This is a genomic window from Paenarthrobacter sp. YJN-5 (assembly GCF_015040095.1).
Taxonomy (GTDB): Bacteria; Actinomycetota; Actinomycetes; order Actinomycetales; family Micrococcaceae; genus Arthrobacter; species Arthrobacter ureafaciens.
This window is the reverse complement of sequence record NZ_CP053544.1, coordinates 1,648,327-1,761,497: the sequence shown is the minus strand read 5'-3', so window position 1 is coordinate 1,761,497 and position 113,171 is coordinate 1,648,327. Positions and strand designations below refer to the sequence as shown.

Annotated in this window: 108 protein-coding genes, 1 tRNA gene, 2 pseudogenes and 1 riboswitch (2 of these 112 only partly in view); of the genes and pseudogenes, 39 read left to right on the top strand and 72 right to left on the bottom strand. The window is 64.0% G+C overall.

The window, feature by feature from the left end; genetic code table 11:
* The 4 genes from nadB to HMI59_RS08370 form a co-directional block, all read right to left on the bottom strand.
* On the bottom strand, positions 1 to 1,039 hold the 5' portion of the coding sequence (nadB, locus tag HMI59_RS08385; protein WP_193593339.1) for an L-aspartate oxidase. It extends 671 nt beyond the left edge of the window; the window shows 1,039 of its 1,710 coding nt (coding positions 1-1,039); the start codon lies at positions 1,037 to 1,039; its stop codon lies beyond the left edge, outside the window.
* A gap of 47 nt (positions 1,040 to 1,086) precedes the next feature.
* The gene (gene nadA, locus HMI59_RS08380) at positions 1,087 to 2,394 is read right to left on the bottom strand and encodes a quinolinate synthase NadA (RefSeq protein WP_193593338.1); all 1,308 of its coding nucleotides are present in this window, start codon (positions 2,392 to 2,394) and stop codon (positions 1,087 to 1,089) included.
* Positions 2,391 to 3,110 (bottom strand): NUDIX domain-containing protein, encoded by a 720-nt coding sequence (locus tag HMI59_RS08375; protein WP_021470944.1) that lies wholly within the window; start codon positions 3,108 to 3,110, stop codon positions 2,391 to 2,393. The genes nadA and HMI59_RS08375 overlap by 4 nt, the downstream gene beginning before the upstream one ends.
* 101 nt (positions 3,111 to 3,211) lie before the next feature.
* Positions 3,212 to 3,685: an Lrp/AsnC family transcriptional regulator gene (locus HMI59_RS08370; RefSeq protein ID WP_021470945.1), complete on the bottom strand. Its 474-nt coding sequence runs from the start codon at positions 3,683 to 3,685 to the stop codon at positions 3,212 to 3,214.
* A 173-nt stretch (positions 3,686 to 3,858) separates the two neighbouring features.
* Between HMI59_RS08370 and HMI59_RS08365 the strand changes: the two genes are divergently transcribed.
* The 5 genes from HMI59_RS08365 (at position 3,859) to HMI59_RS08345 (ending at position 8,667) form a co-directional block, all read left to right on the top strand.
* Positions 3,859 to 5,256 carry an amino acid permease gene (locus HMI59_RS08365; protein ID WP_193593337.1) on the top strand — a complete coding sequence of 466 codons (1,398 nt, stop codon included), beginning with the start codon at positions 3,859 to 3,861 and terminating at the stop codon, positions 5,254 to 5,256.
* A 171-nt stretch (positions 5,257 to 5,427) separates the two neighbouring features.
* Positions 5,428 to 6,465 carry a thiamine pyrophosphate-dependent enzyme gene (locus HMI59_RS08360; protein ID WP_193593336.1) on the top strand — a complete coding sequence of 346 codons (1,038 nt, stop codon included), beginning with the start codon at positions 5,428 to 5,430 and terminating at the stop codon, positions 6,463 to 6,465.
* Complete coding sequence (locus HMI59_RS08355) at positions 6,458 to 7,513, top strand: alpha-ketoacid dehydrogenase subunit beta (protein WP_021470948.1); 1,056 nt, start codon at positions 6,458 to 6,460, stop codon at positions 7,511 to 7,513. Before HMI59_RS08360 ends, HMI59_RS08355 begins: the two co-directional genes overlap by 8 nt.
* A complete protein-coding gene (locus HMI59_RS08350) occupies positions 7,506 to 7,835 on the top strand; it encodes a biotin/lipoyl-containing protein (RefSeq protein WP_062097124.1) in 330 nt (109 codons plus the stop codon). The genes HMI59_RS08355 and HMI59_RS08350 overlap by 8 nt, the downstream gene beginning before the upstream one ends.
* Before the next feature lies 1 nt (position 7,836).
* Positions 7,837 to 8,667: an alpha/beta fold hydrolase gene (locus HMI59_RS08345; protein ID WP_166183232.1), complete on the top strand. Its 831-nt coding sequence runs from the start codon at positions 7,837 to 7,839 to the stop codon at positions 8,665 to 8,667.
* Positions 8,668 to 8,707: 40 nt separating this feature from the next.
* Here HMI59_RS08345 and HMI59_RS08340 read toward each other — a convergent pair whose 3' ends face one another.
* Positions 8,708 to 9,121 (bottom strand): MarR family transcriptional regulator, encoded by a 414-nt coding sequence (locus tag HMI59_RS08340; RefSeq protein WP_193593335.1) that lies wholly within the window; start codon positions 9,119 to 9,121, stop codon positions 8,708 to 8,710.
* Positions 9,122 to 9,208: 87 nt separating this feature from the next.
* Here HMI59_RS08340 and HMI59_RS08335 point away from each other — a divergent pair, with 87 nt between their 5' ends.
* Entirely contained in the window at positions 9,209 to 9,865 is a 657-nt protein-coding gene (locus HMI59_RS08335; protein WP_193593334.1) for a phosphoribosyltransferase, read from the top strand.
* Positions 9,866 to 9,941: 76 nt separating this feature from the next.
* On the opposite strand, the gene HMI59_RS08330 is transcribed toward HMI59_RS08335, so the two are convergent.
* Positions 9,942 to 11,276 (bottom strand): MFS transporter, encoded by a 1,335-nt coding sequence (locus tag HMI59_RS08330; RefSeq protein ID WP_021470953.1) that lies wholly within the window; start codon positions 11,274 to 11,276, stop codon positions 9,942 to 9,944.
* Between the two features lie 125 nt (positions 11,277 to 11,401).
* On the opposite strand from HMI59_RS08330, the gene HMI59_RS08325 reads away from it, so the two are divergent.
* The gene (locus tag HMI59_RS08325) at positions 11,402 to 12,139 is read left to right on the top strand and encodes an IclR family transcriptional regulator (protein WP_193593333.1); all 738 of its coding nucleotides are present in this window, start codon (positions 11,402 to 11,404) and stop codon (positions 12,137 to 12,139) included.
* A gap of 21 nt (positions 12,140 to 12,160) precedes the next feature.
* On the opposite strand, the gene HMI59_RS08320 is transcribed toward HMI59_RS08325, so the two are convergent.
* The 6 genes from HMI59_RS08320 to HMI59_RS08295 all read right to left on the bottom strand — a co-directional run bounded on the left by HMI59_RS08320 (position 12,161) and on the right by HMI59_RS08295 (position 19,638).
* Positions 12,161 to 13,537 (bottom strand): MFS transporter, encoded by a 1,377-nt coding sequence (locus HMI59_RS08320; protein ID WP_071416319.1) that lies wholly within the window; start codon positions 13,535 to 13,537, stop codon positions 12,161 to 12,163.
* Positions 13,538 to 13,623: 86 nt separating this feature from the next.
* On the bottom strand, positions 13,624 to 16,677 hold the full coding sequence (locus HMI59_RS08315; protein ID WP_193593332.1) for an AAA family ATPase: 3,054 nt from the start codon (positions 16,675 to 16,677) through the stop codon (positions 13,624 to 13,626).
* The gene (locus tag HMI59_RS08310) at positions 16,674 to 17,846 is read right to left on the bottom strand and encodes an exonuclease SbcCD subunit D (RefSeq protein ID WP_193593331.1); all 1,173 of its coding nucleotides are present in this window, start codon (positions 17,844 to 17,846) and stop codon (positions 16,674 to 16,676) included. Before HMI59_RS08310 ends, HMI59_RS08315 begins: the two co-directional genes overlap by 4 nt.
* A gap of 68 nt (positions 17,847 to 17,914) precedes the next feature.
* On the bottom strand, positions 17,915 to 18,814 hold the full coding sequence (locus HMI59_RS08305) for an MIP/aquaporin family protein (protein ID WP_193593330.1): 900 nt from the start codon (positions 18,812 to 18,814) through the stop codon (positions 17,915 to 17,917).
* A 105-nt stretch (positions 18,815 to 18,919) separates the two neighbouring features.
* The gene (locus HMI59_RS08300; protein ID WP_166183245.1) at positions 18,920 to 19,279 is read right to left on the bottom strand and encodes a DUF202 domain-containing protein; all 360 of its coding nucleotides are present in this window, start codon (positions 19,277 to 19,279) and stop codon (positions 18,920 to 18,922) included.
* Positions 19,280 to 19,281: 2 nt separating this feature from the next.
* Positions 19,282 to 19,638, bottom strand: a complete 357-nt coding sequence (locus HMI59_RS08295) for a YidH family protein (protein ID WP_021470960.1) — start codon at positions 19,636 to 19,638, stop codon at positions 19,282 to 19,284.
* A gap of 80 nt (positions 19,639 to 19,718) precedes the next feature.
* Between HMI59_RS08295 and HMI59_RS08290 the strand changes: the two genes are divergently transcribed.
* On the top strand, positions 19,719 to 20,777 hold the full coding sequence (locus tag HMI59_RS08290) for an ADP-ribosylglycohydrolase family protein (RefSeq protein WP_021470961.1): 1,059 nt from the start codon (positions 19,719 to 19,721) through the stop codon (positions 20,775 to 20,777).
* Here the strand turns inward: HMI59_RS08290 and HMI59_RS08285 are convergent.
* The 5 genes from HMI59_RS08285 to HMI59_RS08265 all read right to left on the bottom strand — a co-directional run bounded on the left by HMI59_RS08285 (position 20,767) and on the right by HMI59_RS08265 (position 24,552).
* Positions 20,767 to 21,336, bottom strand: a complete 570-nt coding sequence (locus tag HMI59_RS08285) for a DUF4395 domain-containing protein (RefSeq protein ID WP_193593329.1) — start codon at positions 21,334 to 21,336, stop codon at positions 20,767 to 20,769. The genes HMI59_RS08290 and HMI59_RS08285 overlap by 11 nt on opposite strands.
* A gap of 77 nt (positions 21,337 to 21,413) precedes the next feature.
* Positions 21,414 to 22,427 carry an exonuclease domain-containing protein gene (locus tag HMI59_RS08280; RefSeq protein WP_193593328.1) on the bottom strand — a complete coding sequence of 338 codons (1,014 nt, stop codon included), beginning with the start codon at positions 22,425 to 22,427 and terminating at the stop codon, positions 21,414 to 21,416.
* A gap of 108 nt (positions 22,428 to 22,535) precedes the next feature.
* Positions 22,536 to 23,222, bottom strand: coding sequence for a hypothetical protein (locus tag HMI59_RS08275; RefSeq protein ID WP_071416317.1), 687 nt, complete (start codon positions 23,220 to 23,222; stop codon positions 22,536 to 22,538).
* Positions 23,219 to 24,145: an ABC transporter ATP-binding protein gene (locus HMI59_RS08270; protein ID WP_043427314.1), complete on the bottom strand. Its 927-nt coding sequence runs from the start codon at positions 24,143 to 24,145 to the stop codon at positions 23,219 to 23,221. The genes HMI59_RS08275 and HMI59_RS08270 overlap by 4 nt, the downstream gene beginning before the upstream one ends.
* A 5-nt stretch (positions 24,146 to 24,150) precedes the next feature.
* Positions 24,151 to 24,552, bottom strand: a complete 402-nt coding sequence (locus HMI59_RS08265) for a GntR family transcriptional regulator (protein WP_031216060.1) — start codon at positions 24,550 to 24,552, stop codon at positions 24,151 to 24,153.
* A gap of 128 nt (positions 24,553 to 24,680) precedes the next feature.
* On the opposite strand from HMI59_RS08265, the gene HMI59_RS08260 reads away from it, so the two are divergent.
* Complete coding sequence (locus HMI59_RS08260) at positions 24,681 to 25,445, top strand: DedA family protein (RefSeq protein ID WP_031216061.1); 765 nt, start codon at positions 24,681 to 24,683, stop codon at positions 25,443 to 25,445.
* Between the two features lie 118 nt (positions 25,446 to 25,563).
* Here HMI59_RS08260 and rdgB read toward each other — a convergent pair whose 3' ends face one another.
* The 6 genes from rdgB to clpS all read right to left on the bottom strand — a co-directional run bounded on the left by rdgB (position 25,564) and on the right by clpS (position 29,841).
* Positions 25,564 to 26,226, bottom strand: a complete 663-nt coding sequence (rdgB, locus tag HMI59_RS08255) for an RdgB/HAM1 family non-canonical purine NTP pyrophosphatase (RefSeq protein WP_021470968.1) — start codon at positions 26,224 to 26,226, stop codon at positions 25,564 to 25,566.
* Positions 26,223 to 26,981: a ribonuclease PH gene (gene rph, locus HMI59_RS08250; RefSeq protein WP_021470969.1), complete on the bottom strand. Its 759-nt coding sequence runs from the start codon at positions 26,979 to 26,981 to the stop codon at positions 26,223 to 26,225. Before rph ends, rdgB begins: the two co-directional genes overlap by 4 nt.
* Positions 26,982 to 27,023: 42 nt before the next feature.
* The gene (locus HMI59_RS08245) at positions 27,024 to 27,821 is read right to left on the bottom strand and encodes an MBL fold metallo-hydrolase (protein ID WP_021470970.1); all 798 of its coding nucleotides are present in this window, start codon (positions 27,819 to 27,821) and stop codon (positions 27,024 to 27,026) included.
* On the bottom strand, positions 27,818 to 28,813 hold the full coding sequence (gene murI / locus HMI59_RS08240) for a glutamate racemase (protein WP_227471575.1): 996 nt from the start codon (positions 28,811 to 28,813) through the stop codon (positions 27,818 to 27,820). The genes HMI59_RS08245 and murI overlap by 4 nt, the downstream gene beginning before the upstream one ends.
* Before the next feature lie 106 nt (positions 28,814 to 28,919).
* On the bottom strand, positions 28,920 to 29,486 hold the full coding sequence (locus HMI59_RS08235; RefSeq protein ID WP_071416314.1) for a DUF2017 domain-containing protein: 567 nt from the start codon (positions 29,484 to 29,486) through the stop codon (positions 28,920 to 28,922).
* Positions 29,479 to 29,841, bottom strand: a complete 363-nt coding sequence (gene clpS / locus HMI59_RS08230; RefSeq protein ID WP_021470973.1) for an ATP-dependent Clp protease adapter ClpS — start codon at positions 29,839 to 29,841, stop codon at positions 29,479 to 29,481. The genes HMI59_RS08235 and clpS overlap by 8 nt, the downstream gene beginning before the upstream one ends.
* A gap of 11 nt (positions 29,842 to 29,852) precedes the next feature.
* On the opposite strand from clpS, the gene HMI59_RS08225 reads away from it, so the two are divergent.
* Both HMI59_RS08225 and HMI59_RS08220 read left to right on the top strand, forming a co-directional pair.
* Positions 29,853 to 31,208, top strand: a complete 1,356-nt coding sequence (locus HMI59_RS08225; protein ID WP_276562164.1) for a nicotinate phosphoribosyltransferase — start codon at positions 29,853 to 29,855, stop codon at positions 31,206 to 31,208.
* Positions 31,208 to 31,390: pseudogene (locus HMI59_RS08220) on the top strand (nicotinamidase); the annotation flags it as partial. The gene HMI59_RS08225 and the pseudogene HMI59_RS08220, both read left to right, overlap by 1 nt.
* Before the next feature lie 124 nt (positions 31,391 to 31,514).
* Here HMI59_RS08220 and HMI59_RS08215 read toward each other — a convergent pair.
* The gene (locus HMI59_RS08215; protein WP_193591830.1) at positions 31,515 to 32,765 is read right to left on the bottom strand and encodes an IS256 family transposase; all 1,251 of its coding nucleotides are present in this window, start codon (positions 32,763 to 32,765) and stop codon (positions 31,515 to 31,517) included.
* Positions 32,766 to 32,876: 111 nt separating this feature from the next.
* On the opposite strand from HMI59_RS08215, the pseudogene HMI59_RS08210 reads away from it, so the two are divergent.
* Positions 32,877 to 33,335: pseudogene (locus tag HMI59_RS08210) on the top strand (isochorismatase family protein); the annotation flags it as partial.
* 396 nt (positions 33,336 to 33,731) lie between these two features.
* Here HMI59_RS08210 and HMI59_RS08205 read toward each other — a convergent pair.
* The 8 genes from HMI59_RS08205 to HMI59_RS08170 all read right to left on the bottom strand — a co-directional run bounded on the left by HMI59_RS08205 (position 33,732) and on the right by HMI59_RS08170 (position 43,169).
* Positions 33,732 to 35,504 (bottom strand): DEAD/DEAH box helicase, encoded by a 1,773-nt coding sequence (locus tag HMI59_RS08205; RefSeq protein ID WP_071416313.1) that lies wholly within the window; start codon positions 35,502 to 35,504, stop codon positions 33,732 to 33,734.
* A gap of 115 nt (positions 35,505 to 35,619) precedes the next feature.
* Entirely contained in the window at positions 35,620 to 35,946 is a 327-nt protein-coding gene (locus tag HMI59_RS08200) for a DUF3039 domain-containing protein (protein ID WP_031216063.1), read from the bottom strand.
* A gap of 8 nt (positions 35,947 to 35,954) precedes the next feature.
* On the bottom strand, positions 35,955 to 36,737 hold the full coding sequence (nagB, locus tag HMI59_RS08195) for a glucosamine-6-phosphate deaminase (protein WP_062097151.1): 783 nt from the start codon (positions 36,735 to 36,737) through the stop codon (positions 35,955 to 35,957).
* A gap of 98 nt (positions 36,738 to 36,835) precedes the next feature.
* On the bottom strand, positions 36,836 to 38,407 hold the full coding sequence (locus HMI59_RS08190) for a transporter (protein WP_071416311.1): 1,572 nt from the start codon (positions 38,405 to 38,407) through the stop codon (positions 36,836 to 36,838).
* Positions 38,389 to 39,255: an ABC transporter ATP-binding protein gene (locus HMI59_RS08185; RefSeq protein ID WP_227471574.1), complete on the bottom strand. Its 867-nt coding sequence runs from the start codon at positions 39,253 to 39,255 to the stop codon at positions 38,389 to 38,391. The genes HMI59_RS08190 and HMI59_RS08185 overlap by 19 nt, the downstream gene beginning before the upstream one ends.
* A gap of 39 nt (positions 39,256 to 39,294) precedes the next feature.
* Positions 39,295 to 40,395, bottom strand: coding sequence for an NADH:flavin oxidoreductase/NADH oxidase (locus HMI59_RS08180; protein ID WP_071416310.1), 1,101 nt, complete (start codon positions 40,393 to 40,395; stop codon positions 39,295 to 39,297).
* A complete protein-coding gene (locus tag HMI59_RS08175) occupies positions 40,395 to 41,381 on the bottom strand; it encodes a tetratricopeptide repeat protein (RefSeq protein ID WP_166183259.1) in 987 nt (328 codons plus the stop codon). Before HMI59_RS08175 ends, HMI59_RS08180 begins: the two co-directional genes overlap by 1 nt.
* Positions 41,382 to 41,417: 36 nt before the next feature.
* Positions 41,418 to 43,169, bottom strand: coding sequence for a hypothetical protein (locus HMI59_RS08170; protein ID WP_193593325.1), 1,752 nt, complete (start codon positions 43,167 to 43,169; stop codon positions 41,418 to 41,420).
* 218 nt (positions 43,170 to 43,387) lie between these two features.
* Between HMI59_RS08170 and HMI59_RS08165 the strand changes: the two genes are divergently transcribed.
* Entirely contained in the window at positions 43,388 to 44,680 is a 1,293-nt protein-coding gene (locus HMI59_RS08165) for an AI-2E family transporter (protein ID WP_021470984.1), read from the top strand.
* Positions 44,681 to 44,746: 66 nt separating this feature from the next.
* Here HMI59_RS08165 and HMI59_RS08160 read toward each other — a convergent pair whose 3' ends face one another.
* Together HMI59_RS08160 and HMI59_RS08155 are read right to left on the bottom strand one after the other, a co-directional pair.
* Complete coding sequence (locus tag HMI59_RS08160; protein ID WP_062097158.1) at positions 44,747 to 45,541, bottom strand: alpha/beta hydrolase; 795 nt, start codon at positions 45,539 to 45,541, stop codon at positions 44,747 to 44,749.
* 19 nt (positions 45,542 to 45,560) lie between these two features.
* Positions 45,561 to 45,893: an ATP/GTP-binding protein gene (locus HMI59_RS08155; protein WP_166183263.1), complete on the bottom strand. Its 333-nt coding sequence runs from the start codon at positions 45,891 to 45,893 to the stop codon at positions 45,561 to 45,563.
* A gap of 48 nt (positions 45,894 to 45,941) precedes the next feature.
* On the opposite strand from HMI59_RS08155, the gene nucS reads away from it, so the two are divergent.
* From nucS to HMI59_RS08140, 3 genes are all read left to right on the top strand, one after another.
* Positions 45,942 to 46,637 carry an endonuclease NucS gene (nucS, locus tag HMI59_RS08150; protein ID WP_166183266.1) on the top strand — a complete coding sequence of 232 codons (696 nt, stop codon included), beginning with the start codon at positions 45,942 to 45,944 and terminating at the stop codon, positions 46,635 to 46,637.
* 45 nt (positions 46,638 to 46,682) lie between these two features.
* Positions 46,683 to 47,927: an N-acetylglucosamine-6-phosphate deacetylase gene (locus tag HMI59_RS08145; RefSeq protein ID WP_193593324.1), complete on the top strand. Its 1,245-nt coding sequence runs from the start codon at positions 46,683 to 46,685 to the stop codon at positions 47,925 to 47,927.
* Between the two features lie 274 nt (positions 47,928 to 48,201).
* Positions 48,202 to 48,405: a cold-shock protein gene (locus HMI59_RS08140; protein ID WP_017199737.1), complete on the top strand. Its 204-nt coding sequence runs from the start codon at positions 48,202 to 48,204 to the stop codon at positions 48,403 to 48,405.
* Between the two features lie 192 nt (positions 48,406 to 48,597).
* On the opposite strand, the gene HMI59_RS08135 is transcribed toward HMI59_RS08140, so the two are convergent.
* The 25 genes from HMI59_RS08135 to argS all read right to left on the bottom strand — a co-directional run bounded on the left by HMI59_RS08135 (position 48,598) and on the right by argS (position 76,020).
* Positions 48,598 to 51,114, bottom strand: a complete 2,517-nt coding sequence (locus tag HMI59_RS08135; RefSeq protein ID WP_193593323.1) for a bifunctional lysylphosphatidylglycerol flippase/synthetase MprF — start codon at positions 51,112 to 51,114, stop codon at positions 48,598 to 48,600.
* The gene (locus tag HMI59_RS08130) at positions 51,096 to 52,394 is read right to left on the bottom strand and encodes an alpha/beta hydrolase family protein (protein ID WP_193593322.1); all 1,299 of its coding nucleotides are present in this window, start codon (positions 52,392 to 52,394) and stop codon (positions 51,096 to 51,098) included. Before HMI59_RS08130 ends, HMI59_RS08135 begins: the two co-directional genes overlap by 19 nt.
* Before the next feature lie 4 nt (positions 52,395 to 52,398).
* The gene (locus HMI59_RS08125; RefSeq protein WP_071416302.1) at positions 52,399 to 52,830 is read right to left on the bottom strand and encodes a DUF2550 domain-containing protein; all 432 of its coding nucleotides are present in this window, start codon (positions 52,828 to 52,830) and stop codon (positions 52,399 to 52,401) included.
* A 10-nt stretch (positions 52,831 to 52,840) separates the two neighbouring features.
* Positions 52,841 to 53,125 carry a F0F1 ATP synthase subunit epsilon gene (locus tag HMI59_RS08120; protein ID WP_021470992.1) on the bottom strand — a complete coding sequence of 95 codons (285 nt, stop codon included), beginning with the start codon at positions 53,123 to 53,125 and terminating at the stop codon, positions 52,841 to 52,843.
* Between the two features lies 1 nt (position 53,126).
* Entirely contained in the window at positions 53,127 to 54,578 is a 1,452-nt protein-coding gene (gene atpD, locus HMI59_RS08115; RefSeq protein ID WP_021470993.1) for a F0F1 ATP synthase subunit beta, read from the bottom strand.
* An 82-nt stretch (positions 54,579 to 54,660) separates the two neighbouring features.
* Positions 54,661 to 55,551 carry a F0F1 ATP synthase subunit gamma gene (locus tag HMI59_RS08110; protein WP_021470994.1) on the bottom strand — a complete coding sequence of 297 codons (891 nt, stop codon included), beginning with the start codon at positions 55,549 to 55,551 and terminating at the stop codon, positions 54,661 to 54,663.
* A gap of 76 nt (positions 55,552 to 55,627) precedes the next feature.
* Positions 55,628 to 57,265, bottom strand: coding sequence for a F0F1 ATP synthase subunit alpha (atpA, locus tag HMI59_RS08105; RefSeq protein WP_021470995.1), 1,638 nt, complete (start codon positions 57,263 to 57,265; stop codon positions 55,628 to 55,630).
* Between the two features lie 83 nt (positions 57,266 to 57,348).
* On the bottom strand, positions 57,349 to 58,176 hold the full coding sequence (locus tag HMI59_RS08100; RefSeq protein WP_021470996.1) for a F0F1 ATP synthase subunit delta: 828 nt from the start codon (positions 58,174 to 58,176) through the stop codon (positions 57,349 to 57,351).
* Positions 58,176 to 58,730, bottom strand: coding sequence for a F0F1 ATP synthase subunit B (locus HMI59_RS08095; protein WP_021470997.1), 555 nt, complete (start codon positions 58,728 to 58,730; stop codon positions 58,176 to 58,178). Before HMI59_RS08095 ends, HMI59_RS08100 begins: the two co-directional genes overlap by 1 nt.
* 53 nt (positions 58,731 to 58,783) lie before the next feature.
* Positions 58,784 to 58,987 (bottom strand): ATP synthase F0 subunit C, encoded by a 204-nt coding sequence (gene atpE, locus HMI59_RS08090; protein WP_009356484.1) that lies wholly within the window; start codon positions 58,985 to 58,987, stop codon positions 58,784 to 58,786.
* 78 nt (positions 58,988 to 59,065) lie between these two features.
* Positions 59,066 to 59,866, bottom strand: a complete 801-nt coding sequence (gene atpB, locus HMI59_RS08085; RefSeq protein ID WP_021470998.1) for a F0F1 ATP synthase subunit A — start codon at positions 59,864 to 59,866, stop codon at positions 59,066 to 59,068.
* Between the two features lie 81 nt (positions 59,867 to 59,947).
* Positions 59,948 to 60,283 carry a hypothetical protein gene (locus HMI59_RS08080; protein WP_021470999.1) on the bottom strand — a complete coding sequence of 112 codons (336 nt, stop codon included), beginning with the start codon at positions 60,281 to 60,283 and terminating at the stop codon, positions 59,948 to 59,950.
* Entirely contained in the window at positions 60,270 to 60,761 is a 492-nt protein-coding gene (locus HMI59_RS08075; protein ID WP_193593321.1) for a hypothetical protein, read from the bottom strand. Before HMI59_RS08075 ends, HMI59_RS08080 begins: the two co-directional genes overlap by 14 nt.
* 119 nt (positions 60,762 to 60,880) lie before the next feature.
* Positions 60,881 to 61,993, bottom strand: a complete 1,113-nt coding sequence (locus tag HMI59_RS08070) for an MraY family glycosyltransferase (protein WP_062097168.1) — start codon at positions 61,991 to 61,993, stop codon at positions 60,881 to 60,883.
* 245 nt (positions 61,994 to 62,238) lie between these two features.
* Positions 62,239 to 63,204, bottom strand: a complete 966-nt coding sequence (locus tag HMI59_RS08065) for a glycosyltransferase (RefSeq protein WP_193593320.1) — start codon at positions 63,202 to 63,204, stop codon at positions 62,239 to 62,241.
* Positions 63,204 to 63,989 carry a WecB/TagA/CpsF family glycosyltransferase gene (locus HMI59_RS08060; protein ID WP_021471003.1) on the bottom strand — a complete coding sequence of 262 codons (786 nt, stop codon included), beginning with the start codon at positions 63,987 to 63,989 and terminating at the stop codon, positions 63,204 to 63,206. The genes HMI59_RS08065 and HMI59_RS08060 overlap by 1 nt, the downstream gene beginning before the upstream one ends.
* The gene (locus HMI59_RS08055) at positions 63,986 to 64,846 is read right to left on the bottom strand and encodes an L-threonylcarbamoyladenylate synthase (RefSeq protein WP_193593319.1); all 861 of its coding nucleotides are present in this window, start codon (positions 64,844 to 64,846) and stop codon (positions 63,986 to 63,988) included. The genes HMI59_RS08060 and HMI59_RS08055 overlap by 4 nt, the downstream gene beginning before the upstream one ends.
* Positions 64,847 to 64,858: 12 nt before the next feature.
* Complete coding sequence (gene prmC, locus HMI59_RS08050) at positions 64,859 to 65,731, bottom strand: peptide chain release factor N(5)-glutamine methyltransferase (protein ID WP_193593318.1); 873 nt, start codon at positions 65,729 to 65,731, stop codon at positions 64,859 to 64,861.
* Between the two features lie 19 nt (positions 65,732 to 65,750).
* Positions 65,751 to 66,824, bottom strand: a complete 1,074-nt coding sequence (gene prfA / locus HMI59_RS08045; RefSeq protein WP_021471006.1) for a peptide chain release factor 1 — start codon at positions 66,822 to 66,824, stop codon at positions 65,751 to 65,753.
* Positions 66,825 to 67,035: 211 nt separating this feature from the next.
* A complete protein-coding gene (gene rho, locus HMI59_RS08040; protein WP_193593317.1) occupies positions 67,036 to 69,195 on the bottom strand; it encodes a transcription termination factor Rho in 2,160 nt (719 codons plus the stop codon).
* A gap of 309 nt (positions 69,196 to 69,504) precedes the next feature.
* Complete coding sequence (gene thrB, locus HMI59_RS08035) at positions 69,505 to 70,479, bottom strand: homoserine kinase (RefSeq protein WP_193593316.1); 975 nt, start codon at positions 70,477 to 70,479, stop codon at positions 69,505 to 69,507.
* A 2-nt stretch (positions 70,480 to 70,481) separates the two neighbouring features.
* Positions 70,482 to 71,585 carry a threonine synthase gene (gene thrC / locus HMI59_RS08030; RefSeq protein WP_071416297.1) on the bottom strand — a complete coding sequence of 368 codons (1,104 nt, stop codon included), beginning with the start codon at positions 71,583 to 71,585 and terminating at the stop codon, positions 70,482 to 70,484.
* Positions 71,586 to 72,902, bottom strand: coding sequence for a homoserine dehydrogenase (locus tag HMI59_RS08025; protein ID WP_021471010.1), 1,317 nt, complete (start codon positions 72,900 to 72,902; stop codon positions 71,586 to 71,588).
* Positions 72,895 to 74,367, bottom strand: coding sequence for a diaminopimelate decarboxylase (lysA, locus tag HMI59_RS08020; RefSeq protein ID WP_193593315.1), 1,473 nt, complete (start codon positions 74,365 to 74,367; stop codon positions 72,895 to 72,897). The genes HMI59_RS08025 and lysA overlap by 8 nt, the downstream gene beginning before the upstream one ends.
* A 3-nt stretch (positions 74,368 to 74,370) precedes the next feature.
* The gene (gene argS / locus HMI59_RS08015) at positions 74,371 to 76,020 is read right to left on the bottom strand and encodes an arginine--tRNA ligase (protein ID WP_021471012.1); all 1,650 of its coding nucleotides are present in this window, start codon (positions 76,018 to 76,020) and stop codon (positions 74,371 to 74,373) included.
* A 223-nt stretch (positions 76,021 to 76,243) separates the two neighbouring features.
* On the opposite strand from argS, the gene HMI59_RS08010 reads away from it, so the two are divergent.
* The 6 genes from HMI59_RS08010 (at position 76,244) to HMI59_RS07985 (ending at position 80,872) form a co-directional block, all read left to right on the top strand.
* Entirely contained in the window at positions 76,244 to 76,723 is a 480-nt protein-coding gene (locus HMI59_RS08010) for an FMN-binding protein (RefSeq protein ID WP_071416296.1), read from the top strand.
* Positions 76,724 to 76,728: 5 nt separating this feature from the next.
* Entirely contained in the window at positions 76,729 to 77,601 is an 873-nt protein-coding gene (locus HMI59_RS08005; RefSeq protein ID WP_193593314.1) for an FAD:protein FMN transferase, read from the top strand.
* A complete protein-coding gene (locus HMI59_RS08000; protein ID WP_193593313.1) occupies positions 77,598 to 79,097 on the top strand; it encodes an FAD-dependent oxidoreductase in 1,500 nt (499 codons plus the stop codon). Before HMI59_RS08005 ends, HMI59_RS08000 begins: the two co-directional genes overlap by 4 nt.
* A gap of 81 nt (positions 79,098 to 79,178) precedes the next feature.
* A tRNA-Arg gene (locus HMI59_RS07995) sits at positions 79,179 to 79,251 on the top strand.
* 197 nt (positions 79,252 to 79,448) lie between these two features.
* A complete protein-coding gene (locus tag HMI59_RS07990; RefSeq protein WP_227471573.1) occupies positions 79,449 to 80,492 on the top strand; it encodes a M4 family metallopeptidase in 1,044 nt (347 codons plus the stop codon).
* Positions 80,493 to 80,569: 77 nt separating this feature from the next.
* Positions 80,570 to 80,872 carry a protealysin inhibitor emfourin gene (locus HMI59_RS07985; RefSeq protein ID WP_021471017.1) on the top strand — a complete coding sequence of 101 codons (303 nt, stop codon included), beginning with the start codon at positions 80,570 to 80,572 and terminating at the stop codon, positions 80,870 to 80,872.
* Positions 80,873 to 80,909: 37 nt separating this feature from the next.
* Here HMI59_RS07985 and HMI59_RS07980 read toward each other — a convergent pair whose 3' ends face one another.
* Positions 80,910 to 81,878, bottom strand: coding sequence for a GlxA family transcriptional regulator (locus tag HMI59_RS07980; RefSeq protein WP_021471018.1), 969 nt, complete (start codon positions 81,876 to 81,878; stop codon positions 80,910 to 80,912).
* Between the two features lie 81 nt (positions 81,879 to 81,959).
* Between HMI59_RS07980 and HMI59_RS07975 the strand changes: the two genes are divergently transcribed.
* The 3 genes from HMI59_RS07975 to hrpA all read left to right on the top strand — a co-directional run bounded on the left by HMI59_RS07975 (position 81,960) and on the right by hrpA (position 87,285).
* Positions 81,960 to 82,130 (top strand): hypothetical protein, encoded by a 171-nt coding sequence (locus HMI59_RS07975; protein WP_021471019.1) that lies wholly within the window; start codon positions 81,960 to 81,962, stop codon positions 82,128 to 82,130.
* A 165-nt stretch (positions 82,131 to 82,295) separates the two neighbouring features.
* Entirely contained in the window at positions 82,296 to 83,288 is a 993-nt protein-coding gene (locus HMI59_RS07970; protein WP_021471020.1) for a YafY family protein, read from the top strand.
* A 13-nt stretch (positions 83,289 to 83,301) separates the two neighbouring features.
* Positions 83,302 to 87,285: an ATP-dependent RNA helicase HrpA gene (gene hrpA, locus HMI59_RS07965; protein ID WP_193593312.1), complete on the top strand. Its 3,984-nt coding sequence runs from the start codon at positions 83,302 to 83,304 to the stop codon at positions 87,283 to 87,285.
* A gap of 9 nt (positions 87,286 to 87,294) precedes the next feature.
* On the opposite strand, the gene HMI59_RS07960 is transcribed toward hrpA, so the two are convergent.
* From HMI59_RS07960 to HMI59_RS07950, 3 genes are read right to left on the bottom strand one after another with little or no spacing between them, the layout of a single operon-like run.
* Positions 87,295 to 87,723: an HIT family protein gene (locus HMI59_RS07960; protein WP_193593311.1), complete on the bottom strand. Its 429-nt coding sequence runs from the start codon at positions 87,721 to 87,723 to the stop codon at positions 87,295 to 87,297.
* Positions 87,720 to 88,874, bottom strand: a complete 1,155-nt coding sequence (locus HMI59_RS07955; protein WP_193593310.1) for an NAD(P)-dependent alcohol dehydrogenase — start codon at positions 88,872 to 88,874, stop codon at positions 87,720 to 87,722. Before HMI59_RS07955 ends, HMI59_RS07960 begins: the two co-directional genes overlap by 4 nt.
* Positions 88,871 to 89,764 carry a sulfurtransferase gene (locus HMI59_RS07950; protein WP_193593704.1) on the bottom strand — a complete coding sequence of 298 codons (894 nt, stop codon included), beginning with the start codon at positions 89,762 to 89,764 and terminating at the stop codon, positions 88,871 to 88,873. Before HMI59_RS07950 ends, HMI59_RS07955 begins: the two co-directional genes overlap by 4 nt.
* 107 nt (positions 89,765 to 89,871) lie before the next feature.
* Between HMI59_RS07950 and HMI59_RS07945 the strand changes: the two genes are divergently transcribed.
* Positions 89,872 to 90,954: a PLP-dependent cysteine synthase family protein gene (locus HMI59_RS07945; RefSeq protein ID WP_193593309.1), complete on the top strand. Its 1,083-nt coding sequence runs from the start codon at positions 89,872 to 89,874 to the stop codon at positions 90,952 to 90,954.
* Here the strand turns inward: HMI59_RS07945 and HMI59_RS07940 are convergent.
* Positions 90,951 to 91,622, bottom strand: coding sequence for an MBL fold metallo-hydrolase (locus HMI59_RS07940; RefSeq protein ID WP_193593308.1), 672 nt, complete (start codon positions 91,620 to 91,622; stop codon positions 90,951 to 90,953). The genes HMI59_RS07945 and HMI59_RS07940 overlap by 4 nt on opposite strands.
* 92 nt (positions 91,623 to 91,714) lie before the next feature.
* On the opposite strand from HMI59_RS07940, the gene HMI59_RS07935 reads away from it, so the two are divergent.
* Complete coding sequence (locus HMI59_RS07935; protein WP_021471027.1) at positions 91,715 to 92,182, top strand: Fur family transcriptional regulator; 468 nt, start codon at positions 91,715 to 91,717, stop codon at positions 92,180 to 92,182.
* A gap of 36 nt (positions 92,183 to 92,218) precedes the next feature.
* On the opposite strand, the gene HMI59_RS07930 is transcribed toward HMI59_RS07935, so the two are convergent.
* The 5 genes from HMI59_RS07930 to HMI59_RS07910 form a co-directional block, all read right to left on the bottom strand.
* Positions 92,219 to 93,109 carry a metal ABC transporter permease gene (locus tag HMI59_RS07930; protein WP_069695157.1) on the bottom strand — a complete coding sequence of 297 codons (891 nt, stop codon included), beginning with the start codon at positions 93,107 to 93,109 and terminating at the stop codon, positions 92,219 to 92,221.
* Positions 93,109 to 93,942 (bottom strand): metal ABC transporter ATP-binding protein, encoded by an 834-nt coding sequence (locus HMI59_RS07925; RefSeq protein ID WP_031216068.1) that lies wholly within the window; start codon positions 93,940 to 93,942, stop codon positions 93,109 to 93,111. Before HMI59_RS07925 ends, HMI59_RS07930 begins: the two co-directional genes overlap by 1 nt.
* Before the next feature lie 95 nt (positions 93,943 to 94,037).
* Positions 94,038 to 95,036: a metal ABC transporter solute-binding protein, Zn/Mn family gene (locus HMI59_RS07920; RefSeq protein WP_031216069.1), complete on the bottom strand. Its 999-nt coding sequence runs from the start codon at positions 95,034 to 95,036 to the stop codon at positions 94,038 to 94,040.
* A gap of 90 nt (positions 95,037 to 95,126) precedes the next feature.
* Complete coding sequence (locus tag HMI59_RS07915) at positions 95,127 to 96,200, bottom strand: hemolysin family protein (RefSeq protein WP_021471031.1); 1,074 nt, start codon at positions 96,198 to 96,200, stop codon at positions 95,127 to 95,129.
* Complete coding sequence (locus HMI59_RS07910; protein ID WP_062097213.1) at positions 96,197 to 97,549, bottom strand: hemolysin family protein; 1,353 nt, start codon at positions 97,547 to 97,549, stop codon at positions 96,197 to 96,199. The genes HMI59_RS07915 and HMI59_RS07910 overlap by 4 nt, the downstream gene beginning before the upstream one ends.
* Positions 97,550 to 98,027: 478 nt before the next feature.
* Here HMI59_RS07910 and HMI59_RS07905 point away from each other — a divergent pair, with 478 nt between their 5' ends.
* From HMI59_RS07905 to HMI59_RS26070, 5 genes are all read left to right on the top strand, one after another.
* Positions 98,028 to 101,828 (top strand): multifunctional oxoglutarate decarboxylase/oxoglutarate dehydrogenase thiamine pyrophosphate-binding subunit/dihydrolipoyllysine-residue succinyltransferase subunit, encoded by a 3,801-nt coding sequence (locus HMI59_RS07905; RefSeq protein WP_193593307.1) that lies wholly within the window; start codon positions 98,028 to 98,030, stop codon positions 101,826 to 101,828.
* Positions 101,829 to 101,963: 135 nt separating this feature from the next.
* On the top strand, positions 101,964 to 102,563 hold the full coding sequence (locus tag HMI59_RS07900) for a GDSL-type esterase/lipase family protein (protein ID WP_021471034.1): 600 nt from the start codon (positions 101,964 to 101,966) through the stop codon (positions 102,561 to 102,563).
* Positions 102,564 to 102,660: 97 nt separating this feature from the next.
* The gene (locus HMI59_RS07895) at positions 102,661 to 103,509 is read left to right on the top strand and encodes a DUF4097 family beta strand repeat-containing protein (protein WP_021471035.1); all 849 of its coding nucleotides are present in this window, start codon (positions 102,661 to 102,663) and stop codon (positions 103,507 to 103,509) included.
* On the top strand, positions 103,509 to 104,135 hold the full coding sequence (locus HMI59_RS07890; RefSeq protein WP_021471036.1) for a PadR family transcriptional regulator: 627 nt from the start codon (positions 103,509 to 103,511) through the stop codon (positions 104,133 to 104,135). The genes HMI59_RS07895 and HMI59_RS07890 overlap by 1 nt, the downstream gene beginning before the upstream one ends.
* 90 nt (positions 104,136 to 104,225) lie before the next feature.
* Positions 104,226 to 104,300 (top strand): 50S ribosomal protein bL37, encoded by a 75-nt coding sequence (locus HMI59_RS26070; RefSeq protein WP_369299106.1) that lies wholly within the window; start codon positions 104,226 to 104,228, stop codon positions 104,298 to 104,300.
* 104 nt (positions 104,301 to 104,404) lie between these two features.
* Here the strand turns inward: HMI59_RS26070 and rsrA are convergent, their stop codons facing one another.
* On the bottom strand, positions 104,405 to 104,665 hold the full coding sequence (gene rsrA / locus HMI59_RS07885; protein WP_021471037.1) for a mycothiol system anti-sigma-R factor: 261 nt from the start codon (positions 104,663 to 104,665) through the stop codon (positions 104,405 to 104,407).
* The gene (locus tag HMI59_RS07880) at positions 104,662 to 105,453 is read right to left on the bottom strand and encodes a sigma-70 family RNA polymerase sigma factor (protein WP_193593306.1); all 792 of its coding nucleotides are present in this window, start codon (positions 105,451 to 105,453) and stop codon (positions 104,662 to 104,664) included. Before HMI59_RS07880 ends, rsrA begins: the two co-directional genes overlap by 4 nt.
* A 179-nt stretch (positions 105,454 to 105,632) precedes the next feature.
* Here HMI59_RS07880 and HMI59_RS07875 point away from each other — a divergent pair, with 179 nt between their 5' ends.
* The 7 genes from HMI59_RS07875 (at position 105,633) to HMI59_RS07845 (ending at position 112,934) form a co-directional block, all read left to right on the top strand.
* A complete protein-coding gene (locus HMI59_RS07875; RefSeq protein WP_021471039.1) occupies positions 105,633 to 106,148 on the top strand; it encodes a DoxX family membrane protein in 516 nt (171 codons plus the stop codon).
* 6 nt (positions 106,149 to 106,154) lie between these two features.
* On the top strand, positions 106,155 to 107,552 hold the full coding sequence (gene aroA / locus HMI59_RS07870) for a 3-phosphoshikimate 1-carboxyvinyltransferase (protein WP_021471040.1): 1,398 nt from the start codon (positions 106,155 to 106,157) through the stop codon (positions 107,550 to 107,552).
* A 2-nt stretch (positions 107,553 to 107,554) separates the two neighbouring features.
* Positions 107,555 to 108,670: a ribosome small subunit-dependent GTPase A gene (locus HMI59_RS07865; RefSeq protein WP_021471041.1), complete on the top strand. Its 1,116-nt coding sequence runs from the start codon at positions 107,555 to 107,557 to the stop codon at positions 108,668 to 108,670.
* 56 nt (positions 108,671 to 108,726) lie between these two features.
* A complete protein-coding gene (hisN, locus tag HMI59_RS07860) occupies positions 108,727 to 109,539 on the top strand; it encodes a histidinol-phosphatase (RefSeq protein WP_021471042.1) in 813 nt (270 codons plus the stop codon).
* 181 nt (positions 109,540 to 109,720) lie between these two features.
* Positions 109,721 to 109,834: riboswitch (SAM riboswitch) on the top strand.
* Positions 109,835 to 109,865: 31 nt separating this feature from the next.
* Positions 109,866 to 111,275, top strand: coding sequence for an aminotransferase class V-fold PLP-dependent enzyme (locus HMI59_RS07855; protein WP_021471043.1), 1,410 nt, complete (start codon positions 109,866 to 109,868; stop codon positions 111,273 to 111,275).
* Between the two features lie 118 nt (positions 111,276 to 111,393).
* Complete coding sequence (locus HMI59_RS07850) at positions 111,394 to 112,197, top strand: class I SAM-dependent methyltransferase (RefSeq protein ID WP_052474083.1); 804 nt, start codon at positions 111,394 to 111,396, stop codon at positions 112,195 to 112,197.
* A gap of 26 nt (positions 112,198 to 112,223) precedes the next feature.
* On the top strand, positions 112,224 to 112,934 hold the full coding sequence (locus HMI59_RS07845; RefSeq protein ID WP_021471045.1) for a metal-dependent transcriptional regulator: 711 nt from the start codon (positions 112,224 to 112,226) through the stop codon (positions 112,932 to 112,934).
* A 20-nt stretch (positions 112,935 to 112,954) separates the two neighbouring features.
* Here HMI59_RS07845 and HMI59_RS07840 read toward each other — a convergent pair whose 3' ends face one another.
* Positions 112,955 to 113,171, bottom strand: partial view of an MFS transporter gene (locus tag HMI59_RS07840; protein ID WP_193593305.1) — the end only. It continues 1,250 nt past the right edge of the window; only the last 217 of its 1,467 coding nucleotides appear in the window; its start codon lies off the right edge, out of view; the stop codon is at positions 112,955 to 112,957.

Below are 113,171 nucleotides of genomic sequence, written 5' to 3'. Positions count from 1 at the left end.
CTTCACGGGTGCGTTGGGAGATGGTGGGGAAGCGCTTCTCGAGGAAGCCGCTGCCGCGTTTGGCCTCGATGACTGTGGCGTCAAGGAACACGTGTCCGTTGGGGTCCCCCAGGGCGGCAAGGTGCAGGGCGATGCTGCGGGAGACAACGTCACGGGGAGCAAGTTCGGCGTCGGGATGGTAGTCGGGCATGAACCGCTGACCGAAGGCGTCCAGCAGGAGCGCACCCTCACCCCGCACGGCTTCCGAGATCAGCAACGGCTCCGTCCCACCCGGTGCTCCGGCTGGACGGACCAGGCAGGTGGGGTGGAACTGGAAGAATTCCAGGTCGGACACGGCTGCTCCGGCCCGCCATGCCAACGCAAGTCCGTCGGCAGTAGCCACGGACGGATTTGTGGTCTGGGCGAACAGTTGCCCGGCTCCCCCGGTAGCAAGCAGGACGGCATCGGCTTGGACAATGGCCGGCTGACCGTCCTGCACGTAAGCCACGCCGGAGATCCGGCCATCCGTTTGGACCAGGGAGGTTGCGTGGGCACGGCTCACTACACGGATCCGCCCGGCAGACCGGGATTCGAGCACGCTGCCAATCAACGCAGCCGCCACCCGGGCGCCTGTCGCGTCGCCACCGGCATGCAGGATGCGCGGCGCGGAGTGGGCGGCTTCGAGCCCCAAGGCGGGGTCGCCGTCGTCGTCGCTGTCGAAGCGCACGCCGAACCGGACCAATCCGGCAATATCTTCCCGCGCCTCGGTGCACAACACCCGGACCGCTTCAGGGTCGCAGTGCCCGGCACCGGCCTTGAGGGTGTCCTCGATGTGGGCTGCCACGGTATCTCCGGGGGCAGGCTCATCCAGGACGGCTGAGATGCCGCCCTGGGCAAACCAGGTATTGCTTTCCTCCAGCCCGCCTTTGGTCAGCAGCGTCACCTGGGCTCCGGCCTCGGCTCCGAGGAGGGCTGCGTAGAGTCCGGCGATGCCGCTGCCGAGGACGATCAACGTCCGGGCGTCCGCGGGATACGCGGCGGCGATGGGGTTCGAGGTCATGCGGGTCTCGATTCGGCTAGTCCGGGAATCCGGTGGTCTGCACCTGGTCAGGCCGGCTTGGCTGCCAGCATGCGCTCGAGCGCGATCTTGGCGTTGTCCTGCACGGCGTCGTCCACGGTAATGCGGTTGACGATCCGCCCGGCCACGAGTTCCTCAAGCACCCAGGCGAGGTAGCCGGGGTGGATGCGGTACATGGTGGAGCAGGGGCAGATGACGGGGTCGAGGCAGAAAATGGTGTGTTGGGGGTTTTCCGCTGCGAGCCGGTTCACCATGTTGATCTCGGTACCGATCGCGAACGTGGTGGGTTCGGTCGCGGCAGCGATGGCCTTCTTGATGAAGTCGGTGGAACCTGCCGAATCGGCGGCGTCCACCACTTCCATGGGGCACTCCGGGTGGACAATCACGTTGACGCCCGGGAAGTCCTGGCGCGCCTTCTCGATCTGGGCCACATTGAAGCGCTTGTGCACGGAGCAGAAACCGTGCCAGAGGATCACCCGGGAGTCCAGGAGCGTCTGTGCGTCGTTACCGCCCAGCTCCTTGCGGGGGTTCCACATGGGCATCTGTTCCAGCGGCACGCCCAGGGCCTTCGCTGTGTTCCTGCCCAGGTGCTGGTCCGGGAAGAACAGGACACGCTGGCCCCGCTCGAAGGCCCACTCCAGCACGATTTTGGCGTTGGAGGACGTGCAGACGATGCCCCCGTTGCGGCCGCAGAAGGCTTTAAGCGCAGCCGAGGAATTCATGTAGGTCACAGGGATGACCGGGACCCGGCCGTGTTCGTCGGTGTCGGTGCCGAAGATTTCCTCCAGCTGTTCCCAGCATTCCTCCACGGAATCTTCGTCCGCCATGTCCGCCATCGAGCAACCGGCAGCAAGATTGGGCAGGATGACGGCCTGTTCAGGCGTGGAGAGGATGTCCGCGGTCTCGGCCATGAAGTGGACGCCACAGAAGATGATGGCTTCTGCATCCGGCTTGGTGAGTGCCGCGTTGGCCAGCTGGAAGGAGTCGCCCACGAAGTCGGCGTACTGAACCACTTCGTCGCGCTGGTAGAAGTGGCCCAGGATCACTGCCCTGTCCCCCAGCGCTTCCTTGGCGGCACGGATCCGCCGGTCCAGCTCGGCCTCGGAGGCCAGCTTGTACTCTTCGGGCACCTGGCCCTGGCGCGGGGTTGCCGGGGGCGCGACGTCTGCACTGGAGGCACCCGGGCCGTATGCGGGGACGCCGGCCAGCGATTCGGCGAGGTCGTACTCCCAAGGCCCCTTTGCCAACGCCGGGCTGCAGGTGGCTCCTGCGCCCGATGAGCCCTTTTCGGCTTCTTCGCGCGTGATCAGCTGGACGGCAGTGTTGACGCTGCTCATGGTGTACTCCTGTTATCTGGCCCAAGGCCGGGCGTTCCGGTGAAGCGGTAGAGGCGGGGCGGACGGTGTTTCCCGCCCTGCAGGTATTCACCGGTTTCTTCAATATCCGGTGTGCTTTTGATTTGCCGGCGGAAGTTGGCCGGATCAAGTTGGCGGTCCAGCACGGCCTCGTAGACCTCGCGGACTTGTGCCAGCGTGAAGAACTCGCCCAGCAGGTGGTAGGCGATGGAGCCGTAGGCCATCTTGTTGCGAAGCCGCCACAGGGCGTAGTCCACAATCGCGTTGTGGTCGAAGGCCAGCTCCCCGAGCCTGTCCGCCCGGAACCACCGCACGTTTTCCGATTCGTCGGCGAGCGCAGCTTCGGTCGGGCGGACCAGCGCCCAGTAGACGATCGAGACGACGCGTTGGCTCGGAGACCGGTGCAGCCCCCCGAACGCGTACAACTGCTCCAGGTACTGCGGGACCAGGCCTGTGGTCTCGCGCAGGTTCCGCGAGGCTGCATCCTGAAGGGATTCGTCGTGGGCAAGAGGTCCGCCGGGGAGCGCCCACTGACCTTTGTAGGGTTCGCGGATCCGGCGCACCAAGGGCAGCCAGAGGGTGGGGCGTCCGGACTTTTCGCTGGGCCGCAGCGCAAAAATCACCGTTGAAATAGCCAACGACGGCGGTGCGAGGCGCCGTTCGGCGACGTTCGCGGAGTTGACGTTCACGGCGTTCACCTCGCTTCATCGCCGTACGGAGCCGGGCTCCCGATTAGTTAAAGTCAGAATGACTAGAACTAATGGTACGACTCACCGGCCCAGGCTCAAAATGCCTTGCGTCACATAGCTTTCGCGGCAGCCTCCATCAGCGGCAGGGTCCGGCCTTGGATGTGGCTGTTCAGCACGATGACCGAGGAGCAGCGGACCACCGACTTGGTGGCGATCATGGCATCGAGCACCCGCTGCATGTCCGGGTTGGAACGGGCCGCTATGCGCACCATGAGGTCCGAGTTTCCGGTCACGGTGTGAACCTCGATGATCTCCGGAATGGCACTGAGGCTCTCGATGATCGCGTCATGGCCGATTTCCTGGGTGATGGTCACCGAACAAAAGGCCACCACGGGGAAGCCGAAGTTGGCCGGATCGGGCTGCGGCACCCAGGAACCAATGACGCCGTTCTCGATCATCCGGTCGATCCGGGACTGCACGGTGGCCCTCGCCACCTTCAGAACCCTTGACGCTTCCAGCACGGAAGATCGCGGCGAGTCAGTGAAGAAACGTACAATTTTTGCATCAAGATCATCGACCAGCATCAAAATTCCTGTCCCCGGGGAATCCTTACCCATCACTTCGCTACGGCAAAAAGTGATGTATCTTACAAACTGCGAGAATTATTCCACGGCTCTTGCCGCGTCGTCGACGCCTGCGTGCCATCCCAAGAGGAAAGCACGCCAAACCTGATGAAACCCATAGAAGGTAGACACGTATGACAATGAAGTCCATGACGGCTCCTGCCCCAACTTCCGGCCTCGGCCATTCACTCAAGCCCCGCCAGCTCACCATGATGGGCCTGGGCAGCGCGATCGGCGCAGGCCTCTTCCTTGGCTCGGGAGCGGGCGTCCAAGCGGCAGGCCCGGCCGTCCTGATCTCCTACCTTGTTGCCGGAACACTGATCATCCTGGTCATGTGGGCCCTGGGCGAGATGGCGGCCGCGAATCCCAACAGCGGCGCGTTCTCGGTGTATGCGGAGAAAGCCCTCGGCAAGACCGCCGGCGGCACCATCGGCTGGCTCTGGTGGCTGCAGCTTGTAGTGGTGATCGCAGCCGAAGCGCTCGGCGCCGCGGGGCTGCTGTTCTCCGTGTGGCCGGTTGTGCCGGTCTGGGCGTTGGCCCTGATCTTCATGGTGGTCTTTACCGGCATCAACCTCGTGGGCGTGCGCAACTTTGGCGAGTTCGAATTCTGGTTTGCCATCCTCAAGGTGGCCGCGATCGTGATCTTCCTGCTCATTGGCGCAGCACTCCTGCTCGGCTTGCTCCCGAGCGCCCCCTCCCCCGGGCTGTCAGCATTCGGCGACTTCGCTCCGAACGGCATCGGCGGCATTGCGGCGGCATTGTTCGTGGTGATCTTCGCCTTTGGCGGCACGGAAATCGTCAGTGTGGCTGCAGCAGAAACCGAAGATCCGGCCCACAGCGTAGGCAAGGCCATCCGCACGGTGGTCTGGCGGATCCTGGTGTTCTACATCGGCTCCGTGTTCGTCATCGCCGCCGTCCTGCCCGTGGGGTCCGAGGGCCTGAAGTCCCCGTTCGCCGGAGTACTGGACCTGGCCGGCATTCCCGGGGCAGGTGCAGCCATCACCCTGGTGGCAGTCGTCGCGCTGCTCTCAGCATTGAACGCCAACCTCTACGGCGCGTCCCGCATGGTGTTCTCGCTGTCCAGGCGCGGTGAGGCTCCGCGCTTCCTGTCCCGGCTTAGCCCGGCCAAGGTGCCGGTGGCCGCCGTCGGAGTTTCCGTCGCTTTCGGCTTCATTGCCACCGTCCTGGAGTTGCTCTTCCCCGACCTGGTCCTGCCTGCGTTGCTGAACCTGGTTGGTTCCACCTGCCTGGTGGTCTGGGGCATTGCCCTCGTCTCGCAACTGATCCTGCGCCGCAGGGCGGACCGTGAGGGAACCGAGCTGCCTTTGCGCATGAAGGGCTTCCCGGTCCTGACCATCGTGGGCCTGGTGCTCCTGGGCATCATCTTCGCCGTCGGCTTTGCCAACCCGGAGAGCGCGGGCCAGCTCTTCGGCACTGCCGCGCTGATCCTGGTCATTGCGCTGGGGTGCTACCTCAACGCCCGATCCAAGGCGGGAAAAGCCCGGGCCGAAGAAACTGACGGCGCCGTGTAACCGACCCGCGGTGCAGCCGACAGGGCCATGTAGCCGCTTGCTCAGCACATCAAAGAGACTCCTTGCAGTTTGTATTGCAAGGAGCCTCTTTTTTGTGCCAATTTGTACAAAGTGTTTGGCTGGGACGTTGCTGATTGCGCATGGGCACTGCTGGTGATTAGTGTCACAGCCATGACATCCACTTCGGTTCTCCCCGCCGACGCTGACGCAGGCCCAACCACGCCTGAGCAGCTGCGCGAGCTGTACACACTCATGGCCGCCGTCCGCCACCTTGATACCGCCGCCATAGCCTGGCAGAGGCAAGGCATCATCCCTGGCTATGCCCCCCAGCTCGGCCAGGAAGCAGCACAGGTCGGCAGCGCCTACGCCGTTGACCGCAGCCGGGACTTCGTCTTCCCCACGTACCGCGAAATGGGAGTGGCCCGGACCATGGGCCTGGACATGGTGGACTATATGGCCACTCACAAGGCCACGTGGCACGGCGGAATGTACAACCCCTTGGAATCGCGGTTCGCCCCCATCCAGGCCGTGGTGGCCGGCTCCGTGCTGCACGCGGTCGGCTGGGCGCACGGGCAAACCCTGTCCGGCGAAAGCGGCGTTGCACTTACTTACTTCGGGGATGGTGCATCGTCGCAAGGTGATGTCCATGAAGCCATGAACTTCGCGGCCGTCATGAAAGCGCCGGTGGTGTTCTTCGTGCAGAACAACGGCTGGGCCATCTCCGTTCCCACCGAGCGGCAGGTAGCCGGAGGATCGGTAGCCGCGCGGGCCGCCGGCTACGGCATGGCGTCCCGCCAGGTGGACGGCAACGACGTCGAGGCCGTGTTGCATGCCACGCAGTGGGCCCTTGCCCACTGCCGCGCAGGAAGCGGCCCGGTCCTCATCGAAGCCATAACCTACCGCCGCGGACCACATTCCACGGCCGACGACCCCGGCCGCTACCGCACCCTGGACGAGGAACGCACCGACGCCGGGGAGGATCCCCTGGTCCGGTTCCGCAAGCGCCTGCTGGCTGACGGCACGGCCGATGAACCCTTCTTTACCGAGGCGCAGCGTAGCGCTGAACGGGAAGAGGAAACCATCCGGGCCGGTATCGAAGCGTTGGGGCCGCGTCCCGGTGCGGAGATGTTCAGCTACGTGTTCCAGGAGCCCACCCCCGCCCTTCAATCCCAAGCTGCCGCCTGGCGCAAGGAGTCCGACCATGTCTGAGACGCTGATGGAAACAAGCCCCGAAGCGGCAAGCACCGTGGAGCACCTGTCCATGCAGCAAGCCCTCAACCGGGCACTGGACCGCATCCTGGCGGAAAACCCCAAAGCCGTCGTCTTCGGCGAAGACTGCGGCCGGCTGGGCGGAGTCTTCCGGGTCACCGACGGGCTGCAAACCCGTCATGGCGAAGACCGCGTCTTCGATACTCCCCTGGCCGAGTCGGGCATCCTCGGCATGTCCGTGGGGTTGGCAATGGCCGGTTTCCACCCGATTCCCGAGGTCCAGTTCGACGGTTTCGCCTACCCTGCCATCAACCAGATCGTCTGCCAGATCGGCCGGATGAACTACCGCAGCCGCGGAACGCTGCCCATGCCGATCACCCTGCGGGTTCCCAGCTTCGGCGGGATCCGGGCTCCCGAGCACCACGGGGAAAGCCTTGAGGCGCTGTTCGCCCACGTGCCCGGGCTCAAGGTGGTGTCCCCCTCCACGCCCCATGAGGCCTACCACCTCCTCACATACGCGGCCTCCCGTCCGGACCCGGTCATCTTCATGGAGCCGAAGTCGCGCTACTGGCAAAAAGGCCCGGTGGACGTCACCACCGCGGTCCCGGCACAGGGAACTGACGACGACGGCGGCAGCCTCACCGGGGCGCGGGTGGCCCGTCAAGGCAGGCACCTGACCCTCGTCGCGTGGGGCGCCATGGTTGCCCGGTGCCTGCAGGTAGCCGAGCTCGCCGCCGAGGACGGGATCGACGTCGAAGTCCTGGACCTGCGGTGGCTCAAGCCCATCGACGCCGGGGCATTGGCGGCCTCGGTTGCCAAGACGCGTCGCGCCGTCGTCGTCCATGAAGCGCCGCTGACCTCAGGCCTGGGCGCCGAAGTCGCGCAGCTCATCACGCAGCAGTGCTTCGACACGTTGAAGGCGCCCGTGGAACGCGTCACCGGCTTTGACGTGCCCTACCCCTCCGGAGACCTGGAGGACGAATACATTCCCAACATCGATCGCATCCTCTATGGGATCCAACGAGTACTGGAGTACCGCCGTGGCTGAAATTTCCTTCCCCCTCCCCGATCTGGGCGAAGGCCTCATCGAGGCAACCGTGCTGGAGTGGCTGGTGGAACCGGGGCAGCAAGTGGAACGGAACCAGCCCTTGGTGGAGCTCGAAACGACGAAGTCTTCCCTCGAATTGCCTAGCCCGCAGGCGGGTAGAGTGGTGCGTATTCACGGCGAGCCGGGCGGGACCATCAACGTCGGCGAACCGCTGATCGTGTTCGAGGTACCGGATGAAACGGCCGGGATCGTGGGCACTGTTCCAAAAGACGAAGCACCCAAGCGCCGGGTCCGCCTGAGCGCCGTACTCGATGAGGACTGACATGATGACCGGCAGGCACACCGTGGAACAGCAGAGACACACCGTGGAAGGCACCGATCCCGGATTGTTCGTGGAAGTCCATGAGCCTGCCAATGACGCCGGACTGCGTCCGGTCCTCCTGATCCACGGCTTTTCCTCCTCCAGCAAGCTGAACTGGGTGGACAGCGGCTGGATTGCCACGCTTCAGGGCGCCGGCCGCCGGGTCATCACCGTTGACCTCCCCGGCCATGGCCGGAGCCACGCCCCCGAGGACCTTGATTCCTACACGCCCAGCAGGATCCGTGCCGACCTCCTGCAGATGGTCTACGACGCCGGTGCGCGGCCCCTGCAGGACGGCAACCCGGCCTCCGGCCTGGACATCATCGGGTATTCACTGGGTTCGCGGCTGGCCTGGGAGTTCGCCGCCACGCAGCCGGACCTGGTGCACCGCGTGGTGCTGGGCGGACCCAGTGCTGCCGACCCGCTGGCAGCCTTCGATCTTGCAGCCGCGCAGCGATACCTTGCCGACGGCACTCCGATCCAGGACGAGTCGACGGCCGGGCTGCTGAAAATGGCGCAACTCATTCCGAGCAACAACCTCTTCGCCATGCTTTCCCTCATCGAGGCCATCAAGGGCGAGCCCTTCGACCCCGCCGAGGCCGCGCCCCACATGCCGCTGCTCCTGGTGGCAGGAGAGAAGGACGAACGCGCGGGCACCATGCCGGCGCTGGCAGAGATCGCGGGCAAACGCGGTGCAATGGTGGAGACCCTGGTTGTTCCCGGGCGCACGCACACGAACGTGGTCACCAGCCGGGCGTTCAAGGAAGCCGCCGTCGAGTTCCTCGCGGTGTAACCGGCCACCTGGATAGGTACGGCTACCTGGATGGGCACGGCTACCTGGACAGGCGCTCCGCGTTGCGGCTCATGCGCTCCAGGACGCTGACGGCCATGGCGTATTCATCCAGGCCGATGCCCATGGAAAGGTCAACGCGGGTCTCTTCCACCAAACGGAGCGCTTGGTGGTAGGTCTCCCTGCCTTTGCCGCTGAGCGTAAGCCGGTCATCGACCATGGTGATCATCCCGTGGCCCACCAAGGCCGCCAGTTCGCGCTCCCGCAGCCGTACATCCCCGCCCCACAAGGGCCGCAGGGCATCTTCGAGTTCAGCGGGCAGCAGAGGATCTTCCGCTAGCGTGTTAAGCGCCTGCCACTGCCGGCGACTCAAGCGGACCCTGGCCAAGGTGTGGTCCAACTGCGCTTCCAGTGCTGCATCCAGGCGTTTGACCCAGTACCCGATCGGTTTGCTCACAAGGCAATGCTTGCAGCGGAGGCACCACCGGGCAAGCTTTGAACTGTAGGGTTGAACCAGCGCCGGATTGAGGAGGAACGGGGTCGGATGGGCATGCGTTTCAAGGACAGGGAGGAAGCCGGGCGACGCCTGGCCGAGGGCCTTCCCCAGTTCAGGGAACGGCCTGACACCATCATCCTTGGATTGGCCCGCGGCGGAGTCCCCTTGGCCGCCGCAGCTGGAGCTGTTCTCTACGTGCCGTTCGGTGCCGTGCTTGTCCGCAAACTGGGCATCCCGGGCCGGGCCGAAACCGCTTTCGGCGCACTCGCGTGGTGCCGGGGCGAGGTAGTCCGGATCGTCAACAAGCCCCTGAGGGAGCTTCTTCTGTCCCGCGGCATCAGTGCGGCTGCCATGGATGACGTGGAGGCTGCGGAAAGGGCCGAACTGCGAAGGCGGGCCAGGGAATACCCGGGGATCGACCACGATCTGCGGGGCAAGACCGTCATCCTGGTGGACGATGGCATGGCCACCGGCGCAACCATGCGTGCCGCCGTCGAGAGTGTACGGGCCGCAGGCGCCACCACCGTTATCGCCGCCGCTCCAGTGGCCTCGCTTGAGGCCTCAACATCGCTGGGCCGTGTTTGTGATTGGGTCTTCTGCTTGCACATACCGGGCAAGTTCCACGCCGTCGGGGCCTTCTACGAGCACTTCGACCAATTGACGGACGCCGACGTCATGGACCTGCTTAAAGACCCACGGGCTTAAAGACCCACGGGCCCGGGGTTGGACCCCGGACCCGTAAGCCTTCTGCAGTGCGCCGCTGGGCGTGCGCGTGAGTTCTTTAGTGGTGAGTGCTGAAACCGAGAGGACGTCCCTTGGTTTCCTTGGCGAGGATCACGCCCACTGCGGAGATGACGCACAGCACCATGATGTAGATGCCCACCGAACCGGACCACTTGGTCTGGTCCAGCAAGGCCTGCGCAATAGTGGGAGCGAAAGCTCCACCGAGGATGGCGCCCAGTGCGTAGCCGATGGAGATACCGGAGTAGCGCACCTGCGGGGGGAACATCTCGGCGTACATGGCCGACATCGGACCGTAGGACAGGCCAAGGCCGATGGTCAGGACGAACAGGGCCACGCCGTAGAGAATGATGTCCTTGGAATCGATGAGCGCGAACAGCGGGATCATCCATACGAAGACCAGGGCATAGCCGAACAGGAATGTCTTCACGCGGCCGATCTTGTCCGAAAGCCATCCGCCGACCATGGTGAAAATCAGCCAGCCAAAGGACGCGACGGTGGTTGCGAGCAGGATCTGCGGCGCGGGCATCTTCAGTGCCTTGGTTGCGTAAGAGATGAAGAAGGCGATCAGCAGGTAGCCCGCGGCGTTGTTGGCAATGAAGATCAGTGCGGCAAAGACAACTTCCTTGGTGTTGTGGCGGAACAGCTCACCAAGGGGAGCCTTGCTTTCGGCCTTGCGCTGGGCGATTTCCTTGAAGACGGGGCTTTCACCGACAGCCCGACGGATCAGGTAGCCCACAACGATCAGGACGACGGAGAGCAGGAAGGGTACACGCCAGCCCCACGCCGCGAAGTCTTGCTTGGACATTCCCGACTGCAGGAAGAACAGCAGGCCCGTTGCCAGGATCATGCCGATCGGCACACCGATTTGCGGGTAGGCGCCAAAGAGGCCGCGCTTGTTGATGGGGGCGTGCTCAACAGCCATCAAGGCCGCACCGCCCCATTCGCCACCGGCCGAGAAGCCCTGCACCACGCGGAGGGTGATTAGGAGGATCGGAGCCCACAATCCGATGGTTTCGTAGGTCGGCAGTAGACCGATGAGGGCCGTAGCGGCTCCCATCATCACCAAGGTCATCACCAGGACTGCCTTGCGGCCAACGCGGTCGCCCAGGTGGCCGGCAATGGTGGCTCCCAAGGGGCGGAACAGGAAGCTGATGCCAATGGTGGCGAAGGAGAGGATCTGCGCCACGCCGGGGTTTGACTGTTCGAGCGGCGTCAGGAACAACGGCGACAACAGCGTCGCCGTCAGCTGGGCGAAGATGAAGAAGTCGTACCACTCGATGGTGGTGCCCACCAGGGTTCCCGCCAGTACCCGGCGCTCTTCGCGCTTGCTGCTGGGCCCGGACAGGGAATCGACAGAGGAAGTTGCGGTCATTGAAACTCCAAAGGTGCGGGTGTCTGTTCGGCGCGACATTCTTTACCGACAGAACGGTCAGTTAGGAAACTGTACTACACGCTGTGATCAAAAGCACAGCCCCCCGTGGACATAGGATTGGAGCCATGAATTCCAGCAGCGGTGTCAAAGGCCCTTTGGAGGCACCCACCCAGGCCCCGCCGTCGCAAACTCTGTCCCGGGGCATCCGCGCACTGGAGATTCTGGCGGCTGCCGATCGCCCCCTGAGCATTGCCGAACTGGCCGAGGCGCTGGGCGTGCACCGCTCCATCGCCTACCGGATCCTGCGCACCTTGGAAGACCACTCGCTGGTGGTCCGTGACGAATCCGGCAGGGTCCAACCGGGCACGGGACTGGCCGTCCTGGCGCGGGGAGTCTCCCGGAACCTGCAGGGTGCCGCCTTGCCTGAACTCACGCAATTGGCCAACACCCTGCATATGACGGCCTTCATCGCCGTCTGGGACCACCAGGAATGCGTCACCCTCCTGACGGTGGAACCACGGCACTCAGGACCCGCGGTAGCCCAGCATCCCGGCACCCGGCATCCCATCACTTCGGGAGCACCCGGGATAGCCATCCAGTCCGCCATGACGGAGGAACGCTGGCAGCAAATGGGCCCGGGGGTCCCCTACCGTCCTGAAGCGCTGGAAGCCAGGCGACTGGGTTACGCCGCAAGCCATGACGAAGTCATCGCTGGAGTGTCGTCCCTTGCTGCACCCATCCACATCCCCGGGGGCAGGCCCGCAGCCATCGCCGTGGTTTACATCCGGATGGACCAGGACGCAGACCAGGTAGGCCAGGCGCTGGCAGCAAGTGCCGCACGGATCGAAAGCCAACTGGCCTGAGACCTTCCCTGATGTGGCCTGCTAGCCCTGCTGCCGTCCGCGCATGACGAGCCACGTCACCAGTCCGAGGACGAGCAAGCCGGCGGCTGCACCCATCGCCACGGTGAAGGCTGCTGCCGCCCCTTGGGTTTGAGCCAGTTGGCCGGCGAGGTACGCGCCCAGGGCCGTACCGGCGACGATCCCGCTGGCCAAAGCCGTCATGACAGTAGCCATGCGTCCGGCGGGAGCCACCACGCCGCCGATGCTGAACACTGTCACCATCACCGGTCCTACCGGAATGCCCAGGATCAGAAGGACAGCCACCATGGGCCAAATGCCGGCCGGAACCACCAGCAGCAGCGACAACGCTGCCATGGCAAAGGCTGCCACCACCCAGCGGGCCGCCAGACCAAACCTCTGCGGCCAGAAAGCAACGGACAACGCCGCCACCGCGGAACTGAGGCCCATCACCGCATACAGCAGGCCGGCCAGCTCGGCGGTGGCGTAGTCCGCTGAGAAGGCACTGAGGGCATTTTGGGTGGCGCCGAAGAAGGTCCCCATGCAAACCATGGCCACCACCGGGACGGCCACCACGGCCGCGGCCCAGCGATTCCGGTCTCCGGAGTCTTCGGGACGTACGACGCCGGTTGCAGGCTTCCGCGGCGCAGGAACCACGGCAAGGTGGCTGGGATGGACAGCGAACGCAGGGACCAGGATGCACGTCAACAGCGCCGCCAGCGCCAGCGGAAGCCAGGGAGTGATGAGGCTGGCCAACAGACCCACCAGGGCCGGGCCCAGCACGAACGTGATCTCGTCCGCGGTCCCTTCGTAGGACAATGCCGTATCCAGATCGGCCCGGTTGGCCGCTACGCTCCGGCTGCCGCCCTGCCCCGCCCGCAGGTTGTGCGTGGTGAGGGCCATCCACCGAACGCGGGCCATGGGCCCCACTTGCGGTGAGCTGGCTCCTGCGATGAAGGCGGCAACCAGCACGCCCAGGGCGTCAAGGCCCGAAGTGTAGGAGGGGGTCCAATACGCAGCTGCGATCACCGCTGCCACCGCGAGTGCATTCACCACGGCAGCCGTCAGCAGGACGATGCGCTGGCCTGCGCGGTCCGCGAGGGACCCCACTACGGGAGCGCCGAGGGCCGATCCGATGCCGACCGCCCCGGCTGCCATGCCGCCGATGGCGTAGGAGTGGCTGACAGCTGTGACCAGGGTCAGGGTGCCTACCGTGAGCATTGCCAACGGGAGGCGGGCAAAGAGGCCGATCGGCAGGAATCCGGCGCCTGCCAGTTCGGGCAAACGGGCGAAACGCCCGGGGAGCCGGGACCGCCGTGGGTTGGGCTGTGGGTTGGGCCGTGGGCTGGCTTGGGGCGACGCTACAGGCGTGGGCTGGGAGGCCAAAGAAGTTTCTTTCATTATTCCGGGTTCGCTAAGTGTGCGCATCGTCCCTCCTCCCGATGCGCGCGACCCGGTATAACTTTTCAATTCTATAGGATGGGACCTCAGACAGGCATCGCTTCGACCACCCGCACGGTGGAGCCACTTCGGCCCTTCACCACCTGCAATTGGCTGCTGATGCGCTGCTTCATCTCGGCAACGTGACTGACCAACCCCACTACCCTGCCGCCGTCACGCAGGCCCTCCAGAGCATCCATCACTTGTTCCAGGGCCTGCTCGTCCAGGCTTCCAAAGCCTTCGTCCACGAACAACGTTTCGATGTCCACGCCGCCGGCCTCGTGTTGGACCACATCTGCCAGACCGAGAGCCAATGACAACGAGGCCATGAACGATTCGCCACCAGACAACGTGGAGGTGTCGCGTCGCTGGCCCGTCCACTGATCAACGACTTCAAGCCCCAGGCCGGACTTGGCCCCGCGGGCGGCTTTCGCGTCAGTGTGCCGGAGGGTGTAGCGGCCATCGCTCATGGCAACGAGCCGTTCCGAAGCTGCAGCGGCAACCTGCTCCAGGCGTGCGGCCAGGACATAACTGTTGAGGCTCATCCGGTAGGTATTGTCACCGGCGCCGCGGAGGGTATCGGCCAATCCACTGAGTAACCTGGCACGCTCCCGCGGTTCCCTGCCGTCCGCGGCGAGATTGAGGTAACGTCCGCGCAGACTGGTCACCGTTTGCGCAGCTTTATCCGCCAGGCCGACCGCAAGGGCAAGATCCTTGGCGGACTTGGCGGCGGCCAGCGCTTCAGTCGTCGAGTCCTTGAGTTGGTCCTGGTCCTTCGGCAGTTCTCCGATAGTGGCTTCCTTGGCAGCGAGGACAAGGTCTTCGGCGGCAAACAACTCATCCAGCCGGGCAGCCTCGGTGTCGTAATCCGAAAGACTCTTCTCCAGTCCCACCACATCCGACGCTGACAGCACGTCCCGGCGGGCTTCATCCGCGGTGCTGAACCCTGCTTCCGGTAAGGCCCTCTCCAAGGCAGCCACGGCCTCCTTCGCGGCCCGCTCTGTCCCGTCCACCTCACGTGCGGCGGCTGCTGCCGTCTGCAACAGCCCATGCTGTCCGGTCAACTCTTCGAGGCGTGCTTTCAGGCTAGTGAAACCGGCCCGAAGACCGGACAAGTCCGCTTCGAGTTCGGCGTGCTGTTCCCCAAGAACACCCGACAGCGTGGCGGCCTCGCCGGCCGTTGCCACAGCGGCACTGTGTTCTTCCTGCAGCTTCTCCATCCTCGCCGTGAGCCCGGCGTGCCGGGAGCGCAGGGAATCAAGGCGGGCGGCCGCATCCCGTGCTTTTGCAAGCTCCATCGCTGCGTTCGCCGCTGCTTCCTCCGCGAGCGCAGGGTCCACCGCTCCGCCTTGGGCAGCCAAACCGGCCAGTAATTGCCCGGCAGATGTCAGCTTCGCCGCAATGCCTGTGAGTTCTTTTTCGCTCGTTTCAAAGTGCAGGGCCGCAGTCTCTTCATCCTGGGCAAGGGAGAGTGCGCTCCGCGCGGCTTCAGCGGGATGCGGGTGGTCCTGGCTGCCGCAGACAGGACATGGGTCACCGTCAGCCAGCGCTGCGGCGAGTTCTCCCGCGGCATTGGCGAGCCGTTCTTCCCGAAGGTCCAGCCATGCCTGGCGGAGATCCTGGGTCTTTGTTCGCGCGTCCGCGTGAAGTGCTTCCAAGCCGTCCTGGTCACGGGCTGCGGCCTGGTACCGGGCGACGAGGTCCACTACCTCCGCCGCGGCTGCCGCTTCACGCTCAGCAACCTCCCTCCGGCCCGCGAGGGGTTCCAACGGCTCCATGTCCGCCAGGAGGGCGGCATCTTCGGCGCGGAGGGTTTCCAAGGAGCGTGCCAAGGAATCCACGGCCAGCCCTGCGGCAGCCTGTTCCCGGAGTTTCTCCTGAATCCGGACTCCAAGATCTTCCAAGCGTCGCTCGTCCGGAAGCCGCGCTTCCAGCACGGCCACGTTCTTCTTCACCTTTTCCAGGTCCTCGGCAAGCGTGGCTTCGGAAAATCCTGCAGAGGCGAGTTTTTCGCGGAGGGACTCCATGGCCGCGACGGCGGCCCGGTGTTTCCGCGCGGTATTTTCAACGGCGTCGAGGTGTCCGCCAAGGACTGATGCGCGACGATGCCGGCTGAGCCTGTCCCGGTCCTCCAGTGCGCGCGGGGCTGCCAGTTCGAGGAGCACCCTGCGCTGCGTGGCAGCAGCCAACCGCGCGTGCCGCTGCGCTTTGTCCTGGTCTTCCTGCAACGCGGCTGCCAGCCTGGCCGAGCGGGCCTCGGCTGCGTCAGCTTGTTCCCTGCGTCGACGACACTCCGTAGCGATAGCATCACCTATTGCCTCGAGCCAGTCCTCGGGCGCCAGTCCGGTCTCTTCCGAAGGCACCGCAACGCTTGATCCCGGGGTTCCGGTGGATCCCGTGGCTGCAGGCCCGGTGCTTTCCAGCCCGAGGTGCGCGGCCTCGGCGGACACACGGTCCAGCAACATCTTCAGCTCAGCGGCATTGTCCTCGACTGCCCGGGCAGCTTCCGCCGCTTGAAGCTGGATCTGCCGCTCGACGGACTCAAAGCGGTGGGTACCAAAGAGCTTCTGAAGGAGGTCCAAGCGGTCTGACGCTTTGGAACGCAGGAAGGCGGCAAAGTCGCCCTGCGGCAGCATGACAACCCGGGTGAACTGCTCGCGGTCCATTCCCAGGACCTCCGAAAGCTCGGCGCCGGCTTCGTCGTTCCGCGACGACTTCTCCACCCACTCACCGGCCACCCGTTCCCGGAGGAGCGTCTTGGCCTGCTGGGTGGTGAAGCCCTTGCGTCCACGCGCGCTCGGCCGGTCCCACGCGGGAGACCGGGTGACTTCGAACCTGCGGCCGCGGGCGGAGAACTCACAGACCACCCGGGGCTCGGCTGTGGGCGCTGCGTGGTCGCTGCGCAGCCGTTTGCCGTCCTGCCGGGCTCCGGGAACAGACCCGTAGAGGGCAAAACAGATGGCGTCCAACACGCTGGTTTTGCCTGCCCCCGTGGCACCGTTGAGCAGGAAAAGCCCTTGGGCGCCGAGTTGGTCGAAATCAATGTGCTGCGGCTGGGCGAACGGACCGAAGGCCTCGATTTCCAAGCGGTGGATTCTCACAGTTCCGCCTCCTCCAACCGGACAGCTTCGAGGGCCTCCCGGAGGGCAGCTTCCTCGGTGCCTTCCGGTCCACGTCCGCGGACGTGTTCGAGGAACCCGCAGCACACGTCAAGATCATCCGCGGCTGCGGCAAGACGGCTGCTGTAGGTGGATTTCTCCTGTGCAGCCGCGCCCTGCGGGTCAAAGGTCAGTACCAGGGTGTCCGGGAACCGGGTACGTAGTTGCTCCATGGCCTGGGCCGGCCGCTGGGCATCGGTCAGTGTGATCTGGCAGAACGACGATTCAGCCCAGGCATGATCCCGGGACTCCAGGAGCTCGCTCAGGGTGCCCCGCAGGACCGCCAAGGACCTCGGCGCTTCCCACAGCACCTCGCGAACCTCACAGATGCCGGCGTCGTCCAGCTCAACCAGCCAGGCTCCCTTGCGGTGCTTGGCTTCAGAGAAGGAATATGCCAGAGGGGAACCCGAGTACCGGACGTTCGGGGCAAGTTCCTGGCGGCCATGCAGGTGGCCCAAAGCCGTGTAGGTGAAGTCCTCGAAGAGGTCCAGCGGAACGGCGCCCAATCCACCGATGCTCAGGTCCCGTTCGCTGTCCGAGGTGATGCCGCCGCTGGCAAAGGTGTGGGCGAGGACCACCGGGTGGACGGGTCCGGATTCTCGGCGACGTTCGACGTCCCGCCGGATCCGGTCCGTGGCTTCCTTGGTCACGGCAAAATGGCTTGCCGTTTCAACGCCCAACCGTTCGGCCACCAGCCGCGGCTCCAGAAAGGGAATGCCATAGATGGCGACGTGCCCGCTCCCCTCGCTGGTCCCGGCGGGAAGCAGCACGGGAACATCGAGGTCTTCGATGCGCGTCCGGAGGTGGACGCCGCCTTGTTCCATGAGCCGCGAGGCAAATCCCAAGCGGATGGCGGAGTCATGGTTGCCGCTGGTGAGGACCACCGACGCACCGGCCTGCGTGATGCGGACCAGAGCCTCGTCAAGCAACTTCACGACGTCCAGTCCGGGTAAGGCGCGGTCATAGACGTCGCCTGCGATCAGGACGACATCCACGGCCTCCGAGCCAACGCAGGAGACGAGCTGGTCAATGAAGCTGCGCTGGGCATCGAGCATCCCAACGCCGTGGAAGGACCGGCCGAGATGCCAATCCGAGGTATGGAGTAACCGCATATCTTCAAGCTAACGGCGGGCACCGACAAAAAAGGGCAGGTGGGCCGCCCGTCGTCGTTCCCGTTGCGTTACTGGCCCTTCTTCCCATCAAAAAAGTCGCGGGCTTCGTCTTCAGTCCCTGCCGTGCGGCTCCTGTCAACGGGCGCCTCGGCAGTAGCCGGGACAGCGGGGGCCTGAACGGCATCGGCAGCTCCGCCGTCGTTGCCGGCCTCCGGCACATCACCGGCTACCGGAGCGGCCGCCGGAAAGTTACTGAAACCACGGAAGACAAAACCGGCCAGGGCTGCGCCCAGCAACGGCCCCAACCAGAACAACCACAGCCCCTCCAATGCCCAGGACGGACTGAAGAAGGCCTGGCCGGTGGCACGGGCCGGGTTGAACGGCAAATTGCCCACGATCTCGCCGAACTGCAGCAACACCGCGGTGGCCAGCCCGACAGCGATGGGTGCGAGGGCTGCAATCGCGCGGCGTCCCGCAGTTGCACCCAGGAAGACGCCCACCAGGATGGCAGTGCCGATTACTTCCGCCAGCAGCACGCCGGCCAGCTGGGTCTGGGCAGCGGAGTGCTCCCCGTAGCCGGCCGCGGCCGTGCCCAGAGCAGCCCGGGCGTCGGCCAGCACCGGCGAGGCAAGGACCACGAAGTAGACCAGGGCTGCACCAACCACGGCGCCGATAACCTGGGCCACAACGTAAGCCAGGGCGGCGACCGCCCGGATACGGCCGGCTATGAGGTTGCCCAGCGTAATCGCGGGATTGAAGTGGCCGCCCGAGACGTAACCGAAAGCGATCATGCCTGCGGTCACCGACAGGCCGATGGCCAACGCGGTCGCCGGCCCGCCTTGCTGGGTGGAGAAAATCTTGACGCCCACTGCCACGAGGACCAGGAACATTGTCCCCAATGCCTCGGCCCCGAGCCGCGCAATCAGTCCCGGCGGGTGCTCGGCGGTAGCTTGCACGGAAGAGGTCATGGCTGAAGGGTCCTTACGCTGTGGGGATGGAGACGCTCAGTATCTTGCCAACGTAGTCTGGGGAGTTGCTGGGCATGACGGGCGTCCCGGGGCCTACCTCCGAGCTTAGCCGCCTACGGCAATGGCCGCGATCGCAGTACCACCGAGGCCCACCACCGCCACCGTGCACACCGCAAGCAAAGACGCCGGCACCGCGGCCTTTCCCGTGTGGAGTTGGCGTGAGCGGATCCACACGACGCACGCCAGGATGATCGTGGCCGCGGCGGCCATCAAGGCGCACACACCTTGGTAGTCGAGCCCGGGCAGGCCGGGCACAAGCTGGGCGGACGTCGGTTCGCTGGTCAGCCAGCTCCGCCAGATGAAGAGATCCACCACCACCAGCGACAACAAGGTCCGCCGCCAGGCAAGGGTCGTGCGTTCCGGCTGCAGTCCGGGGTCCCGAACATCTGCGGCCTCCGCGTCCATGTTCAGCGCACTACCAGGATCAAGACGGCGAAGCCGAACGCTGCCACAGCCACCACGATGGTCATGAACAACAGGACGCGTGAGAACGGGAGTGCCTGGTCGTTGCGCATCGCAGCTTCCATCTGGCTCCAGCGGCGGTAGGACAGGACCGCCAGGCCGGCTCCTATGAGCGCGAGCAACACGCAAAGGACCAGGCGAACGGGTTGCGGTGCGATGTTTGGCGCCAGTTGGTCGATGGCCACCGCACCCGCCAAGAGCGCCAGGGAGGTCCGGATCCATGCCAGGAAGGTGCGCTCGTTGGCGAGCGAAAACCTGTAGTCAGGCGTCTTGCCTGTTCGTCGCCAATCCGGTTCACGCACGTTGTTCTCCAGGTTTCCTCAGGCTGCGCAGCCTCCCCACCATACCAACGCCCCGCCACGGGGCACGGTAAGTTACTGGCATGAGTGTTGCAGCCGGCCCTTCGTTCGAGTCCCGTGTCCACGCCACCCTGCTGGGGGGTGCCTTGGGCGATTCCCTTGGCTATGCAGTGGAATTCGATTCCATAGGAGCAATCCGCGCGCGCTTTGGCGAGGGCGGCCTGAAGACTTTCGGACAGCTCGACGGCGGCACGCACTTTTCGGACGACACCCAAATGACGCTCTACACGGTCGACGGCCTCGTGGAAGCCTTGGAATGGGCCAATGACGGAGTCGCCGCCGATGAGGTCGCCTGCTTGTGGCTCGCCTATTTGCGCTGGCTGGCGACCCAGGAGGTTGCTGCCTCCCCTTCGGCGCCGGTCCCCCAGCCGCGCTGGATCGACCTGCAGGACGTCCTGCACCAACGCCGCGCTCCGGGCAATGCCTGCCTCAGCGGCCTTGCCACCGGTGAAATGGGAACTGCGGCCCGACCCGTCAACCCGGATTCGAAAGGGTGCGGGACAGTCATGCGGTCGGCACCGTTTGGCCTGGTACCCCACATTGCTCCCGAAGCCGTGGCCAAGCTCAGCATGGACGCGGCATCCCTGACCCACGGCCATCCATCGGCCCGCTTGAGCGCCGCAGCCTTCAGCCTCATGATTCACAACCTCGTGGCCGGACAGGAACTCCGTGACGCCGCCGCCAACGCCCTGGATCATGTGGAAGGCCTGCCGCTCAAGGCCCCCGAGCTCTTGGACAGGCTCCAGGACGCCCTCCGTCTTTCCACGGAAGCCCCCGGCCTCAGCCCGGAAGAAGTGACCACCGCCCTTGGCGAGGGCTGGATCGCAGAAGAAGCCCTCGCCGTCGGGCTCTATGCGGTCCTGTCCACTGCGGGCGGCGATCCGGAAGAGCACTTCCGCGAGGCAGTTGCCGTGGCCGTCAACCACAGCGGCGACAGCGACTCCACCGGCTCCATTGCCGGCAACCTCCTGGGTGCCTTCTACGGCGAACGCTGCCTGCCGGCCGATTGGATGCACGCCCTCGAAGCCCCCGACGTTATCCGGGGCATGGCGGAGCGCCTGTTGGCGGTTACTACCGGCTGACTGCGTCCGCCGCGGGCCGAAGGGCGATGTTATTGCACGCCTCGCACACGTCCTCGGGGATGAGGCCCCGGCGCTGGAGGAAGCCGAATATGGCGCACCCGAGGCAGAATCCCGCAAAGGCTTCCAGCGATGCCGCAACAATCAGCAACGCCAGCAGGACCCAGGCAGCCGCTTGCGCGCCGAGGAAGAAAAGCACGACGGCGGCAGTCGTCAACGCCGCTCCGATGCCTTGGGCGAAGCGCTTGGGCGGACCGGGCACCAGCTTGGTGCGGCCCAGGCGCGGCGCGAGGACCTTCACGGAGAGCAGTGCCAGCGGAGAGACACGGGGACCAAAGAGGACCCGGAGCCAGAAACCGACAGCCAACGCAACCAGGCCCCACCCCCATCCGGTCACCAGGGTCACGACGGCCAGCACCACCACCAGCCCGGCAGTGATACGGGCCGCGTATTCGTTCACCGGATTCGGAAAGTCGAAGAGCCGCCTTTGAACAGTGCCCTGCCCGGACTGCGTGGAAGCACGGCGCGCATCGGGTGCGGCAACGGGTAGCTTGGAGGTCATGCCCCAAGGCTACGAGCGCCGGTTGCCGGGCCGGAAGCAATGTTGCGCAGTATGAATGCCCGCCCCGGGCCTGCCGCCTAGTTGCCGCCCACCATTTGAAGGAATTCTCCCTCGGACACCACTTCGATCTGCTGCCCTTTTGCGTGGAGTTCCAGGACGCGCTTTGCCTTGCCCGTGAGCCTGCCGGCACGAAGGTCCCCGGCGACGAAACCGTCCCCCACCACCAACACCGTAGTGCGCGCAGTCACCCTGCTCTCGGGACTGGCACCCAGGTCCGCGGCACGTGCCTTCGCCTCGGGGCGGGGCATTGCCAAATCGCCGGTGAAGACCACTGTCTGGCCGAACAACGGGTGGCCTGGTTCAGCGCCGGGGTTGGGCAGCGGGTTGGAACCTTCCTCGGGCCAGGGCGACCACGCACGCTTGGCCGGCGGGTTTGGCGAACCCGGCCCTGACACCGCGGTTCCCACCAAACGTGCCGCGAGCGCGGACGCAGTGGCTTTGGACAGTCCGAAGGCCGGGTCGAAGGCCGGTTGCCGCGGCAGTGCCAGGCCCAACGAAAGGTAGAGTTCGGCGATGCTGTTGGCACTGTTGCGCCGGGCAATGTCGATGAGGATTCCAGCGCACGCGCGGGCATCCTCAGTGGCGTCGTGGTGGTTGACCAATGGAACCCCGGCCTCTTCGGCAGCGTAGGGCAGGGAGTTGGAAACCAGCGAGTAGCACCGGCGGGACAACATCACCGTGCAGACGTACTCGTACGCTGGTCCGGGCAACCCGGAGACTTCCAGGCCGGAGCGGATGACACCCAGATCAAATGCTGCGTTATGCGCTGCGAGGATGTCATCGCCGATGAAGGCGCCGATCTCCGGGAACAACTCACCGAACCTGGGCATGCCGGCTACGTCTTCGGCGCGGATGCCGTGGATCCGCGTGTTGTGGTACTCGAAGTGGTCATGGTTCTCCGGCGGCCGCATCAACCAGGAGGCTTCTTCCACCACCACTCCGTTGCGGACTTTGCTGAGCCCGACCGAACAGGGAGAGCCCCTGAAGCCGTTGGCCGTTTCAAAGTCGATCGCCGTAAAGTCCAATGCCACTGGACAAGGGTACAGGCGGGAAGGGCCGCCCTTTCGCCGATTTCCCGGCGGGGCGGCCCTTCCAGCCTGCAAGTGTGGCGAACGCTACATCAAGCGCGCGATGGAGGCTTAGGGCGTCGCACGCCGAAGCGTGGAGTAGGAACCGGCTGCCAGGACTACACACAGCAGGGCCGTCCACCCGCTGATGCTCAACGGACTTTGCTGGGCGAACCACGCACCAACCGAGCCCCACCATTGTTGGACGGTAGCCAGTGCCACGAAGCCCACGAGCACCATGGCCGTCCCCAAGGTGGAGATCAGCACTCCGGCGGTCCCCCAGCGCTTGAAGATCGTGGCGAACCAGAAACCGACGATGAACATCAGCATCATCACGACGAAGAAGAACGCGGCGGTGGAGTACCAAGGCCCGTCAGTGATCCACGGGATGTTGAAGAAGTATCCGGAGACACCCCATCCATTGGTTGCCTTCTCGATAGCCCCGCCAAGGAGGTACAGCACCGACATGCCCAGGGCGATCACTGCAAACAGGCCCAAGGAACCGGCATAGAAGGCCTTGCGGCTGATGCTGAGGCCCTGGGAGAAGGGGAACACCAGCGTCATGCTCTGGATTCCAAGGACCATGAAGTACCACAGTGGCGCCTGGCTCCCGCCGCCATACTTTGCCTCGTTGACGGGAATCAGGGCAAAGATGGCCAATGACATCAGGAACGAGGAGGCGAGGATCACCAGGGGCCAGCCGATAAACGTCCATCTGTTGATCAGCTGCATTCGTGCAACGGCCATTGTCCGGCTCATCGGGTTGCCTCCATCGTGCCATCTGAGAATTCGGATTGGGGCTGTGAAGCCGTTGATCCCGTGCGGGCCATGGTCTTGCGTACCACCAGTTGCTGCAGCGAAACCGGGGACAATTCGAGCCCCAATTCCTCCGCTTCTGCCCTTGCCTGCCTGTCCAGCGCCTGGTCCACGGTGACCGAGGCGAGGGATCCCAAGGTTTCCCTGTGGAGGACGGGGCGGCCGGCGAGGAAAGCGTCCACTTTATCCGCGGATCCGGACACAGTGACGGCCGAACCACGGATGTCATCGGCGTCGGCGTCCATGATGATCCGTCCGCGGTCAATGACCACCACGTGCTCCAAGAGGTTTGCCACCTCGTCAATAAGATGCGAGGAGAGGATGATCGTGCGGGGAAATTCCGCGTAATCCTGTACCAGCCGGTCGTAGAACAGCTGGCGCGCAACAGCATCGAGGCCGAGGTAGGGCTCATCGAAGAACGTGAGCTCCGCCCGTGATGCCAGGCCGATGATGACCCCCACCGCAGAGAGCTGGCCGCGGGACAGCTTCTTGATCCGGCGCTTCATCGGGAGCTGGAACTCTTCGGCCAGCAGCTCCGCAAAGCCTTGGTCCCAGTTCTTGTAGAACAGCGCAGCGGACCGGAACGCATGGCGGGGTTGGAAATCATCAGGGTACTTCTGCGACTCGCGGATGAAGCAGATCCGGGAAAGTACGGCGTCGTTCTCATAAGCCGCTTTTCCAAAAACCAGCGCATCCCCGGAAGTGGCGAAGGCCTGGGCCGTCAGGATGGACATCAGCGTGGTCTTCCCAGCGCCGTTGCGGCCCAGGAGACCGTAGATCCGGTTGGCGGCCAGGCTTAGGTTGACGTCCTCCAACGCGTTGACGTCTTTATAGCGCTTGCTCAGGTTACGGGCCTCGACGATCATCTCGTTCACAGGGCCGCGCTCCTTTCCTTGTCGTTTCCGGCATCAGGAGCCAGCCTGGCGCCGCGTTCAATCATGTGGTTCAGCTGCTCGGCCGAAATGCCCAACTTGCGGGCCTCAACGGTCAGCGGCCTGACGTACTGCTCAAAGAACTCTTCGGTCCGCCGCGCTATGAGTTGCGCGCGGGCCCCTGTGGCAACAAACATCCCGATCCCCCTGCGTTTGTAAAGAATCCCGGAGTCCACCAGCACGTTCACTCCTTTGGCGGCTGTGGCCGGGTTGATGCGGTGGAAGGCCGCGAACTCGTTGGTGGAGGGCACTTGCGACTCCTCCGGCATGGTTCCGTCCACGATCCCGTTCTCAATGAGTTCCGCGATCTGCAGGAAAATCGGCTTGCTGTCGTCGATCACCGGCGGCCCACCATCATTGGTTCATTACTCATGTAACTAACCATACAACCGGGAGACCACACGTCAAGGGCTTCCTGAAAAACAGCCCACCGCGGTTCCAGTAGGCTTAATGGGTGATCTTTACTGCGATGAGCGACTTTGCCGTATCCACTTTTGGAGGCGCGGGACCGGTACGGCCACCCATGGCGTCATTCCTGCCGGACTGGCTGAACCCCCAGATCTTCCTTGCCGACCCCGCACTTGCCCCGTGGGTTGTACTGCTGGTGTGCGGCATTGTCTTTGCCGAGACCGGGTTGCTGGTCGGGTTTTTCCTGCCCGGAGACTCCATGCTCTTCACGGCGGGTCTCCTCGTGGCAACGGACACCATCAAGTTCAATATCTGGGCACTGGCCGGTCTGATCATCGTGGCCGCAATCGTCGGCAACCAGACCGGTTACCTCATAGGCTCCAAAGCGGGCCCGGCAATCTTCAACCGGCCGGACTCCCGCCTCTTCAAGAAGGAGAACGTCGAAAGCGCCCATGCCTTCTTCGAAAAGCATGGCGGCAAAGCGCTGATCCTGGCCCGTTTCGTCCCCATCATCCGGACCTTCGTCCCCGTGATCGTCGGCGTGGCCCAGATGGACAAGCGGAAGTTCTTCCTTTTCAACGTCATTGGCGCCGTCCTCTGGGGCGGCGGCGTGACGCTCCTGGGCTACCTCCTCGGCGACCGCGTGCCGTGGGTCAGTGACAACCTGGACATCATCTTCATCGTCATCGTCCTGATCTCGGTGATTCCGGTCTTCATCGAAGTAGGCCGTGGCTTTATCGCAAAGCGCAAGGCCGAAGCCGAGGGCACGGACCCGGTAGAAGAATTCATCGAAGAACACGAACCCGAAAAGCACGGCGAGCACTAAGCGGCAGCCAGGCCTCGCCGGCACAGAAGCGAGCAGCACAGACAAGAGCAGTACAGACAAGAGCAGTACACACAAGAAAGGCGCCCCGAGGGGCGCCTTTCTTGTCTATGCACTGAAACTAACCGCGGGGTTCGGAGAGGGCCTCGACGATCGCAGGAAGAAGGGCGCGGAACGCCTGTCCCCTGTGGCTGATCGCGTTCTTCTCCTCGAAGCCCAGCTCTGCGCAACTGCGGTCCATGCCCTTGGGCTGCAGGATGGGATCGTAACCAAAACCACCGTCGCCCCGGGGTTCGCGAAGCAGGGTACCTTCAAGCTGGCCGTACTCAACCGTCTCACGGGAGATCCCGGCCGGGCCGGGCACTGCCAACGCTGCCGCACAGACAAACGCGGCGCCCCTGGAGGCATCGGGCACGTCGGAGAGTTGGGCAAGCAGCAATTGCAGGTTCGCAGCGTCATCCCCGTGCTTGCCCGACCAGCGCGCAGAGAAGATCCCCGGCGCCCCGCCCAGGACGTCCACGGCAAGGCCGGAATCGTCGGCGATGGCAACCAGTCCGGTGGCTTCGGCAACCGCCCGGGCCTTCAGGAGTGAGTTCTCCGCGAAGGTTACGCCCGTCTCGGCAACGTCAGGGGCACCTACGGCGGCTGCATCCACCACTTGGGTGTCCACGTCCACGCCGGGGACCTGCCCGCGGAGCAGCTCCCTGAGCTCCCTCAGTTTGCCCTTGTTGTGCGTGGCCAGCACCAGTACCGGGCCACCGTCCTGCGGGTTGGTGCCGCTCACGGCGCCTCCGCCAGGGTTTCGCGCTGAATGGCTGCCAGCTGGCCAGTCCCGATCAAGGCAAGGTCCAGAAGGGCGTTGAGTTCATCACGGTCAAAAGGAGCGCCTTCGGCAGTGCCCTGGACTTCCACGAACTTACCGGAACCGGTGACCACCACGTTCATGTCCGTCTCCGCGCGGACATCCTCCACGTAGGGAAGATCCAACATTGGGACGCCGTCGATGATCCCCACGGAAACAGCTGCAATGGTGTCCACCAGGGGTTCTGCGTGCCGGGAGATGAGCTTGTTCTCCCGGGCGAAGCGGATGGCTTCGGCAAGCGCAACGTAGGCACCGGTGATCGCCGCGGTGCGGGTTCCGCCGTCGGCTTGGAGGACATCGCAGTCAAGGACAATGGTGTTCTCGCCCAAGGCCTTGGTGTCGATGATGGAGCGCAACGACCGCCCGATCAGGCGGGAGATCTCATGGGTGCGGCCGCCGATCTTGCCCTTGACGGATTCACGGTCGGACCGGGTATTCGTAGCCCGGGGCAGCATCGCGTACTCGGCGGTGACCCATCCGCGGCCTTCGCCTTTGAGCCACCGCGGGACGCCTTCCGTGAGGGAAGCAGTGCACAGCACACGCGTGTTGCCGAACTCGATAAGCGCGGACCCTTCGGCCTGCTTGGACCATCCCCTGGTGATGCTGATGGGGCGGAGTTGATCGGGGGTCCTGCCATCGGCACGGATAACGGGGGCGGCTGTTGCTTCTGAAGTCATGCCCCCAGCCTATCGAGGATGCAGGGCTGCGGCCCAGTTGGGCTAGACCGTGTAGTGGACGCCTGCAACAGCCACAGCGACGTCACCGCTGAACACCGGCTTGGCCTCCGCCATCACTTTCGTCTGGGACGTCCAGACGGGGATGTGGGTCAGCAGCAGCCGTTTGGCTCCAGCGTTCACCGCGGCCTCCGCGGCACGCTTCCCGGTGAGGTGGACGTCCTTGATGGCGTCATCGCGGCCTTCCTCGAAGGCCGCTTCGCACAGGAAAAGGTCCGCCCCCTGCGCCGCGTCTTCCAGGCCTTGGCAGGAATCGGTGTCTCCGGAATACGTCAACACCCGGGTCACCGGCGTACCGTCCTTGCCCGGCTCTGTTGCGGTGACACGCAATGCGTAGCACTCTTCCACGGGATGGTTGACGCCGTACGGGGTCACGGTGAAGGGTCCGACCGTCACGGGCTTTTGCTCCGCCCAGTTGGTGAAGTCGAATTCCTCGTGCATACCGGGATCAAGGTCGAGCCCGTACGCGGTTGCCATCCGGTCCGCCGTCGCAGCGGGACCCCACACAGGAAGACGGTCACGGCCCCAACCGCCCGGCTTCCATCGGACAGCAACATGCAGGCCACAGAGGTCCATGCAGTGGTCCGGGTGCAGGTGGGTCAGGAAAATGGCGTCGATGTCCTCCAGGTCGGTGTACCGCTGGATGGCCCCCAACGCGCCACTGCCGAGGTCCATGACAATTTTCCACTCGCGCTCACCGTCGTGGGCGGTCACCAAATAGCACGACGCCGGCGAACCGGGTCCCGGGAATGAGCCCGTGCAGCCCACGATCGTCAGCTTCATAGTCCACTCTCCGTCGCAGCCCGCGTACCGTTGTCCGGCTGGACGAAATAGGACCGGCGGGCCAAGCCCGCCCCGGCCCTGGCCGCTGCAAGCATCTCCGGCGTAATACGGGCAAGGCTACCTGTCGGATATTGGGCGGAGACATGGTCGACATGCTTGACCGAGAGAACTTCCGGCCCAAGGAACCTGCGGGCAAGGGTCTCGAATTGGGCTGCGTCACCGGTGGCAATGAACTCATGGCTGGGCGCACTTGCCTCAGTCCGCTGGATGCCGCCGTTCGCCAGGGCCCGGTAGACGTCCTTGGCGGTCTCCTCCGCGCTGGAGACGAGGGTGACGTCCTCACCCATCACGAACGAGATCACCCCGGTGAGCAAGGGATAGTGCGTGCAGCCCAGGACTACGGTGTCCACGTTGGACTGCTTGAGCGGTTCCAGATATTCGTTTGCTGCCTCCAGGAGCTCCGGGCCCGTGGTGATTCCCGCCTCGACGAAGTTTACGAACGAGGGGCAGGCCACGGACGTTATCGAAAGGTCCGGAGCCGCGGCAAAGGTGTCCTCGTAGGCCCTGGAACCCACGGTGGCAGATGTCCCGATGACTCCGATGCGCCCGGTCCGGGTGGCGGACACTGCGCGCCGGACCGCCGGTTGGATCACCTCGATGACCGGAATTCCGTAACGGGCCGTATAGCGCTCCCGGGCATCCCGAAGCACGGCGGCCGAGGCGGAATTGCAGGCGATGGTGAGCAGCTTGACGCCCGAATCCACCAGTTCGTCCATGACGCCGAGGGCATTGGCCCGGACCTCGGCAATAGGCAACGGCCCATAAGGTCCATGGGCGGTGTCCCCCACGTACAGGATTGACTCGTTGGGGAGCTGGTCAATGATGGAGCGGGCCACCGTCAGGCCACCAACACCGGAATCGAAAACACCGATCGGACGCGCGCCCATAAGCTCAGTGGAAACGCCTGTTGAGTTGCCCGATGCTGAAGTCATGATTATTCGAGAATAAGGCTTCCCTTGGTGCGCGGCCATTAGCTGCGTCTCCCCGCCCGTGTCTGATTTGTCACACGGGAGCGGCGGCAGCGTCCGTCCGCGCGGCTCAGGGCTTCGCCTGCCGTGCGGCCAACATCGACTGCACCAACGACTCCTGGAGCCACGTGGTGAAGTTGTAGACCAAGGCCAGGTAGCTCTCGACGTCCTCGGCCTGGCTCCAGTCCTGCATGCTGTGGACATGGTCGGCGTCGGCCTCGTCCCGGATGTCGAGGCGCTCGGCCAAGACAAGGCGGACATCGTTCAGCGCCATAGACCAACGCTGGGCATCGGCCGGCGTCAGGACGAGGTCGTCCTTGTCCAACCCCATCGCCGTGGCCCGCAGGGCCCCGATTTTGCTTTCCCGCACCGAGCGCTCGGTGAGTTGCCGGAACTCGAGCGAGCCGGCGTCGTCGTCCTTCATCACGTTGGGCAACAACCGCAGGAGGGCGCGGTCGGCAGGCTGCTTCACGTCCATGTCCAGGCCGATCATGGCCGCCAACGGATCTTCGTTCTCCTTGGCCTCGGACTCGAGCATGGAAATGACGTCGTCCAGAAGCCCGCGAAGAAGGTCCCGTTCGGCCGGTTCGAGGTAGCCGGTGATTCCCTTGAGTCCGTATTTGAATGCCTTAGCCACTCTGGCGGCCGCCCTTTCCGGGTGTTTCGTTGCCGCTGGCGGCCTTTTCCACGGTGGCCCACAAGCCGAAGCCATGCATGGCTACAGCGTGCTGCTCAACCTGCTCCTTGCTCCCATGGGCCACAATGGACCGGCCTTTCCGGTGGACTTCCATCATGAGTTTGTGTGCCTTGGACTCGGAATAGCCAAAGTAGCTCTGGAAAACATAGCTGACGTAGCTCATGAGGTTGACGGGGTCGTTCCAGATCACAAGGTTCCAGGGGATGTCCGGGGCGGTCAGGACATCAGTGGCAGCCAGCTCTGAAGCTTCCGTCCGTTCATCAATATCCGTACCAAACGCAACGCTAGGGCTCATCTGTCCATTCTATGGCGGCTCGCACTAGAGTGAATTTCGTGAGTAGAGCCACGCCGTGGGACCACCCCGCAACTTCCTTGTACACAGACCATTACGAACTGACGATGCTGCAGGCGGCACTCCACTCGGGGGCCGCGCACCGCCGTTCGGTATTCGAGGCTTTCGCCCGCCGCCTCCCCGACGGACGCCGTTACGGCGTGGTCGGCGGGACCGGACGCCTGCTCGAGGGGATCGCCGATTTCAGGTTCGGGGACGCCGAGCTTGAATTCCTGGCGAAGAACAAGGTAGTCAACCCGGAAACACTGGATTACCTCGCCAACTACAAATTCAGCGGAGACATCTGGGGTTATGCGGAGGGAGACGCCTATTTCCCCAACTCCCCCATCCTGATTGTTGAATCAACATTCGCCGAAGCCTGCATCCTGGAAACCTACATCCTCTCGGTCCTCAACCACGACAGCGCCATCGCCTCGGCCGCCTCGAGGATGACCTCGGCGGCCGGGAACCGCCCGTGCATCGAGATGGGCTCCCGGCGCACCCAGGAGGAATCGGCGACGGCGGCAGCACGTGCCGCTGTCATCGCCGGCTTTGCCAGCACCTCCAACCTGGAAGCAGGCAGGCGCTACGGGATCAAGACCGTGGGCACGGCGGCCCACTCCTTCACGCTTCTTCACGACACCGAGCGGGAGGCCTTCGAGGCCCAGATCGCGGCTTTCGGCCCGGGAACATCCCTGCTGGTGGATACCTACGACGTCGAGACGGCGGTCCGCACCGCCGTCGAGCTCGCGGGCGACAAGCTGGGCGCCGTGCGCCTGGACTCCGGAGACCTTGTGGCCCAGGCCCAGTGGGTCCGGCAGTTGCTGGATGACCTGGGGAACGTCAACACCCGGATCGTGGTGACCTCCGATCTGGACGAGTACGCCATTGCCGCCCTCCAGTCCGCACCCGTGGACTCCTACGGTGTGGGCACCTCGCTGGTCACCGGTTCCGGAGCACCCACGGCCAGCATGGTCTACAAACTGGTCAGCCGCACCAACGACGCCGGCGAGTTCATTTCGGTTGCGAAAGCCGCCAAGAACAAGACCAGCGTGGGCGGACGCAAATATGCGCTGCGCAAACTCAATGAACGCGGCAAGGCAACGCAGGAGGTCGTGGGCATCGGACACCGGCCCGAGGATGACGGAAACGACCGTTCGCTCCTGCAGCAGTTCGTGAAAAACGGCGAGGTCCTCCCCGGCTGGACAGGTCCTGAAGGCGTCATCCGGGCCAAGGAGCGCCACGCCGCCAGCATGGCTGAACTGCCCGCCGTCGTGAACCGGCTGCAGCGTGGCGAAGCAGCGATCCCCACCGTGTACGAGGAGAACTGATGTCCAAGGCACTGATCATCGTCGACGTCCAGAACGACTTCTGCGAGGGCGGCTCACTGGCTGTTAATGGCGGAGCCGCAGTGGCGGCCGCCATCAGCGAATACCTTGACGCGAACCAGCAGCAGTACGACCACATTGTGGCAACGCAGGACTGGCACATCGAGCCCGGCGACCGGTCAAGTCCCGTGGAGTGGTGTAACCGTTTCGTGATCCTTCAAGGATGTGGGGGCTAGTTTTCGTTGTGATTGCAGATGCTCGCGACGAGCTCACTCACGGTGTCGGAGTACAGCCCAGGAGTGGGGGCGCTCATGCTGCGGCCCCGAGCTCGGGGAGCTCATGGTGCTGGCCGATAGTGTCGGTACCCACGAGCGTGAGGCGGCACCTCGCGAGAACGTCAAGACCGAGGTAACGACGACCCTCGGCCCATTCGTCAGACTGCTCCGCAAGAACGGCCCCGACGAGGCGGGTGATCGCGGCCCGGTTCGGGAAGATCCCCACCACATCGGTCCTGCGGCGGATCTCACGGTTCAGGCGCTCGTTCGGGTTATTCGACCAGATCTGCTGCCACACATCTTTCGGGAACGTGGTGAACGCGAGAATGTCAGCCCGGGCAGCATCGAGGTGGTCGTGCACTTCGGGGAGTTTGTCCTCGACGTAGTCCAGGAGCCGGTCGAATTGGGCCTCAACACTTTTCTGGTCGGGTTGGTCGTACACGGAATGCAGCATCGCTTTCACCGCCGGCCACATGCTCTTCGGGGTCACTGACATCAGGTTCGCAGCGTAGTGCGTGCGACACCGTTGCCACGACGTCCCAGGGAAGTTCGCGCGCATCGCTTCAACGAGGCCAGCGTGCGCGTCAGAGGTGATGAGTTTCACCCCGGTGAGGCCGCGCGCGACAAGGTCTGCGAAGAACCCGTTCCACGCCATCGTGGTCTCCGCGGTCGCCACTTGCATGCCCAGGACTTCCCGATGCCCGTCAGCGTTCACCCCGGTCGCGACGAGCACCATGGTGTTGATCACCCGCCCGCCCTCACGCACTTTCATCGTGAGTGCGTCGCACGCGACGAACGTGAACGGGCCGGCCTCACCTAACGGCCTCGTGCGAAACTCACGCACATGCTCGTCCATATCGGCGGCCATTCGGGAGACCTGCGACTTCGACAGGGAATGGATGCCAAGGGTCTTCACGAGTTTGTCCATCCGCCTCGTTGAGACGCCAGCGAGGTAGGCGTCAGCGACGACGGTGATCATCGCCGCTTCTGAGCGTTTGCGACGTTCGAGGAGCCACTCGGGGAAGTACGTGCCGGAGCGGAGCTTCGGGATCGCGACGTCTATGGTTCCGACACGCGTATCGAGTTCACGGGTGCGGTATCCGTTGCGGGAATTCACTCGGTCAGCAGAGGGCTTCCCGTACTCGGCGCCGCAGATCGCATCTGCTTCGGCTGAGAGGAGGGTGTTGATCATGGTTTGCAGCAGGGTGCGCATCAGATCCGGTGATGCGTCGCCCAGCGCGTTGGTGAGGACGGTGGCAGGGTCGACAATAGAGGGAGTGGTCATCGGTGTGACGCCTTTCGAGTGGGATGTGAGAGTTTCCTCGAAGGAAGATCCCGGTGGCCACGCTGACGTTTACTGGCCGGGATCGTTACACCACTCTACGGGGCACTACTCGGCGACCACTTCTCCGAGACTCCGGACATGGTGGACTCCTGGCCACCGCACTGCCGCGCGCGGACCAAGGGCGCCGAAATCCACGAGGACCTCGACCCCGAATTCATCCAGGCGTATTTCCGGAAGGGCCAGTACACCGCCGCGTATTCCGGATTCGAGGGAGTGCTCGCCCCGGAAGACGACGTTCCTTCCGGTGACTTGAAAGCGGGACAGGCGGTCACTGAAGTGCTGGATGAGGACGCGATCGGCCTGGATGACTGGTTGCAAAGCCACGATGTGGAAGACGTCGTGGTGGTAGGCCTGGCCACCGATTACTGCGTCCGGGCCACGGCATTGGATGCCGTGCAGGCGGGGTACAACACCACGGTCATTGCGGAGCTGACAGCGGGGATAGCCGAGGACCCGGAGGAGGTCTTCGAGGAGTTGGAAGCCGCCGGGGTCGAAGTCGAACGCCCCTGACGCTCCATCACATCCCACCCCAGCTCCCCCAGCGCTCCATCACATCCCACCCGGCATCCCCAACGCTCCATCACATCCCACCCCACCTCCCCCAACGCTCCATCACCGGCCTATCAGCTGTCAGACGACGAAACGCTCCCCTTGTTGGGGAGCGTTTCGTCTTTTTCTTGAAGGCACCAGGGAGAGAGGAAGCCCCCCAACACGTCAGGACGTGATCGAGGAAGCGCCCCAAAACGTCGGGACGTGATAGAGGAAGCCCCCCAACACGTCAGGACGTGATCGAGGAAGCGCCCCAAAACGTCGGGACGTGATAGAGGAAGCGCCCCAACACGTCAGGACGTGACAGAGGAAGCCCCCCCAACACGTCGGGACGTGATAGAGGAAGCGCCGGGCGGGCTACTTACGTCCGATGAACCAGTCCTGGAGCTTGCGCAGGCGAGCCTGAAGCTGTTCTTCGTTCGCTTGCGCCACGGCCGGGCCGCCGCACAATTCCCGCAGCTTTGTGTGCACCACGCCATGGGGGGTTCCGGTCCGCGCGGACCAGGCGGAGACATTCTTGGCCAATTCGTTCCGCAGATCCATCAGCATGCGGTGATCCGGTATGGCGGGGGCTGCTTCCGCTGCCGGCGCCTTCCGATTCCTGCGCGACTGCTGTTCGTGCTGGCGCTGGCGGAGCAGCATGCCCACCTGGTCGGCGTCGAGGAGTCCCGGGATGCCCAGGAAGTCGAGCTCCTCGTCCGAGCCGATGTCTCCCCCGGTGCCGAACTCGCCGCCGTCGAACAGGACCCGGTCAAACGAGGCCTGGGAGTCCAGGGCCTCGAACTTCCCCTTGGTGAGTTCGTCCGAGGCCTTGTCCTCACGGTTGGCCTCCGCCATGAGGTTTTCCTCAGGGTTGAAAAGGCCGTCGTCGTCCTTCTCCGGCCGGTCAAGCGCGTGGTCGCGTTCGGCCTCCATCGAGTTCGCGAGGACCATCAGCGGCGGTACGGACGGCAGGAAGACCGACGCCGTCTCGCCCCGCTTGCGGGCACGTACGAAACGACCTACTGCCTGGGCGAAAAAGAGCGGCGTGGACGTTGACGTCGCATAGACGCCCACCGCCAGGCGGGGAACGTCGACGCCTTCCGACACCATGCGGACCGCAACCATCCATCGTTGGTTTCCTGCGGAGAATTCCTCGATCTTGCTCGATGCCTTCGAGTCATCGGAAAGGATCACGGTGGGCGATTCGCCAGTGATCTTCTTCAACTGACCGGCATAGGCGCGCGCATCCTCGTGGTCCGTGGCAATGACCAGTGCACCGGCGTCGGGAACGGTCCGGCGGACCTCGCTCAAGCGTTTGTCAGCCGCAGCGAGGACAGCAGGAATCCATTCACCTGCCGGGTTCAGTGCTGTTCGCCATGCCTGGGACGTGATGTCCTTGGTGACCGCCGCTTCGCCGAGCGAGGCCGCCATCTCATCACCGGCACTGGTGCGCCAGCGCATCTGTCCCGAGTAGGCCATGAAGAGTACCGGACGCACCACGTGGTCGCGGAGTGCGTCACCGTACCCGTAGGTGTAGTCGGCCTTGGAACGCCTGATGCCGTCCCGGTCCTCCGCGTACTCAACGAACGGAATCGGGGAAGTATCCGAGCGGAAGGGCGTACCGGTCAGGGACAAGCGGCGCGCGGCCGGATCAAAGGCTTCGCGAAGCCCGTCACCCCAGGACAGCGCTTCGCCGCCGTGGTGGATCTCGTCCAGGATCACGAGCGTGCGTGCGGCTTCGGTCTTGGCCCGATGCAGCATGGGCTTGCTGGCCACTTGGGCGTAAGTCACGGCAACACCAACGAATCCGCGGCCGTGCTGGCCATCGGAATTCTTGAAGTTGGGATCAATGGCAATTCCGACACGGGCGGCGGCATCTGCCCACTGCCTCTTCAAGTGGTCGGTCGGCGCGACGATGGTCACGCGGTTGACCACACCGCTGTCGAGCAAAGTGGTGGCAATCCGCAGCGCGAAGGTCGTCTTACCGGCACCCGGCGTAGCAACGGCAAGGAAGTCCTTGGGGCTGCGGGTCATGTAGAGGTCCAAGGCCTCCTGCTGCCAGGCGCGCAGCTTCGGGGCGGTGCCCCACGCTGCGCGTTCCGGATAGGCAGGAGGCAGGGATGGGCCACCAAAAAGTGTTTCTGTCATGCGAGGTCCCCCAGGCAAATGGCAGCGCCCGGCGCTTCCGGCCTCACGGCCGGAACGGGGCGGCAAGCCGCTAAGCGGCAGTGATCAAAGAGGGCTTGGTGTGACTTCCCGGCCACTACTTGGAATCGCCCGGGCCGCCGTCATTGCCCGGACGGAGGCCTTCATAGATCTCCTTGCATTCCGGGCAGACAGGGAACTTCTTGGGATCACGCCCGGGCGTCCAGACCTTGCCGCAGAGGGCAATGACGGGCTCGCCGGTCATTGCCGACTCCATGATCTTTTCTTTCCGCACATAGTGCGCAAACCGCTCACGATCGCCGGGTTCCACTTCCTGGCGCGTTTCCTCGCGCTCAATGGTGGCAGTGGACGTTCCGGCTCCGGAAAGCTCTCGCATGGGGTCGTTCTCGAATGGATCCGGAGGAAGCGTAGTCATGCCATCCATCCTACCGGCTAAAGCCCCTGCCACTCCGGCTTGTTGTCGTAGGTGTGGCGGTAGTAATCGGCCAACTTCAGCGAGGACGCCGCGGCTTCGTCAACCAGGATGGTGGCATGGGGGTGCATCTGAAGCACGGATGCGGCACAGATCGCCGCCACCGGCCCCTCGACGAAATCCCGCACGGCCTGGGCTTTTTGGGCACCCGTTGCCACCAGGATCACATGCTTGGCGTCCATGATGGTGCCAAGGCCCTGGGTGACCACATGGTGCGGAACTTCATCGATGTTCCTGAAGAACCTTGCGTTGTCCTTACGGGTTTGCTCAATGAGGGTTTTGATACGGGTGCGCGAGGCAAGCGAGGAGCCGGGCTCGTTGAACCCGATGTGGCCGTCAGTCCCCACGCCCAATATCTGCAGATCCACGCCACCGGCTGCTTTGATGGCATCCTCGTACGCCTGGCAGGCGGCTACCAGATCCGCCGCGGTACCGTCCGGGCTGTGGACATTCTCAGGCTTGATGTTCACCCGGTTGGTGAACTCGCGCCGAATAACCTCGCGGTAAGACTCCGGGTGGCCCGCCTCAAGCCCGACGTATTCGTCCAACGCAAACCCATGGGCCTGGCTGAAGTCCAGGTTGCCGGCTTCGTAGCGTCGGGCAAGTTCGTCGTAGATGGGCAGCGGCGAAGAGCCCGTGGCCAAGCCCAGCACCGCGTTGGGCTTCCTCCTGACGAGCGCCTCGATGGCGTCGGCAGCCAAAGCGCCTATCTGTTTGGTGCCGGGGAGAATGACAACTTCCATCGTCGGGCCTTTCAACGGTTGCGGATGCTTACAAACTACTCTTGAGGATATCCCATGTCCTATAACTAATCATGGTGGTGGCGGGTTGTGACATGCGCTTACCGGTTCACGCTCAATTGCGCGAACAGTTCAGGACCACGGACGTCCAGCCATCTCCCGCCCAACCGCACACCCGTAATGAAGAGGGCGATCCCGAGCAACGGTCCTACGGCAAGGTTGATCCATCCTGCCTCCGGCCCGCCTGCGATGACTTGAACCAGTACCAATGCCAACTCGGGCAGCAGCAGGACGGTAAGGACCAGCATGCCCACGCCCTGCACCGCGAGTGTCTGGGCCACATTGCCAGGCGGCTTCTTGAACGGGCTGTCGCCGGGCAGGGGAACAGCGACGTTGTAGCGGGCAGAAATGACCGACGACAATCCGAGGCCGGTAAACAACGTTCCCACAGCGAGGCCCAGAAGGTTCGGGAGCCAGATCCAGTCTCCGGTGACGGCGATAGGGCCAATGGTGAAGACCAGGACCACGGGCAAGGAAATAACAAGGCAAGCCAGCGCGCGGCCCAGTCGGTCATCCACGCCACGGACACCGGAAGCCAGGTGCAAAGCAAAAGCCGTGTTGTCGTAGGAGACATCGGCGGAAATGGACCAAGCCATCATGAACGCCGTCAGCGGGCCGAGGATCATCAGCATGCCATAGCTGCCCGTCTGGCTTCCGCTGAAGAAGAAGATCACCGGAAGCAGCGGTATCACCACCAAGGAGCCGGCGTAACGCGGGTCCTTCAACCAGTACACCAGTGCCCTCGCGGCCACCGCTCCGGCGGGCGTGCCGGGAAGCACCCCGAACAGGCCGAGTTTGCCGCCCTTCTTTGCGGAGCCGCCGGAATACGGCGGCGTGACCAGGGCCCGCTGCAACAAGACGTGCCAGCACCACAGCAACAACGCAAGGGTGGACAGGGCAACGACCGCCTTAAGTCCTGCAGCCGCGAAGTTCCCGGCTTCCAGGTCGCCGCCAAGGGACCAGGCCGCACCCAACGGCGTCCAGGACACGGAGCGGGCTAGTGCCTGCAGGTAATCCCCACTGCCCCGGATGCCCTCCACGATCCCCATCATGATGGGCCCCAAAAGCACCAGGGGAATGAAGACGATGATGCTGCTAACGTCCTTGAACCGGCGCGAAGACGCCAGCCCGGCCGTCGCCGTCGTGACGACCTTGGACAGCACTATGCACGTCAAGGCACCCAGGAGAGCACCGATCAAGGCTCCCACGGCAGCCGGAAAACTCCGGGACCATGTCCCTACCGTGCCCAGGGCTGCCAACAGTGTTGCCAGTCCCGGTATCCCGATGAACCCGGCCAATGCCAGGCCCGCGAGCAATTGCCTTGGCGGTATGGCGTAACTGCTGAACCGCGCCGGATCCAGCGTCATGTCCGCAGCGGAAGCCACCAGCGGGATGATTCCCCAGCCGAGGATGGCCGCCGCACCTCCCAACACCACCACGGTGTGGGCAATCCCGGCATCAGCCCAGCGAAGTGCAATCAGGCCTCCGATAAGGAGCGACAGCATGCCGAGGGCATAAAGCAGGCCAAGGCCCATACCAATCAATTGAAGCGGGCTGCGTCTAAAGCCGTTCAGCAGCAGCCGCCACTTGAGCCTCAGAAGGTGCGCAACCATTCGAGCCCCTCCGTCCGGTGACCGCCACCCACAAGCTGGACAAAGCGTTCTTCCAGGGTGGAGCCTGCGCGGACCTCGTCCACGGAACCGGCAGCCAGGACCCGGCCACCGGCAACCACGGCTACGTGGCTGCACATGCGCTGCACGAGGTCCATGACGTGGCTGGAGACGATGACGGTTCCCCCGGAGGCTACGTAGCCGTCCAGGATTCCCCTGATGTTGGCCGCGGAAACAGGGTCCACGGACTCGAAGGGCTCGTCCAGGACGAGGAGCCGGGGCGCATGGATCAAGGCAGAGGCCAGCGCAATCTTCTTGGTCATGCCCGCTGAATAGTCCACCACCAGCGAACCTGCATCAGCTTGCAGGTCGAAGGCTGCCAGCAGCTCACCCACCCGGGACTTAACCACGTCCCGGTCCATACCGCGCAGCAGACCTGCGTAGGTCACCAATTGTTCGCCGGTGAGCCGGTCAAACAAGCGGACACCGTCCGGCAGCACTCCCATGAGCTTCTTGGCTTCCAAGGGACGCGCCCACACGTCCACCCCGTGTACCAGTGCGGTGCCGAAATCCGGACGGAGCAGTCCGGTGGCCATGGACAAGGTGGTGGTTTTGCCGGCCCCGTTGGGGCCAACCATTCCATAAAACGACCCGGCCGGAACTTCGAGGCTCACACCGTCGACGGCGATTTTGTCACCAAAGCGCTTGGCGAGTCCGCGGATGGACAACGCAGCTGGCTGTTGGACCCCGGGAGTTTGTGTCGCCCCGTATACCTCCTGCGGGTGGGCCGTTACCGACGGCTCCTGAGCGGGCAGGGACTGGCTGCTGTTTTTATGGTCTGGTTCCCTCATGCCTCCAGCCTAGCCGGGCACTGTCCGCCTCCGTCAGAGCTAAAAGCCGTGGCGCGGAATGGCCCGTTCGTATTGTGGAACCCACGAAATTTCGTGCCCGAGCTCGTATGCAGCGCGCAACCACCAGTGCGGGTCCCGTAGTGCAGCGCGGGCCATGAAGACGGCGTCGGCCCGCCCGTTGGCGACGATGTCTTCTGACTGGGTGGGGCTGGTCAGCAGCCCCACAGCTCCGGTGGGAACACCGGCGTCGTGCTTTACCCGCTCGGCGAAGCCGGCCTGGTAGCCGGGCACGGCCTTGATGGACTGGTGGGCAACCGCACCGCCGCTGGAAACGTCAACAAGGTCCACGCCGCGCTCTGCGGCCGCACGGGCGAGGCGGACCGAGGCCTCCACGTCGACTCCCCCGTCGGCCCAATCCGACGCGGAGATCCGCAGGAGCAACGGCATCGAATCGGGGATCACAGCCCGGACGGCGTCCACCACGGCGAGCATGAGGCGGTTGCGGCCGGCTTCGTCCCCGCCCCACGCGTCCGAGCGGGTATTGATCAGGGGGCTCTGGAACTGGTGCAGGAGGTAGCCGTGGGCGCCATGGATTTCAACGGTGTCGAAGCCGATCGACACCGCTCGTTGCGCTGCCGCTGCAAAGTCCGCCACAACGCCAAGAATTTCTTCTTCCGTCATCGCCGCCGGCGCTGCGTAGCCGTCAAAAGCATCCGCTGTGGGCCCCACCGTTGGCCAACCGCCGTCTGCAGGAGGAACGGTCCCGGATTTCCCGGAGAAGGGCCAGTAGGTAGAGGCCTTCCGCCCGGCGTGGGCCAGCTGTGCGCCGACCTTGCAGTCCACGGCCCCGTGGGCATGGACAAACCCGACGATGCGCTCCCACGCGGCCGCCTGTTCGTCAGAGTACAGGCCGGCATCGCGCGGGCTGATCCGTCCGGCGGGGTTGACCGCTGCCGCCTCGCTCATGATCAGGGCCGCACCTCCGGCCGCAAAGGAACCAAGATGCATCAGGTGCCAGTCGTTGGGCACCCCCTCCCCCGTCTCCGGCAGGCAGCTGTACTGGCACATGGGAGAAACCCAGCCGCGATGCGCGATGGTGAGCGAACGCAGCTGGAGCGGGCTGAACAGCGCGGAGGGCACTAGAACAACACCCTCGCCAACCCTTGCCGCGCCTTGGCAACACGTTCGTCGGAAACACCCACTACCTCGAACAGCTCAAGGAGCCGAACACGGGCTGCTTCCCTTTCCTGGCCAAAGTTCCGGCCGATGAAGGCAATGATGCGGTTGAAGCCGTCCTCGACGTGCCCGCCGGACACATCCAGATCGGCGACGCCCAACTGCGCGTGGACGTTATCCGGCTCCTGTGCGGCAAGTTCCCTGAGGCTTTCGGCATCTGCCGCGCTCAGTTTTTCCAGTCGAGCCATCAGCTCGACCTGGGCCAGGCCCGCCTTCGCATCAGCATCGGCCGGTTGTTCGAGGAGCGCCTGCTTGTAGGCGGCGGCTGCACCGGCGTAGTCGCCGGCTTCAATCGCGTGGATGGCGGCTTGGTGCAGCGGCGGAAGGGGTTCCGGCTCTGCTTCAGCACCCTGGGTGCCGTCGCCGATGCTTCCGGTCACGCCGTTGGCGGCTGCCACTTGGAGGAGTTCCTCCACGAGGCTCTTGATTTGGGCGTCGTCGGCAGGCCCTTGGAAGAGGGGAACCGGCTGGCCTTTGACCACGGCAACGGCCGTGGGAACGGCCTGTACCTGAAATGCCTGGGCAAGCTGCGGGAAGGTGTCTACGTCCGCAGCAGCGAGGACCAGCCTGCCCCCGAAGCTTTCCACGACGCGCTGCGCTGCGGCAAGCACGCCGGGCGAATCGGCCGCGTACCGCGACCACAGAAGGAAGAGCACAGGCACCTGGGCGGACAGCTGCACCAGGTCCTGGAAATTTGTTTCCGTGGCGTCGACGCGCAGCGACGGGCCTCCGGCTGCAGCTTCTCCGTTGTCCGTGGGCTCCGGAGAGGCGGCCGCGACAGGCGGCTGCGGCGGTGCGGGAGGCCGGCGCAACGACGAGAGGTCGACGGCGCCACGAAGGTTAAGCTGACTGGCAGCGGCTGGAGTGGGACGGTATCCGGGCGAACTCATACCGACCACTCTAGCCGCTGCCATGCCGTGGGAAGGCTACTTGAAGCTGGCTCCCACGAGGCCGCGGGTCGCAGCCACGAGCTTCATCGGATCCGAGGAACCGGCCGGCGGAATGTAGACCGCCACCGACTCTGCGAAGTTCAGCGACATGCCCGTCGTGGTTTCCTTGCCACCGGCAAAGACGGCTGAATCGTCTTCAAGGATCAGCTTGTCACCGGCGGCCTTGGGAGTTCCCTCGAAGGAGAAGTCCAGGCGGCCGACTACCAGGGCACCGCCGTCGGCCGTGCGAAGCACTACCGTCTGGTTGGTGACCGGGGTGTGGGTGAATTTGAAGTTGGCGCTGGTGCCGTTCTTGACCGTCTCCGCCTGGTACGTCAGGGCACCGGCGATGTACGGCGAGGACTGCCCGTCAGCAAGCTTGCTGCGGTTGGGCGAGTCCGGCGTGGTCAGCATCTCACCAAGGATGCCCAAAGCTTCGTTGCCGCTGTAGGCAAGGCCTGTCTTGTCATCGGCAGCGGCAGGGGCGGTTCCTTCACGGGGCACCGGGAAGGAGGGGAAGTTGGTGCCGGGCTGAAGGGGAGCCGTTCCCCACAGCTTGTAGTTCTCGCGCGGCGAGAGCTGGACCACGGTCAGCACCTGCGGGACCACGTTGCCGTCGCCCTGGGTCAGTGCGAAGACCGTACGCGGCCAGTCGCGCTTGGTGCTGATAACGCTGCTTTGCAGCTTGGTGGCGCGGACAGGCATGCGTGCCTCGTAGGCCGAAACCGCGGAACGGATCTTGTAGTTGGCCGTGCGGACCTGGAGTTCCATCTTGTCCACGCGCGGTGCCAGCTTGGCGGCGTCCTTGGCGGCATCCGCTGCATCCACAGTGCTGGCCACCTGCTCGAGGATGCGCTGGAGCTGGGACTCGAGCATGACGGGTTGCGCGTCGCCGCCTTCGGCCGCCGGTGCGCTCGGGGAACCCGGGTTCGATGCCGGCACGGCCTGCGCCGCGACAGCCGTTCCGCCCACCAGCGTGGCCACGAGGGCGCCGGCAACGGCAGTGATACGGAGGGCGGACCCTTCTGTACCTGGCGTACGACGGCGGTCGGCGCTGTCTGCGGGCGACTGCACCGGAAGGGCGGTGGTCTCTCCGCCATCACGGGGGGCGTCGTCGTCGTTGTCCTTGCGGCGTGCGGCCAGTGCCCTGGCGACAAACGGCAGTGCCGCGCCGACAAGGATGATGATGATGCCCAGGACGATGAGCGGAACAGCCCACGGTGTGGTGGCGTTGTTCGGGAACGTCATGGAGATCGACGACGGCGCGGGCTTGGTTCCGTCGCTGGCTACCAGCAGCGACCACTCGCCGCCGGCCGGCGGGTTCCACGTGTAGTCAAGCTCGCCGCTGCCTTCTTCGGTGTTGACCCAAAGATCCGAACCTACCGGGGTGGGGGCCGTAGCCTCGCCATCCTCCGCGGTGACTTCCAGCGACTTCTGGTCCTGCGATACCCCGGTGAGGGTGTTGTGGGCAGTTTCGCCCACCCAGGCTTCGACGTCGTCGGGCCGTCCCGTGGCGACGATGAAGTTTCCTTCACCTTGGATCTTGATCTTCACCGGACCCTCGTGGAGGGCAATCAACTTCTGGTCGATTACCGTCAACGGGGCAGCTTTTGTGTCACTGGGTACCGAGGCCGTCACGGTCTCGGAGGGGGCCCAGAAAGTCAGCTGGCCAATGCCGGCCAGCATCGTCAGCAGGCCCAGCAGCACCAGCGTGGCTGCAGTCTTCAAACGCACAGGATCACCTATCATCAGCGGTCGTTGAACTTCAAGGGTAACCGTTTTGTTATCAAAGAGTCAGATCGGGCCTCGGGCCCGGACACACCCGAATCCCCGTAACGGCGCTGTCAAAGCGCAAATACAGGCTCCTGATAGTGTGGCGATCATCATGGTACCCGGGCTGCTTTTAGGCCCGGAAATGCCGCCGAGATGACATAACCGTCGTTACAGAGCAAAGGAACCCGACCCGCGTGAAAGACCACTTGGACCCCCGGCCCGTCGACGGATCCGGTACGCCCGGCGTGGACGCCCCCGCCGAGGGGACCTCCGTGACGGTCCCGGTGCGGACGGGACGCTGGGCGGCTTTGGGCCGTAGGCTGCGCCAGCCCATACCCGGCGCCCGGACGCGGGTCCGGTTCGAAATGCCGCCTGAGGACGAATCCGATGACTACGCGGAGCGCTTAAAGGGAGAGGACGAAGGCAACTTCGGGGCCCCCGGCCCCAGGATGTCCTCGCAGCATCCCTTGTACGTCGGGTTCATGGGTACTGCCGGCGTCGGGGTCGCATTGCTGGTGTACTACATCGCCAGCAATACGACGCAGTTGTTGTTGTGGATCGTCACCGCACTGTTCATAGCCCTGGGGCTCGACCCCGTGGTGCGCTGGCTCGAATCCCGCAAGATTCCCCGCCCTGCCGGAATCCTCATTTCGGTATCCGTGCTGGTCCTCGCCGTCGCAGGTTTCTTCGCCACCTTGATCCCCACCATCGTGGGCCAGGTATCGGAAATTGTGCGCCAGGCTCCCGACTGGATCCGCGATTTCCTCAACTCCGACTTCTTCCGGACGGTGGACAACCAGTTTGGCCTCCGGGAGAGGATCACCACGGAACTGGACAAGTTCGGCCAAAACTCCGAAGCCGTCGGCGGAATCTTTGGCGGCGTAGTGGGCTTCGGCTCGTCCGTGGCCAACGGCCTGTTCGGCACGCTGATCGTCCTGGTGCTCAGCCTCTACTTCCTGGCCGCGCTTCCCTCCATGAAGAGGTGGGCCTACCGCCTGGCACCGCGTTCACGCCGGCCCAGGGTCGAAGCCCTGTCGGAGGCCATCACCGATTCCGTGGGCAACTACGTCATAGGCCAGGCCTGCGTCGCACTCCTGAATGCACTGTTCGCGTTCATCGTGATGACTATCCTGGGCATCCCCTTCAGCGTCCTGCTGGCCTTTGTGGTGGCGTTGCTGGCGTTCATTCCGCTGGTCGGCGGCATGATCGCCGCCGTCGTGGTCATCCTGGTGGCACTCACCGCCGGATGGCAGACGGCCGTGATTTACGCGATCGCCTACTTTGCCTACCTGCAGTTCGAGGCGTACTTCATCTCCCCGCGCATCATGCAGCGGGCGGTAGCCGTGCCGGGAGCCGTTGCGGTGATCTCCGTCATCGCCGGCGGCAGCCTCCTGGGCGTCCTGGGCGCCCTGATCGCCATCCCGACAGCGGCGGCCATCATGCTGCTGATCAAGGAAGTGTTCATCGTCCGGCAAGACCGGCACTGACGGACACTATCCCTGCGCTACCGGGCCTAGCCCTGTGCTACCGGGCCTAACCCTGAGCTACCGGGCCTAACCCTGTGCTACCGGCCCCGCCCAGGTCCGCGGCAATCCGTCCGCGCCCGCACCCGCTTCCGTGACGTCGTCGACGATTTCATCCAAGACGCGCGCCGCGTACTTCTCGCCGACCCAGAGGTGCTTGGCGCCGTCGACTCCCACCAGCCGCGCTTGCGGCACCAGGCTGAAGCGCCGGGCGGCCTCGGCAGGCTGGAGGTAATCGTCATGCTCCGGGACAAGCACCGTCAGCGGTTTGCCGGCTGCAGCCCACTCCTTCAGATGCACATCGGTGGCACGGTGCAGGGGCGGCGACAACAGGATTGCCCCTTCCACCTGTGAAGCAACCGGCTCCACGGCCCCATACATCAGCGCCAGCTCGGTTCCGAAGGACCACCCCACCAACCAGCGGTTCGGCAGCCCGCGCTCCACGGCGAAGCGGACCGCGGCTTCGACGTCGTAGCGCTCCCCGATCCCCTCTTCGAACCCGCCGTCGCTGGTACCCCGCGGGGAACTGGTGCCGCGCGTGTTGAACCGCAGGACCGCCACCCCGGAGAGCGCAGGCAAGCGGTAGGAGGCTTTGCGGTACACGTGCGAGTCCATGAATCCGCCATGGGTGGGCAGCGGGTGAAGGGTAATGAGCGTGGCCGCAATCTCCCCGGACTCCGGCAGCGCCAACTCCCCTACCAGGACTTTTCCGTCCTCTGTGGTGAACTCCACATTCTCCCGCCGGGCGGGAAGCACAGTGGAAGCACGGATTTCCGATGGAGCATCCTGGGGCGTGAAGACGAAGCTGGCGGGATCGAAAGTCATGGCATCCAGCCTAAGCGAATCAGCGGTAGCGGTAGGTCCGGGTAGTCCAGCAATTGGTGTGCCAATGCCTCCGCTCGGCCAGGCCCGCGGCTTCACCGAACAGGTGGCTGTCCGACCACACCACCAGGTGCGCGATGCCGGGCATGATGGCGGTGGAGCAACCCGGGCAGATGTATTGTTTCTCCGCTTTCCGGGCGGTCATGGTCCGGACCATCCAGTCGCCGTCGGGTGCGCTTTCCCGCCTCGCGATACCTGCCCGGGCCCTTTCAAGGTCCAGATCAGGAGCCTCGCCGGCCCATTTGCTGGAACGCATGCCGGACGCGTTGCGACGGGGCCTGTTGGAGCGGGGCATGCATCCATTCTGCCTTGCCGCCGGCACCCAAGCGGTAATGTGGGGCGGGTGCGACTTGTCATAGCCCGTTGTTCTGTTGATTATGTTGGCCGCCTTAAGGCCCATCTGCCGCTGGCCACAAGGCTCCTGCTGGTGAAGGCTGACGGCTCCGTCCTGGTGCATTCCGATGGCGGCTCCTACAAGCCCTTGAACTGGATGAGCCCGCCGGCCACCCTCCGGGTCATCTCCCCGGAAGAGACCGAGGTGGAGGAAGGCGTGGTGGAGCAGTGGACAGTCCAGTCCGCCAAAACCGATGACCGCCTCATCATCAACATCTATGAACACCTCCATGACACCTCCCATGAACTGGGAGTGGACCCGGGCCTCATCAAGGACGGCGTCGAAGCCGACCTCCAGCGCCTGCTCGCCGAGCAGATCGAGACGTTGGGACCGGGCTATTCGTTGATACGGCGGGAGTACTTCACGGCAATCGGGCCTGTAGACATCCTTGCCAGGGACGCCAACGGAGGCACGGTAGCCATCGAGTTGAAGCGCCGCGGCGATATTGACGGCGTGGAACAGTTGACCCGTTACCTGGAACTGCTCAACCGCGATCCGCTTCTTGCTCCCGTACGGGGCATCTTTGCCGCCCAGCAGATCAAGCCCCAAGCCAAGGTCCTGGCCCACGACCGCGGCATTGATTGCGTCACCCTGGATTATGACGCCATGCGCGGCGTGGATGACAGTGAGTCCCGGCTCTTCTAACGCCCCTTCCCGGGTGCTGTGCGGCAGGCCACTAGAATCGAAAGCATGACTGCCGCAGAGCACACTGCCCCTTCCGCGCCCAGCCTCCAGATCCTCGCGGGAACTTTGGTCACGGACGGCTCCGTCATCGAGGACGGCCTCCTGGCCATCGACGGCGACCGCATCGCTTATTCCGGGCCGGCCGCCGACTTCGACGCCGAGGATTTCCCCGGCTTCGCCACCGCGATCCGGCACGGAGTGCCAACCGGCCACCTGATCCTTCCAGGCCTGGTGGATGTCCACTGCCATGGCGGAGACGGCGGAGACTTCCCCACGGGCGAGGAAGAGTCCGCCCGGAAGGCAGCCGCTTTCCTCCACCGTTCGGGAACCACCACGTTCCTGGCCAGCATGGTCACCGCTCCGCGGGAGGATCTGTTGCGCGGCATAGAGCTTTACGTGAAGCTTGCGGACGAAGGTCTTGTTGGCGGCATCCACCTCGAAGGACCCTTCCTGTCGCATGCCAGGTGCGGCGCACAGAACCCGGACTACCTGCTGGATCCGGACCTGGACCTGATGGAGGAACTGGTGTTCGCTGCCGCCGGCAAGCTCGCCACCATGACCTACGCACCGGAACTCCCCGACGCTGCTGCCTTGGTTGACCTGATGACTTCCCACGGGGTGACCCCATCACTGGGGCACACCGACTGCGATTACGCCGTTGCGGCGGCCTCCCTCGCCGCGGCCAAGGAAGGCCTGGAGTCGGCAGGGTTCGACGGCGTCAGCTCGCTGCCCACCGTCACCCACCTTTTCAACGGCATGCCTCCGATGCACCATCGCGCGCCGGGTCCTGTGGCCGCCTGCCTGCGGATGGCGCAGGAAGGCAAAGCGGTGGTGGAACTCATTGCCGACGACACCCACCTTGACCCCGCCATGGTGGCGACGGTCTTCCAGTTGGTCGGCGCTCCGAACATCCTCCTGGTCACCGACTCCATGGCCGCTGCGGGGCTGGCGGACGGCAATTACATGCTGGGCCCGTCCCCGGTGACCGTCACCAACGGCGTTGCCACGCTGGATGCCACCGGGTCCATCGCCGGAGGAACCTCTACCCTGCTGGATGTAGTGCGAAGGACCGTCGCCGGCGGGGTCGGTTTGCCCGAAGCCGTGTGCTCAGCCACCTCGGTACCTGCCGCCGTACTGGGCCTTTCCGACGAGATCGGGGGTCTCCGGCGGGGGCTCCGTGCCGACGTTGTGACGACAGACCAGGAACTGGGCCTGACCGGCGTGATGCGTAATGGTGAATGGTTGTCGTGACGCCAAACGACGCCCCGCGAATTAGGGTGTCGCGTTACCTCCTTTTTACCGAAAATTTTCGCCAAATTGCCTAAAAGACCGTTGACCTCCGGCAGCGCTCATGAAAGTGTTGTAGCAGTCTTTGTGTAGGTGGTTTTCATGCTCGCAAGACGGGTTGCGAGCGTGAAGCTCCTGCAAATCCAACTGTGCCCCAGTCGGTTTGCGGATCTTCTCGCGGAGTAACAAAGCCGGTACGAGGTGTATCGGACTGAAGTTCCATAATGAGGAGAAATACATGGCACTGGGAACCGTTAAGTGGTTCAACGCTGAAAAGGGCTTCGGCTTCATTACCCCGGATGACGCGGATGGCGACGTTTTCGTTCACTACTCCGAGATCCAGACCGGCGGTTTCAAGACCCTCGATGAGAACCAGCGCGTTCAGTTCGAGATCGGCCAGGGCGCCAAGGGCCCGCAGGCAACCGGCGTTACCGTTGTCTAATTAGCCACCGAAATCTGCCAGGGTCCGTTTTAGGACGGGCCGAACGCAGTTTCACACCAGCTTGGCCCCGGTTTCGTACCGGGGCCAAGCTGTTTTAAGGCAGCACCTTTAATGCCGGATATGTCCGATCTCAACAAACCTGGTCACAAACTGCGTGGAATAGCATGCGCACCGGGAATGGGTGTTGACAATTCAACCAACCAAAGTACGCAACAGCCTTGCAGTGTGCCGCACCGATAAACCCGGAAGGTAAGCGCGACTTAGTGCCCTTCCCATGGCCGGGAGGTGCAACGGGTCCTGGTAATACATGTAGAGCGTGCGATAGTCGGGCTGAAAGCGTGATTTGAAGGAAGCCAGGGAACGGAAGCCATAAACCGGCTCCAAAGCCTGTCCCACCAAGTCCAGGATTCCGGCCAGCCCTTCCGGCCGCTGGTCCAGCTCTTCCTTCTCCCTGGCCAGGGGAGAACCTGACAACGAAATAACCTCCACGGAATCCCTAAGATGCAGCACGGCCGAGGCGATAAGGAATTCCATGACTCCCGGGAATGCATCGCCCCGGCGCCTCATGAAGTCCAAGGTCCAGCTCACCACCTTTCCGTCGTCGTACACGGGCAGCCAGCTGGTGACTCCGTACACCAGGCCGTTTTCATCCACGGCCACGCAACACAGGACCTCGGGGTCGTCCAGCTCGTCAAGGCTCCCCAGCGTGAAGCCCATTTCAGGCACCCGCTTCTGTGCAGCCCACTCTTCGGAGACTTCGCCGACCTGCGCGCGCAGCCCGTGCGGCAGGGTCGGGTAGCTGCCCCATACCGCAGTAATTCCCATCTTGGCCGCCCTGTTGAGGGCCGTTCGCACGTTCTGCCATTCCTTGCCGCGGAACTCCAGGCCCCGGATCCTCAGCCTTGTCTCCTGGGCTACCGCCACCCGCCGGAAACCCCTGGTCCGCAGCACGGGCCACAACTCCTCCGTGCACGAATAGAGGCAAGGGACCAACGCGTGCTGCGCGCAATAATCCAGGAAACCGAGGGCTGTATCCCTGTGGTGCTCCGACCGTCCGATGGGCCCAGCCAGGGTCAAGGCCACATTGCCGTGTTGCTGGAAGGCCACAGCCCCATGGCCGTCGTCAGTGAACCAGTACTTCCTGGGCTCCCACAGGGTCATCCATGACAGGGAGTCGCCGCCTGCCTTCACCAGTTTCCTGGCGCGTTCCCGGGACTCCCGGTCCAGGCCACCGGCGTGGTGTCCCCGGACCAGCAAGACCCACACGCCCAGCAAAGCCACCAGCCAAAAGACCGTTCCGGAGTACGAGAACAAGAAAGCTTCCAGGGCATCGCGCTCGGCAAAAACCCTTCGGTAGACCCCGGGCAGCGGAACCGGCAGGTACTGACGTGCGAGCTCGGCACCCAGACCCAGCAGGCCGCCGTCGCGCGTCATCCCGCCGGATGCGAACCATACCGCGACGTAGAGAAGCAAAAGTACCCCTCCGGTGAGCCCCACCACCCAGAAGATCCTGCGGCGGAGCCGCACGGAAGAGTCCACGCGGAAGTGGCCACGGTAGGCAAAGAGGAGGACAGCGAGGATCAACGGCACCAACACCAGCGGGACGATGTGCGCCACCGCTGACCCCAGCAGTCCGGTCCGGGGACGGGCGATGTTCAAGGGCATACTCGCAAACAGTGCGAGGTAGACCGTGGACAGCGCCACCACCACCACTTGGACGCCTATGGCTATGCCCAGGGCCAGCCGCCGTCCCCTGCGCATGCCGTCGGCACATATGAGCAGCAAGGCCATGGGAACCACCGCCAAAGCCAATCCAAAAGGCCCCGTGTACCCCTGCCGGGCCAGTTCAAGGCAAGCAACATCGATGCTGCCTCCACAATTGGTCTCCAATTGGCTCAGCGTGGGCAAAGGGTTGAGGATAACGTCCCGCAGCAGCGCCAGCGGACCGGACGGACCCTTCGCTACCGTCGTCAGAAGGGGTCCGACAGCGAAGATGGCAGTGGTAAGCGAGAGCAGGGTCCTGACCTCGCGTGCGGTGGAACGGTGCAAATGGAGGCTGCCCTCATTGCTTTGGGCCCACCAGGCAACCACCAGGCCCACCAACGCGCCCAGGAACCCCACCACAGTTTCCGGATGCCCCACGTACAGGACCAACAGCAACGTCAAGGACAAAGCGACGGTGCGAAAACGGCGCTGCCAGAGCGCCGTGAGCTTGGCACTGGCGGCGAGGCCGGTGGCCAGGACCGCCCCGTACGGACCAATGAGCCGATGATCCACCATTGCCGAGAGCCAGCCGTCGTTGACGTACTGCGCCACCTGGGTCACCAGCAGGAAGGCCGTGACACACGCGAACTGGCACCCAAGAAACAGGCCCGCGGTCCGCAGGGAGCCTAGATGGCGTTCCGAGAAGCCGAGAAAAATCAACACCATGAGCACCGCCACGATGAACGCGGGAACGTTCGTCGTGAACAGCAGGGAGGTCCAGATGGACCACCACTCCCCCGCTTTCAAACCCTCCAGGGTGACTCCGGCTATCGGCAGCAAGGACTTCGGCGGCCCGGAAAGTATGCTCCCCGACAACGCGGCGACCGTGAGGAAGACAGCCACGACGAACAACGTAAACGGTGTGGACTGCACATGCCTCACCGCTTGACGGATCACCGGTTGAAGGACACCCTGGACGGCCAGGCTCACGGGGTGAGTCCCCAACGGCCGGCAAGGAAATCGAGCGCACCTGGCATCCCGCGGACAACACTGTCCCAGGAATGCCCGGCGTGTTCAATGGAGTGGTCCTCCACGTCGAAGCCCGCGGAACGGGCAGCCTCCGCAAGCGCCTGCATGTAGCCAAGGAATTCGTTGTCAGTGGCACCGGCGGTGAGGTACATACCGCTGCCTTGGTACTGTCGCTCCTGCATGAGTACCAAAGGCGTCCGGGATTCGAAAGCTGCGGCGTCGCCGTCGAACGAGTCAGCGATCGTCTTGTTCCGGTCCTTGGCAAGGGCCGGTTCCTGCTCGGCTGAAAACCCGAGGACGGAGGTGAAGAGTTCCGGATGGGCTGTACCCATTTGGACAGCGCAGGTTCCGCCGAAGGAGAAGCCTCCCACAGCCCACTGCCCGGGAGACGTGGAGACATCCAAGGTTTTACTGATCCATGCAGGGACATCCTTGGAAAGGTAGGTATCGGCCTGGGCAATACGGCTGTCCATGCACATGGTGTTGGCATTGCCGGAGCCGTTGGGATCAACAACTATGGTCACCGGCGCGATACCGCCGTGATGCTCCGCAAACCTGTCCAGTTGAGCACGCAGCTGCCCGCCCGTCAACCAATCCGAGGGACCACCCGGCTGGCCGGAAAACAGGACCAGTACAGGAAGGCTTGGGCGGGGTGACGCCAGGTAGGCAGGCGGTAGATAGATGTAGGCCTCGCGCGCGTTGAAGCCTGACTCGGTGCCGGGAATGCTCGCGCGACGAAGTATGCCGCCCTCCGGCATGCCGTCGGGGGCCTTCCACGAGGTGACGGACGGACCCGGTGCGCTGCCGGGCGCTCGTTGCAGGCTGGCTTCCAGCGGCTGGATCCGGGCGACAGCCGTGCCCAAAAGGTCGGCCACCGTGTTGTTGAGTCCGAAGTATTGATTCACCTGGACCGCGCTCAGGAGAATCACGCCCAAGGCAGCCAGGACACTGCCCGCGCGTCCTTTCCACGAAGAATGCCGAAGCCGTACTGCACACAGCAAGATGGCCGCCACTCCGGGCGCGGACCACGCCAGCACCTCAAAGGGAAGATTTTCGGAGAAGGTTGCCACGAGGTCGACAAGAACCCAGTGCACCAGGGCCAGGATAACGACAGCCAGGACAGCTGCTCCGAGCACGACGACGGGCCACGTGCGTTGCCGACGCCACAGGAGGACTATTCCACCGGCCAGGCCGCACAACCATGCAAACCAGAAGAACGGACCATCCACGAGGCGGAGGTCGGACAGGAAGTCCATGCTTCTATCGCCAGGTGCCGACGCCGATGACCGGACCGGCCTCCAGCCAGGAAGAAAGGCCCGCGTAGGCTTCGAACTTCATGGCCAGCAGGAACTTCTTGCCCTCGTACTGAAGCTCGACCACCACCACATCGGGTTGTACTTGGACAAGCTCTTCTTCGGTGGGCTTGCGCCTGCCAAGAAGCTCAAGCGAGCTGCGCTTGAAACGGTACTTAGGTACCACGCTGAGGGACATTAAACGGAACCACTCGAGTTCCATGTCCTGATAACGACAAACCCCCATCTGCCAGCTGTTTCCAGCCATGCAAATGGAGGCGTCGACCGTGCCCAGGGCGCGCCGCAGATTGAAGCGACGCACCCCGAAAAGGCACAGTGAAAAAACAAGCAACGCAAACGCCGCTGCCAAGGCGATGAACGGAATAAGGGAATCGTCCATCAAGGTCTAGCTATCGGATCCCCGCTGTAGCCGCTTCGCCCAAGTTGGCGTTGTCAGCAACAATGACCACACGATCGTTGTCGACGGAGAAGAACCCGCCATCGACCACTACCGCAATCCGGTCACCGGAAACCGGCTGGATTGCCAACTCGCCCTCAGCCAAAATGGCCAGAAGGGGCGAGTGGCCCGGCAGGATTCCGATTTCACCATCGCTGGTGCGGGCCTTCACCATCTTGGCCGCGCCGGACCACACGAAGTGGTCCTCCGCGACAATCTCAACCTCAAGCTCAGCCATATTACTTGGTCTGTTCCTGGATCTTGGCCCAGTTGCGCTCGACGTCATCCAGGCCGCCGACGTTGAAGAACGCCTGCTCTGCGATGTGGTCCAGCTCGCCGTCGCAGATAGCGGTGAAGCCTTCGACCGTGTCCTTGATGGAAACGGTGGAGCCCTCGACGCCGGTGAACTGCTTGGCGGTGTAGGTGTTCTGGGAGAGGAACTGCTGGATGCGGCGTGCACGCGACACGACGATCTTGTCCTCTTCGGACAGTTCGTCAACACCGAGGATGGCGATGATGTCCTGGAGTTCCTTGTTCTTCTGCAGGATCTGCTTAACACGAACAGCCGTGTTGTAGTGGTCCTTGCCGATGTACTGCGGGTCCAGAATACGGGACGTGGAGGTCAGCGGATCAACAGCCGGGTACAGGCCACGGGATGCGATTTCACGGGAAAGTTCCGTGGTGGCATCCAAGTGGGCGAACGTGGTTGCCGGAGCCGGGTCCGTGTAGTCGTCAGCGGGCACGTAAATTGCCTGCATGGACGTGATCGAGTGGCCCTTGGTGGACGTGATGCGCTCCTGGAGCAGACCCATCTCGTCAGCAAGGTTGGGCTGGTAGCCCACGGCGGACGGCATACGGCCGAGCAGCGTGGAAACTTCCGAACCTGCCTGCGTGAAGCGGAAGATGTTGTCGATGAAGAGCAGCACGTCCTGGTTCTGGACATCGCGGAAGTACTCCGCCATCGTGAGCGCGGACAGGGCCACGCGCAGACGCGTTCCCGGCGGCTCATCCATCTGGCCGAAGACAAGGGCGGTGTCCTTGAGGACGCCTGCCTCTTCCATTTCAACCCAGAGGTCATTTCCTTCACGCGTACGCTCGCCAACACCGGCGAATACCGAGGTACCACCGAAGTTACGGGCAACACGGGTGATCATTTCCTGGATCAGAACGGTCTTGCCCACACCGGCGCCACCGAACAGACCAATCTTTCCACCCTTGATGTAGGGGGTCAGGAGGTCGATGACCTTGATGCCGGTTTCGAGCATCTCCGTGGAGCCCTCGAGCGAAGCGAAGCTCGGAGCCTTGCGGTGGATCGGCCAGTAGGCGTCCGCCTTGATTTCCGACTCGTCGACGTCAAGCGGCTTGCCGAGGACGTTGAAGATGTGGCCCTTGACTCCGTCGCCAACGGGCACGGAGATCGGAGCGCCGGTGTCCTGGACAGTGGTGCCGCGGACGAGGCCGTCGGTTGCCTGCAGGGAGATGGCGCGGACGAGGTTGTCACCCAGGTGCTGGGAGGTCTCGAACGTGATGGTCTTGGTCTGGCCGTTGAGGGTAACCTCGGTGGTCAGCGCGTTGTAGATCTCGGGGATTGCGTCAGCCGGGAATTCGACGTCGACAACCGGACCAATAACACGGGCAATACGACCGGTTGCACCGGCCGTTGCTACGTGTTCGGTAGCAGTGGCAGTCATCTCTCTCACTTCACTCAGTAGATGGCGTGGGTTAAGTTTATCTGTTTGGTGCAGGTGCGGCTTCGGGCCGGATCCCTACCGGCTAGGACGCGAGGGCGTCTGCGCCGGCCACGATCTCGGAAAGCTCCTGCGTAATTTCGGCCTGACGGGCCGTGTTGCGAAGGCGCGTGTACTTCTTGATCAGTTCCGTTGCGTTGTCACCGGCCGACTTCATGGCGCGCTGGCGGGCTGCGAGCTCGGAAGCTGCGGCCTGCAGCATGGCTGCGAAGATGCGGGATTCGATGTAACGCGGAAGCAGGGCATCAAGGACCTGCTCGGTTTCCGGTTCAAATTCGTACAGCGGCAGCAGCTCGGACTCCGAGGCTGCTTCCTCTTCCACGACCTCGAGCGGGAGCAGACGGATGACCGTCGGTTCCTGCGTCACCATGGACTTGAAGCGGGTGTAGACGACGTGGATCTCGTCCACGCCTCCCTCTTCATACGCGGTGGCGAAGTCTTCGAGGAGGGCAGCACCGATTTCACGGGCAGTCCCGAATTCCGGCGCATCCGTGCCGCCGGTCCAAACGCGGGCGTATTCACGATTGCGGAATTCGAAGTAAGCCTGCGCCTTGCGGCCGACCAGGTAAGACTTGATTTCCTTGCCTTCTTCGCGAAGCAGCTCGGTGAGGCCTTCGGCCTGCTTGAGCACGCTGGCGGAGTAGGATCCTGCAAGGCCACGGTCCGAGGTGATAACCAGGACTGCGGCCCGACGGATCTGCTCCGGCTCGGTGGTCAGCGGGTGGTCGATTTCGCTCTGAGTCGCGACAGCAGAAACGGCGCGGGTGATGGCGTTCGCGTACGGCAGTGAAGCTGCTACGCGGGCACGGGCCTTGCCAATGCGCGAGGTAGCGATCAGTTCCATCGCCTTGAAGATCTTGCGCATCGACGTCGTCGAGCTGATCTTCTGACGGTAGACCCGGATCTGGGCTCCCATACTTATCCTTTCCTAAGTTCCCGACGTACTGCCCTGCCGGGGCCCTTGCGGACCCCGGCAGAGCAGGTCATCGAAACTAGCGCTTCTGCTTGACGATCTTTTCCTGGTCGACGTCGCCGCCCGAGATCGCTTCGTACTCTTCGTGGCCGGCACCAACCAGACGGTTGTCGCCTTCACCGAAGAAGCCCTTCTTGAAGGAAACGATGGCTTCCTTCAGCGCTGCGGTGGTGTCGTCATCCAGGACGTTGGTCTGGGCCAGCGTGGTCAGGATGGAGGACTGGTGCCTCAGGTGCTCCAGGAACTCGGCTTCGAAGCGGCTGATGTCCTCAACCGGAACGTCGTCCAGGTAACCGTTGGTACCTGCCCAGATGGAGACAACCTGGTCCTCGACCGGGAACGGCGAGTACTGGCCCTGCTTGAGGAGCTCCATCAGACGTGCGCCACGGGTCAGCTGCTGACGGGAAGCAGCGTCAAGGTCCGAGGCGAACATGGCGAATGCCTGCATGTCGCGGTACTGCGCCAGGTCCAGCTTCAAGGTACCGGAGACCTTCTTCATGGACTTGACCTGTGCCGAACCACCCACGCGGGAGACGGACACACCAACGTCAACAGCGGGACGCTGGTTGGCGTTGAAGAGGTCCGACTGGAGGAAGATCTGGCCATCGGTGATGGAGATCACGTTGGTCGGGATGTAGGCGGAAACGTCGTTCGCCTTGGTCTCGACGATCGGAAGACCGGTCATGGAGCCTGCGCCCAACTCGTCGGAGAGCTTTGCACAACGCTCCAGCAGACGGGAGTGCAAGTAGAAGACGTCACCCGGGTATGCTTCACGTCCCGGCGGACGGCGCAGCAAGAGGGACACGGCGCGGTAAGCTTCGGCCTGCTTGGACAGGTCATCGAAGATCACCAGGACGTGCTTGCCGCCGTACATCCAGTGCTGGCCAATGGCCGAACCTGCGTACGGTGCCAGGTACTTGAAGCCGGCCGGGTCAGATGCCGGGGAAGCCACGATGGTGGTGTACTCCAGTGCACCGTGGTCTTCGAGCGTCTGACGGACGGCAGCGATGGTGGAGGCCTTCTGGCCGACACCGACGTAAACGCAGCGAACCTGCTTGTTGACATCGCCGGAAGCCCAGTTGGCCTTCTGGTTGATGATGGTGTCAACGGCGATTGCGGTCTTGCCGGTCTGGCGGTCACCAATGATCAGCTGACGCTGGCCACGGCCGATCGGGATCATGGCGTCGATAGCCTTGAGGCCGGTCTGCATCGGTTCGTGAACCGACTTGCGCTCGGTTACGCCCGGAGCCTGGAGCTCCAGGGCGCGGGTGGCTTCGGCCTTGATCTCGCCGAGGTCGTCAATGGGCTGGCCCAGGGGGTCAACCACACGGCCCAGGAAGGCGTCGCCAACGGGCACGGACAGGATCTCACCGGTGCGGTGAACTTCCTGGCCTTCTTCAATTCCGGTGAAGTCACCGAGTACGATCACACCGATTTCGCGGACGTCGAGGTTCTGGGCGAGGCCCAGGGTGCCGTCTTCGAAGCGAAGCAGCTCGTTCGCCATGACCGAGGGAAGACCCTCAACACGGGCGATGCCGTCACTGGCGGTGGTCACGCGACCAACCTCTACGCGCTCTGCGTTACCGGGTTCGTAGGACGCCGCGAACTCGTTCAACGCATTACGGACGTCGTCGGCGTTGATGGTCAATTCGGCCATCTGCAGTCCCTGCTCTCCTGTTTTCGTGATCATCGTTGCTCACGATGACCGGGTTTTATATCAGTTAGTTGTGCTTTGCCTGGTTAGCCGGCGAGCTGGCGGCGGAGTTCGGTCAGGCGGGCGATAACGGAAGCGTCCAGCACTTCGTCTCCCACCTGTACCCGGATTCCGCCGATCAGCGACGGTTCAACGTTGACGTTGACCTTCAGTTCGCGGCCGTACAGCGCGTTCAGCCCGGCCTGCAGTCGGCTGGCCTGCGTTTCCGTCAACGGACGGGTAACGCTGACGGTTGCAATCCAGCGCTGCTGACGCTTGGCTGCAAGCTTCGCGAAGGATTCGACGAGCTTGCTCGGCTTAACACCGCGCGGCGCCGTAACGGCCTGGCCGATGAGGACCTTGGCCTCCTCGCTGATGCCTGGAAGCAGCTTCCCGACAAGTGCGAGCTTGGCTGCGTCCGTTGCCTGCGGCTCAGACAAGGCACGTTGTACTTCGTGGCTGGAAGCGACAACCTGGTTGAAGGCAAACAGATCGTTTTCCAGCTCTTCCAGCCCCGTGATTCCGGAGGCAGAAACGGCCGACTTCTTTTCAGCTACGGCAATGACGACCGTGGCGGCAAGCGTCTCGAGTGCATCGCCGATATCACGAGCAGATGCCCAGCGTGAGCTGGCCAGTCCGCCTGCGATCTCAGCAGCATCAGCGGAGACTTTTCCGCCAACCAGCTGCTTGACCAGCGCCGACTTCTCGTCTCCGCTGCGGGAAGGATCAGTCAGGGCGCGGCGCAAGCCAGCCGAGCTGTCCACCGTTCCCAGGATTCCGAAGAGGTCCTTAGCCAACTGCAGCGAGGCCAGAGGAAGCTTGGCTTCCAAGTCCGCCAGCGCCGTGGTCAGCGATTCGCTCGATATACCTGCCATTAGCTAGCTGCACCTGCGTTCTGGGTCTCCAGATCAGCCAGGAAGCGGTCAACAACGCGCGCGGCACGCTCGTCATCCGTCAGTGCTTCACCAACAATGCGACCTGCCAGCGTGGTAGCCAATGTGCCGACCTCGGAGCGGAGGGACACAACAGCAGCTGCGCGCTCCGACTCGATGGCTGCGTGTGCCTGCTCGGTAATGCGTGCAGACTCGGCAGCTGCCTTTGCCTTCAGGTCCGCCAGGATCTGGGCACCTTCGGCGCGTGCTTCCTCGCGGATGCGGTTGGCCTCGGCACGGGCATCGGTGAGCTGCTGCTTGTACTCTTCAAGAGCTGCGGAAGCCTCGGCCTGGGCCTGCTCCGCCTTTGCGATGCCACCTTCGATCGCTTCGGCGCGCTCAGCGAACGTCTTCTCGAACATCGGGACAATGAACTTGACCACGATGAACAGAAGGACTGCGAAGCCGACGAGGACAACGCCCATTTCCCAGACGTTGGGAACGAGCGGGTTTGCCTCTTCGCCTTCAGTGGCGGCTGAGATGATCAGCTGATTCATATTTCACCCGTCCTATCTACTCGGTTGCGGAATTCGCTGTTCTGAAGTTGAAACTAGAGAACGAAAGCGAAGACGAGGCCGAGGATGGCAAGAGCTTCGGTCAGTGCCAGACCAAGGAATGCGATCGGCTGCAGCACGCGCTGAGCTTCCGGCTGACGAGCAACACCGTTGATGTAAGCCGCGAACACGAGACCCACACCGATACCACCGCCGATTGCGGACAGACCGTAACCTACGAGGTTGAGATTGCCTTCCATTTTTTTCCTTTCAAGATGCCACCCGTGTGGCAGGTTGTTTGGTTTACTTCAATCCCCATCAGGGGAAGACTGTGTGCCTTAGTGGCTGTCGGCGTGCAGGGCGCCTTCGATGTAGATCGCGGTCAGCAGGGTGAACACGTAAGCCTGCAGCGCCATGATCAGTGCTTCGAGCATGTACATGGCGATCGCGCCGACGAGCACCAGGACCGAGGTTCCCTTGAGCAGGATGTTCTCCTGCATAACGAGGAACTCGATGCCGGAGCCGGCGAGCATGACGATGAGGTGGCCGGCCAGCATGGTGGCAAACAGACGGAGGCTGTGCGTTACCGGGCGGACCAGGAAGTTGGAGATGATTTCGATCGGTACGACGATCGGGAGGATGTACCACGGCACGCCCGAAGGAACGGTCGCAAGCTTGAAGTACTTCAGGCCGTTCTTCTTGATGCCGATGATGATCCAGGTGAAGTACACGATGCCCGCGAGGACATAGGCGCCGCCGACGTGGGAGAAGCTCGGGAGCTGGATGACGGGAATGGCGCCATAGATGTTGTTCACCAGGATGAAGAAGAACAGGCTGAACAGCAGGGGCACGTACTTGATGAAGTCTTTGCCGCCGATGATGTCCTTGGCGATGCTGTTACGGACGAAGCCGTAGGCCATCTCGCCTGCGAACTGCAGCTTGCCGGGGACCAACTGCTGCTTCCGCGCGGCGGCCACAAAGAAGGCGGCGATAATGACGACCGACAGGATCACCAGCAGCATTTGCTTGGAGAAGCCGTCCGCAGCACCCCAAGGCAGGATTGCCGGCAGGTGCATTTCTTCGATTCCGGGTGGGGTGAAGGACCCCGAATCCTGGGCTGGGAGCGCAAGCGCGATCAACGCGTTTCCTCTCTGCTGTGTCCATCATTGGGCATTGGGCGGAAAGCGGACACACTCAATGCATCCCCATTCCATGTGAAATTATTTGGCATTACTGTTCCCGTCCTTGGACGGACCGCGGTCTGCGCTACTCTCGCCAGCAGAAGTGCGTTGCTTGGTGAGGCCGTGCATATGGGAAAGATAGAACCCTCCTGCGGCTCCAAGCAGAGCGCCAAGGAGCACAATCCAGCGGGTCCCCCACAGATTATCCAGTCCCCAGCCTATCAAACTCCAGACAATGATCCCGCCAATGATGTAGCTGAAGACCGCGATGCCGGCGTTGTATCCGCCGTCGTTCGAGGCTTCCGCCGGGTCACCGGCGTCATGGGAAACGGATGAGGTGTTGTCCGGAGAGGGCTTGCGCTTACGCAGTGGCATCCGGGCCGCCCTTCGGTTCGGTGGGGTCGTTGAAAATCTGCAGGCGTGCCTTGCTGAATCCGTAGAGTTCTGCAGCCTGCCATGCCACTACGCCCACGACGGCCCCGATGAGGAACCAGCGGCCGATGATCCAGTCAGGCCTGCCAAGGGCAAAAAGCACCACGGCGAAGCCCACGACCTTGACGAAATACGTCGCAACAAAAAGGCCAATGGCGCCGGAAGGATTTGCGCGGCCGACGAAGTGCCCTATCAGGAGGCTGATGGCGAAGAAGAGCATCACCAGCAAGGCTCCGGCCGCCGTCGAAAGCGCGCCTTGCCCGCCGTCGATCATTGCTGCCACAACGCACGTCACGGCGGCAGCAATGCCGGATGCCAGGGAGCTCAGCACCAGCAACCGAAGCCAAAGAGAGGAGATCCCACCAAAAATTCCATCGCCGCGGCGGCCGGACGCATGTCCGGATCGGGCGTTGGATGTCATGGGGAAACCAATCCTTGTGGCAGGGAGCCAGATTCTCAAAGCGGGGATACGGGCGAGTGACTGTCCGCACCAAGAATTCTACATGAGATAGAACTTCGGCCCTAACCGGACGTCATGGACTACTCCCCCGGCCGTGCCGTATGACGGGTGAAGTAGGGCCACGCGGTAATGGCCGCCATGACCAGGGCCGCAACGATGTCCACGATCAGGACGATCTGCCAGGGAAAGACGGCGAAAGCCACGCCGCCGAAAGCAAGAATGCAGGTCCAGACGTAAAGCATCACGACGGCGGTGCGGTGCGAGTAGCCGAGGTCCACCAGCTTGTGGTGGAGGTGCCCGCGGTCTGCAGACCACGGCGATTGGCCGCGGGCCGTCCTGCGCACCACGGCCATGCCGAAATCAAGCAGCGGCAATGACAGCACGGCGAACGGCAACAGGATCGGAATGATGGTCGGAATACCGTTGGCCCGGTCATAGAGGCCGGACTCGATCTGTCCGGTGGCCACGACGCCGGCAGAGGCCATCAGGAGCCCGATCAGCATCGCCCCGGAGTCGCCCATGAAGATCTTCGCCGGGAACCAGTTATGCGGGAGGAAGCCGATGCAGCTGCCCACCAGGATGGCCATCAGGAGCGTTGCCAGATCGGAGTTGTCGGTGGAGGGATTGTTCCGGTGGACCCAGTACGCGGTGAGGAAGAAGGCGCCCCCGCCGATCGTCGCTACGCCGGCGGCAAGGCCGTCCAGTCCGTCGATGAAATTCACCGCGTTCATGGTGGTGACGATCAATCCGGCCGTCAGGGCGATCTGGACGAGTTCGGACTGGATGAAGACCGGTTCCGGAATGAAGGGAACCACGGACATGCGGACGCCCCAGATGGCCACGATCAAAGCGGCCGCGGCCTGGCCCAGCAGCTTGATCCACCAGCGGATGTCCAGGATGTCATCGGCGACTCCGACCGCCACGATGACCACCGCGCCGGCCAGGATCCCCCACGGGGCATCGTTCTGCCGGAAAATGTCCTTGACGAAGAAGGAGTTACCGGCCACCACCAGGGCAGCGAAAAACCCCGCAAAGATCCCCAGGCCCCCCAGCTTGGAGATCAGCGCCGAGTGCATGTCCCTGCTGCGGATGGGCTGGTACAGGCGAAGCTTATTGCCCAGGACCCGCGCACCCCAGGTGCCCGCGTAGGCCACCACGGCAGCCGTGAGGGCCATCAGCAGGTACATAATCATGATGCGGCTCCGGAACGCAGCGTCATCGACGCCGGAAAATGGTGGGGTTCGGGGCAGCTCGGTGTGGGGAATGCTGTCTTTGGATAAATGGAACTACTCCGTCGCCATGCCTGCACCGGCTGTGCCGAATGTTGCTGGTTTTACGTGGACTCTAGTAGACGATACTAATGCCAACGGCTCCGGCCGTCGGCGTGACGCAGCCGGGACCTGTTGACTTTTCGGGGATCGCCTGCGGCGCTGTTCCCTTAGCGGGGGCCGCGCTGGAGGTCCTGTTGGACGTCCCGCAGCGGGTAGATTCCCGCAAGCACCGATGCGTTGGAGCGCGGCGGCCTGTAGCTGTCGCGAACGCCCTTGGCGAACCCGCCCAACAGCATCCTGCGGTTGGGCGATGACGCGATGGTGCGTGCCCAGTTGCGCAGCGAAGCTCCGGTGAACAGGACCTTCTCCCACGGAGTCAAGGCATTCGACCGGGTATAGACCCACAGCTTGTTCCGGACCTCGTAGTAGAAGCGGGGACCTGGATCTGCTCCGGCGTCCCCGAACACCCTGGTGTGATGGTTGGCCACGGACGCGCCGCTGGCGAGGGCCACGCCGTGCCGTGAGATGCGCGCCGTGAACTCAAGATCGTCATTCCAAATGAAATAGTCCGCAATGGGCAGCCCGTGCCGCCTGATCTCCTCGGCCCGGATCAAGACGGAGACAAACGACGCACTGCGGATCTGCGTCGCCCCGACGCGGGATGCTGCGGCGCGCGCGGCTTCACTGGCACCGATGCGGGGCCGCATCCGGTTCATGGGATGGTCGCGACCGTCGGTCCAGACCACGCGGCTCGCGATGAAGGCAGGGAGTACTCCCGTCGCGGCGCCGTAGCCTTCGGAGACATCCAGGGCTTCCCGGAGTGCGTTGGCCTGCGGCTCGGTGTCGTCATCCATGATCCAGACGTGGTCCGCAGCGTGGTCGAGGACGGCGCGCTCCATGCCAACAACGAACCCTCCGGCGCCGCCGACGTTGCTGTTCAACGTCACAAGGTCCGTCTTCAAGGGCCCGGCGTAGGTGCGCAGGTATTCTGCGGTTCCGTCCGTCGAAGCATTGTCCACAATGACGACGACGTCGGGCACTTGGGTGCCGGCAGCGATACCCGCCAACGTTGTCTCAAGGAGCTCTCGCCGGTTATAGGTGACCACGACGGCCACCACAACGGGATTAGACATTACTTCCCTTTGCTCGGGGACGGTTGGAAGCGGCGGCGCAGCAAGATGCCTGCCAGCTTCCACGGTTCGACAAATACGCGGTAGGCCACCCGTCCGGGATGCAGGACGAGCCGCCACGCCCACTCGAGTCCCAGGCGGCCCAGCCAGCGCGGCGCGAGCTTTTGAACACCCGCCACCTGCTCAATCGCCCCGCCCACCGCGCAGTACACGGCGGGGGGCAACTGGTGGAGCCTGCGATTGAGGACGCTTTCCTGCAGGGGCATCCCCAGTCCGAGGAGCACCAGCTGGGGACGGAAATCGCCAAGCCAGTCCACCACGGCAGTTTCGAGGGCATGGTCCCAGTCCTCCCCGGGCATGCCGTCGACAGTCGCCGTCGGAATGATCGAGCGGATCCGCGCCACGGCTTTGGTATTGGCATCCCGTCCTGCGCCAACCACGGCGACGCGTTCAAGGTTGTTGACCCTGCCGAGCTCCGGAATCCAGTCCATGGAACCCAGCCGGTAGTCCATGCTCCGCTGTCCACGTGACTTCAAGTGCGGCCGGCGCGCCGCTCCCCAGAGCATCGCCACGGGCGCTCCGTCGAGCAGGACAACCGCGCTGCCGTCATAGAGCGTCCGGAAATCCTGGCGCGTGTGGAAAAGGGTGACGCTGTGCAGGTTGTGGCCGAGCACCGTGCTCGTAGTGCCGTCACTGATCAGGCCTTCAAGTGCTTGGACGACGTCATCCGCGCGCAGCGGTGTTGCGTCGACGTCGAGGACGGGGACGCGCTGACGGGCCGGGATCATTCGGGCTTGGCTTCGCCGGCTGCATTGGACGGTGGCGCTACGTTCGCGGTGTCCGCTTCAGCGGATCCGGCGTCCGGCCGCGCTGCGTCCACAGGCTCTGCGTCCTCGGACGCTGCATCTGCAGGCACCGCGTCCACAGGCTCCGCCTCCGGCGCCGTACTCGCGGCTTCTGCTTCGGCAGGCGACTCAGGTGCTGTTTCGCCGAAGCCCAGCACGGAAGGCACAATCTCCCGGAGGCTTTCCAGCGGGACGGCGCCTTGGCGCACCACCCGGAACGGCATCCGGGTCGCGTCCACGATGGTGGACGGAACTGCGGCCGTGCCTTGGAGGGGCCGGAAGCCGCCTTCAAGGTAGACCTCAACGGATTCGGCCAGCTGCATTCGTGCCTCGGAAGCCGTCTGCGCTGCTTCCTGGCCAGTGCGGTTGGCCGATGAAACCGCCAAGGGACCCGTCAGCCCAAGCAATTCCAGGGCGAGCTCATCATCGGGCATCCTGAGGGCTACCGTGCCCTTGGTATCCCCGAGGTCCCAGTCGAGGGAAGGCTGTGCGTGCAGGATAAGCGTCAGTCCGCCAGGCCAAAAAGCCTGCGCCAGCGCACGTGCGTCTGCCGGGACGTCGGTGGCCAGTCCGTCCAAGGCGTTGATCCTGGGAATCAGTACGGGCGGCGGCATCTGGCGGCTGCGGCCCTTGGAAGCAAGCAACATGGTCACAGCCAGGGGCGAGAAAGCGTCCGCTGCGATCCCGTAAACGGTGTCGGTCGGCAGGACGATGCACTTCTTCTCGCTGATGGCACGCTGTGCATGCTGAAGTCCTTCAGCCCGCTGGTCATCGGAAGTGCAATTGTAGGTTGTGGTCACAGCGCTATTCTTTCACTCTTCGGTGGCCGTCTTCGCCAGCACCGCGCTCGTGGCCCGTTCCTTGCCGTTGAGGTCGAAGTGCGTGGTGATGTCCCGCCACTTGCCGGCACGCCCCAACATGCCGGCTATCCACCCGGCTTGGACTTCGGCGTGTTCCATCACGAAGTACCCCCCTGGTTTCAGCAGGCGGGCCGCCGAGGCCGCTGCCGCCGTCGGAAGTTCCATGCCGTCCGCTCCCCCGCCGTACAGGGCTTCAGGGGGATCGTGCAACGCCACTTCCGGTTCATTCGGGATAGCTTCGGCGGGTATGTAGGGCGGATTGGAGACGACGGCGTCAAAGGTTCCGTCATGTTCGGCCAAGGCATCCCGCAGGTCTCCCTCAATGAGGATGACTCCCAAGGGCTCGAGGTTCCTTGCGGCCCAGGCATAAGCCAAGTGGCTGAACTCCACCGCGTGGACTTCCGAACCCGGCACTTCGTGTGCAATGGAGCCCGCGATGGCACCTGAGCCGGTGCCGAGGTCCGCTACTTTGGGACGGTCAAGAGAGGCGATCCGGTCGATGACCAGTTGCACCACGGATTCAGTCTCTGGCCGGGGAACAAAAACACCGGGGCCGACGTGCAGTTCCAGGTGCCGGAAATAGGCGACGCCGGTAATGTGCTGCAGCGGGACGCGCGAGGCACGTTCGGCCACCAGGGAGGCGTAGCCCTCGGGAGCCGGGGTGGTGCCCAACAGCATGGCCCGGAGCCGCCCCAAACCGACGCCGAGCAGATGGTCGGCCAGCAATTCCGCGTCGACGCGCGGACTGGGGACTCCAGCGTCGGCCAGAACGGCTGTGGCCTCGCGAACCGCGTCCGCGAGGCTCTGGCCAGGGTGAAACGACATGGTTACCTGCGTCCGGCTGCTATTCGCCGATGGCGTCCAGGCGCGACTGTTCATCCATCTCAATGGCGGATTGGATGACCGGTTCCAAGTCACCGTTCATGACGGCGTCCAGGTTGTATGCCTTGTAGCCAGTGCGGTGGTCGGCGATGCGGTTTTCCGGGAAGTTGTACGTACGGATGCGCTCGGAACGGTCCATGGTGCGGATCTGGGACTTGCGCTGTTCGGAGTTGGCAGCGTCGATTTGCTCCTGCTGGTGGGCCAGGAGGCGGGCACGGAGCACGCGCATGGCGGCTTCACGGTTCTGCAACTGCGATTTCTCGTTCTGCATGGCCACAACGATGCCCGTCGGCAAGTGGGTGATGCGGACAGCGGAGTCGGTGGTGTTGACCGACTGTCCACCCGGTCCGGACGAACGGTAAACGTCGATCTTGAGATCGTTTTGGTTGATCTCGATTTCCTCGGGCTCGTCCACTTCGGGAAGCACCAGGACACCGGCGGCGGACGTGTGGATGCGGCCCTGGGACTCCGTGACCGGAACACGCTGCACGCGGTGGACGCCGCCCTCGAACTTGAGGCGGGCAAAGACACCCTCAGCGGGATCGTTGGAGTTGCCCTTGATGGCCACGGAAACGTCCTTATAGCCGCCCAGGTCCGATTCCGTGGCGGATATCATTTCCGTTTTCCAGCCGCGGGATTCGGCGTAACGCATGTACATGCGCAGGAGGTCACCGGCGAACAACGCTGCCTCGTCGCCGCCTTCACCGCCCTTTACTTCCAGGATGACGTTGCGGGCGTCGTCAGGATCGCGGGGAATCAGCAACCGGCGCAGCCGCTCCTGGGCCGCGGGGATCTGCTCCTCGATCTGGTCCACCTCGGCAGCAAAGTCGGGGTCCTCGGCAGCCATTTCCTTGGCCGCTTCGAGGTCATCATTGAGTCCGCGCCACTTGTTGTACGCCTCCACGATGCCCTGAAGCTGGGCAGACCGCCGCCCCAACTTACGGGCCAGCGACTGATCGGCGTAGACAGCAGGATCGCTCAACCGGGCCTGGATGGCAGCATGCTCATCCAACAGTCCCTGTACGGACTCAAACATTCTCAAACCTCTTTCGACTTGTACAAGTCTAATAACTGCATCGTGTGGTCACTGACAGCCCATGGAAGGTGGGCCGAACGCAGACGAGCCGCTGATTCTGCTGCCCCGGGAGTGGCTTCGGGCCTGCCGGAGCCGGGCGGCTTGGGATCGGAGATCGCAAGCCGCCCGGCGAAGGGGCGGGGGCAGCAGAATCAGCGGCTCACCAGAGCAGCTATTTGTCGTTGTCCGACTTCGCTCCAAGCGTCGTCTTCTGGACCTGCATGAGGAACTCGACGTTGCTTTGCGTTTCCCGGATCTTGTTGGTCAGCAGTTCAAGGCTCTGCTGCTGTTCCAGGCCGGAGAGGACCCTGCGCAGCTTCCACATGATCTTGACCTCTTCCGGGGAGAGCAGGTTCTCTTCGCGGCGGGTACCGGAGGCGTTGACGTCCACGGCCGGGAAGATGCGCTTGTCAGCCAGCTGGCGGGACAGGCGCAGTTCCATGTTGCCGGTGCCCTTGAACTCTTCGAAGATGACCTCGTCCATCTTGGAACCGGTCTCCACGAGGGCCGTTGCCAGGATGGTCAGCGAACCGCCGTTTTCGATGTTGCGGGCGGCGCCGAAGAAGCGCTTGGGCGGGTACAGGGCTGCGGAATCCACACCACCGGACAGGATACGTCCGGAGGCCGGGGCTGCGAGGTTGTACGCACGTCCGAGGCGGGTCATGGAATCGAGGAGGACAACAACATCCATGCCCATTTCAACGAGGCGCTTGGCACGCTCGATCGAAAGTTCGGCGACCGTGGTGTGGTCGTCTGCAGGCCGGTCGAAGGTGGAGGCAATGACCTCACCCTTGACGGTGCGCTGCATGTCGGTGACTTCTTCAGGGCGTTCGTCAACCAGCACCATCATGAGGTGGACCTCAGGATTGTTGGTGGTGATGGCATTCGCGATGGACTGCAGGATCAGCGTCTTGCCGGCCTTGGGCGGGGAGACGATGAGGCCACGCTGGCCCTTGCCGATGGGAGCCACGAGGTCGATGACACGGGGGCCGATCTTCTTCGGGTCCGTTTCGAGGCGGAGTCGCTCCGAGGGGTAGAGCGGCACAAGCTTGGCGAATTCAACGCGGTCCTTGAGCTCCTCGGGAGTCTTGCCGTTTACCGACGTGACCCGGACCAGGGCGTTGAACTTCTGGCGGGACGACTGCTGGTTGCGGTCTTCGCCTTCGCGCGGCGCACGGATGGCACCGACCACGGCGTCGCCCTTGCGCAGGTTGTACTTCTTGACCTGGGCGAGCGATACGTAAACATCGTTGGCTCCCGGAAGGTAGCCGGAGGTGCGGATGAACGCGTAGTTCTCCAGGACGTCCAGGATGCCGGCGACGGGCAGCAGCACGTCGTCTTCAGTGACCTCGACGTCGTCTACGTCCGGTCCCTGGGAACGTCCGCGGCGGCGCTCATTGCGGTCACGGAAGCGTTCGCTGCGGCTGTTGCCGTCGCGGCTGTCCTGGCCTCGGCGGTCGTTCTGCTCGTTGCGGTCGCGACGGTTGCGGCGGTTGCGGCGGTTGCCGCCGTCTTCGCCATCGTTGTCGTCACGGCGGTTGCGGGAGTTGTCGCGGCGTTCACGCTGCGGCTGTTCACCGGCTTCAGCCTGTTCGCGCTGCTCGGCACGGCCTTCACGCTGGTCGGCGCGGCTTTCGCGGCCTTCACGCTGCTCTGCACGGCTGTCGCGGCCTTCACGGTCAGCGCGCTGTTCAGCGGACCGCTGCTCGGCCTGCTGCTCCGTACGCGGTTCGGCAGCGGGTGCCTCTGCGGCCTCGGCTGCAGCGACGGCTTCACCACGACGGCGGTTGCGGGTGCGGGGCTGACGGCGCTCGGCAGGAGCTTCCGCGGTTTCGGCCGCAGGAGCGGCCGTTTCTTCGGTACGTGCGGCTTCAGCGGCGGGAGCCGATCCAGCCTCTGCCGTTGCCGCAGCGGCGGCTTCGGCCGCAGCCACGACGCCATCGCTGCTTGCCCGGCGGCTGCGTCCACGTCCCCGTCGCGGAGCTTCCTGGGGAGCTGCTTCGCCGGCGGTTTCGACTGCGGGAGCCGACTTTTCCGGCTGCTGCTCAACGGCAGGAGCTTCCTTGGGGGCAGCTGCAGCGCTTCCCTTCGACGGCGCCTTGGCAGGCGCCTTGGTGGCTGGCGTGCCGGCACGGTGGGCGGAAATTGCGTTGACAAGGTCACCCTTGCGCATCCGTGATCCCCCGGAAATGCCCAACTGGCTGGCAAGAGCCTGGAGTTGGGCGAGCTTCAAGCCGGCAAGGCCGCTGCTCTTGGTGGTTGCGGCCGTTGACGACTCGGCAGCAGAAGATGTGGTGTCCACAGCTGAAGCCAGCTCAGTGGTTTCTGTCACGAAGGATCCTTCCCCCTCGACGGCGTCCGGAGCGAGAGCCGGACGCGATGATTTGTTCCGGGCTGCAGTTCAGATCTGCAGCCTATGGTTTCGGCCGTGCCTGATGGATTGTGGCCAACAGGGCCGGATACTGATCGTCTTCACTGGATCCAGTTGCCCGGACAACCGGCTGACTTAATCAGGGAACAGAGAGAGTTCTGCGGCACCTGAGACAGGCCGGAAAGAGACGGCACCGCCAGACGTTGGTGCAGTTGACGAAAGGGTACGGCGATACTGCCGAGATCCAAAATCAGGGAACTGCCCGCGGCTTTACCGCCGGTGCACTTCCACTCTAGCACCTTCAACGTCCACAGCCAGCGTCATCACGCGCCAAGCAACGTCGGGTGTGTTGGCCGAAGTAAAGGCGTCGATGTGGGCGGTGACTGCTGCGGCCTCGGCCTCGCCGTTGGCGAGCACCATGACAGTTGGTCCTGCACCGGACACGACGGCGGCGAACCCGGCTGAGCGCAGGGAGGAAATCAGGTTGGCGCTCGGGCGCATTGCCTCCGCCCGGTAGCTCTGGTGGAGGTAATCCTCAGTACCCGGGAGCAGCAGCTCCGGCTTGCTGGTCAGGGCATGGACCAGCAACGCTGCCCGACCCGAGTTCATGGCTGCGGCATGGTGCCCCACCGAGGCGGGAAGTAGGCCACGCGCAGTTTCGGTGGAGAGCTCAAAATCCGGAACGGCCACGACGGGAACCACTGATGCCGCGACATCCGCACGCGTGCTGCTGTACTGCTCGCTGTCCTGCCATGACAGCGCCAATCCGCCGAAAATTGCGGGTGCGACGTTGTCAGGGTGGCCTTCAATCTCGCTGGTCAACTGCAGGATCCAGTCACGGTCCTGGCGGGCCTCGTACGGAACCATGGCGTTGGCAGCGGTCACGGCAGCAACCACGGCGGAGGCGGAAGAACCCAGGCCACGGCCATGCGGGTTGACGTTCTCGGCAATGATCTTCAACCCGTTGCGCTGGAACCCGAGCCGGTCCAGGGCGAGGTCGATGGCGCGGACCACCAAGTGGGAGGAGTCCCGCGGAAGTGTTTCCGCTCCCTCTCCGGAGAGCTCGAACTCGAGCTCTCCGGAGGAAAGGGTTTCCACGGTCAGGGTGTCGTAGATGGACAAGGCCAGGCCGAGGCTGTCGTAGCCGGGGCCAAGGTTGGCGCTCGTACCGGGCACCCTGACCGTCAGGCGCTGGCCGGCCGCGACCTCTGTTCGATCAGTCGCGGTGGGCTGCGTTGTTTCCACTCTTACTTTTCTTCCAGTCCCAGTTCTGCTGCAACAGTGACGACGTCGTTGGGCACCTTGACCGGCTGGACATCGCTGCCGTCCTCGGTACGCAGGGCCCACTGCGGGTCTTTCAGGCCGTGGCCGGTGACGGTGATGACGATCTTCTTGCCGGACGGCACCTCACCTGCGGCGTGCTTCTTGATCAGGCCGGCGACGCCTGCGGCCGAGCCGGGCTCAACGAAGACGCCTTCCTTGGACGAGAGCCAACGGTGGGCGGCGAGGATTTCCTCGTCCGTCACGGCCTCGATCAAGCCGCCCGATTCGTCGCGGGCCGCAACAGCGGTTTCCCACGAGGCCGGATTGCCGATGCGGATGGCCGTGGCAATGGTGTCCGGCTCGGTGATGGGATGGCCGGCGACGAAGGGGGCGGCACCGGCTGCCTGGAAGCCCCACATGGCAGGGGTCTTGGTAGAGACTGCGGCCAGCGTGCCGTTGGGGGTCTCGAAGGGGGCGGAGTACTCCTTGTAGCCCTTCCAGTAAGCACTGATGTTGCCGGCGTTGCCTACGGGCAGGACGTGGATGTCCGGAGCGTCGCCCAAAGAGTCCACCACTTCGAAAGCACCGGTCTTCTGGCCCTGGATACGGGCAGGGTTCACCGAATTCACCAGGAACACCGGGTAGGACTCGCCCAGCTTCCGCGCGATGTCCAGGCAGTTGTCAAAGTTGCCGTCAACCTGCAGCAGCGTGGCACCGTGCGCGATGGCCTGGCTCAGCTTGCCCATGGAAATCTTGCCCTCGGGAACCAGGACAGCGCATTTGAGGCCGGCGGCCGTCGCGTAGGCAGCTGCCGAAGCGGAGGTGTTGCCGGTGGAAGCACACACAACGGCCTTGGCCCCGGCCTCTACCGCAGCCGTCATGGCCATGGTCATGCCACGGTCCTTGAAGGAACCGGTGGGGTTCATGCCTTCGACCTTGAGGTAGACCTCGGAGCCGGTGAGCTCGGAAAGCTTCTGCGCGTGGACAAGCGGCGTACCGCCCTCGCCGAGGGTAATGACCTTCGTGGCTTCCGTTACAGGCAAACGATCAGCGTATTCGCGGATTACTCCGCGCCATTGGTGAGCCACTTAGACCCCTTCTACCCGCAGTACGGATGTCACAGAATTGATAACGTCAAGGCCCTTCACGGCCTCGACGGTTGCTGCAAGTGCAGCTTCGGATGCACGGTGCGTCACGATCTTCAGCTCAGCCGACTCCACAGCGGACGAAGCGTCCCGGTGGATCGTCTGGCGCATGATCTCGATGGAGACGCCGTTCTCCGCGAAAATGTGGGCGATGCGGGCCAGGACCCCGGGTTGGTCGGCGACGTCGAGGCCAATGTAATAGCTGGTAGTCGAGGCTTCCACGGGAAGGGGCTGGACGTAACCGGTTGTCGTCTCTGTGCGTCCCGGGCCGCCCAGGACGAGGCGGCGCGCGGCCGACACGAGGTCGCCCAGTACGGCGGAGGCAGTTGGCGTTCCGCCTGCCCCCTGGCCGTAGAACATCAGCTCTCCAGCGTTCTCGGCCTCAATGAATACCGCGTTGAAGGCGCCGCGGACGGCTGCCAGCGGGTGCTCGCGCGGCAGCAGCGTGGGATGCACGCGCACTGAGATGCCGCTGCCGTTGTCCGGGGACTCGATCTTTTCGGCGATGGCCAGGAGCTTGATGACAAAGCCGGCTTCCTTGGCGGAGGCGATGTCCGAGGCCGTGACCTTGGTGATGCCTTCGCAATAGACGTCGTCCAGTGAGAAGCGGGTGTGGAAGGACAGCGATGCAAGGATCGCGGCCTTCGCGGCAGCGTCATGCCCTTCGACGTCGGCCGTGGGATCGGCCTCGGCGTAGCCAAGGCGCTGGGCCTCGGCCAAGGCGTCGGCGAACTGGGCACCCGTGGTGTCCATCTGGTCCAGGATGAAGTTGGTGGTGCCGTTGACGATGCCCAGGACGCGCGTGATGCGATCGCCGGAAAGGCTGTCCCGGATGGGCCGCAGGATGGGAATGGCTCCGGCCACGGCGGCCTCATAGGAAAGCTGGACGCCTGCCTTGTCCGCTTCTTCGTACAGCGTCGGTCCGTCCTGCGCCAGGAGCGCCTTGTTGCCGGTCACGACGCAGGCACCGTTGCGGACGGCAGTCAGGATCAGCGAGCGGGCAGGCTCAATCCCGCCCATGAGTTCAATGACAAGGTCCGCGTCTTTGACGAGGGTCTCTGCGTCGGTTGTGAAGAGCTCCCTCGGCAGCTCGACGTCGCGCGGGGTGTCGATGTTCCGCACGGCAATACCGGACAGTTCCAGTCGGGCGCCGCTGCGGGCGGCGAGGGCGTCGGCGTCGTCAATAAGAATCCGCGCGACCTGGGCCCCCACGTTGCCACAGCCCAGCAGGGCCACCTTCAGGTTTCGCACTTCAGACATTCGCCACTCCCATGTCGCGGTTCAAGAGATCTTCTTCGGTTTCCCCGCGGACAATCAGCCTGGCGGCCCCATCGCGCACTGCGACGACGCCCGGCCGGGCAAGGTAGTTGTAGTTGCTGGAGAGGGCCCAGCAGTAGGCGCCGGTACCCGGTACTGCGAGCAAATCACCGGCTGCCACGTCCGCGGGCAGATATACATCTCTAACAACTATGTCGCCGCTCTCGCAATGTTTGCCCACTACGCGGGACAGCTGCGGCTCCTCCACAGAGCCGCGGGACGCCAAAACTGCCGAATAATCCGCGTCGTACAGCACCGGGCGGGGGTTGTCGCTCATGCCCCCGTCCACCGACACATAACGGCGCGGATACGTAACGTTTCCGTCCCCGTCCTGGCCGTTTCCGGAATCAACGCGGACGGTTTTGAGCGTACCCACCTCGTACAGGGTGAAGGTTGTGCTGCCAACGATGGCCCGGCCGGGCTCTATGGAAATCCGCGGGGCTTCCATGCCGAGTTCGGCACACGTAGCGCGGACGACGGCGGCCATTGCCTCTGCGATCTCCGCCGCGGGCCGCGGGGTGTCCACGGGCGTGTAGGCGATTCCGTAACCGCCGCCAAGATCAAGTTCCGGCATGACAATGCCGTACTTGCCCTGCATGGCGGCCTGGAAGGCGAGCAGCTTCTGCGCCGCCAGGGCGAATCCGTCCGGTTCGAAGATCTGCGAACCGATGTGGCAGTGCAGGCCCAGCAGTTCAATGCCGGGAGCGGAGACCGCAGCGGCGACTGCTTCTTCCGCCGCAGACAGCCCTGCTTCACCGGTGGTGTCCCCGGCCATCGACAAGCCGAATTTCTGGTCTTCGTGGGCGGTGGCAATGAACTCGTGCGTGTGTGCGTGCACCCCGGGAGTGAGTCGCAGCATGATTTTGGCTGCTTCTCCGCGTCCGGAGGCAATCCGCGCGATCCGCTGGAGTTCATCGAGGCTGTCCACCACGATGCGGCCAACCTTCATGTCCAACGCGCGGTTGATCTCGGCGTCGGACTTGTTGTTGCCGTGCAGGCTCAACTTGCTGCCGGGAATTCCGGCCCTGGCAGCAACCGCCAGTTCACCGCCGGAGCAGGTATCCAGGCGGAGGCCCTCCTCCGCAACCCACTGGGCAACGGCCGTGCACAGGAAGGACTTGCCGGCGTAGTAAACGTCCACTCCCCCGCAAATGTCCGCGAAAGCCGCATCGAAGGCGTCCTTGAACCCGCGTGCGCGAACGCGGAAGTCCGTTTCGCTCATGACGAAGAGCGGTGTGCCGAACTGTTCCTTCAGTTCGCTGACGGTAATACCGTCAATGGCAACCTCGCCTTCCGCAGCACGGCCGACGCCCGCCGCCCACAGGGGTTCCTGCAGGGCGTTCAAATCCTCCGGCACGGCGAGCCACTCCGGAGCAAGCGGGGACGCGTGTGAAGCCTTGGTGGTCATCGCTTACATCCGTTCCGGCGCCGAAACGCCCAGCAGTTCGAGTCCGTTGGCCAGCACCTGGCTCGTGGCGTCATTGAGCCACAAACGGGTGCGGTTGACGTCCTGTACGGGTTCCTCGCCCTGCGGCGAGACGCGGCAGGCGTCGTACCAGCGGTGATAGGCGCCGGCAATAACTTCGAGGTGGCGTGCTACGCGGTGGGGTTCGCGCAACTCGGCTGCCTTGGCAACGATCGAAGGGTAGCTGCCAAGGTAGGAGAGCAACTCGTTCTCGGTCGCGTGGTCCAGCAGCGAGGCATCGAAAACGGACCGGTCAACGCCCGCCTCGGCTGCGTTCCTGGCTGTTCCACGGGAACGGGCGTGCGCGTACTGGACGTAGAACACGGGGTTCTCATTGCTGTTCTTCTTGAGCAACTCCGGATCAAGCGTCAGCGGCGAGTCCGCAGGGAACCGGGCCAGCGAGTAGCGGACTGCGTCCTTTCCAAGCCAGGAAATGAGGTCCTTAAGTTCGATGATGTTGCCTGCACGCTTGGACAGCTTGGCGCCGTTGACCGATACCAACTGGCCGATCAGGACCTCGATGTTGGTGTCGGGATTGTCCCCTGCGCAGGCGGCAATGGCCTTCAGGCGGTTGATGTAGCCGTGGTGGTCCGCACCCAGGAGGTAGATCTTCTCAATGAAGCCGCGGTCCTTCTTGGAGAGGTAGTAGGCGGCGTCGGCAGCGAAGTAGGTGGGTTCCCCGTTGGCGCGGATCATGACACGGTCCTTGTCATCCCCGAAGTCGGTGGTCCGCAGCCACACCGCACCGCCATCGTCGAACACATGGCCCTGCTCGCGGAGGCGCGCGACGGCGGCTTCGATCGCACCGACGTCGTGGAGGTCCTTCTCGGAGAAGTAGACGTCGAACTCCACGCCGAAATCGGCAAGGGTGCTCTTGATGTCAGCCATCTGGGCCTCGTAGGCGGCCGCCCGGATAACGGGCAGTGCGGCCTCGTCCGTGAGCTCCCTGATTCCCGGGTGTGCCTTCAGAACTTCGTCGCCGAGTTCCCGGATGTACTCGCCCGGATAACCGCCGTCCGGCACGTCCCGGCCGTGGAGGCGGGACAGCACGGAATGGGCGAAGACGTTCATCTGCGAGCCGGCGTCGTTGATGTAGTACTCAGCCGTCACATCCGCTCCGGAGGCGCGCAGGACACGGGCAATCGAATCACCGAGGGCGGCCCAGCGGGTGTGCCCGATGTGCAGGGGGCCGGTGGGGTTGGCGGAAACGAATTCCATGTTGATGACATGGCCTGCGAGCGCCTTGTTGGTGCCGTATTCGGCACCGGCCTCAACGATGGCCTTCGCCAAAGCTCCCGCGGCGGCGGCGTCCACTGTGATGTTCAGGAACCCCGGGCCCGCGATTTCCACCGCTGTTACGCCCGGAATCTCAGTCAGCCTGCGGCTCAGGAGCCCGGCAAATTCGCGGGGATTCGTGCCTGCCTTCTTGGCAAGTTGCAGGGCGATGTTGGTGGCCCAGTCTCCGTGATCCCGGTTCTTGGGTCGCTCCACCCGGACGTCATCGGGGACGGCGGATTCGGCCAGTGCGATTTCACCGGCGGCAACAGCGTCCTTCAGGCAAGTGGATATGGCAGCAGAGAGTTCTTCGGGAGTCACGCATCTAGCCTACCGGGGGCCCGCAAAGTCGCGGAATTTGAGGGCGCTTATGTGGGCAACCCGACGCACAGCCGCTACACAGTTCCTTCAGGGCGGCGGCACAACGTGAACCATTACGCTGATTTCGACGTTGTTGAAACCGTAGGCACGTGGCCTTTTGGGTCACCCAACAGCACGAGCGGTCCCGCGAATACAGAACTTGTCCACACGAAATGAGCAGACCATGACCACGCCCCTCCGCAAGACCATCTACGTCGGCCTGGCCGGTATCTCAATCGCAGGCACGGCAGCGGCCTGCGCCCCGGCCACCGAGGCACCCGCCCAGACTCCGGCCACCCAGAACGGCGGACAGGCCGGCACGGCAGGTCCTTCGGGTTCCGGTGGCAGCTCCGCGGGCACTGCCGGTTCACCCTACAAGGACGGCACGTACAAGGCCGACGGGACGTACACCTCCCCCAACGGACAGGAAACGGTGGGCGTGGAGCTGACCCTTGCAGGAGGCAAAGTCTCTGCTGTCAACATCACCGAGCACCCGTCCAACCCCAACACCAGGAAGTTCCAGGGTGAATTTGCCGGCGGGATTGCCGCGCAGATTGTCGGCAAGGACATTGACCAGCTCAACGTTTCAAAAGTGGCCGGTTCGTCCCTGACCTCCGGGGGATTCAACGACGCCGTCCAGCAAATCAAGTCCCAGGCCAAGTAGGGGCCATGCCACACCCCGGCTGGAGCGTTTTCCGCTTCGAGGGCATCGGCACCTCGTGGGAGATTGCTACGCCGGATCATCTGCCGGAGCAGCTCAGGGGCGAATTACTGGAAACCGTCGCCGTTTATGACCGGACATATTCGAGGTTCCGTGCGGACTCGCTTGTGTCGCAACTCGCACAGGCCCCCGGCACCATCGCCCTCCCCGGGCATGCCGCCGGGCTTCGTGACCTGTACGCGGAGCTCTATCGCCTCAGCCGCGGTGCCATGACTCCCCTCATCGGTCCAAGCCTGGAGCGCCTGGGCTATGGCGCCGGCTACAGCCTGGTTCCTTCCGGGAGTCCCGTTGCTGCCCGTGGTTGGGAGGAACTCCTGGAATGGAATGCAACTTCGCTGACCGCCAAGGAACCGGTCATCCTGGATATCGGTGCGGCGGGAAAGGGACAGCTGGTTGATCTCCTGGCCGTGATCCTGCGTTCTCATGGCCGCACCGATTTCCTGGTCGATGGAAGCGGCGACATGCTGCACGGCGGAAGCCGGCCCGTAACTGTTGCGCTCGAGCATCCATACAACCCCAGGCAGGCGATCGGCACCGTGGAGCTGAACAATGCCGCCCTTTGCGCCTCGGCTGCCAACCGCAGGGCTTGGGGGGACGGCCTGCACCACGTCCTCGACGGAAGAACGGGGCAACCCATCCGGACCATCGTTGCTTCCTGGACCATCGCAGCAACGGCCATGGAGGCTGATGCGCTGGCCACGGCGCTCTTCATGGTGGAACCGGGCACACTCGAGGATTCCTTCGACTTCGAATGGCTCCGTGTGTTCTCCACCGGGAGTGCCACGTTTTCACCCGGTTTCGAGGGGAGACTGTTCACATGAACACCATGAAGGCCCGTTTGGACACCTGGCTGGGCCGCTTCACCATGTACCGCCTGATCCTGTGGGTCTTGGGAATCCTGGTGGCGTACAGCCTCCTGTTGAACGTGCTGGGATGGTTGACCTTCGGCCTTCCACAGATGCTGGTGCACCTGGTGCTGTGCCTGGCCCTGAGCTACGGCTCCAGCCGCCTGCTCGCGCTCCTTTTCCGGACGAAGGCCCATCCGGATTCCTCCCTCATTACCGGGCTGCTGATCTACTTCCTTTTCTGGCCAACGTTCGTCCCCACGGACATGGCCGGTGTTGCGCTTGCCTGCGTGCTGGCCAGCGCGTCCAAGTTCGCCCTGGCGTTCCGGGGGCGGCACATCTTCAACCCGGCCGCCGCAGGTGCGTTCCTTACCGGGCTGACCGGACTGAATATCGCCACGTGGTGGGCGGCAACCCCGGCAATGCTCTGGCTCTTGGTTCCGGGAGTCCTGGCTGTCCTGTACCGCATCCGGAAGTTGCTGATGGCCGGCGTTTTCATGGTGGTCGCAACAGGCGTCGTGTTTGCGGAATTGGTGAGCCGCAGCATGACCGTCGGGCAGGCGTTGTGGCAACCCCTGGCGCAACGGCCCCTGCTGTTCTTTGCCGGTTTCATGCTCTCCGAGCCGCTCACTCTGCCACCGCGCCGGTGGCAGCAACTCGGGCTCGCCGCCGTCGTCGGGATTGTTTTCGCAGTTCCTTACAACCTTGGCTTCGTGGCCAACTCTCCGGAACTGGCGCTGCTGGTGGGTAACCTCGCAGCTTTCTTCCTCGGCCAGCGGGGCCGCGTGGAACTGGTGTTCAAGGGTTCCAGACCGCTGACACCGGGCACCACCGAGTTCCGTTTCGAGCCGCAACGTCCCGTCCGGTACGCCGCAGGCCAGTTCATGGAGCTGAACCTGCCGCATCCGGACCGCAATGGGAAGGGCATGCGTCGGGTCTTCAGCATCACGAGCCCTCCCGGGGCGCCTGAAGTAACGTTCGGCGTTGGCACCGGAGAACCGCTGTCCCCGGCCAAGAAGACGCTGCTGGGCCTGCAGCCCGGCGACACGGTGGGCGCCACCGCCGTCGGCGGCGATTTCCTGCTGCCGCGCGACCCGGGAGCCCCGGTCCTCCTGATCGCGGCGGGCATCGGGATCACCCCTTTCCTGTCCCAGCTGGCGTCCGGCGGGGAGCGGGATACCGTGGTGCTGTATTTGGCCCGGAGCCGCGCCGAGCTGGCCGCCTGTGAACAGTTGGAAAAGTCCGGGGCCCGGGTGGTTGCGCGGCTTGCGGACGGTTCGGCTCCGCCGGAGTTCATGGACGACGCCGGTACGCCCCGCATCGACGCAAGGCGCCTTCAGGAGCTGGTTCCGGATATCCGGGACCGCGCCGTCTATATTTCCGGCTCCCCGAAGAACGTCCAGGACCTGCGGGGGGTGGCCCAGGCAGCAGGGGCCAGGAAGATCCACGTGGATTCCTTTGCCGGATACTGAGGCCGGGCGGCAGTTTTCCTTTGCGACGCGCGTACTGCTAAGCTCTAGGACGTCCCACCGGCAACGGAGGGAACCCCGGTTGCCCTCGTAGCTCAGGGGATAGAGCGTCTGCCTCCGGAGCAGAAGGCCGTAGGTTCGAATCCTATCGAGGGCACAGTAAATACCCCGCCAGTGCAGCTGGCGGGGTATTTTTCTTTTCCCGCGGTGATCCCCGGCGGAAGACAACCCGGGTGACCGCTATCACTTCAAGGCTTGCCGGAGCGCACCCGAAGAAAATGTCAGCGCCCGAACCTAGGCTGATCACAGTAGCCAACCGCCTCGCGCGGGCCGCTGACAACAAAGGGGTATACCGTGATCTGTTCCATCGTCCCTCCTTACCTGCTTCGGCGCCTTGCGGCCCAGGATGAACCGCGGCTGCGTGCCGTAGCTGTGGCAGCCAAGGAATCCCTGCTGCACATCAAGGAGCTGCAGGCAGTCAGGTCGGCGCCCGCGCCCGCAGCCCGCCCGGCGGCCCGGCAAGCCCGCCCGGGTGGTCCCCACCGGACGATCTACGACGCCCAAGGGGTGGAGCAGCTGCCGGGAAAACTGGTCCGCAAGGAAGGCGCTGCCGCCACCGGCGATGTAGCGGCGGACGAAGCCTATGAGGGCCTGGGCAGCACGTACAGCCTTTACGCGGACGTCTTTGGCCGGGACTCAATCGACGGCGCAGGGCTCCCGCTGGACGCTACTGTCCACTACGGGAGGCTGTATGACAACGCCTTCTGGGATGGGCAGCAGATGGTTTTCGGCGACGGCGACGGGGAGGTTTTCCAGCGTTTCACCAAGTCCCTCAGCGTCATCGGACACGAACTGGCCCACGGCGTCACCCAGTTCACCGCGGGTTTGGCCTACCGCAACCAGGCCGGTGCCCTGAACGAGTCCATGTCGGATGTCTTCGGGGTCCTGGTGGAACAGTACTTCAAGAAGCAAAGCGCTTCGGAAGCCAACTGGTTGATCGGCGAGGGCCTGTTCACCAACCACGTGCAGGGCGTCGCGCTGCGGTCCATGATGGCTCCGGGCACCGCATACGATGACGACGTTCTGGGCAAGGATCCGCAACCCGATTCCATGGACACCTACGTCCGCACCAGCGCGGACAACGGCGGGGTCCACATCAATTCGGGCATACCCAACAAGGCGTTCTACGTGGTCGCTTCAGAGCTCGGCGGCAACGCCTGGGAGGCTCCGGCACAGATCTGGTACGGGACCCTGACCAGCGGCACCCTGCCACCTGCCTGCACCTTCGGCAAGTTCGCACGGACCACGCTGGCAACAGCGGAGGAACTGTTCGGTGCGGGGTCGGCGGAGCATGACGCCGTCCGCAAGGCGTGGGACACTGTGAAGGTCAGGGTTTAGCCCAGCCTGCGGGACTTCCATCCTTGCGGCAGTCTTGCCTGGGCAACCACCGGAGCGTCGAGCAGGATCAGCCGGACATGAAGATAACCGTCCAACGCAGTGGGGGCATAGCAGCCATGACCCGCGTCTGGAGCGTGGACGCGGCCTCCCCCGACCAGAAGGAACGCTGGCTCCCGATCGTGGAAGCCTGCCCGTGGGAAGAAGCCAAGAGCCGGGCACTGACAAGCAACGAACCCGACCGCTTCATGTACTCAATCCGCGCGGGCCAACACCGCGCCACCCTGCCGGAGGGCGCTGTCACCGGCCCCTGGCAGGAGCTGGTGGAATGCGCCAAGGCGGAGGGCTCCGAGTCCACGGGGCGCCGGGGTACCCGCCGCTGAATCAGTTGAATGGCCGGCCGCTTTGATCGGCCCCGGGCTAGACAACCCCTGCCAACTGGCCGCGGAAGGCCCTGCGATAGCTTTGCGGACTCGTGTCCAACACCTTGGCGAAGTGGTGCCGCAGCAGGACGGAATGGCCGAACCCTGCTTCGCGGGCAACTTCGTCGATATTCAACTCCGTGGTCTCCAACAGTTCCTGGGCCCGGAGAACCCTTTGGGAGTTGAGCCAGGCAGCGGGAGTGGCGCCCGTCTCCGCCCTGAACTTACGGGCAAAAGTCCGTGGTGACATGTGGAGCCGCGCCGCGAGGTCATTGACACTGTGCTCCTGGTCGAGGTGTTGCACCATCCACCGCAGGAGCGCCTCCATGGGCGCCGAACCGCACGTGGGCATGGGCCGGTCAATGAACTGCGCCTGGCCGCCGTCACGGTGCGGAGGGACCACCATGTCCCGGGCGATGGCCGCCGCAACGTTGGCGCCCAGCTCCACCCGGACCAGGTGAAGGCACGCGTCGATGCCGGCGGCCGTTCCCGCGCTGGTGATGATGTTCCCGTCCTGGACGTAAAGGACGTTCTCGTCCACCTTGGCCCCTGGGTACTTCGCAGCGAGCTCCTGCGAGTAGCGCCAGTGCGTGGTGCAACGGCGTCCTTCCAGGAGACCCGCTTTGGCCAGGGCGAACGCCCCCGAGCAGATCGACATCACCCAAGCTCCGCGTGCCTGTGCCGCACGGAGCGCCTCATGGACGGACTCAGGAACATCGCGGTCCGCACCAAAGGGCGACATGATCACGAGGTCCGCATCAGCTGCCGCTTCCAAGCCCAGATTGACGTGCAGCGATAATCCCGACTTCATCCGCACATCGCCCGGCTCCGGCGCGCAGACCCTGAAATCAAAGGCCGGGACCCCCGCTCCGCGGTCCGACCTGTCGATGCCGAAGACCTCGAATGCAGTCCCGAACTCAAAGAGTGAAAAGTTGGGAACCACGATCACTGCTACTGATTTCAACATATTTCCAGTGTGGCAGAAATTTGTTCTTTTGGGGCATTTCTGCCACTGTTTCTTGGTCCCCGCCAAGCGCAGGATTGAGTCATGGAAATCTTCGGAATCATCCTCTTCGTAGTCCTCGTTACCGCCGTCGCAGCGACCGTCAGCGCGCTGCTCCGGGACGGCCGCGGACACTATCCTCCGGTCAACTCCAAGGAGCCCTGGAGCGCCTTCGACGCTCCCAGCAGCCCCTACTGGAACCCGCGGATTTACTGACCTGCCGGCCGTCCCTGGCAACAGGTCACAGCCCGAACCACCCAACGCCCGCCATGGCCGGAGTACTGCAGACTTCCGGAAGGCGGGCGTTCCTATGTCCAGCGGCACCCTTAATCGTGGGACGCCCTTGTGCGGGCCAGGGGAGCTTCGGCTAGATTCACCAGCATGATCCAAACCTCGGCCCGGCTCCTCCAGCTGTTGTCCCTGCTGCAGGTGCGCCGCGAATGGACCGGGCCGGCGCTGGCTGAGCGCATGGGCGTCACGGAACGTACCGTGCGCCGGGATATCGAGAAGCTGCGGAACCTCGGCTATCCCATCCATGCCTCGCCCGGCATCGCGGGCGGCTACCAACTCGGCGCCGGTGCGCAACTGCCTCCGCTGCTCCTTGACGACAATGAGGCATTGGCGGTTGCCCTTGGCCTGAACTCCGTTGCTGCCGGGCCGGTGGCCGGCATCGGCGAAGCCTCGGTGCGCGCACTGACCAAGCTCGAACAGGTGTTGCCCTCCCGGCTCCGTTCGAGGTTCGCCATGCTCAAGGGGGCCGTCACCGCACTTCCCAGCAACGCCGCTTCCGTGGACCCTCAGCAGTTGACGGTCCTGTCCTCGGCGATTGCCGACCGCCGCCAGGTGTCCTTTGACTACGTCACGTCCGAGGGCGAATCGTCCAGCCGTCTGGTGGAACCGTACAGGCTGGTTGACACGGGACGCCGTTGGTACCTCGTAGCCTGGGACGTCGGGCGCGAGGATTGGCGAACTTTCCGCGCGGACCGCATTGCGTCCCTGCCCAGCGAACGCAAGCGCTATGAACCGCGGCCGCTGCCGGCTGAGGACCTGGCCGCCTATGTCCAGCAGTCGATCACCCGCTCGCCGTACAGGTTCGACGTCGTCGTGCGGCTGCGCGCCCCGCTCGCCGAGGTTGCCGCCGTCGTCGGTCCGCACCTTGCTTCACTTACGGCAGAAAGTCCCACCAGCACCATCCTTCGCGCCGGTTGGGACAACCTGGCCGCACCGGTAGCCCAGCTGGCAGCCCTGGACATGGATTTCGAGATCATCGAACCCGCCGAGTTCTCATCGTTCGCCCTGCGCCTGTCCCGCCGGCTCAAAGCAGCGGCCGGGAACGTGACTGACGCCGCAGAGGACACTCTCCCCCGGCAGTAGACTGGCCTGAGCCATGACAATTCATATCTCCTACCCCGCTGAGCTGCCGGTATCCGAGCGCCGCGAGGATCTGATGGCGGCCATCGCCGCAAACCAGGTGACCATCATTGCCGGCGAGACCGGTTCGGGCAAAACCACCCAGATCCCCAAAATGTGCCTTGAACTGGGCTTGGGCGAGCAGGGCCTGATCGGTCACACACAGCCCAGGCGCCTCGCGGCCAGGACGGTTGCCGAACGCATCGCTTCCGAACTCGGCGTGGAGATCGGCCAGGAAGTGGGCTTCCAGGTCCGGTTCACCGGCGAGGTCAGTGCCGCCACCAAGGTCAAGCTGATGACCGACGGTATCCTGCTCGCGGAGATCCAGCGGGACAAGCTGTTGCGCAAATACAGCACGATCATCGTTGACGAGGCCCATGAACGGAGCCTCAACATCGACTTCATTCTCGGCTACCTCAAGCGGATACTCCCCCAGCGGCCGGACCTGAAAGTCATCATCACCTCGGCAACCATCGATCCCGAACGCTTCGCGAACCACTTTGGCACCGACACCGCCCCCGCCCCGATCATCGAGGTTTCCGGGCGGACGTATCCGGTCGAAATCCGCTACCGTCCCCTGTCCCAGCCGGCCAACCCGGACGCCGAAGAATCCGACGACGAACTCGAAGAGGACCGGGATCCGCTGGATGCGGTCTGTGACGCCGTGGATGAGCTCGCAAAGGAGGCTCCGGGAGACATCCTCGTCTTCTTCTCCGGCGAGCGCGAGATCCGCGATGCCGCCGAGGCAATCAACGGACGCATCCAAAGCAACCGCCGCCTTGCCGGGACGGAAGTCCTGCCGTTGTATGCGCGGTTGAGCCTGCAGGAACAGCACCGGGTTTTCAACCCCGGCGGCAAACGCCGCATCATCCTGGCGACGAACGTCGCCGAGACATCGCTGACAGTCCCCGGCATCAAGTACGTCATCGACACCGGAACAGCGCGAATTTCCCGCTATTCGCACCGGACCAAGGTTCAGCGCCTGCCGATCGAACGTGTTTCGCAGGCCTCGGCCAACCAGCGGTCCGGCCGTTGCGGGCGTGTGTCCGAAGGTATTGCCATCCGGCTCTACTCCGAAGAGGATTTCGAGTCCCGTCCGCAGTTCACGGACCCGGAGATCCTGCGGACCAACCTCGCCGCCGTCATCCTGCAGATGACCGCCATGGGCGTTGCCCGCAGCCCCAAGGATGTGGAGAACTTCCCGTTCGTGGAGCCGCCGGAGTCGCGGGCAATCAACGACGGCGTCACCCTCCTTCGCGAGCTGGGCGCCCTCAGCGTTTCCAAGCCCGAGGGACCTGGAGGCCCGTCAGCCGGAAAGCAGGGCAAGAACCGTGGCGGACGCGGTCCGGGCCGTGATGGCGGCGGCCTGACGGCCATCGGGCAAAAGCTTGCGCAGCTCCCGGTCGACCCGCGCCTTGGGCGCATGATCGTGGAGGCCGGCAAACGTGGATGCGTGCGGGAAGTCATGATCCTCGCAGCTGCCCTGACCATCCAGGATCCCCGCGAGCGCCCTACGGACAAGCAGCAGCTCGCGGCGGAAAAGCATGCCCGCTTCCGTGACGAGAACTCCGACTTCACCGGCTACCTGAATCTGTGGAACTACGTGCAGGAAAAGCAGCAGGAGTTGTCCTCCACGCAGTTCCGCAGGTTGTGCCGCACCGAGTTCATCAACTACCTGCGGGTCCGCGAGTGGCAGGACCTCTTCACCCAGCTTCGCCAGCTGGCGAAACCGTTGGGAATCACCCTCGACACCAAGCTCGAGGCCGATCCCGTGGGCCACCACGACGATATCCACATCAGCTTGCTGTCGGGTCTGTTGAGCCACATCGGCGTCCTCGACGAGCGCAAGCGCGAATATGCCGGGGCCCGCGGCACCCGCTTCGCCATCTTCCCGGGATCGGCCTTGTTCAAGAAGTCGCCCGCTTTCGTCATGGCGGCCGAACTGGTGGAGACCAGCAGGCTCTGGGCACGCGTCGCGGCGAAGTTCGATCCGTTGTGGGCAGAGCTCGTTGCCCCGCACCTGGTCAAACGCTCCTACAGCGAACCGCACTGGTCATCACGCCAAGGCGCCGTGCTGGCCCATGAAAAAGTGACCCTTTACGGCGTGCCGATCATCCCGGACCGCAGGGTCAATTACGGCCGCATTGACCGCGAACTCTCGCGCGAGCTGTTCATCCGTCACGCCTTGGTGGAAGGTGAGTGGCGGACCCACCACAAGTTCTTCCACCGGAACCGCGCGCTGCTCCAGGAAGTCGAAGAGCTGGAGACCCGCATGCGGCGGCGGGACATCCTGGTGGACGACCAGACGCTCTTTGAGTTCTACGATGCCCGGGTGGGTCCGGACGTCGTGTCCGAGCGCCATTTCGACAAGTGGTGGAAAGAGGCCCGCCAGGCCGATCCCGCGCTGTTGGACTTCGACGAATCGCTCCTCATGAACGAGGACGCCGAGGGCCTCGACGAATCCGCGTATCCCAAGGTATGGCGCCACAAAGGCTTCGAACTGCCGCTGAGCTACGAGTTCCACCCTGTGGCGCCGGGATCGGCGCCCAACCCCTCCGACGGCGTGACCGCCGAGGTTCCGGTCCTGTTCCTGAACCAAATGGATGATGCCCCCTTCCGTTGGCAGATCCCCGGCCAACGCGTGGATCTGGTCACTGCCTTGATCAAGTCCCTTCCCAAGCAGATCCGCAAGAATTTCGTCCCGGCTCCGGATGTCGCCCGGCAGGCCACTGCCGCGTTGGAGAAGGACTTTGGTCCCGCCACGGACGAACTTGAGCCATCCCTTGAGCTGGTTCTGCGCCGGCTGCGTGGCCACATTATTCCGCCCGGTTCCTGGAACTGGGATGCCGTCCCCCAGCACCTCCGCGTGAGCTTCAAGGTAGTGGACAGCAAGGGCAAAGTGCTGGGCGAGGGCAAGAACCTTGCCCAACTGCAGGAGACCCTGGCGCCGGCAACCCGGCGTGCCATCGCAGAATCACTTGGAGCCACGCCCGCCAGCACCCGCAAAGCGAAGGTGCCGGAGGCGCCGCTGGAGAACACCCCGCACGGCAATCGTGCAGTGGCAGGTACGGCCGCAGGTGACGGAGTAGTGGCCGAGCGCTCGGGTATCACCGAGTGGGACTTCGGAACCGTTGAACGGCAGGTCACCCGCACCGTCAAAGGCCACGCAGTAACCGGGTTCCCGGCAGTGGTGGACGAGGGAAAGTCGGTGGCCTTGAGGGTGTTCCAAACCCGGCAGGAACAGGAAGCGGCCATGCGTGGCGGCGTCATCCGGCTCCTGGCGCTGCGCATCCCCTCCCCGGACAGGTACGTGCTGGAGCACCTCAGCAACACCGAGAAGTTGACGTTTAGCCAAAACCCGCATGGTTCCGTGAGCGCGCTGATCGCCGACTGCGCTTTGGCCGCCATTGACAAGCTGACTCCCGCGGAACTTCCGTGGGACCGAACTGCTTTCGATGCGTTGTACGAACTGGTCCGCGCGGAACTGATCGATACCGTTTTCACGGTGACGGCCGTCGTCGAACGCATCCTCTCCAGTACCCGCAGGATCCAGAAGCAGCTTAAGGCCAGTACCAGCCTGCCGTTGATCAGCGCGGTAAACGACATGAAGAGCCAACTGGAGCAGTTGGTCTACCCCGGTTTTGTGGCACAGACGGGCTACGCCCAGCTGAGCCAGTTGCCCCGCTATCTCCAGGCCATGGAGAAGAGGTTGGACAAGCTGCCGGGCAACGTGCAGCGCGATGCCCTCAGCATGGCGGTCATCCAAGGCCTCGAGGACGATTACGACGACGCCGTGGCGGCATTGACGCCCGGCCGTCGGGTGGGGCCGGAGTTAACCCGGGTGCGCTGGATGATCGAGGAGCTGAGGGTCAGCCTGTTCGCCGTGGAATTGGGGACCGCCTACTCGGTCTCCGAGAAACGGATCCGGACGGTCCTGAACCAAGCCCTGGCACCGGCCTAGGCGCCGGACTCAGTCCTCCGGCACGAACCCGGCATGGCCGGCAGAACGGAGTGCCGCCCGAAGCTTCACGGCTGTTGCGTCCATGACCGCCGGATCCGGATTGTGGTCCACATTGTGCACCTCGAAGTCGGCCATCGAATATGCCGGCCAGACGTGGACGTGCAGGTGGTCCACTTCAAAGCCCTCCATGAGCACGCCTACACGCTTGGCGTCGTAGATGTCTTCCTGGACCTTGCCGATCTTCTGGGCCACGTCCATGACCTTGCCCAGCAGTTCGGGGCTTGCATGGGTCCACGAATCCACTTCTTCCCGCGGTACCACCAAAGTGTGGCCGGGGGTGATTGGCGCGATGGTCAGGAAGGCAACTACGTCACTGTCCTTCCACACGAAACGCCCGGGGATTTCTCCGTTGATGATCCTGGTGAACAGCGTGCTCATGCGTCAGCCCTTTCCGATGGTTCCTGAAGAGTGGAGGTGTCCAGGACAAAACGGTATTTCACGTCGCCGGCCACCATGCGGTCGTATGCCTGGTTGAGTCCGGTGGCTTCCACGATCTCGATGTCACTGGCCACGCCATGCTCGGCGCAGAAATCGAGCATCTCCTGGGTTTCCGCGATGCCCCCGATCAGTGATCCCGCGTAGGCGAGGCGCCGGCGGATGAGCTGGCCGGGGCTGACGGGAGGCATGTCCTCCGCCGGCAGGCCCAGCTGGAACAGTGCTCCCTCCAAGCGCAGGGTGCGGAAATAGGGATTGAGGTCGTGCGGGGCCGCGACGGTGTCGATGATGACGTCGATGCTCCTGTCGGCGGCCTCCATCGCCTCCGGGTCCTTCGAAAGCACCACACGGTCCGCCCCGAGTTCACGGGCGGCCTCGAATTTGGATTCCGAGGTGGTGAACACGGTGACCTCGGCGCCCATGGCCTTGGCGATCTTGACGGCCATGTGCCCCAATCCGCCAAGCCCTACGACGCCGACGGAATCGCCCTCTTCCACCTCGAAGTAGCGCAAGGGCGAGTAGGTGGTGATGCCGGCGCACAGCAAGGGGGCGGCTGCGGCGGGGTCGAGCGCCTCGGGAATGCGGAGCACGAAGCGGCGGTCAACCACTACCAGTGTTGAGTATCCGCCTTGCGTCACGGCATCGCCGTTGCGGGGATCCTTCGCACCGTAAGTGCCCACGTTGCCGCGTTCGCAATACTGTTCAAGGCCCTCAAGGCAGCTTTCGCATTCCCGGCAGGAGTCCACTAGGCAGCCAACGCCCACACGGTCGCCGGGAGCGAAGTCAGCCACGGCGGAACCCACCCGGGTCACCCGGCCAACAATTTCGTGGCCTGGTACCAACGGGTAGTGCGGTACCCGCCATTCGGCGCGGGTGGCGTGAACGTCGGAATGGCAGAGGCCGCAGAACTCAATGGCGATCTCGACATCGTCGTCCTTGGGCGCCCGCCTGGCAACGGTCAGGGGTACCAATCCGCTCTCCGGCGAGGTTGCCCCGTACGCGGCTGCCAGGGCCCCGCCGTCCGGCGCGGCCCCGCTTTCCTCGACGGTGATCGGCTTGGCAAGGGGTGGGGGTACAGGTCGTCCAGGGGTCATGGTTCGACGCTACTCCCGGAAACGCGGCTCGTGCCACTTGGGCCCGCTCCGTCGAAGGGCCCGGCGCCTACTGCCACGGGATTCGCTCCGTTATTGGACCACTGGGAGAACGAACCGGGGAACAGGGCTGCCTCGAAGCCGGCGATGGCCAGTGCCGCTATTTCGTGCGCTGCCGTCACCCCGGAACCGCAGTAGACGGCAACCTTCGCGCCCTCGGTGACACCCAGGCTGCCGAAGCGTCGCCGCAGTTCCCCAGCCGGCAGGAAGTGTCCGGCGTCGTCCACGTTGGCGGTGGTTGGTGCGCTGACCGCGCCGGGAATGTGCCCTGCCCGCGGATCGATCGGCTCAACCTCACCCCGGTAGCGTTCACCGGCGCGGGCATCGAGGAGAATACCGTCGCCGGGCCACGCCGCGGCCTCACGCTCGGTGATGGTGGGCAGGAGGCCCTCACGCAAGGAGACGTTTCCGACGACGGCGGACACCTCGCCCGTCTCCTCCGGGTAACCTGCCGCGCGCCAGGCGGCCAGTCCGCCGTCGAGCAGGTACACCTCCTCAAGGCCCGCATTCCGCAGCATCCACCAAGCGCGCGCCGCTGCCATGCTGCCGCTGTTGTCGTACGCGACCACTGTGTCGCCGTCGTTGATTCCCCAGCTGCGGGCAGCTTCCTGGAAGCGGGCCGTGGACGGAAGGGGGTGCCGGCCCCGGTCCGGCTGCGCGTGGTCGGCCAACTGGGACGGGAGGTCCACGAAGACAGCTCCGGGCAGGTGCCCGGACAGATATTCCTCATGCCCGTCGGTCCGGCCCAGCACCCAGCGCACGTCCAGCAGCACAAGCCGCTCCCCCGCCGCGAGTCGTCTGTTCACTTCGGCTGCGTCCATGAGGATGGCCATCAGTTCTCCCTTGCTTGCGTCCTTGCCGTTGCTCCCCATCCAGCCTAGTGCGGCAGCCGGGCTGCCTCCTTCCAGAGCCTGCCGGACCGCGCCGGTAGTCTTGTCCGGTGAGCAATTCAGGCATTCAGGACAGGGCATGGGCCCACGAGGCCATCCGGAAGATCGAGGCGGAGAACAACCGCTCCGCGGATACCCACCTCTACGCGGTGCCGCTCCCCGAACACTGGGGCGTGGACCTCTATCTCAAAGATGAATCCACGCACCGCTCCGGCAGCCTGAAGCACCGCCTGGCACGCTCACTGTTCCTCTATGGCCTGGTCAACGGCTGGATCACCGAGGGAACTACCATCGTCGAAGCATCCAGCGGAAGCACAGCCGTGTCCGAGGCCTACTTCGCGCGCCTGATCGGCCTGCCCTTCATCGCAGTCATGACCAAAACCACCAGTCCGGAGAAGATCGCGTTGATCGAAGATTTCGGGGGTGCCTGCCTGTTGGTGGATCACGCCTCGGAAGTCTACGCAGTGGCCGAGGAGACCGCCCGCACCTCCGGCGGCTACTACATGGACCAGTTCACCTTCGCCGAGCGGGCCACGGACTGGCGCGGCAACAACAACATCGCCGAATCGATCTTCCAGCAGCTGGCGCTGGAACGGCACCCCGTGCCTGAATGGATCGTGGTGGGCGCCGGCACAGGAGGAACCAGTGCGACGATCGGCCGCTACCTCCGCTATAACCGGCACAGCACACGGCTTGCCGTGGTGGATCCGGAGAATTCGGCGTTCTACCCTGCCTGGCGCGACGGGGACTGCGGATCCGCCAGCGGGCTGCCCTCACGCATCGAAGGAATCGGACGTCCGCGCGCGGAACCCAGCTTTGTTCCGGCGGTGATCGACCACATGATCCAAGTGCCGGATGCCGCTTCGATCGCCGCCATGCGGCATCTGGCGAAGCTCGCAGGCCTTCATGCCGGGCCATCCACCGGAACCAACCTGTGGGGGGTCTGGCAGCTGATCGCCGGGATGGTCGCCGAGGGACGGCGCGGCAGCGTCGTGTCATTGATGTGCGACTCAGGTGAGCGGTATGCAGGCAGCTATTACGACGCCGGCTGGCTGGCACGTCAGGGCCTGGAACCTGCCGGTTATGAACAGATGCTGGACAACTTCCTCGACACCGGGACGTGGAACGGCTAAATCTCCACGGTCTGCCGGGGCGCGAGGCTGGAATACGTCGTGCCGTAGCGGGCTCCAAACCGTGTCACATGCCCCTCCACCAAGCCACGGCCCACCTCATTGAGCAGCCCGTCATGGACCGGGTAGGCCTGCGGGGCCCGGACGGAGATGACAAAGTCCACCACCTCGCCCACCTTCGACCACGGAGCGTGGATCGGCACGAGGAGTGTTTTGACCTGGATGCCGTCCGGCACCACGAAGGAATCACCGGGGTGGAACACATTGCCGTCAATGAGGTAGCCGATGTTGGCCACCACGGGGATCTGCCCGTGGATCAGGGCATGCTGCCCCCCGAATGTCTTGACATCAAACCCAGCAATGTCCACAGCCGAGCCCGGGTCCACGGCCCGAATCCGCTCCTCTACGGCGTCGACCGATGCCTCAGCGGCTGCCTTGGTGAGGGTCCGCGCCACCCCCTCCGGTGCATGGACCACCAGGCGTTCGTTCATCGTCAGCGCCTCCAACAGCACGGCCTGGTCGATGTGGTCCGGGTGTTCGTGGGTGACCAGTACGGCCTGCGCGCCTTCCAAGGCCTCTTTCGATTCCGAATAAATACCGGGATCGATGACCAGGACGTTCCCGTCTTTCTCCAGGCGGACACAGGCGTGGGTGTACTTAGTGAGCTTCATGGTCACAGCCTAGGGGCGGCCGTAGAACGATTCCAAGCACCCCCTGCGGTAAAATCAGGGTTGGCCAGCACCCCAGGGAAGTGAGTTTTTCAATGCCACAGGGCACCCAATCCGCCACCAGTGGCAGGTCAACACCCACTACCGGGGGCGTCAAGGAACAACGTGTCACCAAGCAGCGACTGGCCGTCAGCGCCGCCTTGGATGAACTGGATGACTTCGTCAGCACGCAGGAGCTGTACCGGCTGCTCCAAAACAAGGGCATCTCGGTATCGCTGGCCACGGCCTACCGGATCCTGCAGTCGCTGGCAGACGACGGCCTGATCGACGTGCTCCGTAATGGCGACGGCGAGGCCGTATACCGGCGCTGCGCCGTTACCGGCCACCATCACCATCTGCTGTGCCGCAACTGCGGCAAGGCCGTGGAGGTGGAGGCTCCCGCCGTGGAGACCTGGGCCGCCAGGACCGCAGCGGAACACGGGTTCACCGAAGTGGCGCACACCGTGGAGATTTTCGGGCTCTGCCCGGAATGCACGGCCCGGAAGGCCGCCGGGACACTCTAGTCCGGCGGGACACTCCAGTCCGGCGGGACTCTGTACCTAGACGGCGCGTGCGGGCTGGTCCCGCGACACCCTGCCGTTGAGGCCGCGGTTGGCCCGGACCCGCCCGATCACCCGGCACACCACGTAGATCAGGAATGACAACGTGGTGACGTAAGGGCTGATGGGGATGCGGCTGCCCAGCGCCAGGAGGATTCCACCCACCGTGGCCGTGAGTGCGAAGAGGACGCTCAGGAGGACAATCAGCTTGGGCGACGTCGTTACCCTCAGCGCTGCGGCCGCCGGCGTAATCAGCAGGGCCAGCACCAGCAAGGCTCCCACGATCTGGATGGACAGTGCCACGGTGATGCCCAACAACACCATGAAGCCGATGGCGAGCCCGCGCACGGGGACTCCGCGGGCCTCTGCCATTTCAGGATCCACGCTCGCAAAGCCCAGGGGACGCCAGATCAGAACCAGGGCAGCCATGACCACAACCGCCGTTCCCGCCAGGGTCTGGAGCTGGACGGTATCCACGGACACTATCTGGCCCGTGAGCAGTCCGAACTTGTTGGCGGCACGTCCCTCATAGAGGGCCAGGAAAAGAATTCCCAGGCCCAGGCCGAACGGCATGATGACGCCGATGGTCGAGTTTTTGTCCCTGGCCCTGACGCCCATGAAGCCCAGTAGTACCGCTGCTGCCACCGAGCCCACCAGGGAGCCCAGGATGATGTCGGCTCCGATGAGCAACGCAAAAGCAGCACCGGCAAAGGACAACTCCGAAATGCCGTGGACCGCGAAGGCGAGATCGCGCTTCATCACGAACGTGCCCACCAGGCCGCCGAGCAGGCCCAGGACTGCTCCGGCCCAGATGGAGTTCTGGACCAGTGCCAGCAGTTCGCCGTAGTTCTCGAAATTGAAGATGGTCTGCAGGATGCCATCGAGGTCCATCAGAACTCCTCCCCGGCAGCTGTGTGCGCATCGTCGTGGAAGTGCGTGGTGGCGTCCGGAAGCCCGACGACGACGAACCTGCCGTTGGTCTGGATGACCTCCACGTGGCTGTTGTACAGATCGGAGAGCACGTCGGTTGTCATGACTTCCTGCGGGGTGCCTACGCGGAAACGTCCACCGGCCAGGTAGAGGACACGATCCACGTAGTCGATCACGGGGTTGATTTCGTGCGTCACGAACACCACGGCGCTGTTCCTCTTGTGGCACTGCTCATTAATAAGGGCACTCACGCCCTGCTGGTGGTTCAGGTCCAGCGAGAGCAGCGGCTCATCACACAGCAGCACAGCGGGATCGGTGGCCAGCGCCTGGGCAACGCGCAGGCGCTGCTGCTCCCCGCCGGACAACTGCCCCACGGGGACCTTGGCGTAGTCGGAGGCCCCCACGAGTTCCAGAAGTTCATCAACGCGCCGATTGACTTTTCCGGAGCCCAGCCGGACTCCCCAGCGGTGGCCGTCGATGCCCAGGGCCACCAGGTCCCTGGCACGTAGCGGCGTGTCAGGAGCGAAAGACTTTTGCTGCGGAATGTACCCGATGGTGCGGCTCCCGCGCTCCACGGGGCGTCCGCCAAGGGTCACCGTTCCGGACTGCAGTTCCTGGAGTCCGAGGAGGACCTTGAGGAAGCTGGTCTTACCGCTTCCGTTCGGCCCCAGGACCGCGAAGAACTCGCCGGGGCTGATGTCGAGGTCAAGGCCCTTCCAGAGTGTCCGCTTGCCGAACTGAAGGCTCGCTTCGCGGAGGCTCACTACCGGTGTCAAAAGTTGTCCTCGATCCATGCGCATCCTGGGTGGGCGCAACTCAGTCAGTGGTGGGCATTTTGCCTGGCGGCATCTGTCCTGGACGGACAGCCACCTGATTATCTTAGGCGATGCTATTTCGCCAGTGCGGCCGACATTGCCTCGACGTTGGCGGTCATCCACTGGAGGTAGTCCTTGCCCTCGGGAACGGTCTCGGTGAAGTCAACCACCGGCACGCCCGCAGCTTCGGCAGCCTTCTTCACGGACTCGGTCTGTGGACCTTCCGTTTGGCCGTTGTAGGCCAGCAGGCGGACTCCGGCCACGATGTCTGCGGTTTCCTTCAGGACGGAAGCGGGCACATCCGTCCCCTCTTCCACCGCCGAGCTGTAGGCCTCGGGCGTCTTGTTGACCAGCCCTGCGGCTTCAAGGAGGTACAGGGGAACGGGCTCCGTGATGGCTACCGGGGCGCCCTGTTGGCTGGCTTTCAATGACTCCAGCTTTCCAGCCAACTCCGAAAGGCCGGTTTTGAAGCCGGCGGCGTTGTCTTTGAAGGTGGGAGCAGCAGCGGCATCCAAGGCACTGAGCTTGTCCGCCACCTTGTCCGCGAGCTTGCCCATGGCGTCCAGGCTGTACCAAACGTGCTCGTTGAACTCGCCGTGGTCGTGGCCATGGCCGTCTTCAGCGTGTGCGTCCTCGCTGTGGTTCTCCCCTTCGGGAGCCAGCCCGGATACTTCCACTGCGCTGACGATGTTGTCGTGGCCGATGTTGGTGTCGTCGGCGATTTTGTGGAGGAATCCGTCATAGCCTCCCCCGTTTTCCACGACGAGCTGTGCCTTGGAGACCACCAGCTTGTCCTGGGCACTGGCTTCGTAGGAGTGGGGGTCCTGGCTCGTCTTGGTGATGATCGCCTTCACGTCCACCTTGTCACCGCCTACGGCTTTGACGATCTCCCCGTAGACATTGGTGGAAGTCACCACGTGCAGGACACCGGAAGACGCCGACGGCGACTCCCCGCCGCCGCCCGCACCGGTACTTCCGGAGCAGGAAGCAAGGGCCAGGGCAGCGATGGCGGAAACAGCGGCAACGGACAGGCGGGCGGCGTAGCGACGCACGGAAACCTCGGATCTACTCATTCGAGAATGGGGCACAACAACAAATGGATGTGTCCAGTGTAGCTGCTAATAGGAATGATTCCTATTTAGAAAACAGGGATGCTGAATCCTTTACTGCTGCGGGTGCGGTCCGCCCAGCCTCCGGATGCCCGTGGCCTGCGTAGCGTCCCGGATCTCGCCCACGAGCTGCTCAATGACATCTTCAAGGAAGAGGACACCTTGGATATTCCCCTTGGGGCCAACCACGCGGGCCAAATGGGAGCCCGTCCGTTGCATCACGGACATGGCCCTTTCGATTTCGTCATCGGGCGAGAGGTTGGCAAAGGAACGGATGCGCCCCTCGGCAATGGGGTGCCTGCGCCCTTCCTCCGGGATGGACAGGATGTCCTTGACGTGCAGGTACCCGGCGAGTTCGCCGTCGTCGTCCACCATCGGGAAGCGCGAGAAGCCGGTACGGCTGACCGCTTTTTCCAACTCCACGGGAGTGGACGAGGTCTTGAGCATCACCAGCTTGTCCAGGGGCACCATGATGCTGGAAGCGGTGTGTTCGGAGAACTCAAGCGCGCCGGTCAACAACCCGGCTTGGTCATCCACCAGGCCGTGCCTGGTGGACTCCTGCACGATCGACTGCACTTCCTCCAAGGTAAAGGAAGAGGAAACCTCGTCCTTGGGCTCGATCCGCATCAGGCGCAGGATGTGGTTGGCGAGCCAGTTCAAGGTCCAGATCACGGGCTTGACCATCCTGGCGATGAACACCAGCGGCGGCGCCAGCAGCAGTGCTGCCTTGTCCGCCACAGACACCGAAATGTTCTTCGGCACCATTTCGCCGAAGGTCACGTGGAGGAAAGTCACGAACAACAAAGCGATCCCAAAAGCGATCACATCGGCCAGTTCGACCGGAACACCCACCACTTCCAAGGGCCCGGCCAGCAGGTGGTGGATGGCCGGCTCTGCCACCTGCAGGATCAACAGCGAGCACACCGTGATGCCTAGCTGTGCGCAAGCAAGCATGAGGGACACGTTTTCCATGGCGAGCAGGGTAGTTTGAGCGCGCTTGGAGCCGCTTTCCGCCAGCGGCTCGATCTGGCTGCGGCGCGCGGACATGACGGCGAACTCGGCGCCGACAAAGAAGGCGTTGCCGATCAGAAGGACAACGAGCCACATGATGCCAACCCAATCGTTCACAGGGCACCTGCCTCATGGTTGCGCTCGTCGGTCCCCGCCGGGTTGTCCTGCGGTTCAGCTATGTGATGGAAACAGATCCTGTCGATCCTTCGACCATCCATCCTCGTGACCGTCAGCGTTCCGCCGTCGACCTCCACAGTGTCTCCCACCGTGGCGATGCGTCCCAGCTTGCTCATGACGTAGCCGCCTACGGTCTCGTAGGCCGATTCGTCAGGAACTTTCAGCCCCGGAATCTGCTCCGAGACTTCGTCCGGCCGCAGGAGACCGGGAAAATACCAATCCCCCGAAGCGCTCTGCAGCAATCCCGGACGGACCTTGTCATGTTCATCGGCAACCTCGCCCACAATTTCCTCCACCAGGTCCTCCAAGGTGGCGATTCCGGCCGTGCCGCCGTATTCGTCAAGGACCACCGCCAGCTGGAGGTTGCCCTCCCGCAGTTCGGCCAGCAGGGAGTCGAGGTGGATGGTCTCAGGGACACGCAGGACGTCGGTCATGATCGCACCGGCTTCCAGTTTGCCGCGGCGGTCGGCCGGGACAGCTACCGCCTTCTTGATGTGGACAACCCCACGGATGTCATCAGCTGAATCGCCGATCACGGGAAAACGCGAATAGCCGGTCCGCCGGGCGGCGTCCAGGATGTCCGAAACGGGCTGGTCGGCGTCGATCGTCTCCATCCGGATACGCGGGGTCATGACATCCGCCGCGGTCCTGCCGGAGAAGTTCAGCGTTCTGGCCACGAAGTTCGCCGTACCTGCGTCAAGTGTTCCCAGTTCTGCTGACCGACGGACCAGGGAAGCGAGCTCCGCGGGCGTCCGCGCTCCGGAGATCTCCTCCTTTGCTTCCAGGCCGAAGACGTTGAGGACCTTGTTCGAGAAGCCGTTCAACACCACAATGGCCGGTTTGAAGACCGCGGTGAAGACCAGTTGCGCAGGGGCAAGGCGCTTGCCCAAAGGAAACGCGAGGGCTATGGCCATGTTCTTGGGCACGAGCTCACCCAGGAGCATGGACAGAAGCGTGGCCAGCGCCATGGCCACAACCAACGCTACGGAGGCAGCGACTTCCGGGCTCAGGCCCAGCAGTGCCAGCGGTCCGCTCAGGAGATGACCCACGGAAGGCTCCATGACGAAACCCGTCAGCAGAGTGGTGAGCGTGATGCCCAGTTGGCAGCTGGACAGCTGCGTGGACAGCGACTTGAGGCATTTAAGAAGGGCTGCGGCGGCGTGGTCGCCGTCGTCCACAGCCCGCTGCACGCTGGCTTGGTCAAGCGCTACCAGGGAAAACTCGACAGCGACGAAGAAGCCGGTCCCCAGGATCAAGGCAAAACCGGCCAGGAGGAGAATCCATTCCATCTACCGCATCCCTCCACGGAGCGCGGACCCGAATACGGTCAGCGCATTGGCGCGGTGAGGGTCCGGCGGAGGTTGGTCGGGCGCAGCAGGAGACGACTCTGCGGGTCCACCGGCAGGGGCCGCCGGTTCATGATGGGCATGTGAACGGGTGCTGCCGGCGTGCTGGGTACGGTGTGCGGAGGTGCCGTCCAGGCTCCCCCGGCAGTACCCAGGCCGGCACCTGGATTTACTGTCCATAAGGGTTTTAGTCTACAGCCCGGGAAGCCGCGGGACCCGCGCTCCTTCCCGCAATCACAGGTGCCTGAGCATCGCTCACGAAAGCCGACATGATTTAGGTCACCACTATTGGCAGTTAACCAATGATCCTAACTAGACTGGCAAAGGTCTGAGTTCGCGGGACGCGGACCCTGGCACATCGTTGCGGAACAGCAACTGTGGCCAGCGGGAAAATAACACTCATGGAAGAGGCGTATTTCAAGTGCCAGAGCAGCCCAGCCACCGTCTACCAGAGGAATTTGGCGGAAACGAGTGGCTCGTTGACGAACTGTACGAGCGGTACCAGCAGGACAAGAATTCGGTCGACGCCAAATGGTGGCCGCTTTTCGAGTCCTTCAATACCAGCGAGGGCACTTCTTCCAACGGAAATTCTGCAGCCGCCACGGCTGCCAATCCCCCTACCCAAGTACTTCCCGTAGTAGCCCCGGCTGCAGCGGCTCCGGCACCGGCGCCGGCCGCGCCCAAGGCTGCTCCTGCCCCTGCTGCTGCCTCTCCGGCACCGGCACCGGCGAAGAAAGAACCGGCCACGGTTGCCAGGGACGGGGCAAAGAAGCCCACCGGCGGCAACGCGGCACAGCCGATCCCGGCCCAGCTGCCCAAGAACACCAAGGCGCCCACGGCGCCGGAAGAGGACGTCGTTTCAGTCCTCCGCGGCCCCGCAAAGGCCATCGCCTCCAACATGGTCACCAGCCTCGAAGTGCCCACCGCCACCAGCGTGCGGGCAGTACCGGCCAAGTTGCTCATTGACAACCGCGTAGTCATCAACTCCAACCTTGCACGCGCCCGCGGCGGCAAGGTGTCCTTCACGCACCTCATTGGCTACGCCGTGGTCCGCGCGCTTTCCCAGTTCCCGTCGATGAACGTCTACTACGACGAAATCGATGGCAAGCCCAGCGCAGTCCAGCCCGCCCACGTCAACTTCGGCATCGCCATTGACATGCCCAAGCCCGACGGCACCCGCCTCCTGATGGTTCCCAACATCAAGAAGGCGGAGACCATGGACTTCGCGGAGTTCTGGCACACCTATGAGGACCTCATCAAGCGTGCCCGGAACAGCAAGCTCACCGCCGACGACCACGCCGGCACCACCGTGTCCCTCACCAACCCCGGCGGCATCGGCACCGTCCACTCGGTTCCCCGCCTCTCCAAGGGCCAGGCCGCGATCATCGGCGTCGGCGCGCTCGACTACCCGGCCGAGTTCCAGGGCGCGAGCGAGAAGATCATCGCCCAGAACGCCATCAGCAAGATCCTGACGCTGACCTCCACCTACGACCACCGCGTCATCCAGGGTGCAGGCAGCGGCGAGTTCCTCAAGCTGGTCCACCAGCTCCTCCTGGGCGCCCAGAACTTCTACGACGAGATCTTCGAAGCGCTGCGCATTCCGTACGAGCCCGTCCGCTGGAGCCCGGACCTCCAGGTTGATCCGGCAGACGAAATCAACAAGGTTGCCCGGATCCAGCAGCTCATCCACTCCTACCGGGTCCGCGGCCACCTGATGGCCGACACCGATCCCCTGGAGTACGTCCAGCGCAAGCACCCGGACCTTGACGTCCTCACCTACGGCCTGACCCTGTGGGACCTGGACCGCGAATGGCCCACGGGCGGTTTCGGCGGCAAGCCGCAGCTGAAGTTCCGTGACATCCTCGGCGTCCTTCGCGACGCTTACTGCCGCACCACCGGCATCGAGTACATGCACATCCAGGAACCTGCCGAGCGCAAGTGGTTCCAGGACGAACTGGAGCACCCCTACTCCAAGCCCAGCCGCGAAGAACAGCTGCGCATCGTCTCCAAGCTCAATGCCGCAGAGGCTTTCGAAACCTTCCTGCAGACCAAGTTCGTGGGCCAGAAGCGGTTCTCGCTTGAAGGCGGCGAGTCCCTGATTCCGCTGCTGGACGCCATCATCTCCGATGCTGCCGACGACGGACTGGACGAGGTGGCCATCGGAATGGCGCACCGCGGCCGCCTGAACGTGCTGACCAACATCGCCGGCAAGACCTACGCCCAGGTGTTCCGTGAGTTCGAAGGCACCCAGGACCCGCGCTCCGTGCAGGGTTCCGGCGACGTCAAGTACCACTTGGGTACCGAAGGCACCTTCACCTCGGACAACGGCAAGCAGACCAAGGTGTACCTGGCGGCCAACCCGTCCCACCTTGAAGCCGTCGACCCGGTCCTGGAAGGCATTGTCCGCGCGAAGCAGGACCGCCTGGACCAGGGCGAGTCCTTCCCCGTCCTGCCCATCATGGTCCACGGCGACGCTGCCTTTGCAGGCCAGGGTGTTGTTGCTGAGACCCTCAACCTCTCCCAGCTCCGCGGATACCGCACCGGCGGCACGATCCACGTGATCGTGAACAACCAGGTGGGCTTCACTACGGCTCCGTCTTCCTCGCGCTCGTCCACATACTCCACGGACGTCGCGAAGATGATCCAGGCACCGGTCTTCCACGTGAACGGTGACGATCCCGAGGCTGTTGTCCGCGTGGCGCAGCTGGCGTACCAGTTCCGCCAGCGCTTCCACAAGGACGTCGTCATCGACATGGTCTGCTACCGCCGTCGCGGGCACAACGAGGGCGACGACCCCTCGATGACGCAGCCGCTGATGTACAACCTCATCGAGGCCAAGCGCTCCGTCCGCAAGCTGTACACCGAATCCCTGATCGGCCGTGGCGATATCACCGAGGAAGAAGCCGAGCAGTTGCTCCGCGACTACCAGGAGCGCCTGGAGCGGGTCTTCGCGGAGACGCATGCAGCGCAGACCTCGCCTATCCCGATCATCACTGCGGACTCTGCAGCTGTATCGGACATCGAGCGTCCCATTGCCCAGCAGGCGGACTTTGGCACCAACTCCCCCGCGTCCACGGCCATTTCGGCCGAAACCCTTGCACGGATCGGCAAGGCCCACGTGGAGATCCCCGATGGCTTCACGGTGCACTCCAAGCTCAAGCAGCTGCTGGAGAAGCGCGAGCAGATGTCCCGTGAGGGCGGCATCGACTGGGGCTTTGGCGAGATCGCAGCCTTTGGTTCGCTCATCATGGAAGGCGTTCCCGTCCGCCTGGCCGGCCAGGACTCGCGCCGTGGCACGTTCGTCCAGCGCCACGCAGTCTTCCACGACCGCGCCAACGGCAACGAGTGGCTGCCCCTGGCGAACCTCTCTGACGACCAAGCCAAGCTGTGGATCTACGACTCCCTCCTGTCCGAATACGCAGCCATGGGCTTCGAATACGGATACTCCGTGGAGCGTCCGGATGCCCTGGTGCTGTGGGAGGCGCAGTTCGGCGACTTCGTCAACGGTGCGCAGACCATCATTGACGAGTTCATCTCCTCGGCAGAGCAGAAGTGGGGCCAGCGTTCTTCCCTGGTCCTGATGCTGCCGCACGGCTACGAGGGCCAGGGCCCGGACCACTCCTCGGCCCGTATTGAGCGCTTCCTGCAGCTGTGCGCTGAGGACAACATGATCGTCGCGAATCCGACGACGTCCGCATCGCACTTCCACCTGCTTCGCCGCCAGGCCTACAGCCGGCCCCGCAAGCCGCTGATCATCTTCACGCCGAAGCAGTTGCTGCGCCTCAAGGGCGCCGCGTCCGCCGTCGAGGACTTCACCACCGGTGCATTCCGGCCGGTCATCGGCGAGCACGAGCTCCAGCCGGCCAATGTGGACCGCGTAGTCCTGGTCTCCGGCCGCTTGTACTACGACCTCCTGTCTAACCGCCAGAAGTCCGGCGACACGTCCACTGCGATCATCCGCGTGGAGCAGCTCTACCCGCTGCCCATCGCTGAGATCGAAGCTGAGCTCGCCAAGTACCCGAACGCCGACATCGTGTGGGCACAGGATGAGCCTGCCAACCAGGGTCCGTGGCCGTTCATGGGCCTGAACCTGGCGCCGCAGCTGGATCGCAAGGTCCGCCTGGTGTCGCGTCCGGCATCGGCTTCCACCGCGGCCGGTTCCATGAAGCGTCACGCTGCTGAACAGGATGCCCTGATCAAGCAAGTGTTCGAACGTCAGTAGAAGGAAATCTGCCCGGCCCGAGGCGCCTTGTGCGTCTCAGGCCGGGCAGTTCTGTTTAATGGGACAGATAACCGGTTCACAAACCGACGCCGTCGTAAGCCGTGCATGGACCGTAACGAGTGTGAAGAGGTAACCGTGGAAGACAGGAAGCTGCGCATAGCAGCCGTGGGAGACGAACTGCTGGCGGGGCTCGGTGACCCGCGTGCTTTGGGCTGGTTGGGCCGGGTCCTTGCGCGTACGCCGCAGGAGGCGGTCGCGGTTGAGTCCTTCGCACTCCCCTGCCCCATGGAAGGCACCGAGGGCCTGGCGGCAAGGTGGCAGGATGAGGCCGGACGGCGGTTCAGCGATACCCACGAGAACCGGCTGGTCATCGGCCTCTCGGGACGTGACCTTGAGTTCGGTCTTTCCACAGCCCGCAGCCGCCTGAACCTGGCGAACATCCTTGACGGTGCGTCGCACAGCGGGGTGGAAGTCTTCGTGGTTGGTCCCCCGCCCACGCTTGATCCGGCACGCAACAAGCGCCTGGCCGAGTTGAACACCGCCTTCGCTGACGTGACCACCCGGCGGAACCATCACTACGTGGACACGTTCTCCCCGCTGCTTAATCATGAGCAATGGCGTACCGACCTCGCAGCAAACGGAGGCACGCCCGGACAGGCAGGCTATGGACTGATCGCCTGGCTCGTGTTGCACCGCGGGTGGTTCCAGTGGCTTAACATCGCGCAGCCCGAGTAGGCGGTCTCCCGGCTCCGGTCCCAACAACCATTGCCATCCGCCAAGTCGCGATATATCGTGTTTTCATCAAACGCGATATATCGCAATTGGAGGGATCATGTCAGACGAGTTATGGACCGTGACCGGCCCGCAAACCATCGAGGTGGACGACGTCCGCTCGCTCAAGCTTGGAATCGTGAAAGGCCGCTTCGACGTGGTGACCCACGATCAGCCGTTCGTCCGGATCGAGGTGAGCGAAATCAGCGGGGATCCCCTCACCATAACCCTGGTCAACGGCCGCTTGGAGATCAGGCACCAGCTCCAAGGACCGCAGGGTTGGTTCCGTAACCTGATGGGGACCGTCAACAACACCAGCACCAATTCGGTGATAGTCGGCGTAGCGCTGCCTCCCGGAGTGGACGTAGAGGCCGGAACGGTCAGCGGTGACGGACTGGTGGCAGGCATCAGCGGCCGCATCCGGCTCAATACGGTCTCCGGATCGGTCATGGCCGACGGCACCAGTGGAGAACTGCACGTCAACACCGTCAGCGGCGAAGTCATCGCCAGAAACCACGACGGCGTCCTGACCGCCAAGAGCGTTTCCGGTGAAGTAACCGCTTCGGGCACGTTCTCGAACGTCCGGGCATCCACCGTCAGCGGGGACCTCACCTTTGAGCTCCAGGATTTCACCAACGATTTCGGGGCCAATTCCGTCTCCGGTGACCTCACCATCCGGCTGCCGCACGACGTCGGGCTTGACGTCGTGGCCAAGTCGGCCAGCGGCTCTGTGGTCATTGATGACCGCCTGTACGCGCAACCGGGAAGCAACGTCCATACCATCGTGGGCCCTGACGAGAAGCTTATGCTGTTGCGCACCAACACCGTCTCCGGCAAGACGTACATCATGCACGCCCCCGCGCCTGCTCCGGAAACCGACAGCCCGGTGTCCGGCGGGACGGGGCTCTGATGCCTCCGGTCTTCGCCCACGGGGCGCTCAGGCTTTACCTGCTGGCGTTGCTCGAGTCCGCGCCGAAACACGGCTACGAACTCATCAAGGCACTGGGCGAACGGTTCGGTGGAACCTATTCACCCAGCGCCGGAACCATCTACCCGCGGTTGGCCAAGCTGGAGGAGGAAGGCCTGGTGGCCACCGAATCAGAGGGCAGGCGGACCACATACTCCATCACTGACGCGGGCCGGGCCGAACTTGACCGCAGACGCCAGGAACTGGCCGACGTCGAGGAGACCATCTCCGCCTCCGTCCGGAGGCTGGCTGACGGACTGAGGGCTGATATCCGCAGCAACATGCGCGGACTCAGGGCTGATCTTGCCGCTACTGCCGAGGCGGCACGGACCACTGCGCGAACCTCTGCACGCACCCCGACCGCCGGCGAAAGCACGTACGCCTACTCCCCCGAGGGACAGCGGATCCTCAAGGAAGCCGAACTCATGGTCCAATCCTTCCGCGATGACATCCGGATGGAGCTGCGGAAACAAGGCGCGGCGCATCCCTTGTCACCGGTGGCCCTGGAGACAGTCCGGACTGTCCTGGACCAAGCCCGCATCTCAATCCGGAACTCGCTTCGAAGCTGAGTCCGGACTTCCCGGTTCGCGAGGCCCTGCCCGGATGTGCGAAACTGGAGGGCAGCTTTATTGTGAATCAATCATTGAAGGAGGCCAGCTATGAGCAAGCGTGCACGTAAGCGTCGTGACCGTAAGCGCGGCGGCGCAAACCACGGCAAGCGCCCCAACACCTAAGCCAGAGGCTTGGAGTCAAGGCTTAAAGCAAAGGCCCCGGAAACCATGCGGTTTCCAGGGCCTTTGGCGTTTAAGCGGCTTTGGTCAGCGGACCTGCAGCCGGTTCAGGCCTCCACGGGCTTGATCGAGTGGATCCTGTCAAGAATGGAGTTCTTGAGGTTCTCCGGCGCAGATTCGGTGCAGGAGCGCTTGACCATGGTGCGGATGAGGCACTCGAGATCGTACTGCTCGGAGCACTCCTCGCAACCGTCCAAGTGCTGCTTGATCTCGCCGAGGTCCTCACGGGTCAGTGCGCCGTCGAGGTACTCGTAAATACGCTGCATGCGCGTATCGTCGCAATCGCCCAATCCCTGGCAGTCGCTCATTTCTCTTTCTCCTGATTGTTGCTACCGGCCGTGGCCTGCTCTTCTGTCTGGGCCCGGAAGCCCCGTTCGGCGGCGTAGTCCGCCAGCATGTCCCGGAGCATCTTCCTGCCGCGGTGCAGGCGCGACATGACGGTGCCGATCGGGGTATTCATGATCTCTGAAATCTGCTTGTACGCATACCCCTCGACATCCGCGAAGTAGACGGCCAGGCGGAACTCTTCCGGGATGGACTGCAAAGCATTCTTGACGTCCGAATCCGGGAGATGGTCGAGGGCCTCGGCTTCTGCGGAGCGCAGCCCCGCGGACGTGTGCGACTCCGCCTTGGCCAGCTGCCAGTCCTCGATCGTGTCCGAATTGGACTGCAGGGGTTCCCGCTGCCGCTTCCGGTAGAGGTTGATGTAGGTATTGGTCAGGATCCGGTACAGCCAGGCTTTGAGGTTCGTGCCCGGCTTGTATTGGTGGAACGCAGAGAAGGCCTTGGTGTAAGCCTCCTGGACCAGGTCCTCGGCATCGGACGGGTTGCGCGCCATGCGCATCGCCGCCGAGTAAAGCTGGTCCACATACTGCATGGCGTCGCGCTCAAAGCGCGCCCGGCGCTGCTCGGCGGTTTCGGTGGAAGGATCGACGGCGGCCGGGGCCTGAGCGTCGTCGCCGGCTGCCTGGTCCCTGGCCGCTGCGGCCGGTTCAATGGTGCTCATCGATGCCAAGTCTACTGTCAGCTGCAGTGAATCCGGCTGCGCGGGCGACGTGGGCCCCGGTAAATCCGTGCGGTCCCTCACCAAGGTCAAAAAACCAACTCCGTTCGTGAAGCGGCAACACCATGCCGCGGCCCGGTCTTCACCGCGCCTTCTGTTCACAACGGCCACCGGTGGGTAAATATTCCGCAAAGGTGCAAGACTAGAGCAGACTGCACCCCTTGAACACGACGTCAAACGACGCCTGTGGCCAATCATCCAGGAGGCAAGACATGTCTGTAATCCGTTTCCTCGCGCGACCCATGCTCGCATCAAGTTTCGTCATTACCGGGCTGGACAAACTGAAGAACGCGGATGACACTGCCAGGCAGTTATCGCCGGTACTTCGCCGGGCTTCCGAGTCCCTTCCTTTCCAGACAGACGAGAAAGTCCTGGCCCGCGTCATCGGTGGCGCGCAGTTGGGGGCAGGTGCCCTCTTGGGCCTGGGAAAAATGTCCCGTTTCGCTGCCACCGTGCTCGCTTTGACCTCGGCGCTTAACACCTACGTGGAGTGGCGCTCAGCGGATATCAGCACCAAGGAAGGCCGTAACGCCCGCCGTGCCCAGCTGCTGAAGAACATTTCCCTGACCGGAGGCGTGCTGCTCGCTTCCGTGGACACTGCCGGACGCCCCAGCCTGGCATGGCGCGCCGAACACCTTGCCGCCGACGCAAAGAAAGTCACCGGGAAGCAGATCAAGCGCGCAGACAAAGCAGTACGCAAGGCCGTCGACCACGCAGTTGGAGCATAAGGAAGCATGACTGGTACCACCGCAGCAAACACCGGCACGGAAAGCGCCGCAGCACAATCCCTCTGGCCGGCGCCCTTTGCCAAGCAGCCGGTCGATGCCACGGTAACGGTACCGGGCTCCAAGTCCTTAACCAACAGGTTCCTGATCTTGGCGGCCCTGGCTGATGGGCCGTCAAGGTTGCGGGCTCCCCTGCACTCGCGGGACTCCGCCTTGATGGTCCAGGCCTTGCGCCACTTGGGAGCGACCGTCACCGAGGTGCCGGGCGACGGGGACTACGGTCCCGACCTCGAGATCAGCCCCATCAGTTCGACGGACACTCCCTCCGACACCTCCATCGACTGCGGCCTTGCCGGAACGGTCATGAGGTTTGTTCCCCCTGTGGCGGCCCTCCGCCGGGGAACTGCCGTCTTCGACGGCGACCCCCATGCCCGCAAGCGCCCCATGGGAACCATCATCGAGGCGCTCGTAGCCCTTGGGGTTCCGGTTCGCGCCGAAGGCGGCAGGACGCCGTCGGCCCTGCCTTTCGCGGTGGAAGGCACCGGCGAAGTCCGCGGCGGGCATCTCGTGATCGATGCCAGTGCCTCGTCGCAGTTCGTATCGGCGTTGTTGCTGGTGGGTGCGCGCTTCACCGAGGGCCTGCATCTTGAACATGTCGGCAAGCCGGTGCCAAGCCTCGACCACATCAGCATGACAGTGTCCGTGCTCCGCAGCGTCGGGGTCAGCGTGGACGATTCGGTGCCCAACCATTGGCGCGTGGCTCCCGGCCCCATCCGTGCCTTCGACCAGCGCATCGAACAGGACCTGTCCAACGCCGGTCCCTTCCTGGCCGCCGCACTGGCCACCCGCGGCACCGTCAGAATTCCCAACTGGCCCCTCCGGACAACTCAGGTGGGTGATCTCTGGCGCAGCATCCTCACCACCATGGGGGCAACCGTCACCCTGGAGGAGGGCACGCTCACCGTCACGGGCGGTCCCGACATCAAGGGGGCGGACTTTGACGAGACCAGCGAACTGGCTCCCACCGTTGCCGCCCTGTGCGCTTTGGCCAGCGGACCCTCCCGCCTGACCGGGATCGCCCACCTCAGGGGCCACGAAACGGACCGGCTCGCCGCGTTGGTGAACGAGATCAACCGCCTCGGCGGGGACGCGGAAGAAACCGCGGACGGTCTCATCATCCGTCCGGCTGCCCTGCACGGCGGCGTCGTGCACAGCTATGCGGACCACCGCATGGCTACGGCGGGTGCCATCCTCGGGCTCGCCGTGGAAGGGGTGGAAGTGGAAGACATCGCCACGACTTCCAAGACGATGCCCGAATTCCCGCACATGTGGGCAGCCATGCTCGGGCAGGCTTCCCGCGATTCCGGTGAATTCCCACAGGCGGGCACAACCGGGGGCAACCGCTGACCATGGGCCGCGACGCACGCTCCTGGGACGAATCGGATGTCCGCATCCGTCCGAACAAGAAAGGTTCCAGGCCCCGCACCAAGGACCGCCCCAGCCACGACGACGCCGTGGTGGGACGAATCATCACGGTCGACCGCGGGCGCTACACCGCGATCGTGGGCGAGGACTCTGACAACGAACGCGTAGTCATTGCAGCCAGGGCCCGCGAACTCCGCCGCACGCCGGTGGTTCCGGGCGATTTCGTTGCCTTGGTGGGCGACGTCTCCGGCAGTCCCGATACCCTGGCGCGGCTGGTCCGCGTCGAAGAACGCCGGACCCTGTTGCGTCGCAGCGCTGATGACACGGACCCGATCGAGCGGGTAGTGGTGGCGAACGCCGACCAGCTGGTAGTGGTGGTGGCCGCGGCCAACCCGGAGCCGCGTACAGGTTTCATCGACCGCGCCTTGGTGGCAGCCTACGACGCCGGCATAGAGCCGCTGCTGCTCATCACCAAAGCGGACGTCAAGGATCCGGCGGAACTCCTTTCGAACTACCTCAGCCTGGACTTTCCGGTCATCATCAGCCGCACGGCGGATTCACAAGCGTCCGGCATCGATGCCCGCTCGGACGACGGCTTGTCCGCCCGGCTCGACAGCGAAGCGGTGTCCCGCCTGCGGGACCACCTCGACGGAAAAGTGACCGTCATGCTGGGGCACTCCGGCGTCGGCAAGTCCACCATGGTCAATGCGCTGACGGGCGCGGAACGGGCAACCGGCGGAGTCAACGCCGTGACGGGCCGCGGCCGGCATACTTCATCGTCCGCCCTGGCCCTCAAGCTGGCCGACGCTCCGTCGGGCAGCTGGATCATCGATACTCCCGGCATCCGTTCCTTCGGATTGGCCCACGTCGACCCGGACCGGATCCTGCACTCCTTCCCGGACCTCGAGCCCGGGACCGAAGACTGCGAACGGGGCTGCAAACACGACGCCAACGCCGTCAACTGCGGGCTGGACGCCTGGGTCAACGAAGGGCACGCCGGACCTTCCGGTGCCGCCCGGCTGGCGTCCCTGCGCCGGCTTCTCGGAGCGGACCCGCGCCTGGAGGCGAAGGAAACCAAGGAACTCGGCACCGTCAACTGAGGCGGGAAAAGCACCACTTCCCGGGTGCAGGGATTGTTTCACGATAGTTTGGTGGCATGACCCAACCCGTTTCCAGTTACAACGATGACCTGCGGCTGGCCCACGTCCTGGCCGATTCGGTGGACGCCCAGACCATGGACCGGTTCAAGGCCCTGGACCTGCAGATCGAAACCAAACCCGACCTGACGCCGGTCACCGATGCGGACAAGGCAGCCGAGGAAGCCATCCGCGGCCAGCTCTCGCGTTCGCGTCCCCGCGACGCCGTGCTGGGCGAAGAGTTCGGCAGCAGCGGCCATGGATCGCGGCGCTGGATCATCGACCCCATCGACGGGACGAAGAACTTTGTCCGGGGGGTGCCGGTGTGGGCAACCTTGATCGCCCTCGTTGACGAGGACGAGCCCGTGGTGGGTGTGGTCAGCGCGCCGGCACTCGGCAAACGCTGGTGGGCCGCCAAGGGCATGGGAGCCTACACAGGGCGGTCCCTCGCGTCGGCCACCCGTTTGAAGGTCTCCAACGTCTCTTCGCTGGCGGACGCGTCACTGTCCTTCTCGAGCCTTTCGGGATGGAAGGAGCGCGGAAACCTGGACGAATTCCTTTCGCTCACTGACGACGTCTGGCGGACCCGCGCCTTCGGGGATTTCTGGTCCTACTGCCTGGTGGCCGAAGGTGCCGTAGACATCGCCTGCGAACCGGAACTAAACCTTTACGACATGGCTGCATTGGTGCCGATCGTCACGGAGGCCGGCGGCAGGTTCACCTCGCTTGAGGGCGAAGACGGCCCCTTCGGCGGCAACGCGCTGGCCACCAATTCCATCCTCCACTCAGAGGTCCTGAAGCGCCTCAACCCGGAGATCGACGATCTCCTTTAGCGCGCTCCGGCAACAGCCGAACCGTAATGCTGCGAATAATCGACGGCGACAAACCCACTTCAGGGTGCCATCGCCGTCGATTATTCGACCAAAACGGGATTCGGCTCTCTCCGTAACAAACCGCTTAACAAACTCCTTCCGCTTTGAATCGTCCGCGGAAGGTGCCCTAGTCTCTTTTACAGGTCACGAGTGCCAGCGCTAAACCCCGGTTTGCTGGCCGGCAACCCTCCATTCGCGGTGGGGTGCCCCGGGTGACGACCAGGCCGGTCCGGAACGGATACGGCAAGCGCGGATCCCTTGGAGGGGTCCTTCTTGAGTGAGGTCCCATGAGCACTGTTACGTTCGATTCCACCGTCCTGCCCGCTTTCGGAGATGACCACGCGGCACACGAAGCCCTCGCAGCGCGACCGCTGGCCGCCGTCACCGGAGCAGAGCTGCAGGCTCCCCTGATCCAAGGGGGACACGTCAGGTACGCAAACCTTGACTACGGCGCGTCGGCCCCGGCCCTGACCATCGTCTCTGCCTACCTGAACGAGATTCTGCCCTATTACGCCAGTGTGCACCGTGGCGCCGGTTACGCGTCCCAAATCAGCACGTCCGTCTATGAAAACTCGCGGAACATCGTGCGGGACTTCGTTGGCGGCCGGCCGGATGATTCAGTCATCTTCACCCGCAACACCACCGATTCGCTGAACCTCCTCGCCGGATGCCTCCCCCGGCTTGACGGCGCACCGGCCGGTGAAGTCCTGTACCTCGACATCGAGCACCACGCCAACCTGCTCCCCTGGCAGGGCGTACCGCACCGCAGCGTCATCGCCTCCCCCACGTTGTCAGCCACCATCGCCAACCTGCGCGATGAGTTGAGCCAGGGCGGAATATCCTTGCTCGCTGTGACCGGCGCTTCCAACGTCACCGGCGAAATCCTGCCGATCGCAGAGCTCGCAGCGTTGGCGCATGAGTTCGACGCGCGGATCGTCGTCGATGCAGCCCAGCTCGCCCCGCACCGGCGCATCAACATTTCCGAGAGCGACGTGGACTACGTCGTCTTCTCGGGGCACAAGCTCTACGCGCCCTTCGGCGCAGGCGTCGTGGTCGGCCGTCCCGATTGGCTCGACGCCGGAACCCCCCACCTTGCCGGCGGCGGCGCCGTTCGTGAAGCGCGCCTGGATTCGGTGAGCTGGGCAACTGGTCCGGCCCGGCACGAGGGCGGTTCCCCCAACGTCCTGGGGGCAGCCACCTTGGCGCGGGCTACCCAGGTGCTGGCCGGCTTGGACCAACAGGACTGGCACAACCATGAGGTTGCCATCCGATCCTTCCTGGTTGAGGGCTTGGAATCCATTGAAGGGGTCACCGTCCACCGGATCTTCAGTGATTCCACCGACACCATCGGCGTCGTCAACTTCTCCGTTGAAGGCTTCGACGCGGGACTGGTGGCGGCTTACCTGGCCGCCGAGCACGGCGTAGGCCTGCGCGATGGCCGTTTCTGCGCCCACCCGCTCCTGAAGCGCCTCGGCTTGCCGTCCGGTTCACTGCGCGCCAGCTTCGGCGTCGGCTCCCGGCTTGAGGACGCGGCCAGGCTGCTGGCCGGCATCCGGCAACTGAAGACCACCGGACTTGGCTGGGATTACGTCGTGGACGAGGGCCGTTGGGTCCCCGCAAACGATCACCGCAGCTACCCGGAGTGGGCGCCCAATACGCCCGGAACCGCCGGGGCCGCTCCCTGCACCGTGGACTAGGAGCCTTCCCGGCCTTGGCGCCACGTTGCTGCGGTAGATTCTTTGGGTATCCCTGACTACTGCCGCTGAAGGAGTCCCCCGCGTGTCCACGCGTTCAAGCAATGAATCCGGAGGATCACTGCCCTCCGGCCTCCCGGTTTCTTCCGGAAGTGCCGGACACGCCGGACGCGCCGGCGGCCCAAAGCTGCAGGCGCACCGACGTCGGGAACTGGGGCAGAGCTTCCAGGACGGCGGCGAACATTATGATCGGGTCCGCCCCGGGTACCCGGTGGATTCCGTCGATTGGCTGCTGCCGCCGAACGCAAGGACCGCGGCCGATATCGGCGCAGGAACAGGCAAGTTCACAACACTGCTGCTCGACCGGGGCCTGCAGGTCAGCGCCGTCGACCCTTCCTCGGGCATGCTGGACCAGCTGCGGAAGAACTGCCCGCAGGCGCACGCCGTTGAAGGTACTGCCGAAGTGACGGGACTGGCGGACTCAGCTTTCGACGTCGTCAGTGTCGCCCAGGCCTGGCACTGGTGCGATCCGCTCAAGGCAAGTACCGAGATTGCCAGGATCCTCCGTCCGCACGGAACGCTCGGCCTCATTTGGAACCAACTGGACACCTCCGTGGCCTGGGTTCATCGCCTTTCACGCATCATGCATGCCGGTGATGTCCATAAGCCGGGGTTCCGGCCAGTGGTGGGCCCGGAGTTCGCGAACCTCGAAAGCCACGTCACCAGCTGGCGGGACGCAGTGTCCCCCGAGGACATCATGGAACTGACCAAGTCCCGCAGCTACTACCTGCGCGCCAATCAGGCCACCCGGGAGAAAGTGATGGGCAACCTGGAGTGGTACCTCTACGAGCACTTGGGCCATGCCCGCGGCTTGCTCCTCGCCTTGCCGTACGTGACGCACACCTGGCGGGCCCGCAAGGCCTGAGCCGGCGGCCACGGTAGGCTTGGAACGTGAAGACCAGCACGCCCTCCTCCTCGATCGAGGACTACGTCAAGGTCATCTACTCCTACACGGAGTGGCAGGACAAGCCGATCACTTCCTCGCAACTTGCCCAGCGGTTGGGGGTTGCCAACTCGTCGGTGTCCGAGATGGTCCGCAAGCTCAAGGACCAGGGCCTGGTGGACCACCAGCCCTACAGCGCCATTCGGTTGACCCCTGAAGGCATGCGGCTGGCACTGTCCATGGTGCGCCGGCACCGGCTGATCGAGACGTACCTCGTTGAAGAACTGGGCTATAGCTGGGACGAAGTCCACGATGAAGCCGAGATGCTGGAGCATGCCGTCTCCGACACCTTCATCGAAAGGATGTCCGCGAAGCTCGGCCATCCCGTGCGGGATCCGCATGGTGACCCGATCCCCGCGTCGGACGGATCGGTGGAGTTGCCGCATGCCTACCGCCTGATCGAACTCGACGAGGGCCATTCCGGCCGTATCACCCGCATCAGCGATGAAAACCCCGATTTGCTGCGCTACTTGGCCGCCGAGGACATTTCCCTGGATGCCCGCGTGGAAGTGGTGGGGCGCAAGCCCTTCGGAGGGGCCTTGGTGGTCCGCGTGGGCAGCGGTTCCGCCCGGCGCGAATTCGACCTTGCCGACGAAGTAACCTCAGCGCTCTGGGTCCAGAGCACCGGCACCCACGAAGGCTGTGTCCTCACGCGCTGACTCAAGCGGGCACCTGGCGGTCAGCCTGGCTGGTGGGCCGTGCCGCCGTCGTCGGCCGCTTTTCCGCCTTCGCTGCCCGAAGCAGCCGCCAGCTGTCCCGCCGCTGGAGGTACTTCGTTCCGGATTCCGACGGCGGAGGCCAGGCCACCCAGGAAGAACAGTCCCGCTGTGACCCAGAGGGCGGCATAGAGGCCCTCCCTGGTAAAAGCGGGGCCGACGATGAGACCTGCGAAGGCA

Coding starts and splice junctions, on each gene's coding strand:
- nadA (WP_193593338.1), bottom strand. CDS start 2,394: ATGAGCAGCGTCAACACTGCCGTCCAGCTGATCACGCGCGAAGAAGCC.
- HMI59_RS08370 (WP_021470945.1), bottom strand. CDS start 3,685: ATGCTGGTCGATGATCTTGATGCAAAAATTGTACGTTTCTTCACTGAC.
- HMI59_RS08365 (WP_193593337.1), top strand. CDS start 3,859: ATGACAATGAAGTCCATGACGGCTCCTGCCCCAACTTCCGGCCTCGGC.
- HMI59_RS08360 (WP_193593336.1), top strand. CDS start 5,428: ATGACATCCACTTCGGTTCTCCCCGCCGACGCTGACGCAGGCCCAACC.
- HMI59_RS08355 (WP_021470948.1), top strand. CDS start 6,458: ATGTCTGAGACGCTGATGGAAACAAGCCCCGAAGCGGCAAGCACCGTG.
- HMI59_RS08345 (WP_166183232.1), top strand. CDS start 7,837: ATGATGACCGGCAGGCACACCGTGGAACAGCAGAGACACACCGTGGAA.
- HMI59_RS08335 (WP_193593334.1), top strand. CDS start 9,209: ATGGGCATGCGTTTCAAGGACAGGGAGGAAGCCGGGCGACGCCTGGCC.
- HMI59_RS08330 (WP_021470953.1), bottom strand. CDS start 11,276: ATGACCGCAACTTCCTCTGTCGATTCCCTGTCCGGGCCCAGCAGCAAG.
- HMI59_RS08325 (WP_193593333.1), top strand. CDS start 11,402: ATGAATTCCAGCAGCGGTGTCAAAGGCCCTTTGGAGGCACCCACCCAG.
- HMI59_RS08320 (WP_071416319.1), bottom strand. CDS start 13,537: ATGAAAGAAACTTCTTTGGCCTCCCAGCCCACGCCTGTAGCGTCGCCC.
- HMI59_RS08310 (WP_193593331.1), bottom strand. CDS start 17,846: ATGCGGTTACTCCATACCTCGGATTGGCATCTCGGCCGGTCCTTCCAC.
- HMI59_RS08305 (WP_193593330.1), bottom strand. CDS start 18,814: ATGACCTCTTCCGTGCAAGCTACCGCCGAGCACCCGCCGGGACTGATT.
- HMI59_RS08300 (WP_166183245.1), bottom strand. CDS start 19,279: ATGGACGCGGAGGCCGCAGATGTTCGGGACCCCGGACTGCAGCCGGAA.
- HMI59_RS08290 (WP_021470961.1), top strand. CDS start 19,719: ATGAGTGTTGCAGCCGGCCCTTCGTTCGAGTCCCGTGTCCACGCCACC.
- HMI59_RS08285 (WP_193593329.1), bottom strand. CDS start 21,336: ATGACCTCCAAGCTACCCGTTGCCGCACCCGATGCGCGCCGTGCTTCC.
- HMI59_RS08275 (WP_071416317.1), bottom strand. CDS start 23,222: ATGAGCCGGACAATGGCCGTTGCACGAATGCAGCTGATCAACAGATGG.
- HMI59_RS08270 (WP_043427314.1), bottom strand. CDS start 24,145: ATGATCGTCGAGGCCCGTAACCTGAGCAAGCGCTATAAAGACGTCAAC.
- HMI59_RS08260 (WP_031216061.1), top strand. CDS start 24,681: ATGAGCGACTTTGCCGTATCCACTTTTGGAGGCGCGGGACCGGTACGG.
- rph (WP_021470969.1), bottom strand. CDS start 26,981: ATGACTTCAGAAGCAACAGCCGCCCCCGTTATCCGTGCCGATGGCAGG.
- HMI59_RS08245 (WP_021470970.1), bottom strand. CDS start 27,821: ATGAAGCTGACGATCGTGGGCTGCACGGGCTCATTCCCGGGACCCGGT.
- murI (WP_227471575.1), bottom strand. CDS start 28,813: ATGACTTCAGCATCGGGCAACTCAACAGGCGTTTCCACTGAGCTTATG.
- clpS (WP_021470973.1), bottom strand. CDS start 29,841: ATGAGCCCTAGCGTTGCGTTTGGTACGGATATTGATGAACGGACGGAA.
- HMI59_RS08225 (WP_276562164.1), top strand. CDS start 29,853: ATGGCGGCTCGCACTAGAGTGAATTTCGTGAGTAGAGCCACGCCGTGG.
- HMI59_RS08215 (WP_193591830.1), bottom strand. CDS start 32,765: ATGACCACTCCCTCTATTGTCGACCCTGCCACCGTCCTCACCAACGCG.
- HMI59_RS08205 (WP_071416313.1), bottom strand. CDS start 35,504: ATGACAGAAACACTTTTTGGTGGCCCATCCCTGCCTCCTGCCTATCCG.
- HMI59_RS08200 (WP_031216063.1), bottom strand. CDS start 35,946: ATGGATGGCATGACTACGCTTCCTCCGGATCCATTCGAGAACGACCCC.
- nagB (WP_062097151.1), bottom strand. CDS start 36,737: ATGGAAGTTGTCATTCTCCCCGGCACCAAACAGATAGGCGCTTTGGCT.
- HMI59_RS08190 (WP_071416311.1), bottom strand. CDS start 38,407: ATGGTTGCGCACCTTCTGAGGCTCAAGTGGCGGCTGCTGCTGAACGGC.
- HMI59_RS08185 (WP_227471574.1), bottom strand. CDS start 39,255: ATGAGGGAACCAGACCATAAAAACAGCAGCCAGTCCCTGCCCGCTCAG.
- HMI59_RS08175 (WP_166183259.1), bottom strand. CDS start 41,381: ATGAGTTCGCCCGGATACCGTCCCACTCCAGCCGCTGCCAGTCAGCTT.
- HMI59_RS08170 (WP_193593325.1), bottom strand. CDS start 43,169: ATGATAGGTGATCCTGTGCGTTTGAAGACTGCAGCCACGCTGGTGCTG.
- HMI59_RS08160 (WP_062097158.1), bottom strand. CDS start 45,541: ATGACTTTCGATCCCGCCAGCTTCGTCTTCACGCCCCAGGATGCTCCA.
- HMI59_RS08155 (WP_166183263.1), bottom strand. CDS start 45,893: ATGCCCCGCTCCAACAGGCCCCGTCGCAACGCGTCCGGCATGCGTTCC.
- HMI59_RS08145 (WP_193593324.1), top strand. CDS start 46,683: ATGACTGCCGCAGAGCACACTGCCCCTTCCGCGCCCAGCCTCCAGATC.
- HMI59_RS08140 (WP_017199737.1), top strand. CDS start 48,202: ATGGCACTGGGAACCGTTAAGTGGTTCAACGCTGAAAAGGGCTTCGGC.
- HMI59_RS08130 (WP_193593322.1), bottom strand. CDS start 52,394: ATGGACTTCCTGTCCGACCTCCGCCTCGTGGATGGTCCGTTCTTCTGG.
- HMI59_RS08125 (WP_071416302.1), bottom strand. CDS start 52,830: ATGGACGATTCCCTTATTCCGTTCATCGCCTTGGCAGCGGCGTTTGCG.
- HMI59_RS08120 (WP_021470992.1), bottom strand. CDS start 53,125: ATGGCTGAGCTTGAGGTTGAGATTGTCGCGGAGGACCACTTCGTGTGG.
- atpD (WP_021470993.1), bottom strand. CDS start 54,578: ATGACTGCCACTGCTACCGAACACGTAGCAACGGCCGGTGCAACCGGT.
- HMI59_RS08110 (WP_021470994.1), bottom strand. CDS start 55,551: ATGGGAGCCCAGATCCGGGTCTACCGTCAGAAGATCAGCTCGACGACG.
- atpA (WP_021470995.1), bottom strand. CDS start 57,265: ATGGCCGAATTGACCATCAACGCCGACGACGTCCGTAATGCGTTGAAC.
- HMI59_RS08100 (WP_021470996.1), bottom strand. CDS start 58,176: ATGGCAGGTATATCGAGCGAATCGCTGACCACGGCGCTGGCGGACTTG.
- HMI59_RS08095 (WP_021470997.1), bottom strand. CDS start 58,730: ATGAATCAGCTGATCATCTCAGCCGCCACTGAAGGCGAAGAGGCAAAC.
- atpE (WP_009356484.1), bottom strand. CDS start 58,987: ATGGAAGGCAATCTCAACCTCGTAGGTTACGGTCTGTCCGCAATCGGC.
- HMI59_RS08080 (WP_021470999.1), bottom strand. CDS start 60,283: ATGCCACTGCGTAAGCGCAAGCCCTCTCCGGACAACACCTCATCCGTT.
- HMI59_RS08075 (WP_193593321.1), bottom strand. CDS start 60,761: ATGACATCCAACGCCCGATCCGGACATGCGTCCGGCCGCCGCGGCGAT.
- HMI59_RS08070 (WP_062097168.1), bottom strand. CDS start 61,993: ATGATTATGTACCTGCTGATGGCCCTCACGGCTGCCGTGGTGGCCTAC.
- HMI59_RS08065 (WP_193593320.1), bottom strand. CDS start 63,204: ATGTCTAATCCCGTTGTGGTGGCCGTCGTGGTCACCTATAACCGGCGA.
- HMI59_RS08060 (WP_021471003.1), bottom strand. CDS start 63,989: ATGATCCCGGCCCGTCAGCGCGTCCCCGTCCTCGACGTCGACGCAACA.
- prmC (WP_193593318.1), bottom strand. CDS start 65,731: ATGTCGTTTCACCCTGGCCAGAGCCTCGCGGACGCGGTTCGCGAGGCC.
- prfA (WP_021471006.1), bottom strand. CDS start 66,824: ATGTTTGAGTCCGTACAGGGACTGTTGGATGAGCATGCTGCCATCCAG.
- HMI59_RS08025 (WP_021471010.1), bottom strand. CDS start 72,902: ATGTCTGAAGTGCGAAACCTGAAGGTGGCCCTGCTGGGCTGTGGCAAC.
- lysA (WP_193593315.1), bottom strand. CDS start 74,367: ATGACCACCAAGGCTTCACACGCGTCCCCGCTTGCTCCGGAGTGGCTC.
- HMI59_RS08010 (WP_071416296.1), top strand. CDS start 76,244: ATGACCACGCCCCTCCGCAAGACCATCTACGTCGGCCTGGCCGGTATC.
- HMI59_RS08005 (WP_193593314.1), top strand. CDS start 76,729: ATGCCACACCCCGGCTGGAGCGTTTTCCGCTTCGAGGGCATCGGCACC.
- HMI59_RS08000 (WP_193593313.1), top strand. CDS start 77,598: ATGAACACCATGAAGGCCCGTTTGGACACCTGGCTGGGCCGCTTCACC.
- HMI59_RS07985 (WP_021471017.1), top strand. CDS start 80,570: ATGAAGATAACCGTCCAACGCAGTGGGGGCATAGCAGCCATGACCCGC.
- HMI59_RS07980 (WP_021471018.1), bottom strand. CDS start 81,878: ATGTTGAAATCAGTAGCAGTGATCGTGGTTCCCAACTTTTCACTCTTT.
- HMI59_RS07975 (WP_021471019.1), top strand. CDS start 81,960: ATGGAAATCTTCGGAATCATCCTCTTCGTAGTCCTCGTTACCGCCGTC.
- HMI59_RS07970 (WP_021471020.1), top strand. CDS start 82,296: ATGATCCAAACCTCGGCCCGGCTCCTCCAGCTGTTGTCCCTGCTGCAG.
- hrpA (WP_193593312.1), top strand. CDS start 83,302: ATGACAATTCATATCTCCTACCCCGCTGAGCTGCCGGTATCCGAGCGC.
- HMI59_RS07960 (WP_193593311.1), bottom strand. CDS start 87,723: ATGAGCACGCTGTTCACCAGGATCATCAACGGAGAAATCCCCGGGCGT.
- HMI59_RS07955 (WP_193593310.1), bottom strand. CDS start 88,874: ATGACCCCTGGACGACCTGTACCCCCACCCCTTGCCAAGCCGATCACC.
- HMI59_RS07950 (WP_193593704.1), bottom strand. CDS start 89,764: ATGGCCATCCTCATGGACGCAGCCGAAGTGAACAGACGACTCGCGGCG.
- HMI59_RS07940 (WP_193593308.1), bottom strand. CDS start 91,622: ATGAAGCTCACTAAGTACACCCACGCCTGTGTCCGCCTGGAGAAAGAC.
- HMI59_RS07935 (WP_021471027.1), top strand. CDS start 91,715: ATGCCACAGGGCACCCAATCCGCCACCAGTGGCAGGTCAACACCCACT.
- HMI59_RS07930 (WP_069695157.1), bottom strand. CDS start 93,109: ATGGACCTCGATGGCATCCTGCAGACCATCTTCAATTTCGAGAACTAC.
- HMI59_RS07925 (WP_031216068.1), bottom strand. CDS start 93,942: ATGGATCGAGGACAACTTTTGACACCGGTAGTGAGCCTCCGCGAAGCG.
- HMI59_RS07920 (WP_031216069.1), bottom strand. CDS start 95,036: ATGAGTAGATCCGAGGTTTCCGTGCGTCGCTACGCCGCCCGCCTGTCC.
- HMI59_RS07910 (WP_062097213.1), bottom strand. CDS start 97,549: ATGGAATGGATTCTCCTCCTGGCCGGTTTTGCCTTGATCCTGGGGACC.
- HMI59_RS07895 (WP_021471035.1), top strand. CDS start 102,661: ATGTCAGACGAGTTATGGACCGTGACCGGCCCGCAAACCATCGAGGTG.
- HMI59_RS07890 (WP_021471036.1), top strand. CDS start 103,509: ATGCCTCCGGTCTTCGCCCACGGGGCGCTCAGGCTTTACCTGCTGGCG.
- rsrA (WP_021471037.1), bottom strand. CDS start 104,665: ATGAGCGACTGCCAGGGATTGGGCGATTGCGACGATACGCGCATGCAG.
- HMI59_RS07875 (WP_021471039.1), top strand. CDS start 105,633: ATGTCTGTAATCCGTTTCCTCGCGCGACCCATGCTCGCATCAAGTTTC.
- aroA (WP_021471040.1), top strand. CDS start 106,155: ATGACTGGTACCACCGCAGCAAACACCGGCACGGAAAGCGCCGCAGCA.
- HMI59_RS07865 (WP_021471041.1), top strand. CDS start 107,555: ATGGGCCGCGACGCACGCTCCTGGGACGAATCGGATGTCCGCATCCGT.
- hisN (WP_021471042.1), top strand. CDS start 108,727: ATGACCCAACCCGTTTCCAGTTACAACGATGACCTGCGGCTGGCCCAC.
- HMI59_RS07855 (WP_021471043.1), top strand. CDS start 109,866: ATGAGCACTGTTACGTTCGATTCCACCGTCCTGCCCGCTTTCGGAGAT.